The organism is Hymenobacter sp. UYCo722 (assembly GCF_040547115.1).
Taxonomy (GTDB): Bacteria; Bacteroidota; Bacteroidia; order Cytophagales; family Hymenobacteraceae; genus Hymenobacter.
In genome coordinates, this window is the sequence record NZ_JBEPPC010000007.1 from 56873 (window position 1) to 170127 (window position 113255).

At 62.0% G+C, this 113255-nt stretch carries 101 protein-coding genes, 1 other RNA gene and 1 pseudogene (2 of these 103 running past the window's edge); 57 read left to right on the plus strand and 46 right to left on the minus strand.

Annotation, left to right across the window (positions count from 1 at the left end; translation table 11 throughout):
- From ABIB44_RS15825 to ABIB44_RS15835, 3 genes are all read right to left on the minus strand, one after another.
- Positions 1-1035 carry the 5' portion of a heavy metal translocating P-type ATPase gene (locus ABIB44_RS15825; RefSeq protein WP_354585636.1) on the minus strand. Its footprint begins 1467 nt before the window's first position, so only the first 1035 of its 2502 coding nucleotides appear in the window; its start codon is at positions 1033-1035; its stop codon lies off the left edge, out of view.
- A gap of 153 nt (positions 1036-1188) precedes the next feature.
- Positions 1189-2241 carry a response regulator gene (locus ABIB44_RS15830; RefSeq protein WP_354585637.1) on the minus strand — a complete coding sequence of 351 codons (1053 nt, stop codon included), beginning with the start codon at positions 2239-2241 and terminating at the stop codon, positions 1189-1191.
- On the minus strand, positions 2219-3832 hold the full coding sequence (locus tag ABIB44_RS15835; protein ID WP_354585638.1) for a sensor histidine kinase: 1614 nt from the start codon (positions 3830-3832) through the stop codon (positions 2219-2221). Before ABIB44_RS15835 ends, ABIB44_RS15830 begins: the two co-directional genes overlap by 23 nt.
- A gap of 187 nt (positions 3833-4019) precedes the next feature.
- On the opposite strand from ABIB44_RS15835, the gene ABIB44_RS15840 reads away from it, so the two are divergent.
- Together ABIB44_RS15840 and ABIB44_RS15845 are read left to right on the plus strand one after the other, a co-directional pair.
- Positions 4020-4373 (plus strand): thioredoxin domain-containing protein, encoded by a 354-nt coding sequence (locus ABIB44_RS15840; protein ID WP_354585639.1) that lies wholly within the window; start codon positions 4020-4022, stop codon positions 4371-4373.
- A gap of 216 nt (positions 4374-4589) precedes the next feature.
- Entirely contained in the window at positions 4590-5045 is a 456-nt protein-coding gene (locus ABIB44_RS15845; protein ID WP_354585640.1) for a BLUF domain-containing protein, read from the plus strand.
- Positions 5046-5297: 252 nt separating this feature from the next.
- Here ABIB44_RS15845 and ABIB44_RS15850 read toward each other — a convergent pair whose 3' ends face one another.
- The 3 genes from ABIB44_RS15850 to ABIB44_RS15860 all read right to left on the minus strand — a co-directional run bounded on the left by ABIB44_RS15850 (position 5298) and on the right by ABIB44_RS15860 (position 8763).
- A complete protein-coding gene (locus ABIB44_RS15850; protein ID WP_354585641.1) occupies positions 5298-5933 on the minus strand; it encodes a helix-turn-helix domain-containing protein in 636 nt (211 codons plus the stop codon).
- Entirely contained in the window at positions 5933-6310 is a 378-nt protein-coding gene (locus ABIB44_RS15855) for a cupredoxin domain-containing protein (protein WP_354585642.1), read from the minus strand. Before ABIB44_RS15855 ends, ABIB44_RS15850 begins: the two co-directional genes overlap by 1 nt.
- A 185-nt stretch (positions 6311-6495) precedes the next feature.
- Complete coding sequence (locus ABIB44_RS15860; RefSeq protein WP_354585643.1) at positions 6496-8763, minus strand: heavy metal translocating P-type ATPase; 2268 nt, start codon at positions 8761-8763, stop codon at positions 6496-6498.
- A 425-nt stretch (positions 8764-9188) separates the two neighbouring features.
- Here ABIB44_RS15860 and ABIB44_RS15865 point away from each other — a divergent pair, with 425 nt between their 5' ends.
- The 22 genes from ABIB44_RS15865 to ABIB44_RS15970 all read left to right on the plus strand — a co-directional run bounded on the left by ABIB44_RS15865 (position 9189) and on the right by ABIB44_RS15970 (position 34590).
- Positions 9189-9665, plus strand: coding sequence for a hypothetical protein (locus tag ABIB44_RS15865; RefSeq protein ID WP_354585644.1), 477 nt, complete (start codon positions 9189-9191; stop codon positions 9663-9665).
- A 164-nt stretch (positions 9666-9829) separates the two neighbouring features.
- Positions 9830-10777, plus strand: coding sequence for a DUF8832 domain-containing protein (locus ABIB44_RS15870; protein WP_354585645.1), 948 nt, complete (start codon positions 9830-9832; stop codon positions 10775-10777).
- Between the two features lie 48 nt (positions 10778-10825).
- Complete coding sequence (locus ABIB44_RS15875) at positions 10826-11539, plus strand: DUF305 domain-containing protein (protein ID WP_354585646.1); 714 nt, start codon at positions 10826-10828, stop codon at positions 11537-11539.
- Between the two features lie 78 nt (positions 11540-11617).
- Entirely contained in the window at positions 11618-12172 is a 555-nt protein-coding gene (locus ABIB44_RS15880; protein ID WP_354585647.1) for a heavy metal-binding domain-containing protein, read from the plus strand.
- 99 nt (positions 12173-12271) lie between these two features.
- A complete protein-coding gene (locus ABIB44_RS15885) occupies positions 12272-13510 on the plus strand; it encodes a TolC family protein (protein WP_354585648.1) in 1239 nt (412 codons plus the stop codon).
- Positions 13510-14118, plus strand: a complete 609-nt coding sequence (locus ABIB44_RS15890; protein ID WP_354585649.1) for a hypothetical protein — start codon at positions 13510-13512, stop codon at positions 14116-14118. Before ABIB44_RS15885 ends, ABIB44_RS15890 begins: the two co-directional genes overlap by 1 nt.
- Positions 14102-15250: an efflux RND transporter periplasmic adaptor subunit gene (locus ABIB44_RS15895; protein WP_354585650.1), complete on the plus strand. Its 1149-nt coding sequence runs from the start codon at positions 14102-14104 to the stop codon at positions 15248-15250. Before ABIB44_RS15890 ends, ABIB44_RS15895 begins: the two co-directional genes overlap by 17 nt.
- 3 nt (positions 15251-15253) lie before the next feature.
- The gene (locus ABIB44_RS15900) at positions 15254-18592 is read left to right on the plus strand and encodes an efflux RND transporter permease subunit (RefSeq protein WP_354585651.1); all 3339 of its coding nucleotides are present in this window, start codon (positions 15254-15256) and stop codon (positions 18590-18592) included.
- A gap of 52 nt (positions 18593-18644) precedes the next feature.
- The gene (locus ABIB44_RS15905) at positions 18645-19247 is read left to right on the plus strand and encodes a helix-turn-helix transcriptional regulator (protein WP_354585652.1); all 603 of its coding nucleotides are present in this window, start codon (positions 18645-18647) and stop codon (positions 19245-19247) included.
- A gap of 63 nt (positions 19248-19310) precedes the next feature.
- Complete coding sequence (locus ABIB44_RS15910; RefSeq protein ID WP_354585653.1) at positions 19311-19646, plus strand: four-helix bundle copper-binding protein; 336 nt, start codon at positions 19311-19313, stop codon at positions 19644-19646.
- Positions 19647-19889: 243 nt separating this feature from the next.
- Positions 19890-22397, plus strand: coding sequence for a multicopper oxidase domain-containing protein (locus ABIB44_RS15915; RefSeq protein ID WP_354585654.1), 2508 nt, complete (start codon positions 19890-19892; stop codon positions 22395-22397).
- Between the two features lie 134 nt (positions 22398-22531).
- Positions 22532-22741, plus strand: a complete 210-nt coding sequence (locus ABIB44_RS15920) for a heavy-metal-associated domain-containing protein (protein WP_354585655.1) — start codon at positions 22532-22534, stop codon at positions 22739-22741.
- A gap of 201 nt (positions 22742-22942) precedes the next feature.
- On the plus strand, positions 22943-24280 hold the full coding sequence (locus ABIB44_RS15925; protein WP_354585656.1) for a hypothetical protein: 1338 nt from the start codon (positions 22943-22945) through the stop codon (positions 24278-24280).
- A gap of 42 nt (positions 24281-24322) precedes the next feature.
- A complete protein-coding gene (locus tag ABIB44_RS15930; protein ID WP_354585657.1) occupies positions 24323-25111 on the plus strand; it encodes a hypothetical protein in 789 nt (262 codons plus the stop codon).
- Positions 25112-25165: 54 nt separating this feature from the next.
- Positions 25166-25687, plus strand: a complete 522-nt coding sequence (locus ABIB44_RS15935; RefSeq protein ID WP_354585658.1) for a hypothetical protein — start codon at positions 25166-25168, stop codon at positions 25685-25687.
- Between the two features lie 254 nt (positions 25688-25941).
- A complete protein-coding gene (locus ABIB44_RS15940) occupies positions 25942-26328 on the plus strand; it encodes an HYC_CC_PP family protein (RefSeq protein WP_502916500.1) in 387 nt (128 codons plus the stop codon).
- A gap of 228 nt (positions 26329-26556) precedes the next feature.
- Positions 26557-27909, plus strand: a complete 1353-nt coding sequence (locus ABIB44_RS15945) for an efflux RND transporter permease subunit (RefSeq protein ID WP_354585660.1) — start codon at positions 26557-26559, stop codon at positions 27907-27909.
- Between the two features lie 95 nt (positions 27910-28004).
- Positions 28005-29897, plus strand: coding sequence for an efflux RND transporter permease subunit (locus ABIB44_RS15950; RefSeq protein WP_354585661.1), 1893 nt, complete (start codon positions 28005-28007; stop codon positions 29895-29897).
- A gap of 150 nt (positions 29898-30047) precedes the next feature.
- Entirely contained in the window at positions 30048-31307 is a 1260-nt protein-coding gene (locus ABIB44_RS15955; RefSeq protein ID WP_354585662.1) for a TolC family protein, read from the plus strand.
- On the plus strand, positions 31285-32700 hold the full coding sequence (locus tag ABIB44_RS15960) for a heavy metal-binding domain-containing protein (protein ID WP_354585663.1): 1416 nt from the start codon (positions 31285-31287) through the stop codon (positions 32698-32700). The genes ABIB44_RS15955 and ABIB44_RS15960 overlap by 23 nt, the downstream gene beginning before the upstream one ends.
- A 22-nt stretch (positions 32701-32722) precedes the next feature.
- On the plus strand, positions 32723-34267 hold the full coding sequence (locus tag ABIB44_RS15965) for a heavy metal-binding domain-containing protein (protein ID WP_354585841.1): 1545 nt from the start codon (positions 32723-32725) through the stop codon (positions 34265-34267).
- Positions 34268-34347: 80 nt separating this feature from the next.
- Positions 34348-34590, plus strand: coding sequence for a heavy metal-binding domain-containing protein (locus ABIB44_RS15970; protein ID WP_354585664.1), 243 nt, complete (start codon positions 34348-34350; stop codon positions 34588-34590).
- A 189-nt stretch (positions 34591-34779) separates the two neighbouring features.
- Here ABIB44_RS15970 and ABIB44_RS15975 read toward each other — a convergent pair whose 3' ends face one another.
- Positions 34780-35457 carry an IS1595 family transposase gene (locus tag ABIB44_RS15975; RefSeq protein WP_354585665.1) on the minus strand — a complete coding sequence of 226 codons (678 nt, stop codon included), beginning with the start codon at positions 35455-35457 and terminating at the stop codon, positions 34780-34782.
- An 84-nt stretch (positions 35458-35541) separates the two neighbouring features.
- Here ABIB44_RS15975 and ABIB44_RS15980 point away from each other — a divergent pair, with 84 nt between their 5' ends.
- The gene (locus ABIB44_RS15980; protein WP_354585666.1) at positions 35542-36669 is read left to right on the plus strand and encodes a multicopper oxidase domain-containing protein; all 1128 of its coding nucleotides are present in this window, start codon (positions 35542-35544) and stop codon (positions 36667-36669) included.
- A 213-nt stretch (positions 36670-36882) separates the two neighbouring features.
- Here ABIB44_RS15980 and ssrA read toward each other — a convergent pair.
- Positions 36883-37255: a transfer-messenger RNA gene (ssrA, locus tag ABIB44_RS15985) on the minus strand.
- Positions 37256-37579: 324 nt separating this feature from the next.
- On the opposite strand from ssrA, the gene ABIB44_RS15990 reads away from it, so the two are divergent.
- The 4 genes from ABIB44_RS15990 to ABIB44_RS16005 all read left to right on the plus strand — a co-directional run bounded on the left by ABIB44_RS15990 (position 37580) and on the right by ABIB44_RS16005 (position 45079).
- Positions 37580-39742, plus strand: coding sequence for a DNA polymerase III subunit gamma/tau (locus ABIB44_RS15990; RefSeq protein ID WP_354585667.1), 2163 nt, complete (start codon positions 37580-37582; stop codon positions 39740-39742).
- Between the two features lie 313 nt (positions 39743-40055).
- Positions 40056-43112: a M16 family metallopeptidase gene (locus ABIB44_RS15995; protein WP_354585668.1), complete on the plus strand. Its 3057-nt coding sequence runs from the start codon at positions 40056-40058 to the stop codon at positions 43110-43112.
- A gap of 135 nt (positions 43113-43247) precedes the next feature.
- Entirely contained in the window at positions 43248-44513 is a 1266-nt protein-coding gene (icd, locus tag ABIB44_RS16000) for an NADP-dependent isocitrate dehydrogenase (RefSeq protein ID WP_354585669.1), read from the plus strand.
- Between the two features lie 242 nt (positions 44514-44755).
- A complete protein-coding gene (locus ABIB44_RS16005) occupies positions 44756-45079 on the plus strand; it encodes a DUF2511 domain-containing protein (protein ID WP_354585670.1) in 324 nt (107 codons plus the stop codon).
- 371 nt (positions 45080-45450) lie between these two features.
- Here ABIB44_RS16005 and ABIB44_RS16010 read toward each other — a convergent pair whose 3' ends face one another.
- The gene (locus tag ABIB44_RS16010; RefSeq protein WP_354585671.1) at positions 45451-46248 is read right to left on the minus strand and encodes a DUF4468 domain-containing protein; all 798 of its coding nucleotides are present in this window, start codon (positions 46246-46248) and stop codon (positions 45451-45453) included.
- Positions 46249-46344: 96 nt separating this feature from the next.
- Positions 46345-47751 (minus strand): mercuric reductase, encoded by a 1407-nt coding sequence (locus tag ABIB44_RS16015; protein ID WP_354585672.1) that lies wholly within the window; start codon positions 47749-47751, stop codon positions 46345-46347.
- A gap of 152 nt (positions 47752-47903) precedes the next feature.
- Here ABIB44_RS16015 and ABIB44_RS16020 point away from each other — a divergent pair, with 152 nt between their 5' ends.
- The gene (locus ABIB44_RS16020; protein WP_354585673.1) at positions 47904-48638 is read left to right on the plus strand and encodes a hypothetical protein; all 735 of its coding nucleotides are present in this window, start codon (positions 47904-47906) and stop codon (positions 48636-48638) included.
- Between the two features lie 21 nt (positions 48639-48659).
- Here ABIB44_RS16020 and ABIB44_RS16025 read toward each other — a convergent pair whose 3' ends face one another.
- The 3 genes from ABIB44_RS16025 to sucD all read right to left on the minus strand — a co-directional run bounded on the left by ABIB44_RS16025 (position 48660) and on the right by sucD (position 51885).
- Positions 48660-49796, minus strand: coding sequence for a hypothetical protein (locus tag ABIB44_RS16025; protein WP_354585674.1), 1137 nt, complete (start codon positions 49794-49796; stop codon positions 48660-48662).
- Positions 49797-50117: 321 nt separating this feature from the next.
- Complete coding sequence (locus ABIB44_RS16030; protein WP_354585675.1) at positions 50118-50903, minus strand: hypothetical protein; 786 nt, start codon at positions 50901-50903, stop codon at positions 50118-50120.
- Positions 50904-51003: 100 nt separating this feature from the next.
- Positions 51004-51885 carry a succinate--CoA ligase subunit alpha gene (sucD, locus tag ABIB44_RS16035; RefSeq protein ID WP_354585676.1) on the minus strand — a complete coding sequence of 294 codons (882 nt, stop codon included), beginning with the start codon at positions 51883-51885 and terminating at the stop codon, positions 51004-51006.
- Positions 51886-52160: 275 nt separating this feature from the next.
- Here sucD and ABIB44_RS16040 point away from each other — a divergent pair.
- Together ABIB44_RS16040 and ABIB44_RS16045 are read left to right on the plus strand one after the other, a co-directional pair.
- Positions 52161-53135 (plus strand): annotated as a pseudogene (locus ABIB44_RS16040) (PLP-dependent cysteine synthase family protein); the annotation flags it as partial.
- Between the two features lie 72 nt (positions 53136-53207).
- Positions 53208-53609, plus strand: a complete 402-nt coding sequence (locus ABIB44_RS16045) for a response regulator (RefSeq protein WP_354585677.1) — start codon at positions 53208-53210, stop codon at positions 53607-53609.
- Between the two features lie 56 nt (positions 53610-53665).
- On the opposite strand, the gene ABIB44_RS16050 is transcribed toward ABIB44_RS16045, so the two are convergent.
- Positions 53666-54187 carry a hypothetical protein gene (locus ABIB44_RS16050; protein WP_354585678.1) on the minus strand — a complete coding sequence of 174 codons (522 nt, stop codon included), beginning with the start codon at positions 54185-54187 and terminating at the stop codon, positions 53666-53668.
- Between the two features lie 76 nt (positions 54188-54263).
- Complete coding sequence (ade, locus tag ABIB44_RS16055; RefSeq protein ID WP_354585679.1) at positions 54264-55919, minus strand: adenine deaminase; 1656 nt, start codon at positions 55917-55919, stop codon at positions 54264-54266.
- 174 nt (positions 55920-56093) lie between these two features.
- Between ade and ABIB44_RS16060 the strand changes: the two genes are divergently transcribed.
- From ABIB44_RS16060 to ABIB44_RS16085, 6 genes are all read left to right on the plus strand, one after another.
- A complete protein-coding gene (locus tag ABIB44_RS16060) occupies positions 56094-56243 on the plus strand; it encodes a hypothetical protein (protein WP_354585680.1) in 150 nt (49 codons plus the stop codon).
- Between the two features lie 66 nt (positions 56244-56309).
- Positions 56310-57149, plus strand: a complete 840-nt coding sequence (locus ABIB44_RS16065) for a hypothetical protein (protein WP_354585681.1) — start codon at positions 56310-56312, stop codon at positions 57147-57149.
- A gap of 32 nt (positions 57150-57181) precedes the next feature.
- The gene (locus tag ABIB44_RS16070) at positions 57182-57586 is read left to right on the plus strand and encodes a hypothetical protein (RefSeq protein WP_354585682.1); all 405 of its coding nucleotides are present in this window, start codon (positions 57182-57184) and stop codon (positions 57584-57586) included.
- Positions 57587-57617: 31 nt separating this feature from the next.
- Entirely contained in the window at positions 57618-58310 is a 693-nt protein-coding gene (gene cmk, locus ABIB44_RS16075) for a (d)CMP kinase (RefSeq protein ID WP_354585683.1), read from the plus strand.
- A gap of 219 nt (positions 58311-58529) precedes the next feature.
- Positions 58530-59411: a 4-hydroxy-3-methylbut-2-enyl diphosphate reductase gene (locus ABIB44_RS16080; protein WP_354585684.1), complete on the plus strand. Its 882-nt coding sequence runs from the start codon at positions 58530-58532 to the stop codon at positions 59409-59411.
- A gap of 319 nt (positions 59412-59730) precedes the next feature.
- A complete protein-coding gene (locus ABIB44_RS16085; RefSeq protein WP_354585685.1) occupies positions 59731-61278 on the plus strand; it encodes a SulP family inorganic anion transporter in 1548 nt (515 codons plus the stop codon).
- A gap of 145 nt (positions 61279-61423) precedes the next feature.
- Here ABIB44_RS16085 and ABIB44_RS16090 read toward each other — a convergent pair whose 3' ends face one another.
- On the minus strand, positions 61424-61978 hold the full coding sequence (locus ABIB44_RS16090) for an O-acetyl-ADP-ribose deacetylase (protein WP_354585686.1): 555 nt from the start codon (positions 61976-61978) through the stop codon (positions 61424-61426).
- Positions 61979-62193: 215 nt separating this feature from the next.
- Here ABIB44_RS16090 and ABIB44_RS16095 point away from each other — a divergent pair, with 215 nt between their 5' ends.
- The 9 genes from ABIB44_RS16095 (at position 62194) to ABIB44_RS16135 (ending at position 70205) form a co-directional block, all read left to right on the plus strand.
- Positions 62194-62508 (plus strand): 2TM domain-containing protein, encoded by a 315-nt coding sequence (locus ABIB44_RS16095; RefSeq protein ID WP_354585687.1) that lies wholly within the window; start codon positions 62194-62196, stop codon positions 62506-62508.
- Between the two features lie 175 nt (positions 62509-62683).
- Positions 62684-63160 carry an ATP-dependent zinc protease family protein gene (locus ABIB44_RS16100; protein ID WP_354585688.1) on the plus strand — a complete coding sequence of 159 codons (477 nt, stop codon included), beginning with the start codon at positions 62684-62686 and terminating at the stop codon, positions 63158-63160.
- A gap of 70 nt (positions 63161-63230) precedes the next feature.
- Positions 63231-64184 carry a 30S ribosomal protein S6--L-glutamate ligase gene (rimK, locus tag ABIB44_RS16105; RefSeq protein ID WP_354585689.1) on the plus strand — a complete coding sequence of 318 codons (954 nt, stop codon included), beginning with the start codon at positions 63231-63233 and terminating at the stop codon, positions 64182-64184.
- Positions 64185-64279: 95 nt separating this feature from the next.
- Positions 64280-65239 (plus strand): succinylglutamate desuccinylase/aspartoacylase family protein, encoded by a 960-nt coding sequence (locus ABIB44_RS16110; RefSeq protein WP_354585690.1) that lies wholly within the window; start codon positions 64280-64282, stop codon positions 65237-65239.
- A 137-nt stretch (positions 65240-65376) separates the two neighbouring features.
- A complete protein-coding gene (locus ABIB44_RS16115) occupies positions 65377-66072 on the plus strand; it encodes an OmpH/Skp family outer membrane protein (RefSeq protein WP_354585691.1) in 696 nt (231 codons plus the stop codon).
- Positions 66073-66293: 221 nt separating this feature from the next.
- A complete protein-coding gene (locus tag ABIB44_RS16120) occupies positions 66294-66839 on the plus strand; it encodes a hypothetical protein (protein ID WP_354585692.1) in 546 nt (181 codons plus the stop codon).
- A gap of 156 nt (positions 66840-66995) precedes the next feature.
- Positions 66996-68189 carry an MFS transporter gene (locus ABIB44_RS16125; protein ID WP_354585693.1) on the plus strand — a complete coding sequence of 398 codons (1194 nt, stop codon included), beginning with the start codon at positions 66996-66998 and terminating at the stop codon, positions 68187-68189.
- 64 nt (positions 68190-68253) lie between these two features.
- Positions 68254-68877: a hypothetical protein gene (locus ABIB44_RS16130; protein WP_354585694.1), complete on the plus strand. Its 624-nt coding sequence runs from the start codon at positions 68254-68256 to the stop codon at positions 68875-68877.
- Positions 68878-69089: 212 nt separating this feature from the next.
- Entirely contained in the window at positions 69090-70205 is a 1116-nt protein-coding gene (locus ABIB44_RS16135; protein ID WP_354585695.1) for a porin, read from the plus strand.
- A gap of 106 nt (positions 70206-70311) precedes the next feature.
- On the opposite strand, the gene ABIB44_RS16140 is transcribed toward ABIB44_RS16135, so the two are convergent.
- From ABIB44_RS16140 to ABIB44_RS16210, 15 genes are all read right to left on the minus strand, one after another.
- Positions 70312-70725, minus strand: coding sequence for an STAS/SEC14 domain-containing protein (locus tag ABIB44_RS16140; RefSeq protein ID WP_354585696.1), 414 nt, complete (start codon positions 70723-70725; stop codon positions 70312-70314).
- Between the two features lie 23 nt (positions 70726-70748).
- Positions 70749-71171, minus strand: a complete 423-nt coding sequence (locus tag ABIB44_RS16145; RefSeq protein ID WP_354585697.1) for a response regulator — start codon at positions 71169-71171, stop codon at positions 70749-70751.
- 33 nt (positions 71172-71204) lie between these two features.
- Entirely contained in the window at positions 71205-71522 is a 318-nt protein-coding gene (locus ABIB44_RS16150) for an ATP-binding protein (RefSeq protein WP_354585698.1), read from the minus strand.
- A gap of 231 nt (positions 71523-71753) precedes the next feature.
- Positions 71754-72401 carry a zinc ribbon domain-containing protein gene (locus tag ABIB44_RS16155; RefSeq protein WP_354585699.1) on the minus strand — a complete coding sequence of 216 codons (648 nt, stop codon included), beginning with the start codon at positions 72399-72401 and terminating at the stop codon, positions 71754-71756.
- A gap of 249 nt (positions 72402-72650) precedes the next feature.
- Positions 72651-73250 (minus strand): hypothetical protein, encoded by a 600-nt coding sequence (locus ABIB44_RS16160; protein WP_354585700.1) that lies wholly within the window; start codon positions 73248-73250, stop codon positions 72651-72653.
- Between the two features lie 210 nt (positions 73251-73460).
- Positions 73461-75503 carry a KUP/HAK/KT family potassium transporter gene (locus tag ABIB44_RS16165; protein ID WP_354585701.1) on the minus strand — a complete coding sequence of 681 codons (2043 nt, stop codon included), beginning with the start codon at positions 75501-75503 and terminating at the stop codon, positions 73461-73463.
- A gap of 29 nt (positions 75504-75532) precedes the next feature.
- Positions 75533-77302, minus strand: a complete 1770-nt coding sequence (locus ABIB44_RS16170; protein WP_354585702.1) for a sensor histidine kinase — start codon at positions 77300-77302, stop codon at positions 75533-75535.
- A gap of 305 nt (positions 77303-77607) precedes the next feature.
- Positions 77608-78957 (minus strand): sigma-54-dependent transcriptional regulator, encoded by a 1350-nt coding sequence (locus ABIB44_RS16175; protein WP_354585703.1) that lies wholly within the window; start codon positions 78955-78957, stop codon positions 77608-77610.
- 431 nt (positions 78958-79388) lie between these two features.
- Complete coding sequence (locus ABIB44_RS16180; RefSeq protein WP_354585704.1) at positions 79389-80039, minus strand: NAD-dependent epimerase/dehydratase family protein; 651 nt, start codon at positions 80037-80039, stop codon at positions 79389-79391.
- Positions 80040-80137: 98 nt separating this feature from the next.
- Positions 80138-80974 carry a CvfB family protein gene (locus tag ABIB44_RS16185; RefSeq protein WP_354585705.1) on the minus strand — a complete coding sequence of 279 codons (837 nt, stop codon included), beginning with the start codon at positions 80972-80974 and terminating at the stop codon, positions 80138-80140.
- 67 nt (positions 80975-81041) lie between these two features.
- Positions 81042-81716 carry an MIP/aquaporin family protein gene (locus ABIB44_RS16190; RefSeq protein WP_354585706.1) on the minus strand — a complete coding sequence of 225 codons (675 nt, stop codon included), beginning with the start codon at positions 81714-81716 and terminating at the stop codon, positions 81042-81044.
- Entirely contained in the window at positions 81716-82225 is a 510-nt protein-coding gene (locus tag ABIB44_RS16195; protein WP_354585707.1) for a GNAT family N-acetyltransferase, read from the minus strand. Before ABIB44_RS16195 ends, ABIB44_RS16190 begins: the two co-directional genes overlap by 1 nt.
- 216 nt (positions 82226-82441) lie before the next feature.
- Complete coding sequence (locus ABIB44_RS16200) at positions 82442-82864, minus strand: arsenate reductase ArsC (protein ID WP_354585708.1); 423 nt, start codon at positions 82862-82864, stop codon at positions 82442-82444.
- Between the two features lie 44 nt (positions 82865-82908).
- Positions 82909-83370: a DUF6428 family protein gene (locus ABIB44_RS16205; RefSeq protein WP_354585709.1), complete on the minus strand. Its 462-nt coding sequence runs from the start codon at positions 83368-83370 to the stop codon at positions 82909-82911.
- Between the two features lie 61 nt (positions 83371-83431).
- Complete coding sequence (locus ABIB44_RS16210) at positions 83432-83782, minus strand: ArsR/SmtB family transcription factor (RefSeq protein ID WP_354585710.1); 351 nt, start codon at positions 83780-83782, stop codon at positions 83432-83434.
- 398 nt (positions 83783-84180) lie between these two features.
- Between ABIB44_RS16210 and ABIB44_RS16215 the strand changes: the two genes are divergently transcribed.
- On the plus strand, positions 84181-84615 hold the full coding sequence (locus ABIB44_RS16215; protein ID WP_354585711.1) for an energy transducer TonB: 435 nt from the start codon (positions 84181-84183) through the stop codon (positions 84613-84615).
- A 137-nt stretch (positions 84616-84752) separates the two neighbouring features.
- On the opposite strand, the gene ABIB44_RS16220 is transcribed toward ABIB44_RS16215, so the two are convergent.
- Positions 84753-86723, minus strand: a complete 1971-nt coding sequence (locus ABIB44_RS16220) for a BamA/TamA family outer membrane protein (protein WP_354585712.1) — start codon at positions 86721-86723, stop codon at positions 84753-84755.
- A 221-nt stretch (positions 86724-86944) separates the two neighbouring features.
- Between ABIB44_RS16220 and ABIB44_RS16225 the strand changes: the two genes are divergently transcribed.
- The 4 genes from ABIB44_RS16225 to rfbD all read left to right on the plus strand — a co-directional run bounded on the left by ABIB44_RS16225 (position 86945) and on the right by rfbD (position 90440).
- Entirely contained in the window at positions 86945-88213 is a 1269-nt protein-coding gene (locus ABIB44_RS16225; RefSeq protein WP_354585713.1) for a putative DNA modification/repair radical SAM protein, read from the plus strand.
- 7 nt (positions 88214-88220) lie between these two features.
- Positions 88221-88496, plus strand: coding sequence for a hypothetical protein (locus tag ABIB44_RS16230; protein ID WP_354585714.1), 276 nt, complete (start codon positions 88221-88223; stop codon positions 88494-88496).
- A gap of 33 nt (positions 88497-88529) precedes the next feature.
- Positions 88530-89465 carry a TIGR03915 family putative DNA repair protein gene (locus tag ABIB44_RS16235; RefSeq protein ID WP_354585715.1) on the plus strand — a complete coding sequence of 312 codons (936 nt, stop codon included), beginning with the start codon at positions 88530-88532 and terminating at the stop codon, positions 89463-89465.
- A 111-nt stretch (positions 89466-89576) separates the two neighbouring features.
- Positions 89577-90440, plus strand: a complete 864-nt coding sequence (gene rfbD / locus ABIB44_RS16240; protein ID WP_354585716.1) for a dTDP-4-dehydrorhamnose reductase — start codon at positions 89577-89579, stop codon at positions 90438-90440.
- A gap of 33 nt (positions 90441-90473) precedes the next feature.
- Here rfbD and ABIB44_RS16245 read toward each other — a convergent pair whose 3' ends face one another.
- Positions 90474-91682, minus strand: coding sequence for an MFS transporter (locus ABIB44_RS16245; RefSeq protein ID WP_354585717.1), 1209 nt, complete (start codon positions 91680-91682; stop codon positions 90474-90476).
- A 115-nt stretch (positions 91683-91797) separates the two neighbouring features.
- Here ABIB44_RS16245 and ABIB44_RS16250 point away from each other — a divergent pair, with 115 nt between their 5' ends.
- Positions 91798-92322 (plus strand): GreA/GreB family elongation factor, encoded by a 525-nt coding sequence (locus ABIB44_RS16250; protein ID WP_354585718.1) that lies wholly within the window; start codon positions 91798-91800, stop codon positions 92320-92322.
- 17 nt (positions 92323-92339) lie between these two features.
- On the opposite strand, the gene ABIB44_RS16255 is transcribed toward ABIB44_RS16250, so the two are convergent.
- The gene (locus ABIB44_RS16255) at positions 92340-93044 is read right to left on the minus strand and encodes a hypothetical protein (RefSeq protein ID WP_354585719.1); all 705 of its coding nucleotides are present in this window, start codon (positions 93042-93044) and stop codon (positions 92340-92342) included.
- Positions 93045-93121: 77 nt separating this feature from the next.
- Positions 93122-94462, minus strand: a complete 1341-nt coding sequence (locus ABIB44_RS16260) for a T9SS type A sorting domain-containing protein (protein WP_354585720.1) — start codon at positions 94460-94462, stop codon at positions 93122-93124.
- Positions 94463-94707: 245 nt separating this feature from the next.
- Between ABIB44_RS16260 and ABIB44_RS16265 the strand changes: the two genes are divergently transcribed.
- On the plus strand, positions 94708-95634 hold the full coding sequence (locus tag ABIB44_RS16265) for a bestrophin family protein (protein ID WP_354585721.1): 927 nt from the start codon (positions 94708-94710) through the stop codon (positions 95632-95634).
- 23 nt (positions 95635-95657) lie between these two features.
- Here ABIB44_RS16265 and ABIB44_RS16270 read toward each other — a convergent pair whose 3' ends face one another.
- Complete coding sequence (locus ABIB44_RS16270) at positions 95658-96587, minus strand: AraC family transcriptional regulator (protein ID WP_354585722.1); 930 nt, start codon at positions 96585-96587, stop codon at positions 95658-95660.
- A gap of 165 nt (positions 96588-96752) precedes the next feature.
- Here ABIB44_RS16270 and ABIB44_RS16275 point away from each other — a divergent pair, with 165 nt between their 5' ends.
- The 3 genes from ABIB44_RS16275 to ABIB44_RS16285 all read left to right on the plus strand — a co-directional run bounded on the left by ABIB44_RS16275 (position 96753) and on the right by ABIB44_RS16285 (position 99323).
- Positions 96753-98282: an aldehyde dehydrogenase family protein gene (locus ABIB44_RS16275; RefSeq protein WP_354585723.1), complete on the plus strand. Its 1530-nt coding sequence runs from the start codon at positions 96753-96755 to the stop codon at positions 98280-98282.
- Positions 98283-98516: 234 nt separating this feature from the next.
- Positions 98517-98870 carry a hypothetical protein gene (locus ABIB44_RS16280; protein ID WP_354585724.1) on the plus strand — a complete coding sequence of 118 codons (354 nt, stop codon included), beginning with the start codon at positions 98517-98519 and terminating at the stop codon, positions 98868-98870.
- A 57-nt stretch (positions 98871-98927) separates the two neighbouring features.
- Positions 98928-99323 (plus strand): DUF779 domain-containing protein, encoded by a 396-nt coding sequence (locus ABIB44_RS16285; RefSeq protein WP_354585725.1) that lies wholly within the window; start codon positions 98928-98930, stop codon positions 99321-99323.
- Between the two features lie 111 nt (positions 99324-99434).
- On the opposite strand, the gene ABIB44_RS16290 is transcribed toward ABIB44_RS16285, so the two are convergent.
- From ABIB44_RS16290 to pbpC, 10 genes are all read right to left on the minus strand, one after another.
- Positions 99435-101477, minus strand: coding sequence for a S9 family peptidase (locus ABIB44_RS16290; RefSeq protein WP_354585726.1), 2043 nt, complete (start codon positions 101475-101477; stop codon positions 99435-99437).
- Between the two features lie 116 nt (positions 101478-101593).
- Positions 101594-102064, minus strand: a complete 471-nt coding sequence (locus ABIB44_RS16295) for a MaoC family dehydratase (protein ID WP_354585727.1) — start codon at positions 102062-102064, stop codon at positions 101594-101596.
- Between the two features lie 157 nt (positions 102065-102221).
- The gene (locus ABIB44_RS16300; protein WP_354585728.1) at positions 102222-103001 is read right to left on the minus strand and encodes a DUF4197 domain-containing protein; all 780 of its coding nucleotides are present in this window, start codon (positions 102999-103001) and stop codon (positions 102222-102224) included.
- Between the two features lie 61 nt (positions 103002-103062).
- Positions 103063-103800, minus strand: coding sequence for an SDR family NAD(P)-dependent oxidoreductase (locus ABIB44_RS16305; protein WP_354585729.1), 738 nt, complete (start codon positions 103798-103800; stop codon positions 103063-103065).
- A 91-nt stretch (positions 103801-103891) separates the two neighbouring features.
- Positions 103892-105211 carry a family 1 glycosylhydrolase gene (locus ABIB44_RS16310; RefSeq protein ID WP_354585730.1) on the minus strand — a complete coding sequence of 440 codons (1320 nt, stop codon included), beginning with the start codon at positions 105209-105211 and terminating at the stop codon, positions 103892-103894.
- A gap of 127 nt (positions 105212-105338) precedes the next feature.
- Positions 105339-105944: a 2,3-bisphosphoglycerate-dependent phosphoglycerate mutase gene (locus ABIB44_RS16315; protein WP_354585731.1), complete on the minus strand. Its 606-nt coding sequence runs from the start codon at positions 105942-105944 to the stop codon at positions 105339-105341.
- A gap of 176 nt (positions 105945-106120) precedes the next feature.
- Positions 106121-109342: an efflux RND transporter permease subunit gene (locus tag ABIB44_RS16320; protein WP_354585732.1), complete on the minus strand. Its 3222-nt coding sequence runs from the start codon at positions 109340-109342 to the stop codon at positions 106121-106123.
- Between the two features lie 145 nt (positions 109343-109487).
- A complete protein-coding gene (locus ABIB44_RS16325; RefSeq protein WP_354585733.1) occupies positions 109488-110618 on the minus strand; it encodes an efflux RND transporter periplasmic adaptor subunit in 1131 nt (376 codons plus the stop codon).
- Between the two features lie 172 nt (positions 110619-110790).
- Entirely contained in the window at positions 110791-112140 is a 1350-nt protein-coding gene (locus ABIB44_RS16330; RefSeq protein WP_354585734.1) for a TolC family protein, read from the minus strand.
- Positions 112141-112298: 158 nt separating this feature from the next.
- Positions 112299-113255 carry the end of a penicillin-binding protein 1C gene (gene pbpC / locus ABIB44_RS16335; RefSeq protein ID WP_354585735.1) on the minus strand. Its footprint extends 1386 nt past the window's final position, so 957 of the gene's 2343 nt are visible here — the last part of the coding sequence; its start codon lies off the right edge, out of view; the stop codon is at positions 112299-112301.

A 113255-nucleotide genomic window follows, 5' to 3' on the forward strand; every position in this document is an offset into this window, starting at 1 on the left:
TTCCTGATGCCGCACGCGGATGCGCTGGCCGGTTTTCAGCTCCTTCACGGACACCGACTGCTCGCCGGCTTTGGTGAGCAGCGTCACGGCCACGGGGAAGTAGGAGGTGAAGTCGCGGTCGAAGCGCAGGGCGTCGTAGCTGCGCTGCTGCACCCATTTGCCGATGAGCATGAAGAACACCAGCCCGGTAAACGAGTCGAAAAAGCCCGGCCCGCGCTGCGTTACCACTTCAAACACGCTGGTCACGAACAGCGCCGTGAGGCCCAGGCTGATGGGAAAATCGAGGTTGATGTAGCGCTGCCGCAAACCCTGCCAGGCCGAGCGGTAGAAGCTGCGCGCACTCACCAGCAGCACCGGCACCGAAATCAACAAGCTCAGCCAGCCAAAGAAGTGCCCGAACGTGCCCTGCAGCTGCCCGGCAAAGGAAAAATACTCCGGGAACGCCAGCAGCATCACATTGCCGAAGCCGAAGGCGGCCACGCCCAGCTGGTAGAGCAGCGTGCGGGTGCCGTGGTGCGGCTGCGCGCCCAGCTCGGCCAGCGTAATCTGCGGCTCGTAGTTGATGGCGGTCAGTAGCGTCACCACTTCCTTGAGCGAAGTAGCAGTCGGCTGGTAGCTCACCGTCAACTCCTTGCGCAGAAAGTTGACGCGGGAGGCCAAAATGCCGGGGTTCAGCTTGAACAGGTTCTCCAGCAGCCAGATGCAAGAGGCGCAGTGCATCTGGGGGATGCTGAGCGTGAGCCGCGCCAGCGTGGGCGAGCGAAAGGCCAGTAGCTGGCTCTGCACGGTTTCCAAATCGAGGTAGTCGAAGCGACCGGGCAGTTCCACGGCCCGCACTTTCTGGCCGGGGTGCTCGTCGAGACGGTAGTAGGTGCAGAGGTTGCTGGCGGCCAGCAGCTCGTAGACGGCCGCGCAGCCCGGGCAGCAGAAATTCAGCGCGGGCTGCGCGGTTAGCCTGATGGGTTCGTCGGGGCAGTCGTCGCCGCAATGGGTGCAGGCTACGTGAGTTAGTACTTCAGCGGAAGCAATGGGCACGGGCGGGTAGGGGCTGGTGGCAGCCCCAAAGCTCCGGCCTGAACCCAGCCGTTGGCCTGACGAAAGTCAGGGAGCGGGATGATTGATTTCAATTTCGCTCACGCTTCAGCCTGTGCCGCGCCAGCACTTCCGGTTGCGCGGTGAGCTGACCCGCTACCAACGCGCCCGGCGCAGCTTCTCGGGCTCCAGCACCCGAATGGTTTTGGGCAGGAGCTCGATGAGCCCATCGGCCCGAAACTCGCTCAAAGTGCGGATGAGCGACTCGGGCGCGGTGCCCACCATGGCGGCCATGTCTTCGCGGGTGAGCTGGATGCTGGGCTGGCCGGCGGCCTCGGCGGTGGCGTGCAGGTGCAGCAGCACATCGGCCACGCGCCGGCGAATGGAGCTGTAGGCCATGCCCAGCAGCAGGTCTTCACGCTCGCGCACGCGGCCCGCCAGCAGCCGGATAAACTGCTGGCTCACTTCGGCGTTGCGCAGCAGGAGCTGGGTGAAATCGTCTTTCGGAATGTACACCAGCTCGGCATCGTCTACTACCACGGCCGAGTCGCCGTGGGCCGTGTGCTCCAGCAGTGGCAGGTAGCCGAAAAACTCGCCGGGACCGTAGAGGCCGGTTATCAGCTCCTTGCCGCCGTCGGTGGTTTTCACGGTTTTCACGCGGCCGCTCTGCACGAAGTACACCCGCGTGGGCTCGTCGCCTTCGAGGTAAATATCCTGCTTGCGGCGCAGGGCGTGGGCCTTGCGGTCGAGCGAGAGGCTTTCGAGCCTGCCCACGGCGCGGGCATCGTCCAGAAACGCGCCCAGGCCCTCGGGCGTCGCGGCGTACTCGGGGCGCAGGTGCTCGAAGCGGTTCAGGCGGCCGGTGATGGCACTCAGCAGCTCGGCCCGGTCGAAGGGTTTGGTGAGGTAGTCGTCGGCCCCCAGGGCCATGCCGTGGCGCAGGTCGGTGCGCTCGGTTTTGGCGGTGAGGAAAATGAAGGGCACGCCCGCCAGCCGGGCATTCTGGTTAAAAATCTGGAGCACGCCGTAGCCATCCAGCACCGGCATCATGATGTCGCACACCACCAAATCGGGCTTCGTAGCCAGGGCCTGCTCCACGCCGCGCTGGCCGTTGTCGGCCGTGAGCACACTGAAGCCGGCCAACTCCAGCAGCTCGGCCGTGTTTTCGCGAATAGCCTGGTCGTCTTCAATCAGCAGAATCGTTTTCATAGGGAATGGTGATGGTGACGGTGGTGCCCACCCCCAGCTCGCTGCGCAGGGCCACGGTGCCGCGCATGAGCTCTAAATACTTGGCAATGATGTAGAGGCCCAGCCCCGTGCCCGGCACCGTGCTCACGTTGCGGGCCCGGAAAAACCGCTCGAACAGATGCTCCTGGTCTTCCTTGGCGATGCCCACGCCGTGGTCTTCCACGCTCAGCATGAGCTGCTGGCTGGTGCAGGTGGCGCGCACCCGTACCACCGAGTTTTCGCCCGAGTATTTGAGGGCGTTGGAGAGCAGGTTGACCAGGATTTTGCGCAGCAGCGAGGGGTCTACGCGGAAGGGCGCGGGGCATTGCACGTCGGGCTCGATGCGCTGGCCGGGCTTGAGCAGGGACTGCACGTCGGCCACGGTTTCCCGGAGCAGGGCCTCCAGGTCGAGCAGGGCCGGACGGGCCGCGATGCGGCCTTCCTCGATGCGGCCCACCGACAAAAATTCCTCCAGTATGTCGTTCAGGTGCTTCACCGAAGACTGAATGCGCTGCACGTGCCGCAGCTGCTTCTCGCGCAGCGGGCCCTCGGCGTACTGCTCAATCAGCTCGGCCGAGCTGAGCACGGCTGTGAGGGGCGTGCGAAACTCGTGCGAGGCCATGCTCACGAAGCGCGATTTCAGCTCGCCCAACTCCTGCTCGGCGGCCAGGGCCAGGGCCAGCTCGCGGCCGCGCTGCTCCAGCTGCTCCAGGGTGCTCATCAGGGCGTGGGTGCGGTCGGCTACTTTCTGCTCCAGCTCGGCATTGAGGCGGGCCACGCGCTGGTGCTGGGCCGTTAGCTCCCGCTCGGCGTTTTTCTTAAAGGTGATGTCGAGAATGTAGGACACCACGTAGAGCTCTTCATCGAGGTGAAAATAGCTGAGGCTGACTTCGACCGGAAACACGGTGCCGTCCTGGCGCTGGCCCACCAGGTCGCCCCGGTGCGCGCCCATGCGCCGGAACTGCGGCTCGGCGTTGAAGGATTCGCGCAGCTGCTCGTGCCGCCGGCCCACCGCGTTGGGCACCAGCATTTCGATGTGCTGGCCCAGCAGCTCGGCCGGCGCGTAGCCGAACTGCTCGCCCGCCAGCTGGTTCGCCGACACCATTTGCCCCGCCCGGTCGCACACGATAATGCCGATGGTGGCATTGGCAAACACGGCCTCGAAGCGCCGGTGGCTGTGGGCCAGCGCGCGCTCGGCCTGTTGCAGCGGGTTTTGCTCGGCGAGGTGCACCAGGAAATACGGCCGCCCTTCTACCTGGAAATAGGCCACCTCCAGGTACCCCGGAAAGGCCGCGCCACCGTGGCGCGGAATCAGGGCCTGCACTGTCTGGCGGCCTTCCTGCCGGGCGTGCTCGCCCAAGGCGGTCCAGTGCGCGGCGGTCCAGGGGGCGAGGCGCAGCGGGTGCGCGGCATCGGCCAGAAAAGCCGGTTCCGATTCGTAGCCCAGCAGCTGCACCCCGGCCGCGTTCACCTGCGTGAACCAGCCCAGGGCGGGGTCAAAAATCCCCATAAACTCCTTGGCCTGGGTATAAAGCAGGTCGGTGAGCACGCCGGGGTAAGAGCTGGTGAGCATAAAAAAGGAAGCGTGAATAGCGCCAACCGGCCGGGGTGTCTGGCCAGCCCCAAAAGTAGCGTTGCCGCAAGGTCGGCAGGAAATCCCGGGCACCTGACAATCATCAGGCGGTAACCTGATGCGCATCATGCCCATCGCAGGGGCGGGCTCGCTACTTTTACGGCCGGCTATCCGTACGCTATTCCGAATGACTACTCTCTCCCGACCCGTTCCGTCGCCGGCTGCCGAAGCGGCCGTGCTGCTGGTGCTGCTGCCCGCCGTGGGCACGGCTCCGCAGGTGCGGGCCGGCACGCGGGCCATGCTGGCCGCTTTGCAGCGGGAGCTGGGCCCGTCCATCCGGGTGCTCACCGTGGATGAAACCAGCCACCCCAGCGTGGTGCGCAGCTTCGATGCCACCGACCTGCCCGCTTTCGTGCTCATGCGCCATGGTGCGGAGCTATGGCGCCAGCAGGGCCTGCCCGAAGGCGAAATCACTGCCGCCGTGCTGCTCAGCAAGCTGGATGTGCTGCCCGCCGAAGCGCCGGCCCGGCGTAAAGGCTGAAGCAGAGGGCTCTGCCCCCACTTGCAGCGGGCAACGCAGCATCGCGCCCGAGCTGGTAGCTTAATCCTGTAAAAGTAATTGGTGTTGGCAGGCTAAATGTTGCGCTGCGCACTGCGCGGCGTACATTGGCAACAGGCTGAAAATAACAGCTCTGCGTGCTAGCTACTTGCTTGCCATAAACGTATAGAATTTCAATCCTACCTCTGCGCTGTTGCCATGGCTCTTTACCACCTGATTTATCAAAGCCAGGCGACCGTACCGTTCGACACGCCGGCCCTCGCGGCCCTGCTGCACCAGTCGCGCTTATTCAACCACCGTCACCACATGTCCGGGCTGCTTTTGCACACGCCCGACGACCGGTTTCTGCAGCTGCTTGAAGGCGAAGAAGCCGACGTGCGCAGCCTCTACTACCAGCACATTCTTCCCGACCCGCGGCATCAGCATTGCGAAGTGCTCGGCGAAGGTCCGTGCCTGCAGCGCAGCTTTGCCGACTGGAATATGGGCTTCCGCGTAGCGCTGGCCACCGACCTGCACATCCTGCTTCAGGAAGCGGCCCGTACCGAATACGCCGCCGATGGCTCGCGGCCGGCTGTTAGCCCCGCGCTGCTCCGGCAGCTGCTCAACTTTGTGGGCCGCAATACTGGAGCTGCCCGATACTACTCCGAGGAGTAATACCGGAGGTAGTTTAGCCCGAGAAGTGATTTTCCTGGCTCCGGACGCTTTCGCCGTGGTGCGGCAGCACAAGTTTACGCGTGAGCAGTGTTCTGAGCCCGTGAAAAAAAAGCAAACGGCATTGCCAACCCGGCTGGCGTAAGCACCCGGGTAAGGTGCGGTCTGCATTGGTACACTCCCGCCCGGTTTCCTGCCGTAAGTCGGAGGTGGCCCCCCTAAAGGCAGCCCGTTGGGGCTGGCATAATTTCCAACTCAAATCAGTGAATCCAGGCTGCGGCGGGCGGGGGAAGCCGGGCCCAGCTTCTGGAATTCGGTAGGAGTGAGGCCCGTGACTTGCCGGAACTGCCGCGAGAGGTGGGCCGGGCTGCTGTAGCCCAGCTGCTGGGCCACTTCGGCCATGGGTAGCTCGCCGTAGCCAATCAGCTCTTTGGCTCGCTCCACCTTCTGACGGATGGTGAACTTCTCAATCGTAAGGCCTTCAGAAGCGGAGAACAAGTGAGAAAGGTAATGGTAGTCCTTCTCCAGGTGCTCCACCAGGTAATCGGAATAGTTGAGCAGGCGCGGGCCCGGCGGCGGGTAATGAATCAGGGCCACCAGCAGGGTTTTGATGCGGTCCACGAGCTGGTCGCGCGGGTCTTCCAGTAGCTCAAATCCAGCCTTCTGCAAGCTGGCCCGAATGGCGGCCCAGTCAGGCACCGCGCCGTCGGGCGTTGATACGTCGGCTTCGCCCAGGGCCACGCGGTGCACCTGCAGACCCAGGGCGGCCAGGTCTTCGCCCACCACCCGGATGCACTGGGGACAGACCATGTTCTTAATCAGCAGGCGGTGCGCGCCCGGCGGCGGCAGCACGTGGGCAATGCTAACGTCGGCTTTCAGGGGATGCGGCATTATTTCACCACCAAGCTACCCCGCAGCATGCCCATGCCGCAGGTGAACGGGAACGTGCCGGCCTTTTCGGGCAGCAGCTCCACCAGCGTCGTTTTGAAGGCCGGCAGGTCGCGGCGAATGCTAAAATCGGGCATCAGCAACTCCTCCGAGCAGCTGTTTTCCTCGTCGCGGTAGAAGCTGAGCTGCACGGGTTTGCCGCGCTCCACCTCAATGATGTCGGGCGAGTAGCCACCCTTCACCGTGATGTCCACTTCCTGCACGCCGCTGGACGAGGAAACGGCGCTGGCCGTCTGGCGGGCCGAAAAGAAGAAGTACCACAGCACGAAGGCCGCTAAACCCAGGCCGGCGATGGTGACGATTATGGCGGTTGTATCCATGTTTTGAATTCAGAAATTAAAGGTGAAAGCTTGGTAGCTTACTTAATTCAGAACGTCATGCTGAGCGCAGCCGAAGCGTCTCTACCGCTTCGCTGAGTCAATTAAATTACTGTTGCGGTAGAGATGCTTCGGCTGCGCTCAGCATGACGTTGTTTTTGATTTTTATGACCTCCTAAATACCTTGCCTAGCTCTTAACTGAAAAGCTCCGCAGGCGCAGCGAGTTGGTGAGCACCGAAACCGAGCTCAGCGCCATGGCCGCCGCCGCCAGCATGGGCGAGAGCAGGATGCCGAAGAAGGGATACAGCAGCCCAGCCGCCACGGGAATGCCCAGCGTGTTGTAGATAAAAGCGAAGAACAGGTTCTGCTTGATGGTGCGGATGGTCTGGCGACTCAACTCGATGGCCGTGACCACGCCGTGCAGGTCGGAGCGCATGAGCGTGATGCCGGCCGCTTCCATCGCCACGTCGGTGCCCGAGCCGATAGCGAGGCCGATGTCGGCCTGGGCCAGCGCGGGCGCATCGTTGATGCCGTCGCCTACCATGGCCACGATGCGGCCCTCGGCCTGTAGCTCCTTCACCTTGCCGGCCTTGTCGGCGGGCAGCACTTCGGCGAAGTAGCGCGTGATGCCCACCTGGCCCGCCACCTGGGCGGCGGTCTGGGGGTTGTCGCCCGTCATCATTACCACCTCAATACCCAGGGCCTGCAACTCTTTAATGGCGGCGACGGAGGTGTCGCGCACGGTATCGGCCACGCCCAGCAGGGCCACGGCTTGCCCAGCCACGGCCACGTAGAGCACGGTTTTGGCTTGGCTCAGCAGCTGCTCGGCCTGGGCCGTCAGCTCGGGCGAAAGGGTAATGCCTTCGTCGGCCAGCAGGCGGCGGTTGCCGATGAACACGGCCTGGCCGTCCACGGTGGCCGTGGCGCCTTTGCCCTCCACGGCCCGGAAGCCGGTGGTGACCAAGCTGCTGCTGCCCTGGGCGTCGGCGTGGCGCACCACGGCTTCGGCCAGTGGATGCTCGCTTTGGCGCTCCACGGCGGCTACCAGCTGCAACAGGCGCGGGCCATCCTGACCGGGAGCCAGGAAGTCGGTCACGGCCGGCTCGCCCTTGGTGATGGTGCCGGTTTTGTCGAGCAGCACGGTATTTACCTGGTAGGCTTTTTCGAGGGCTTCGGCGTTGCGAATCAGCACGCCGTGCTCCGCGCCCTTGCCGGTGCTCACCATAATGGCCGTGGGCGTGGCCAGGCCCAGCGCGCAGGGGCAGGCAATGATGAGCACGGCCACGAAGTTGACCAGCGCGAGCGGCAGGCGGGTATCCACCGGGGCCAGGTCAAACCAAATCACGAACGTAAGAATGGATATAATGACTACCGTGGGCACGAAAATGGCGCTGACCTTGTCGGCCAGCCGCTGAATGGGGGCGCGGCTGCCCTGGGCGTCTTCCACCAGCTTCACAATCTGCGACAGCATGGTATCGGCCCCGACTTTGGTGACCTCAAAACGAAAGGAACCGGTTTTATTAAGCGTGGCCCCAAACACTGGGTCGCCGGTTTTCTTTTCCACGGGCAGGCTTTCGCCGGTGAGCATGGCTTCGTCGAGCGACGACTGGCCTTCGGTGATGCGGCCGTCGGTGGCCACCTTTTCGCCGGGGCGCACCACCACAATGTCGCCGAGCTGCACCTGCTCGATGGGCACATCGACTTCCGCGCCATCGGGGCGTACTACGCGGGCCGTCTTGGCCTGCAGGCCGATGAGGCTGCGCATGGCGGCCGAAGTCTGGGTTTTGGCGCGCAGCTCCATCACCTTGCCCAGCAGAATCAGGGCAATGATGGTGGCCGTGGTGTCGTAGTACACTTCGGGCATCAGGCCCCGGCTGGTGAAAAAGCCGGGCACCACGGTGGCCGCCAAGCTGTAGAGAAAGGCCGCGCCGGTGCCCACGGCAATGAGCGTATCCATGTTGGCCGACCGATGCTTAAAGCCGTTCCAGGCCGACACGTAGAACTCGCGCCCGCTGTAGGCCAGCACGGGCAGCGTGAGTAGCAGCAGCAGGTAGTTGAGCCACTGTACGTTGATGCGCTGCATCATGGCAGGCCAGAGCATCAGCATGCTCAGCGGCATGATGACGACCACTAGGCCCACGGCCACCCAGAAGCGGCGCTTGAGCTTCTGGTAAGCCAGGGCTTTCTGGCGGTCGATTTCGGCGCTGCGCTCGGCGGCGCTGGTATCGGGGGCGCGCTCTAGCACCCCGTAGCCGGCATTCACGACGGCTTCCTTCAGGGTAGCGGGGCTGGCTTGGCCGGGCAGGTAATGCACGGTGGCTTTCTCGGTGGCGAAATTGACCATCGCGCTCTGTACACCGGGGGCCCGGCTCAGCGACTTTTCCACGGCCGATGCGCACGAGGCGCAGGTCATGCCTTCGATGTCGAGGGTTTCGGTTTTGGTAGTTGGTTCCATAGAAATGCAGGTTATCAGGTGGTTGCCGGGCAAGGCTACTCAGCGGTATCAGCCCACAACCACATTGCAAAGGAACGGCGCTCCGGCAGGGAAGTTGGTACTGAATACCGCCGCAGTATTGCATAATTTGACGGTCGGGGAAGCAGTTCGAGAACAACGCGACTCCGGTTTATTTGCCCTTGCCCGCCCATCTGCGCCTATAAAATTCGGCTTTGCACTTACATAATCCTGATAACGAATTATAGCTAGTAATGACTGACTATGCTTCCGGAACGGCCCAAACACGCTGCGTTGGGCCAGATGCCCGTGCAATTGCCCGCTTCTGATAACGGGGAGCGAAACCCTTTGAGGACATTAGTTGTAAGCTAGCAGTCAATCGACTTATTCGAGAATAAGTTTACTTTTGCGGTTGCTTAGTGCCCGTTATGTTCCGTAGCCCATTTCCCTTCCGCCGTTTGCTGGCGACGAGCTTCCTGCTCGTCTTCGTCAACGTGTTCGTGGGGCAGTGCTGGTGCGCAACGTTGAACCCAATGCCGGCGTCGGTGCCGGTGGCGGCCATGGGCCACCACGAAGTTGAGAAGCCCGCGCATCCTGGCTGCCACGGGCACGGGGCGGTGGCAGAGCATCAGTCCAAGCAAAAGCATGGCCACCCGGCCAAGTCGACCCGCAACCACGACTGCTGTAAGGACAAGTCGGCCTCGCTGCTCTCGTCGCTGACGACACCGGCTCAGAAACACCTGTTTATTTCGGCTCCGGCCGTGCTGCCGGCGGCCATAGCGTTTCACTTCCGGCCCCTGGCTGGGCAGTGGGACCGCACCGCTACCGTTGCCCTGGTTCCGCCCCGGCAGCTCAAGCCCAAAATACCCGACATCCGTATTTTCATTCAGTCGCTGACTGTCTGATTGTTCCGACGCGCTAAGGCTCGCGCCGGCATAGCTATGCTATGTCCGGGGCGGGCCTTTTCGTTTGCTCGTCGCGCTGCCGTTTCGGGTAGCCTTTTACTTTCATTTCGTGGGTACTACTGGCAAAACCAGGGATTGCCGCCGTTTGGGCGGCGCTATTTCTTATGAACAAATACAGTGCTTTCCTGCTGGCCGCTGCCAGCTTAGTTACCGTGGCCAGCTGCTCTTCCGATTCGTCGGGTAGCAATGCCTCCAACACCGTGACCACGCCCACCGGCACCGCGCCCGACAGCACCGCCGGGCACGCCGGGAACCACACCTACGCCTGCCCCATGCACCCGGAGGTGACCAGCCCGCAGCCCGGCCAGAAGTGCCCCAAGTGCGGCATGGAGCTGGTGCACAACGACCAGGTGAGCAACGGCAAAAGCTACCAGATGAAGTTCGAGCCTCAGCCCATGCAGCTGGTGGCCGGCCAGCCCGCCACGCTCACCTACACCCCGCAGGAAGTCGGTAACGAAGCGGCCCCGGTGCCGCTGGCGGTGGTGCACGACAAGAAAATCCACCTCATCATCGTCCGTAAAGACCTGTCGGTGTTCTACCACGAGCACCCCGAATTCACGGCAGATGGCAATTACAAGGTGCCCTTTACCTTCCCCAAGGGCGGCGACTACGTGTTGTTTCAGGACTACTCGCCGGCTGGCAGCGGGCACCAGCTCGGCCGCCAGGTGGTGCGCGTACAGGGGCCGAAGTACACGCCCGTCAAGTTCAGCCACGACCAGATGCAGTGGCAGCAGGACGGCTACCAGGCCACGCTAGCCTTTGATAAGGGGCTGAAAGTAGGCAAGCTGCTGGGCATGAAAATCACGCTCAGCAAGAACGGCCAACCCGTAACCGACCTCGACAAGTACCTCGGGGCGCTGGGCCACGTCGTGGTTATCAGCGAGGACACGGAGCGCTACCTGCACGTGCACCCCAACGACCAGGCCGACAAGGGCCCGGTCATCGGCTTCAACACCAGCTTTGAAGCCCCCGGCCTGTACCGCGTATTCCTGCAGTTCAACCACGGCGGACAGATTCACACCGGCAACTTCACCATCAACGTCAAGGCCTAACGCTTTCAGGCACTCGTCATTTTTACTTCCCCTCCCAAACTAATTCCCATGAAAAAATCCGCGTTTTTCCTCGCCGCCCTGTGTTCGGGCACCCTGCTGCTCGGCAGCTGCAGCTCCGATAAGTCGGCTGATACCACGGTTACTGAAACAACGTCGGCCACGGCTGATACGACTGCTGCCGCGGGTGATATGGCCGGCATGGACCACTCGAAAATGGCGGATGGCGCGTCGCCGCTAACGGCCTCAATGAACGAGATGATGGCCAAAATGGACGCCATGAAGATGAAGGGCAACACCGACCACGACTTCGCCCACATGATGATGGAGCACCACAAGGGGGCCGTGGCCATGGCCGACATCGAGCTGCGCGACGGCAAAGACGCCACCATGCGCCAGATGGCCGAAAAAATAAAGGCCGACCAGCAAAAGGAGCTCGGCGAAATGGAGCCCATCGCGGAGCGCCTCGACAGCGCCCCGACCAACTACAAGCCCACGGACCCGAATGATGCCTTCACGGCCCAGCTGAAGACGAGCATGGACCACATGATGAGTAACATGCCCAAGGTAGTAGCCGACCCAGATATGAACTTCAACATGATGATGACCGTGCACCACCAAAGCGCCATGGACATGGCCGAAGCAGAGCTGGCCCACGGCAAAGACAGCAAGCTCAAGGACTTGGCGCAGCAGATGGTGAACGCGCAGAAAAAGGAAATCGAGCAGTTCAAAGCCTGGCACGCCCAGCACGCCGACAAGATGTAGTCCGGGCCGCCGGCCGCGCAGGCTCGCGCGGCGGCCGGTAGCCACTTTTCCCACCACCACCACTTTTTATTTTTCCCCATGAAGCTTTTTGGAATCTCCCTGGCTGCGGCCGCTTTATTCGCCCTGGCCCCGATGGCCTCCTACGCCCAGCACGCCCACGCCAACGGCAAGGCTGATGCCCACACCGCCGCCGGCGAAACCCACGCCCACGTAGCTCCTCACGGCGGCGTGGTGCGCTCGGCCAGCCCCTACCACCTGGAGCTGGTGGCGCAGCCTACCGAGCTGGCGTTCTATTTGTTGGGAGCCAAAATGAGCGCCGTGCCCAACAAGGGTATGAGCGGCTCGGTGCTGATGCAGCTGAGCACCAACGCTACTATGACCGTGGCCCTGACACCGGCCGGCGATGACCACCTCACGGCCAAGCTCCCTGCCGGGGCCAAAGTGCGCACGGCCATCGTGACGCTGAATACGGCCGACGGCAAAGCCCTGACCGTGCGTTTCGATAAACTGGATGAAGCACCCGTGCCCAGTGCCGTGGGCGCGGCCTTCGTCTGCCCCATGCACTCGAAGGTGACTGCCAGCGAGCCGGGCAAATGCCCGAAATGCGGCATGGCCCTGGTTAAAAAGCACTAGCTGCCAGCTGGCAGAGGGCCATTTTCGGGCCGCCATTCGTGTACCGCCCCCATCTGCTGGCTACTGCCGGCGCATGGGCTGGCGGCTTAACCAATGCTTATGAATAAATCTCCCATGCGTAACCGCCGCCCCGGGCTCCTGCTGCTGCTTTTGCTGCTGGCCGGGCCGGCGTGGGCCCAGCAGGTCGTGGTGCGCCTCGACAGTGCCGAGCAACTGGCGTTGCGCCGGCACCCGCGCCTGCGCCAGTCGGCCCAGGAAATAGCGGAGCAGCGCGCCCTGAAGCGCGGCAGCTTCTCGCCCGCCAACCCGGATTTTCTGTTTTCCTCGCCCACGGGCTACCAATGGGCCCCCGGCGTGGTGCAGACCATCGACTTCCCCACAGTGTACCGCCGGCAGGCCCAGGCTGCCCAGGCGGGCATCACCCTGGCCGAGCGGGGCTTGGACGTGAACCGCGCCACCGTGCGCCGCGACGTGCGCCAAGCCTACCTGAGCCTGCAGTTTGCCGAGGCCCAGGTGCGGCAGCTCGCCTACCAGGATAGCCTGTTTCGGACCTTGCAGCTGGCCACTGACCGCCTGTTCAAGGCCGGCGAGGTAACGGCCTTGCAGCGGGTGAGCACCGAGGCCGAAGCCCGGCAGGTGCGCAACCAGCTGGAGCAGGTCCTGGTCGACCAACGCTCGGCGCAACGGCGGCTGGGCCTGCTGCTCGGCCAGCCCGAAGCCAACCTGACCGCCGAAACCGACCTGCGCGAAACCGGCCCCGAGCTGGCCCGCGCCGGCGCGGAGCTGCTGAGCACCCTGCCCCTGCAGGACAGCGCCGCCGTGGCCCAGAGCCCCACGTTGGCCTACTACGGCCAGAACGTGGCCCTGAGCCAGTCGGGCATCAGCCTGGTGCGGGCCCGGCGCACGCCGGCCCTCACCGTGGGCTACCAGAATCAGGGGCTCAGCGATTCGCCCACGCGCTACCGTTTCCAGTTTGGTGCCTCGGTGCCCATCTGGTTCTGGACCTACCGCGCCCAGCTGCAGGCGGCCACGGCCCGCAGCAAGGCCGCGCAGGCCCAGCTGCAGGTGCAGCGCCTCGATTTGGGCACCCAGTACCAGCAGGCCCTGGCCGACACGCGCAAGTTTGCCGCCTCGCTCACCTACTACGAGCAGACGGGCCTGCCGCAGTCGCGGGCCATTATCAGCCAGTCGCAGCGCCTGTTCCGGGCCGGCGAAATCAGCTACCTGGTCCTGATTCAGAGCCTCAACCAGGCCTTTACCATTCAGAATACTTACCTGACCACCATCCGCGACTACCGTCAGGCCATCGTTGCACTTAACTACCTGCGGGGATACTAATGAAGAACCTACTCCTGCTTTTGCTGGCCCTGCTGCTGGCCACTGGGGCTCGCGCCCATGGCGGCGAAGACCACGGCGACGCGGCCAAGCCCTCGGCCGGGGCCGTGGCCACCACGTTTTCGGTGGCCGCGCTGTCCGAGAGCTTCGAGCTGCTGCTGCGCTTCGAGCCCCTTAAAAAGGGCGAGGACGCGGATATGCGCCTGTTCATCTCGGACTACGCCACCAACGCGCCCATTAAAGGGGCCAAGCTGACGGTGACCTGCCCGGAAGCGGCGGGGCTGAAATTCGCCGTCTCCGAAAAGTCACCGGGGGCCTACCTGGTCGAGGGCGTTTTTCCGGCCAATAAGAAGTACAGCCTGGCCGTGAACATCGTGGCCGGCGATAAGGCCGATTTGATGCTGCTCTCCGGCCTGGAGGTGGGCAAGCTGCTGCCGGTGGCGGCGGTGCCGGACGCGGTGGCGCCCGCCCTCATTGGCTCCTGGAAAACCGTGCTGCTGCTCTTCGGCGCTTTTGCGCTGGGCATTGCTGCCACCGCCCTGGTTATGCGCCGCCGGAAGGCGGCGGCTGTCCCCACTTCAACGCCCGCTGTTTATGAAAACCACGCATAAGTTTCTCGCGACCACGGCCGCCCTCGGCCTCGTTCTGACGGTATTGCTGCCCCCGCCCGCCGCCCTGTGGGCCCACGGCGGCGAAGACCACGGCGATGCCGCCCACGCCTCAACCGGCGTGGCCATGACCGATGCCGTGGCGCTGCCCAAGGAAAGCCAGTTTCTGTTTGGGGTGCGCACGGCCCTGGCCGGCTACTCCGACACCTACAACCGCCTCACGCTTTACGGCACCGTGGCCTCGGCCGCCGGGGGCGAAGGGCGGGTGGTGGTGCCCCAGACCGGGCGCATCGTGCGCCTCTCGGCCAAAGTGGGCCAGCCGGTGCGCGCCGGACAGGTACTGGCGGTGGTCGACCAAACCCTGGACGCCACCCAGCAAATCGGCCTCAGCACCGAGCGGGCCAACGCCCAGGCCGAGCTGCGGGCCGCTCAGCAGGACTACGCCCGCCTGCAAACCATCGCCGACATTGCCGCTCGCAAGGACGTGGTGGCCTCCGAGCTGCGCCTGCGCCAGGCCCGCCAGAATGCGGGCATCCTGAACGGCCAGGCCAGCAACCGCCGCGTCACCATCACCTCGCCCATCAGCGGCATGGTGGACGTGTTTACCCTGGCCGTGGGCCAGCAGGTGACCCAGGGCGATGAGCTGTTTCGGGTGTTCAACCCCGGCAGGCTGCGGGTGGAAGCCCAGGTGTTTGCCCAGGATTTGGATAAGATTCCGACGGACGCGCAGTTTCAGGTGGAAGGCTTGCAGGGGCAGACCGGCAGCGCCCCGGCCCGGCTGGTGGTGTTCAGCAACGTGGTGAACCCCGTGAACCAGGCCCGCCAGCTGGTGCTGGAACTCGACCCCACCAGTACCAACCTGTTTCGCGCCGGCCAAGCCGTGAACGTGCAGGTGCTGGGCCGCAGCGGCGGCGGCAAAAAGCAGCTGGTGGTGCCCACCTCGGCCCTCACCGACCTCAATGGCAAGCCGGTGGTGTTCGTGCATACCGACCCCGAAATCTTCAAAATCCACTACGTACAGCCCGGTTCCGCCAACGGCACCCAAACGGTGCTGTTGGGCGGCGACGTGAGCGAGAACGACCGGGTGGTGAGCGTGGGTACCTACCAGCTCAAATCTATCTACCTCAATCAGTAAGGGATGCTCGATAAAATCATCCGTTTTGCCTTGCAAAACCGCCTGCTCATGCTGGCCTTTGCCGTGGGCCTGCTTATTGCCGGCACCTACACGGCGCGCCAGCTGCCCGTGGACGTGCTGCCCGACCTGGACCGCCCCCGCGTGACTGTGTTCTTGGAAGCCGCCGGCATGGCCCCCGAGGAAGTGGAAGCCCTGGTGACGCTGCCCGTGGAAACGGCCCTGAACGGGGCCACCGGCGTGGCGGCCGTACGCTCCAACTCGGCCATCGGCCTGGGCATGGTGTTCGTGGAGTTCGACTACGGCACCGACATTTTCACGGCCCGCCAGATTGTGGCAGAGAAGCTGCAAACCGTGAGCGGGCAGCTGCCCTCCGGCATCACGCCGGTGCTGGGGCCGATTTCCTCGGTGATGGGCCAGATTATGCTGGTGGGACTTTCATCAGTTAACAGTGAGCAGTTAACAATTAACAGTGATTCTTTAAATGCAACGGGTACGCAGTCGTCCGGCTCCCCCTCTCTTTTGGAGAGGGGGCTGGGGGGTGAGGCGAACCGTCAGAACGAGTCCGCCACCAACGCCGCCGACCTGCGCACCCTCGCCAACTACACGGTGCGCCAGCGCCTGCTCAGCATCCCGGGCGTGGCGCAGGTCATCCCCATCGGCGGCGACAACCTGCAATACCAGGTACTGCTGGACATGCCCCGCCTGAACGCCACGGGCCTGACCGTGACGCAGGTAGAAGAGGCGTTGCGCCGCTCCAACCTGAACACCACCGGCAACTTCTTCGACCGCAACGGCTCGGAAGTCCTCATTCGCAACCTGGGCCGCCTGCGCTCGGTGGCTGACATCGAGAACATCATCGTGGGCTACCGGCAGGGCTCGCCCATCAGCGTGAAGCAGGTGGCCAACGTGGCCTTCGGGGCGCGCTTCAAGCGCGGCGATGGCAGCGTGAACGGCCTGCCCGCTGTCATTCTCAGCATCGAGAAGCAGCCCGGCACCGCCACGGTAGGGCTCACGGAGGCCGTGGAAAAGGCGCTGGTCGAGCTGAAGCCTTCGCTGCCCAAGGACGTGCAGGTAAATACCCGCCTGTTCAAGCAGGCCGATTTTATCGAGTCGTCGATTAGCAACGTGGAGGATGCCTTGCGCGACGGGGCCATTCTGGTGGTCATCGTGCTGTTTGCCTTTTTGCTGAACGTGCGGACCACGTTTATTTCGCTGGTGGCCATTCCGTTGTCGCTGCTGGTTACGGCACTGGTATTCCGCTTCGCGGGAATCAGCATCAACACCATGACGCTGGGCGGGCTGGCCATTGCCATCGGCGAGCTGGTCGATGATGCCATCGTGGACGTGGAAAACGTGTTCCGGCGGCTGCGCGAAAACCAGCACCTGCCCAACCCCAAGCCGGCCTTGCAGGTGATTTACGCGGCCTCCTCGGAGGTGCGCAACTCCATCGTGTACGCCACCATCATCGTGGTGCTGGTGTTTTTGCCGCTGTTCGCGCTGGAAGGTATGGAGGGGCGGATTTTCGCGCCGCTGGGCATTGCCTACATCACGAGCATCGTGGCTTCGCTGTTCGTGTCGCTCACCGTTACGCCGGTGCTCTGCTACTATTTGCTGCCCAAGATGAAGCAGATTCGGGCCGCCGAGCAGGAGGGAGGCCTGGTACGCTGGCTCAAGCGTAAGGATACCGGCCTGTTGAACTGGGGCCTGAGCCACCCGAAAGTAGTGCTGACCGTCGCTGGCCTGCTCTTCGCGCTAGCCGCCTCGCTGGTGCCCTTCTTCGGCACCGAGTTTCTGCCGCCTTTCAACGAGGGCTCGCTCACCGTCAACTTCTCGGCCCCGGCCGGCACCTCGCTCACCGAATCCAACAAGCTGGGTACGCTGGGCGAGGAGCAGATTTTGCAGCTGCCGGAAGTGGCCTACACCGCCCGTCGCACCGGCCGCGCCGAGTTGGACGAGCACGCCGAATCGGTGAACAACTCCGAAATCGAAGTCGCCTTCAAAACCCCCGAAGAGCTGAAGAAGTCGGGCAAAACCATGCGCAGCCGGGAGGCAATCCTGGCCGACCTGCGCCAGCGCCTGGGCCTGATTACCGGCGTGAACGTCAACATCGGCCAGCCCATCAGCCACCGCCTCGACCACCTGCTGAGCGGGGTGCGGGCGCAGGTGGCCATCAAAGTCTTCGGCAACGACCTGCTGGAATTGCGCCGCTACGCCAACGAAATCCGCACGGCCGCCGGCTCCGTGGCCGGTGTGGTGGACTTGCAGGTCGAGAAGCAGGTCCAGATTCCGCAGCTGCTGGTGCGCCCCCGCGATGCCGCCCTGCGCGCCTACGGCCTGGAGCGCGGCCAGGTGGTGGCCACGCTGGAAACCCTGTTTCAGGGCGATGTGGTGTCGCAGATGCTGGATGGGCAGAAGCGCTTCGACCTCATCGTGAAGCTGCCCGAAGCCCAGCGCAACGACATCGCCACCATCGCCCAAACCCGCATCGAAACGCCCAGCGGGGCCCTGATTCCGGTGAGCCAGGTGGCCGACGTGAGCTACGAGCCGGGGCCTAATACCGTCAACCACGAAAACACCCAGCGCCGCATCACCATCTCGATGAACGTGGCCGGGCGTGACCTGGGCAGCACCGTGCAGGAGGTGCAGGCCCGCATTAAGCAGCAGGTGAAGCTGCCGGCGGGCTACTACCTCACCTACGGCGGGCAGTTCGAGAGCCAGCAGTCGGCTTCCACTAAAATTCTGTGGCTGAGCTTATTCTCATTGGCCGGCATCTTCCTGGTGCTGTTCTCGCACTTCAGGTCGGGGCTGATGGTGGGCCAGATTATGCTCAATATTCCGCTGGCCCTCATTGGCTCGGTGGTGGCGGTGCTGCTCACGGGCGGCACGTTCAGCATTGCCTCCCTGGTGGGCTTCATCACGCTCACCGGCATTGCCTCGCGCAACGGCATCATGATGATTTCGCACTACATCCACCTCGTGGAGCACGAGGGCGAAAAGTTCGGCAAAGAGATGATTATTCGCGGCTCGCTCGAACGCTTGGTGCCGGTGCTGATGACGGCCCTGGTGGCGGCGCTGGCCCTTGTGCCGCTTACGCTGGCCAAGGACGCGCCGGGCAAGGAAATCCTCTACCCGGTGGCCACCGTCATCCTCGGGGGCCTACTATCCTCCACCTTCCTCGACATCATCGTGACGCCGGTGGTGTTCTGGCTCTTCGGCGAAAAAGCCTTGGCCCAATACCAGCGCGGCCATCACGAAGTCGGCCTCGATGCCCATCCGCAGGAGCTTGACGCAGCGCCCCTCACGCCTCCCGCCGACCAGAACCCGGTGCAGCCGGCTGTTTAACTAGCTACCGATGCCGCTCGACCACTCCCTTCCGCCCGATAATGCCGGTTATATGCTCTACATAAAGCATATGGTGTGCCCGCGCGGCATTCGCGTAGTGCGGCAGGAGCTGGAAATTTTGGGTCTGCGCGTGCTCGATGTGCGACTGGGGGCTGCCACCGTAGCCGACGCGGAGGAGTCACTGGACTGGGTCCGCATCCGGGAAGTGCTGGCCGCGGCCGGGTTTGCCCTGCTGGAAAACCCGCAGCACGTACTGGCCGCGCAGGTGAAGCAGCTGATTGACGAGCTATTGCGCCGCCCAGTTACGCTCCGGCACCGCGAATTCATTCCTGCCCTGGCGCAGGAAGTGGGCCTGAGTGTGCGTCAGTTGCCCGGCCTGTTTGCCCAACTGCCCGGCTCCCAAAGCCTGCTCAGCTACATCACGCGCTGCCGGCTGGCCTACGCCCAGGAACTGCTGCTGGCCTCCCGGCTCGACATCGGGCGCATTGCCAGGCAGCTGGGCTACGGCAGCCTGTCGCACTTCTCGGCCCAGTTCCGACGGTTTGCACAGTGCTCTCCCTCCGCCTACCGCCAGCAGGAAGCAACCCGGCCCCGGACCGAAGCGGCAACGCCAAATGATGCAAGCCCCGGGGGTATTGATGCAAAACCAAGCTGAGCAGGACGAGTATAAGAAATGGTAGCTCAGGCTCAACCTCATTCACTTATAGCCCCTTCCCCCATGCACGCTCAAAACCAATCCCTGCTCGACGCCCTCAATGCCTGTATTGCCGCCTGCGAACATTGCGCCTCGGCCTGCCTCCAGGAAGAAGACGTAAAAATGATGGCTCGCTGCATCAGCATCGACCGCGACTGCGCCGATATCTGCGCCATCACGGCCCGCTTCGTGGCCCGCGGTTCCAAACATGCTCAGCACCTGCTGAAGGAGTGCGCCGAAATCTGCAAAGCCTGCGGTGACGAATGCGAAAGCCACGGTGCCCACATGCAGCACTGCAAGGAGTGCGCCGAGGCCTGCCGCCGTTGTGAAGAAGCCTGCCGCGCCGGCCTGGCCGCCTAGCTGCTGCCGCGGCTTCGATAGTAGCAAAGCCCGGCCATTCAGTGACCGGGCTTTGCTTTTTTATGACGCAGAAATTCCTGGCAGCGGAGCCTCCGTCCGCTATCCGTGCCCAGCTCCCCCCCCCGTCCCAACTATCTCCGGACCAAAGATGTGGGGCATGCCGCTTCGGCCAGCTCGACAGAACCAATTAGAGTCTGCCCCCCGCACTGCCCGACGCGGTACGGGTACTTCAATAATCCCAACATGAGAATTTACCCTTTATTCCTTTTTTCGCTACTACTGCTGCTGCTGCTCACGGTCCGGCCGGCCCAGGCCCAGACGGATACCGCCGTGTATCACCTCACCATCCGGCAGGAACAGGTGAGCAAGGCCGGCAAAACCATGCAGGGCATGACCGTCAACGGTGGTATTCCCGGTCCTACTATTCGGTTCAAGGAGGGCGGCTACGCCGTTATCTACGTCAAGAATGAAATGAGCGTGGAGACGTCGGTGCACTGGCATGGGCTACTGGTACCCAACTTCTACGATGGAGTGCCCTACCTCAACACGCCGCCCATCAAGCCGGGGCAGGAGTTGAAATACGAGTTTCCGCTCAAGCAGGCCGGCACCTACTGGTACCACTCGCATACCCTACTACAAGAGCAGAGCGGCGTGTACGGCTCCATCGTTATCGAGCCCAAGCACGAGCGCCTTACCTACGACAAGGAGTTGGTGCTCGTGCTCTCGGACTGGACCAACCAGAAGCCGAAGAACGTGCTGCGTTACCTCAAGCGGGGCACCGAGTGGTATAACATTGCCAAGGGCACGGCCACGCCGCTCAACCGTGTAATTGCCCGCGGGGCCTTCGGGGCGCAGCTCAACTTCTGGAAGCAGCGCATGGAAGGCTTCGGCATTGCCGACGTGTACTACGATGCCTTCCTGGTAAACGGCCAGCCGGTGCAGCAGTACCCCGAATTTAAGCCGGGCGAACGGGTGCGCCTGCGCATCATCAACGGGGGAACCTCGACGCAGTTCTGGATGACGTTTGGAGGCGAGGACCCGCTGCTGGTGGCCGCCGATGGGCAGGACGTGGTGCCGGTGAAACACAACAAAACCTTCATTGCCATTGCCGAAACCTACGATTTCCTGGTCACGATTCCGGCCAGCGGCAAGCTGGAGTTTCGGGCCATGGCGCAAGACGGCTCCGGCACCGCGTCGGCCTTCCTGGGTACGGGGCCGGTGCTGGCCGCCCCGGTGCTGCCCCGACCCGACAAAATCGCGCTGATGCAACAGATGGCCAAAATGGACATGCGCATGGGCGCACCCGCCCTCAAATTCCGCCCTCACCACGTCGACCCCGAGCAGATAAAAGCCAACTGGGGCATGCGGATGGGCAAGAAAGGGAAGGATGGAAAAATGGGCGGTATGCCGATGGGCGCTGATAAGCCGATGGCCGGAAAGGAAATGGGCGGCATGAGCAAGGATGGCAACGACCAGAAGGCCGGCATGAAAATGAACGACCAGCCCGCACCAGCCAAGCCAGCCATGGCCGGCATGCCGATGGACGGCACGAAAAAGATGGATGGCCTGAAGATGGACGGCATGAAAATGCCCGCCGACACGGCCCGTGCGGGGATGAAGATGGGTGCCGACAAACCGATGGCCGGCATTAAGAAGTCCGCCGACAAACCGATGACCGGGATGGACATGGGCGGCATGGACATGTTTGCCGAGTACAACTACGACTACCTGCGGGCCCCGCAGAAAACGGCCTATGCCGACACCGCGCCGGTGCGTAACATCCTGCTTAACCTCACCGGCAACATGAAGCGCTACATCTGGAGCATGAACGGGGTGCCGCTGTCGTCGGCTGATGAAATACCGATTCGGGGCAACCAGATTACCCGCATCACCTACAACAACCTGACGATGATGCACCACCCCATGCACCTGCACGGGCACTTTTTCCGGGTCATCAACGAAAACGGTGAATACTCGCCCCTGAAGCACACCGTGAATGTGCCCCCCATGAAGCAGGTCACCATTGAGGTGCTGGGCAACGAGTCGGGCGACTGGTTTCTGCACTGCCACGTGCTCTACCACCTGATGAGCGGCATGGCCCGCGTGGTGAGCTACGACACGCCCCGCGACCCGCGAATGACAGGCTACCCGAAGAGCACGCTGGTGCACGAAACCAACCGCTACTACACCTGGGGCATGCTCGGCGTGGCCTCGCACATGGGCAACCTGAACCTGGTGTCGTCCAATGTCCGCAACCAGTTCAACCTGAGCGTGGAGAACGGCTGGAACCGCAACATGGAATCGGAGGCCACTTACGAGCGCTACCTCTACGACTACTTCCGCGTGTTTGGGGGCGTGAATGTGGAGAACTCCCGGCAGCAGCAGCCCGCCCCGCTCACCGAGCCGGGGGCCACGGGCCGGATGGTCACCAAAACCACCACCACGGCGGTGGTCGGGGTGCGCTTCCTGACGCCCTACCTGTTCAGCCTCGATGCCCGCATCGACAACCAGCTGCGGCCCCGCCTGAGCCTGGGCCGGCAAATTATGGTGCTGCCGCGGCTACTTGTGTCCGGCTACTACGAGTACCAGGCCGACTTCGGCTGGGTGAACAAGCTGGACAACAACCGCCGCTTTGCCAAAGAAGTCGTGTGGCGCAGCGGGGCCGAATACCTGCTCTCGCGCAACTTCTCACTGATGGGCAGTTACGACAGCCGCTTCGGCGGCGGCGGCGGCCTGAACTTGCGGTTTTAATCCCGAACCAGTCGCCTGAGCCGGATAATCATGCAAGCTGAGGGCGCAATTCTGTACCCCTTTGGTAGCACCTCGCGGCCGCTTTGTGCGTTTTAATCATACGGGCCACCGGTGGTCCCTTACCTCTAATCATTATGAAAACGCTCCAATTCAAAACCAACATCAACTGCGGCGGCTGCATCAAGGCCGTTACGCCCGCGCTGAACCAGGAAGCTGGTGCCGGCAATTGGCAGGTCGATACGGCCACCCCGGATAAGATTCTGACCATCAACTCTGACCAACTCACCGCGGAGCAGGTGGTGCGGGCCGTGGAGCAGGCCGGCTTTAAGATTCAGGCGGCATAGTTCCATTGTTTCAGCAGCAAAAAACGCTTGGCGATACCAGGCGTTTTTTGTTTTATAGCAGGCAATAGGTAAGCTAAAGCGCACTCAAAATTATGCAACTACCTGCAGAGAAAGCGAGTAATCTAACCTGCGCCGAAGCCGTAAAGTCAACTGGTTTCGACCAACTGCCTTTACGGGTACAAGACCAATAACTTTAATTCTATGTCATTCAAATCCATTACCGGGGCGGGCCTGGTGTTGATGCTGGCGTCGTGCGCTGCCAGCACCACCACTACTGAGCCCCGCAAGGAAGTCAGCTACATTCGCGGGCCCTACAACGCCGCGTTCTTTCGCCGCCACGGTGCATCCGAAGCCCTCTCGGCGGGCTTCCACTTCCACCACGGCCGCGAGCACGATGTGCTGCTGCAAACCAAGCTGGCCGACCGCGAAAAGGTAGACGCTGACTTCGACGCCCAGGTGTTCGACTTTGTGAAGAATCAGAAGTCAAAGGTCGGGCCTTCGATGGAGTTGTACGGGCCCTACACGGCGCGCGTGGCCTGGACGCTGTTTCGCACCATCGACTGGACCCATCAGCATCACGAGCAAACCTACGACATCATGGCCAGCCAGCGCGTGGCCTGGAACAAGAAAAAGGAGTGGACCGACCGCGCCGTGAAGCTGTACCTGGCCCGCAACAAGGACGTGGCACGCTCGGTGGCCCCGCTCGACATCACTATGCGCCGGGCGGCCTGCATGATGAAGCCCTACTTCACCTACTACCGCAACTTCTACCCCAAGTCTAACTCTCAGGCCTGGGTGGCGCATTGGTGGCACCCGGCCATCTACGAGGCCCAGATGCTGAGCGGCAATGCCGACGGCGGCCAGGAAGCGGCCATCAAATCGGTGAACGACCTTATGTTCAGCGACGTGTATAAGAACCGGCCCCAGCGCATGCTGCTCAGCCGTGAGCTGATGCCGCGCTACTCGCGCATGTCGCCCGAGTCGGCCAACATCTTCGACAACCTGCACATGCTGCACGGCCTGGCCTACGACATTCTCAGCTACGAGGGCTGGACCGAGCAGCAGCAGCGCGACGAGCTCTACCGCGTTATCGACGCGATGAGTTACCAGCCGGGCGACGAGCAGTACGTGCGCAAGTTCGAGCTGCCCTACCCCGACGTGGACCCGCGCCAGTACCCCGCCTGGATGGCCGGCCCGGAGGGCGCGATGTCGAAAATCATGATGGAAATGATGATGGAGATGATGCCGCTGATGATGCCTGATATGGCCCCGGACATGAAGGAGAAGATGATGGCCCAGTTCCAGATGAAGATGCGCCCCGGCATGGAGCCCGGCGAAACGGAAGGCTCCCTGCACGATGCGATGATGAAGATGATGCCCGGCATGAAGATGATGCCCGGCGCGCTGGAACCCGGCAAAACGCCCGAAATGATGCGCGAGGCCATGCTCAAAGGCTGGCAGGAAAAGCACGGCGCGATGCCCGACGTGCCCCCGCTCGATATGAGCCAGGAGCCCACGCTGGCCCCGATGGCCCGCTAGCGCCGACTGCGTTTTTCATTTCATCTCCCGAATCATCCTCTTATGAATAATTCCATTATCCTGCGCAGCCTGCTATTGGCCGCCGGTTGCTTATTGGGCCTGGCCCCGCGGGCTCACGCCCAATCCGACCAGATTAACCTTGATGCCGGCCTGCCCACCCGCCTCGAAGACGCCTACCCCACGGCCCGGGGCAACCGCGAGTTCCAGCTGCCCGTGCGCTACCAACGCGGCCGGCAGGGCGACAACCTGGTGCAGTACACGCCCACCCTCGAATTGGGCATTTTCCGCAACACCCAACTGGCCGTGTCCGTGCCCATCTACTCCGGCAACGGCGACCGGTCGGGCAGCGGCAACGTGCAGGTGGGGGGCCTCTACAACTTCAACACTGAAGGCAAATTCCTGCCCGCCGTGGCCCTGGCCGGCGCTCTTACGCTGCCCACCGGCCTGCGCAGCGAAGGCACCGACTACAACGGCCGTTTCATCCTCACCAAAAGCCTGTTCGGCACCCTCAACCGCCTGCACCTCAACGTGGCCTACTTCCACAACAGCCAGCCCGGCGTGCAGGCCGAAGGCGGCCAGCTGAAGCTGGAGCGGCTCGACCGCTACGCGTTGCTGGTGGGCTACTCCACGCGCATCGCGCCGCAGTCGTCGCTGGTCGTGGATTTTGTGCGGGAGCAGCGTCGCTTCCGGGGCGAAATGGGCTCATCGCTGGAAGCCGGCATTCGTCGCCAAATGAATCCGCGGCTGGTGCTCAGCCTCGGCGCAGCGGCCGGGCTGGGTACCGATGCCGACAAGTTCACGGCCACCCTGGGCTTCCAGCACGCGTTTTAATATTGGCCGGCCCCATAGCCCGGCCCGTCATTTCCTCTTTTCAACCTTCTCCGCATGAACCTCACCCGTCAATCCCTGCTGCTGTGGTGGGGCCTCACTGTCACGGGGGCCTACTTGCTCACCGAATATTTTGGTCATACCCTGGAACACGGCCACGATGCCGTGCTCTGGACCTGGGCCGGGGCCATGCTCATACCCGTGGTCATGTCGCTGCTGCTGGGCAGCCGGGCCAACGCCCTGGTCTGGGTGTGGGCCGGAACTACGGTGCTGGCCGTGGTCGAAAACGTTGGGGTCCACGCCGCCGAGGCCAAGGCGCTGATGCCCTTTAGCTTTCATACGCTGTGGTTCCTGTTTGGCGCGGCGGGCTTTGCCTACACGGCCGCCGTGGTGGAGGGCAGCGCCCGCAAGCGGCTGTACGCCGGGGCGGCGCTGCTCAACCTAATCGGAGCCGGGCTGCTGCTCGTCAATCACGATTTTCTAAAAGGGTACCAGTTCATCCTGCTGGCCCTTATTCAGGGAGTTCCCATGCTGCTGGACGTGCCCCTGCGGCGGCAGCACGAGGTGCAGGCGGGGTAGGAGCCTAGCATACTCGGAGTTGGGTTAAGGTGGAATGATGGGCAATTAGATGTCACCTTTCTTTCCCTTTCCTGTTTTCCTTGCTTTTGCTGGTCCGGCTGAAATGGAAACAGCCGGCGTTGCAGCTGGCCGGTTGTATCAGAATGATGGGCACAATTATGCAAGGGTGCTGCTGAATTGTGTAAACCCTATCTAGCCAGCCGTCGTATCTTTGTAAGCGGCTATTTATTCCGCTAACTCGTTGCTCTACTGCCTTGAAGCGCTTCCTCAGTCTATTCCTACTCGTAAGCTACTTGCTGTCCAGCCCTGGGTTGGTCTACAGCATGCACTTCTGTGGGTCAGCAATGACTGGGGTTTCCGTGGCCCACGAGGCGGCTTGCTGCTGCCCGCTGCCCAAAAAGCCCGCCGGCTGCTGCCACGACCAAAAGCTGAGCAGCACCCTCAAGGATGTGAAGCTCACTACCGCGCAGCTCAAGCTGTCGGTTCCTGTGGCGGTGCCACCTCCCGCCGCGCTGCGGCTGGCCTTTCGCCTGCCTGTCCTCACTTACCCGGCCGATGAGCCGGCCGCGCCGCTGCGGGCTACCGCTGCCCCGCCGCCCGCTTGCCCCGCCTACGTGCGGGGCCATGCCTTCCTGATTTAGCTTTTGGGTGTTGCCCGATGCCCCCGGCCGTTTGGCCGTGGGGCTTTCGCGCGTACGGCTGTTTTTGGGCTGTTTACGAGAACGTCATGCTGAGCGCAGTCGAAGCATCTCTACCGCAGTAGTAATCAAAGCAGAAAGCAACGAAGCAGTAGAGATGCTTCGACTGCGCTCAGTATGACGTACTAATAAAGCTCCGACTATCCTCCTCAACTACCAGCTAATAATCAAATGATTGAACGACTTATTTCCCTTTCCCTGCGCAACCGGGGCGTGGTGCTGCTGCTGGCGGCCGGGCTGCTGGTGTGGGGTGTTTTCTCCATCCGGGCCAGCAAGATTGACGCGATTCCCGACCTGTCGGAGAACCAGGTGATTGTGTTCACCGAGTGGGCCGGGCGCGGGCCGCAGATTATCGAGGACCAGGTAACCTACCCGCTGGTAACCAACCTGCAGGGGCTGGCCCAGGTGCGGGCCGTGCGCGCCGCTTCTATGTTTGGGATGAGCTTCGTGTACGTCATTTTCAACGATAACACCGATATCTACTGGGCCCGGGAGCGGGTGCTGGAGCGCCTCAACTACGCCCAGCGCCTGCTGCCGGCCGGCCTCACGCCCACCCTAGGCCCCGATGGTACGGGCGTGGGCCACGTGCTCTGGTACACCCTCAAAGCCCCCAAGCTGGACCTGGGCGAGCAGCGCGCCCTGCAGGACTGGTACGTGAAATTTGGCCTGCAAACCGTACCCGGCGTGAGCGAGGTGGCCAGCTTCGGCGGCTTCCAGCCCGAGTACCAGGTGACCGTGGACCCCACCAAGCTCACTTATTATAACGTGAGCCTGCCGCAGGTGCTAGCGGCGGTGCGCCAGAACAACAACGAGGCCGGCGGCCGCAAATTCGAGCAGGGCGGCACGGGTTACATCATCAAAACCAACGGCTACGTGCAGGACGTGGCCACCCTCGAAAACGTGCCGGTGCTCACCCGCCCGGGCGGCGTGCCGCTGCGCCTGCGTGACTTAGGCACTGTGCAAATGACCGGCGAAGCCCGCCTCGGCATCTTCGACCACAACGGCCAGGGCGAGGCCGTGGGCGGCATCGTGGTGATGCGCTACGGCGAGAACGCCGACGAGGTAATCACCCGCGTAAAAGCCAAGATGACCGAAGTGGCCAAGGGCCTGCCCGCCGGCGTCTCGTTCGATATCGTGTACGACCGCAGTGGCCTCATCGAGGAATCGGTGGCCAACATCGAGCACACGCTGCTGGAGGAAATGGCCGTGGTGTCGCTGGTGGTGCTGGTGTTTCTCTTCCACTGGCGCAGCGCCCTGAGCATCCTGCTCCAGATTCCAATTACCATCGCCGCCAGCTTCATCCTGCTCAATGCCTTTGGCATTTCCTCCAACATCATGTCGCTCACCGGCATCGCCCTGGCCATCGGCGTGATTGTCGATAACGGCATCGTGATGGCCGAGAATGCCTACCGCAACCTGGCGCTTCACCAGGCGGCGGAGGAAGCGGCGGCGGCGAGCGGGCCAATTCAGGTGGCAAAAGAACGTCATGCTGAGCCTGTCGAAGCATCTCTACCGCAACACTAACCCAATCGTTGCAACGAAGCGGTAGAGATGCTTCGGCTGCGGCTGCGCCTACGCTCAGCATGACGTGCTGAGTACCCTTAATTATCTCCTAAACCATGACCAACGACGAGCGCCTCGCCATTATCGAGAAATCCAGCCAGCAGGTGTCGCGGGGCATTTTCTTCTCCACGATTATCATCGTGGCGTCGTTTCTGCCGGTTTTTCTGCTCACCGGTCAGGAGGGCAAGCTATTTCACCCGCTGGCCTTCACCAAGTCCTTTATCCTGCTCATCGACGCCGTGCTGGCCGTGACGCTGGCCCCGGTGCTGCTGTCCTTTTTTATGAAGGGCAAGTTCAAAACCGAGGAGCAAAACCCCATCAACCGGGGGCTGGAACGGGTGTATGCCCCGCTCATCAACTGGTGCCTGACCTGGCGCAAAACCACCATCGCCATCAATCTGCTGTTGCTGGCCATCAGCATTCCGCTGCTGCTGAGTCTGGGCACCGAGTTTATGCCGCCGCTCGACGAGGGCTCGATTCTGTTCATGCCCATCACCCAGCCCGACGTGTCGAACACCGAGGTGAAGCGCATTCTGCAGGTGCAGGACCGCATCATCATGCAGGTGCCCGAGGTGAAGGGTGTGCTCGGCAAGGCCGGCCGGGCCAGCACCGCCACCGACAACGCTCCGCTGAGCATGATTGAAACCATCATCCAGCTCAAGCCCCGCGCCGAATGGCGGGCCGGCATGACCAAAGCCAAGCTGATTGAGGAGCTAAACGGCAAGCTGCAAATCCCCGGCGTGGTGAACGGCTGGACCCAGCCCATCATCAACCGCATCAACATGCTGAGCACCGGTATTCGGACCGACGTGGGCGTGAAAGTGTATGGCCAGCAGCTCGATACCATCTACCAGGTGTCGCAGCGGGTGCGGGCGGCGCTGAACGGCGTGCCCGGCGTGGAGGACCTGTACGTGGACCCCATCACCGGCGGCAAGTACCTGCAAATCGACCTCAAGCGCGACCAGCTGGCCCGCTACGGCCTCACCGTCGACCAGGTGAACGAGGTAGTGGAAATGGCCATTGGCGGCGCGCCGGTAGCCAGCACCGTGGAGGGCCGGCGGCGCTTCGCCATTGGGGTGCGCCTGGCCGAAGACTTCCGCAACAGCCTGCCCGCGCTGGGCCGCATCCCCATCCAGACCACCGCCTACGGGCCGGTGCCGCTCTCGGCCGTGGCCACGCTGCGCTTCGAAAACGGCCCGCCCATGATTAACTCCGAAAATGCCCAGCTGCGCGGCGCGGTGCTCTTCAACGTGCGGGGCCGTGACCTGGGCGGCACCGTGGGCGAGGCCATGAAAAAGGTGCAGAGTATGCAGGGCAAGCTACCCGCCGGCTACTACCTGGAGTGGAGCGGGCAGTACGAAAACCTCATCAGCTCGCAGCGCACGCTGCTGCTCATTCTGCCCATTGTGCTGGTCGTGATTTTCGGCTGCCTGTACTTCGCCTTTCACTCGGTTCGCGAGGCCCTGCTGAGTCTGGTCACCATCCCCTTCGCCCTCATCGGCGGGGCTTACATGGTGTATTTCTACGGCGTGCATTTGTCGGTGGCGGTAGCCGTGGGCTTCATCGCCCTGTTTGGGCTGGCCGTGGAAACGGGCGTCATCATGGTCATCTACCTCAACGATGCCATGCAGCAGCTGGTGGCCGCCAAGGGCAATTCGAGTGAAACCATCACCAAGCAGGACCTGCGCGATGCCGTATTCAACGGCGCAGCCAAGCGCCTGCGTCCCAAGCTGATGACCGTGTCGGTGGCGCTGTTCGGGCTGGTGCCGGTGCTCTGGGCCTCGGGCACGGGCTCGGATGTGATGCTGCCCATCGTACTGCCCATGATTGGCGGCGTGTTCACCTCCTCGACCCACATTCTGCTGGTCACGCCGCTCATTTTTCTGATGACCAAGGAATATGAGCTGCGCAAGTTCGGCAAGCTGGACGTGCTGGCGGTGACGCATTGATGTCAATTAACAAATTGAAAAGCACGTCATGCTGAGCGGAGCCGAAGCATCTCTACCGCAGTAGTAGATGATAACTTCAGCGGTAGAGATGCTTCGGCTGCGCTCAGCATGACAGACTATTTTTTGGATAAAATCCAGGCAATGAAACGCATGAAACACCTCCTGAAACTACTAGCCTTGGTGCCGCTGCTGGTTCTGCTGCGGCTGCCTGCGGCTGCCCAGCAGCCCCTGCTGCCGCTCGATTCCGTGCTGCGCAATGTGCGGCAGGCCAACCCCACCCTGCGCCAGTACGACGCCCGCGCCCGGGCCAAAGACGCCGCCGTGGCCGGGGCCGCCACCTGGGAGCCGCCCAAGGTCAGCGCCGGCTACTGGATGACGCCCTACAACCAGCGGCCCATTAAGGAGATGAACAACGGCCAGGGCATGGGCATGCAAATGGTGTCGGTGGAGCAGATGTTGCCCAACCGCGCCAAGCAGCGCGCCAAGCGCGACTACCTGGCCAGCCAGGCCGCCGTGGAGCAGGCCGACCAGGCCGCCAGCTTCAACGAGCTGCGCGCCCGGGCCCGCACGCTGTACTACGGCCGGGTGGTGCTGGAAAAGAAGCTGAAGGTGCTGGACGAAAGCTCCGAGTTGCTCGACTTCCTGCTGAAAATTGCCCAGGCCCGCTACCCCTACAACCAGACTACGCTGCCCAGCATCTATCAGGTGCAGGCGCGGGTGGCCCAGCATACCAACGACCACGCCCGCCTCTACGGCCAGCTGCGCCAGCACACCATCGGCCTGAACACCCTGATGGCCCGCAACCCCGAAGACGAATTTGCCGTGGATACGCTGCTCCCCATCGCGTTTGGCGGTCCGTACCCCGACACCGCCGCCCTAGCCGCCCGCCGCTCCGACGTGCGCCGCCTCGACCGCAGCCTGGCCGTAGTACGCCTCAGCCAGCAGGTGGAAGCTACCCGCCGCCGGCCCGATTACGGCCTGCGCTACGACCACATGAACGGCATTGGCAGCACCCCCAACCAATTTACCGTCATGGGCATGGTCACGCTGCCTTTCGCGCCGTGGGCGGCCCGCGAGTACAAGGCCAACACCGCCGCCCTGGGCTACGAGGCCCGGGCCGTGCAGCAGCAGCGCGCCAGCCTGCTCAACGACGCGGCCGGCCGCATCACCACCCTGCAATCGGACCTGCGGGTGCAACGCGAGCAGTTGCGCAGCTACGAGCAGGACCTGCTGCCCGCCCTGCGTAAAGCGTATCAGGTCACGCTGCTGGCCTACCAGCAGAACACCGCCCAGCTGCCCGCCGTGGTCGAAGCCCTCGATGCCTGGCTGATGGCCCGGCTGCAATACCTCGATACCCAATATGAAATGATGAACCTCCACGTGCGCTATGACCAGGAACTTGAGCAATAGCCCCCGCCGCCGCTATTGGCCCGCCCGGCTGCTAGCCCCGCTGCTGGCGCTGGCGCTGCTGGCCGGCTGCCACGGCCAGGCCCACGGCCCCGAGTCGCAGGCCCCCGCCCAGCCGGTGGCCAGCTCGGCGGCCATGCAGTACACCTGCCCCATGCACCCCCAGATTGTGCGCGAGGCCCCCGGCCAGTGCCCCATCTGCGGCATGGACCTGGTGCCCAAAGTGCTCAATAACGCCGCTGCCGCCGCCGCTCCCGCTGGCTTCGACCAGGTAAGCCAGGCCCCCAACGCCGCCGTGCTGGCGGCCGTGGCCACGGTGCACCCCGGTGCCGAGGGCTCGTCCGCCGACACGCTCACCTTACCCGGCGTGGTAGACTACGACCCGCGCCGCAGCCGGGCGGTGGCGGCCCGCTTTGGTGGCCGCATCGAGCAGTTGGCGGTACGCTTCAATTACCAGCCCGTGCGGCGGGGCCAGAAGCTACTCGAACTCTACAGCCCCGAGCTGGTGACGGCTGAACAGGAATATATTTTCCTGCTGACCAACGATGCCGGTAACCAGCCGCTGGTGAGCGGAGCCCGCCGCAAACTACTGCTGCTCGGCCTCACCGAAAGCCAGCTGCGGGACCTGGCCCGCACCCGTCGGGCGAGCTATCGGGTGGGTGTTTTCAGTCCCTACGATGGCTACGTGGTAGAAACACTGGCGACTAACGCACCAATTTCGGCTGCCACTGCCGCCGGAGGCATGAGTGCCAGTCCCGAAGCGGGTATGAGCGCCGGCGCACCCAGCGGGCCAGTAGGCAGTTCGGCCACCGACCCGGCGCAGCCCCAGGCGCTCACCCTCACGGAAGGGGCCTACGTGAGTACTGGCCAAACCCTGTTTCAGGTGGTAAACACCGACCAGGTGTGGGGCATTTTTCAGCCCACGCCGGCCGAGCTGGGCCGGCTGCGGCCCGGCCAGCAGCTGCGCGTAGTGGCCGAAGGCACCAGCCTGCCGCCCCGCACCGCCCGCCTCGATTTGGTAGAGCCCGAGTTCCGCGCCGGGGCCAGCGTGGCGGCCGTGCGGGTGTACCTGCCCAACCCGCAAGGCCGGCTGCGGCGCGGCCAGCGCCTAACCGGCCAGCTGGTGTCCACCACTGCTCCGGCCGCAGCCGGGAGCTTCTGGCTGCCCCGCGCCGCCGTGGTGGACCTGGGAACCCGGCAGGTGGCCTTCGTGCGGCGCGGGGCCACGTTCGTGCCAGTGGCCGTGCAGGTGGGCCAGCGCACCGCCAGCCAGGTGCAGGTGCAGCGCGGTCTTACCGGCTCCGACGAAGTGGCCGCCAATGGCCAGTACCTCATCGACAGCGAAGGGTTTATTCAAACCTCCGCCAACGCTGCTAACTCGACAACCCATGAGTAACGCATTTAGCAGTAGCATTCTAATGTTAAACGGCCGGCACTATACAGCGTCAGGCTCCCCGCTCTGCGGGAAAGGGGCCGGGGGTGAGGTGACCCAGCCGCGCCGCCGCACCTTACAACTGCTAGTCATATTACTGATAACGCTGATAACCGTCGGCTGCCAAAAAACCAAACCGGATACAGCCACCACGACTACCACTGCCGCCTACTACACTTGCCCAATGCACCCGCAAATCCACGCCGAGGCGCCGGGCGACTGCCCCATCTGCCACATGCACCTGGTGGCAGTGCAGCCGCCCGCCGCTCAGGAGAAGCCGGCGGCCGTGGCCTCCGCCGTCTACACCTGCCCCATGCATTCGCAGGTGCGCGAAAAGCAGCCCGGTAGCTGCCCCATCTGCGGCATGGACTTGGTGAAGACCTCGGGTCGCCCCGCGGCTCAAAAGATGACCGCCGCCGAAATGGCCGCCATGCCCGGTGGCCCGGCCGCTGGTGCCGACCTCGTGCTCACGGCCCAGCAGGTAACGTTGGGCAATATTCAAACCCAGCTGATTGGAAACAGCGCCGGGAGTGGCAGCGCCCAGGGTGGCGCAGCCGCTCCGGCTACCCCCGCGCCAACGGCTGTGCTCACGGGCACCATCACGGCCAACGCCCGGCGCACCGAGAGCATCAGCAGCCGGGTGATGGGCCGGGTCGAGAAGCTCTACGTGCGCCAGACCGGGCAGCTGCTGCGCCAGGGTGCGCCGCTGTTCGCCATATACAGCGAGGAGCTGCAAACCCTGCAGCGCGAGTACCTGCTGGCCCTGGCCCAGGACCTGTTGGTGGCCGACCCCACCTACCGCCACTTCGCCGAAGCCACTGCCCAGAAGCTGCGCCTGCTGGGCGTGTCGGGCGCGCAACTGCGGCAGCTGGCCCGCAGTGGCAAGCCCAACCCGCTGGTGACCTACTACAGCCCGCGCTCCGGTACGGTGCAAACCCTGGCTGTGGTGCAGGGCCAGTACGTGGCCGAAGGTTCCCCCATCCTCACCCTCACCGACCTGAGCAGCGTGTGGGTGGAAGCCCAGCTCTACCCCGCCCAAGCCAACCGGCTGCCCCTGGGCCAGTCGGTGGCCGTGCAGGTACCGGGCCAAGCCAACCCGGTGCGGGGCAAAGTCGTATTCCTGAGCCCGGAGCTGAGTGGCAGCAGCCAGCTGACGCTGGCCCGCATCGAGGTGCCCAATCCCGCCGGCCGCCTCCAGCCCGGGGCCCAGGCCAACGTGTTGCTCAATGCCCTGCGGGCGGCCCCTACCACCCGCACCGCAGCTTCTGCTGCCGCGGAAGCGGTGCTTCACGTGCCCCCGGCCGCGGTTATTCACAACGGGGCCGTAAGCTACGTGTGGAAGCAAACCGGTGAGCGGCAGTTTCGGCGGGTGCGGGTGCGCCTCGGCGAGGGCACCAGCACCGCGGTGCCGGTGCTGGCGGGCCTGCAGGCCGGCGACGCGGTGGTGACCACCGGGGCCTACCTGCTGGAAAGCGAATTCACCCTGCGCCAGGGCGCCGGCGACGACCACATGAGCGGCATGGCCATGTAGTTCCTTCAATAATTTTGACTCCGTTTTGGGCTGCGGTTCAGCCCTTTTATTTTTCTCATTTTCCTTTTTTAACAACCCTCATGAAAAAGCTTCTCACCTACAGCCTGGCCCTGGCCAGCCTCACCTTCGCCACCAGCTGCTCCGATAACAAGAGCACCACCGAAACTACCACGACTACCCCCGCCACCACGGCCGCCGCCGACAGCACGGCCGCTCCCGCTGGCACGGCTACCCAATACACCTGCCCCATGCACCCCGAAGTAGTGGCCGACCAGCCCGGCAAATGCCCCAAGTGCGGCATGGACCTGATAGTGAAAAAATAACCAACCCTGGGCCGACTATATCTCGTACCCTTATATCGTAAATAAATTAATAGCCAGCATTGGACAATAAATATAAGGTATTTAATAATCTAAAATTCAATTGTTTAGATAAATTATTTATACCTGTTGCTTACTGCCTTTGCTTGATGATTCACCATAATAATTAAGGGGCTTAGGAAGCAAACCGGTTTACAGGGGCAGTTGACGAAGTAATTTAAGGAGCAATTTATAGAGGTCCTCGTAGCGATGATTGAAGCGAAATTCGGACTCTTTCAGATGCAGCAAAAAGGTGTGTTTGGGCACGCCCTTGAACTGCTGGAGACGGGCTTTGGCGAAGCTCCAGAAGGACTCGATGCCGTTGATATGCGAGGCCCCTTGCACAAACTCGTCCTGGCCGTGGCGAACGCGGAAGTGGCGGTCGAAGCCCACGTCCACCAGCCCGTCGTAGCCGCGCCAGCCATCGGTGTTGACCATGGCCGAGACGTCAATTTTACCGCGAATAATGGCTTGCAGCGTCTTTTTCGAGCAGTCGGGGACGATTTCCGTGTAGACTTGGCCGCCGCGTTTGAACAGGCCAAAGACGATGGTTTTGCCGCTGGCTCCGTGACCCCGCTTGCCACGTACGCGCCGCGGGCCGAAGTAGCTTTCGTCGAGCTCGACGGCCCCGGCTAGCTCGGCCGGCACGGGGTTCCACGCCAGAAATCGGTGGCGCAACCGCAGGTAGAGCGCATTGACGGCGCGGATGCTCAGCCCTGTGAGCCGAGCCGCGTCCGAGGCGGTCAAATCCAGGGCAAAGAGCCGCAGCAAGTAGCGAAATTTGACCTCCGAAAGTTTGCTGCACTTATAGTAGCGGTTAGTGGGTTGCATAACAAGAAGTTACGCCCCTATTCCTGATTTTTGCTTCCTAAGCCCCTAATTAATTCCATTTTCAACCTTCTTTTCGCTTATTTTATGACACTACCTTTCTCCCGTCTGGCCCTGTGTGCCGGTTTGCTGCTGGCGTTGGCCGGCTGTAAAAAAGACAACAATGATACCCCCGCGCCGGGGCCGCCGGCGCAAACCCGCACCTACTACATTGCCTCCGAAGAGGGCGTGTGGGACTACGTATCGGAAGCCCGCAATGTGTTTCTGGGTCGGCCCTTCAACAAGATGGATTCGGTGTTCGCCGTCAATATCCCCAGTGGGCCTACCCCGCGCATCGGCCGGCGTTACCTCAAGGCCCGTTTCGTGGAGTACACCGATGCCAGCTTTTCTACGCCCAAAGCCGTTCAGCCGGAATGGACCCACTTGGGCATTCTCGGGCCGGTAATCCGGGCCGTGGTGGGCGATTCGGTGCACGTCGTCCTGAAAAACCGCACCTCTATCACCACCAGCATCCACGTGCACGGCCTCCTGTATGGCAAGGCCTCGGAAGGCTCCATGAATTCCTCGACCGACTCCAACGGCATCGTGCAGCCCGGCGGCACCCACCTCTACCGCTTCTTCGCCCGCGAGCGCTCGGGGCCGGGGCCCAACGAAGGCAGTTCGGCCGTGTGGGTATATCACTCGGGAGTTAATAACACCCAAACCGACCTCAATGCGGGCATGGTGGGAGCTATTGTGGTGACGCGGCGCGATAAGGCCAACGCCGATGCTACGCCCAACGACGTGGACCGGGAAATTGTGACGCTCTACAACATCTTCGACGAGAACCTGAGTCCCTACCTGCCCCGCAACCTCGCCACGTACCTGCCGGGTGTTCCCAAGCCGATGACCGATGATTTCATGATGAGCAACAAGATGCACAGCATCAACGGCTATATTATGGGCAGCCACAACGCCGGTCTCACCATGAAGAAGGGCCAGCGGGTGCGCTGGTACGTGATGGGCTTCGGCGATGTGCAGGGCGTGCACACCGCGCACTGGCACGGCAACGTGAGCATCATGAGCCAGCGCACCACCGACGTGATTGAGATATTGCCCGCCGTGGCCGTGGTGGCCGACATGGTACCCGACGATGTGGGCCAGTGGGCCTACCACTGCCACGTGAGCAACCACGCGGCGGCCGGCATGGACACTTTCTATACGGTAACGCCTTAGCGGCAATTGACTTGCGAAACGAATTAGCGAAAGCGGGGGCCGTATAGGTCTCCGCTTTTTTCGTTTCCGGCTTCGTGGCTTACTATCTGCGGAGCCTGCCACACTGGTTTGCTGCCAGTACCATTAGCTAGGCTGACCGGAAAAACGGCGCATCCCCTAACGCGGCCTCCCAGAAACCGAAAAACCCCGTCTGCACCAGGCAGACGGGGTTTAAAGTGGAGATGCAGGGATTCGAACCCTGGTCCAGACAAGGAAATCAACGTGCTTTCTACGTGCGTATCCAGACTTGAATTTTCGAAGAATCTCAGGCGTCAGTCAGGCCCTTGAGATTCCCTTATCTGCAGTTGAGTTTCACCTCCGAATCACAGTTCTTCGAAGGCTATTTTCTACTTACGACGCGCCGAACTCCCAGGTGTAGAAACTTACCCGGGCGGCACGATGGCAATTACCTAATTCTGAACTAGGCAGCCATGGCGTACGAATAGTCGCCAGTTGATTGTTGATAGATTTTTTGACAGGAGAGCTTCCATCAACTCCTGGCACGCTTACCCGCAATTTGCGCAAGCTGTCAATTCCGGTCATCCCCAAATGGTAAAGAACGAGTCCCGCATGACTGGTTAAGGCCAGACGGGCCGCGAAGGTACGCGGTGAAGTTGAAACGATGGGGGAGGAGGGAAGGTTTCCAGCGGTTTGGGTGTTTGTGTATGGGTGCAGACAAGATAAAAAGAACGTCATGCTGAGCTTGTCGAAGCATCTCTACCGCTTCGTTGCAAGCAGTGAATTAGTTACGCGGTAGAGATGCTTCGACTATGCTCAGCATGACGTTTTGGTAATGTTCTGGCTGACCCAAAGCTCACCTCATTCCGCTTCCAAAGCCGCCCATTTCTGGGTAACTTTGTAGATAGAACTTATGGATAATTTCGTCGTTTCGGCCCGCAAGTACCGCCCAGTCACGTTTCGCAGCGTGGTGGGGCAGCAGCACGTCACCACCACGCTGCAAAATGCCATTCAGAGCCAGCACCTGGCCCAGGCGTTTCTGTTTTGCGGCCCGCGCGGGGTTGGCAAGACCACCTGCGCCCGCATCCTGGCCAAAACCATCAACTGCACCAACCTCAGTCCCGAAACGGAGGCCTGCGGGCAGTGCGCCTCCTGCGTGGCCTTCCAGGAAAACGCCTCTTTCAACGTGCACGAGCTGGATGCGGCCTCCAACAACTCGGTCGAAGACATCCGCTCGCTGGTGGAGCAGGTGCGCTACGCCCCGCAGGCCGGCAAATACAAAATCTACATCATCGACGAGGTGCACATGCTCTCGAACGCGGCCTTCAACGCCTTCCTGAAGACGCTGGAGGAGCCGCCGAGCTACGCCATTTTCATTCTGGCCACCACAGAGCGCCATAAGATTATCCCCACCATCCTGTCGCGCTGCCAGATTTTCGATTTCAGCCGCATCAAGGTGGACGACATGCGCCAGCACCTGCGCTACGTGGCCACCCAGGAAGGCATCACGGCCGAAGACGACGCCCTGCACTTGCTGGCCCAAAAGGCCGACGGCGGCCTGCGCGACGCCCTGTCGATGTTCGACCAGATGGTCACGTTCGGCGGCAACAACCTCACCTACAAAGAGGTGGTGCAAAACCTGCACATTCTCGACTACGACTACTACTTCCGCCTCGTTGACGGCCTGCTGACTGAAAATCTCTCGGCCGCGCTTCTCCTGCTCGATGAAGTGATGCAGAACGGCTTCGACCTGCACAATTTCGTGGTGGGCACCGCCGAGCACCTGCGCGGCCTACTCGTGTGTAAAGATGCCGTGACGGTGCAGCTGCTGGAAGTATCCGACGGCATCAGGCAACAGTACGTGGCGCAGGCCCAGGCCGCGCCGCTGGCCTTCCTGCTTTCGGCCCTTAACCTCATCAGCCAGTGCGACCGCGAGTTCAAGCAGGCCAAAAACCAGCGCCTGCACGTCGAGCTAGCCCTGATGAAACTGGCCTATCTGAACGGGGCCGTACAGTTCGTCCGCGAATTGAGTCCCGCCAACCAAGGGTCATCGTCAGATAATGGCGAGGCTAAAAAAAAAACTAGTAGCCTAAGCGACGGCGAAGCTTCGGCGGCAGCTGTACCAAACAACCATGGTAGCAGCATTGGTAACGGCGGTAGTACCGGCAACGGCAACTATGGTGGAAGCACCAACGGCCACGCCCAACCCGCGCCGGTAGCCCCATCAGCAGCGGTAACTTCAGCTACTCCAGCCCCGGCCGCTTCTTACGCGGCCCCGGCAGCCTATGCCACCGAGTCGCCGGCAGCGCCTTACACCGCTGCGCCGCGTCCGGCCGCCGCGCCCGCGCCGCTGCCCATGCCTCCTGGTGCGCCCGTAGCCACCGGCCCCGCCCCGGCCGATGGGCCCGAGCCGCTGCCCGTCGAAAATGGCGTGGAGGAGCTGCACGACACGCCCAGCATCGAGGATGACCCGGCTGCCGCCATCACCGAGCGCCACCAGATGCGCGATACGCTGCCGCACGTTGAAATCGGCGTGCCCAGCTTCGAGGGCATCGAGCCGACGCCGCGCGCCACGCCGCAGGCCGCGTTCGCCAAAATCCCCAGCCTGGCCAGCAAGCTGCCCAGCCTCAAGAATATGAGCGCCCGCGCGGCCGCCGGCACAGCCGCTGCTGCCTCGGCCGAGCCTGCCGCCACCAGCGGCCCGGTAGCACCCACCGACCCTGCCGTGCTCCAGCGCGTGTGGCAGGAGCTGGCCGAAGAGCGCCGCGCTCAGGACCGCATGAGTGAATTCTGGGTGCTAAACCGGCCGGTGACGGCCAATGCCGAGCACCACATCGAGCTGGCAGTGGACAATCCCATTCAGGTCGACCAATTCAACGACCTGCGGGTGGAATTCCTGGCCGACCTGCGTCGCCGCACCGGCAACCCGCGCCTCAACGTGCAGCCGGTGGTAAATACCGCCGCGCCCACCGCCCGCAAGCTCTACACCTCGACCGACAAGTTCGAGTACCTGGCCGAGCGGTTCCCCGCCCTGCGTGAGGCCAAGCAGCGCCTGGGCCTGGAGGCGGAGTTCTAAGCGGCTGGTACCCAAAGAGCCAGGGTGTTGCCAAAACGCGATATTTCGCGTCTCATCGTCTGCGCCCTCCGAGCCAGCCTTTCGGCAGGGCGACTGGGCTTCTACCGCAAGGTTTAGAAAACCTTGCGTGGCCCGGAGCCGCTAAAGCAACCCGGTTGTTGAGGTAAAAGCAGTTCGCCTCATTACACGATTCCGCAAACGTTTGGGGAAAAGCAACTCGCTGAATGCGGAAGCCGGTTGTGGAGGTTACGACCTTGCAAGATAAGGTGAAATTTTGTTTTTTATTCCCCTATCAGCCAGCTACCTTTGTTTTTTGAAACCCCTATTGCACCCGCCCGCGCCCTTCGTGAAAAAGAATTTTCTGCTGTTGATTCCGGCCCTGGCGGTGTTGGGTGTTGCTACGCAATGTCAATCGAGTAAGCCGGTTGCAACTGCGATGGTTGCGCCCATCGCCGCGCCTGCTGCTGCCGCGGCGGCTCCCAAAGAATACCGCTACGAATCGGTGCCCGGCGACCCGTTGGGTGTCCGCATTTATAAGCTTGACAACGGCCTGACCGTTTACCTGTCCGACTACAAGGACGCGCCCCGTATTCAGACGTATCTGGCCGTGCGCGCCGGCTCGAAGAATGACCCCGCTGCCGCCACTGGCCTCGCGCACTACCTCGAGCACATGGTGTTCAAAGGTACTTCGCAGCTGGGCACGCAGGACTGGGCCAAGGAAAAGGTTGAATTGGATAAGATTGAGGCGCTGTACGAAACGTACCGCGGCCAGCGCAACGACCCCGCCGCCCGCAAGCGCACTTACCACCAGATTGACTCGATTTCGGGCGTGGCCGCCAAATATGCTGTGCCCAACGAGTACGACAAGGTGATGGGAGCCATCGGGGCGAAAGGCTCGAACGCGCACACTTCGAACGAGGAGACGGTTTACCAGGAAGACATCCCCAGCAACCAGCTGGAGAAGTGGGCGGCCATCCAGGCCGAGCGCCTGCGCGAGATGGTGCCGCGCCTGTTCCACACCGAGCTGGAGGCTGTGTACGAGGAGAAAAACCGGGGCCTCGATTCCGACTTCAACAAGGAATTCGAGGCGCTGAACGGCGCACTTTACCCCACGCACCCCTACGGCACGCAGACGACTATCGGTACGATTGAGCACCTGCAGAACCCGTCCATTACCGAGATTAAGAAATATTTCGGCCAGTACTACGTGCCCAACAACGTGGCCCTGTGCCTGAGCGGTGATTTGGATTTTGACCAGACCATTCGCACCATCGACAAGTATTTCGGCGCGATGCCGAGCAAGCCGGTGCCCGTTTTCAACGCGCCGGTAGAGGCCGCGCTGATGGCTCCAATTACCAAGGAGGTGGTGGGGCCGCAGTCGGAAAACGTGATGCTGGGCTTCCGCCTGCCGGGCAAGGCCTCGAAAGATGCCGTGCGGCTGCGCATGATGGATAAAATCCTGACCAACGGCCAGGCCGGCCTCATCGACCTCGACCTGAACCAGCGCCAGCAGGTGCTGGAAGCCGCTTCGTTCACCGACTTGAATGACGACTATTCCACCCACGTCATCTACGGTACGCCGCGCGCGGGGCAGAAGCTGGAAGACGTGAAGGGCCTGATGCTGGGCGAGCTGGCCAAGGTGAAAGCCGGCAACTTCCCCGACTGGCTGATTCCAGCCATCATCAACAACGAGAAGCTGACCCGCACCAAGAGCTACGAAAGCAACGAGGCCCGCGCCAGTGCCATGTACGAGGCCTTTATCGAGCGCATCGACTGGAAAGACTACCTGCAGCAGCAGAACGATTTCGGCACCATCACGAAGGCCGAAATCGTGAAATTTGCCAACGACAACTACGGCCCGAACTTCGTCACGGTCTTCAAGCGCACCGGCACCGACCCCAACAAGGTGAAGGTGGTGAAACCTGCTATCACGCCCGTGCCCGCCAACCGCGATGTGTCGTCGGCCTACTACAAACAGCTCACGGCGATGCCGAGCACGGAGTTGCAGCCGGTGTTTGTCGATTACAAAAAGGACATCCAGGAAACTGCCATCAAGCCCGGCCTGCCGCTGTACTACACGCACAACGCCGAAAACGGCCTGTTCAACTTGTACTACGTGTTCGACCTGGGCAATAACCAGGACCCGCGCTGGGGCCTGGCCGCCGACTACCTGCAATACCTCGGCGCGGGCCAGTACACCGCCGCGCAGCTGCAGCAGGAATTCTACAAGCTGGGCTGCTCGTTCAGCGTGAATAGCGGAGCCGACCGCACGTTCGTCACCCTCAACGGCCTCGATACCAACCTAGAGCCCGCCCTGAAGCTGTTCGAACAGCTGTTGAAAGCACCCAAGCCCGATGCCGCCGCCCTGAAAAACATGGTGGCCGGCGTCCTCAAGCAGCGCCAGGATGCCAAGCTCGAAAAGCGCGTCATTCTGAACTCGGCGATGGTGAACTACGTGAAGTACGGCTCGAAAAACCCCTTCACGAATATCCTGAGCGAGAAAGAGCTTAAGGCGCTGAAGCCGGAGCAGCTCACGAGCCTCATTCAGAAGCTGACCTCTTACCAGCATCGGGTGCTGTACTATGGGCCGCGGCGGTTAGAAGGCTTGCATGCTTACACAGTAACAGGGACTCATATTAACGACCCTGGGATTGTCAATCCAATAATTCGCCTTCATAAAACCCCCGCCAAGCTCCTGCCCGCACCCGCTGCCAAAGACTTCGCCGAACAGCCGATGAAGGACAAGAAGGTGTATTGGGTGGACTACAACATGGTGCAGGCCGAAATCCTGTTTCTGACCAAAGGCGACCTGTACAGCAAGGAGCTAGTGCCCACCGTGGCGCTCTACAACGAGTATTTCGGCGGTGGCATGGGCAGCATTGTATTTCAGGATTTGCGCGAGAGTAAGGCTTTGGCTTATTCCGCGTATTCTGGGTATAGCAACGCCGACAAGCTGGGCCGCTCCAACTACAACCTGAGCTACATCGGCACCCAAAGCGACAAGCTGCCGGAAGCCATGGCCGGCATGGAAGCCCTCCTCACCGACATGCCCGTGGCCGAGGCCAATCTTGAAATCGCCAAAAACGCCATCCGCAACAGCATCAGCACTGAGCGCATCACCAAGGGCAATATTTTGATGAGCTACGAGCGCGCCAAGCGCCTCGGCCTCGACTACGACCTGCGCCGCGATGTGTACGCCAGCACCCAGAAAATGAATTTCGACGAGCTGAAGAAGTTTCAGCTAGCCAAGATTCGCGGACAAAATCAGGTTATTCTGGTTATTGGCTCGAAGGACCGGCTCAATTTCAAGGAGCTGGCCAAGTACGGCCAGGTGCAGCAGCTCACGCTGAAGGAGATTTTCGGGTACTAGTTACCGATTGACCTGCTGAGTGCAGCGAAGCACCTTATCCCGCTTGCAATCAGCTGAATTATTCCCCACGACCCTGGCGCGATAAGGTCTTTCGCTGCGCTCAGGATGACAGACTTACATAAACGAACACCCCACATGGCAGAGCAAAAAATCACCATTAAAAACGGCAAGCTGACCGTCCCGGACAAACCCACCATTCCCTTTATTGAGGGCGACGGCACGGGGCCGGACATCTGGCGGGCTTCCAAGCTGGTGTTCGACGCGGCGGTGGAGAAAGCTTACGGCGGCAAAAAGCAGCTGATGTGGAAGGAAGTGCTGGCTGGTGAGAAAGCCTATAAAGCCACCACCAACTGGCTGCCCACCGAAACCCTCGACGCCTTTCGCGAATACCTCGTGGGCATCAAAGGACCCCTCACGACGCCCGTGGGCGGCGGCATTCGCTCCCTCAACGTGGCCCTGCGCCAGGAGCTGGACCTGTATGCATGCCTGCGCCCCGTGCGCTACTACGAGGGCGTGCCCTCGCCCGTAAAGCACCCGGAGCTGACCGACATGGTCATTTTTCGCGAGAACACGGAGGACATCTACGCCGGCATCGAGTATATGAATGGGACGCCCCAGGCCCAGAAAATGCTCGAATTCCTGCAGGACGAGATGGGCGTGAAGAAAATCCGCTTCCCCGAGTCGTCCTCGTTCGGCATCAAGCCGGTGAGCAAGGAAGGCACCGAGCGCCTCGTGCGCGCCGCCATCAAGTACGCGCTGGAACACAAGAAGCCTTCGGTGACTATTGTGCACAAGGGCAACATCATGAAGTTCACCGAAGGGGCCTTCAAAACCTGGGGCTACGAGTTAGCCGAAAAGGAGTTTAGCAGCAAGGTATTCACCTGGGCCCAGTACGATAAAATCGTGGCCAAGCAGGGGGTGCAGGTAGCCGACGCGCTGCAAAAGCAGGCCGTGGACCAAGGCAAGCTCATCATCAAGGACAGCATCGCCGATGCCTTCCTGCAGCAGATTCTGCTGCGTCCCGCCGAATACTCGGTAGTGGCTACGCTGAACCTGAACGGCGACTACATCTCCGACGCGCTGGCCGCCATCGTGGGCGGCATTGGCATCGCGCCGGGGGCCAACATCAACTACGTTACCGGGCACGCCATCTTCGAAGCCACCCACGGCACGGCCCCCAAATACGCCAACCAGGACAAGGTAAACCCTGGCTCGGTTATCCTTTCCGGCGTAATGATGCTCGAATACATGGGCTGGAAAGAGGCCGCCGCTCTCATCAACAAAGGCCTTGAAGCCGCCATCGCCAGCAAGCGCGTGACCTACGACTTCGAACGCCAGATGGAAGGGGCCACCCTGCTCAAAACGAGCGAATTCGGTCAGGAAATTATCAAAAATATGTAGTAGCTTGGCTACTCCCTAAGTACCCACAGAAACCCCCGCGTCGGCTTTGGCTGGCGCGGGGGTTTTGGCTTTTGGAGATGAAACTGATTAGAAAGTCGTCATGCTGAGCTTGTCGAAGCATCTCTGCCGCGTAACTAATTCAACCTAAGCAACGAAGCGGTAGAGATGCTTCGATAAGCTCAGCATGACGTGCTTCTGACTTCCTAAATAGCCTTCGATATTAAATCTGGCGTTTGCGAATTATGAGGAAGATTAATTTTGGATGCCTCGTAATTTTTACCATTCTGCTCCTCGCTTGTAAAAGCAGATTGCAAACAAGTAGTGAAGATGGAGAGCTAATCACGAAAGCAAAATATGGAAGAGCTTGGCCTTTTAGAACTGATAGTTTACGGTTATTCTGCGGAGTTGAAAAGGAGGCAGATATTTATGTTGAGCGGAAGGGAAATATCTATGCTCTCAATAGTAAAGCAAGTGATATGGCAGATTCAGAAGAAGTTGACGCATTTAGACCGTGGGTTATTTTAATGAAATCCCGGATAGTATTCAGTGGCAAACATTCCAATTAATACAAAAAATTGCATTGGAACAACGATTGACTAAATCTCTGAAGCGTAATTGATAATTGGGTAACCTCAACTGGCGTGCCTGCAACGCGCTGCCCACTGACAACGAGCCTGCGGCTCGGGTCCTGCGCTGGTAGCAAACAACCTTCGGCACTTTCGCAGCCCTCAGCGTAATTTGGTAAACGACCACCCGTTCGCGTCGTTGGTATCAGCTAGGCCGCCATCGTGCCAGTGGGCGACTTGAAAAATCGTGGGATGATGTGTCGCGAGTTTCAGCGGGCTGAACTCGCGCCATTTCGCTACAATTACGACAGTAGAAAAAAGGGCACCCGCGCCAAGCGGGTGCCCTTTTTTGGCTTCATACGCAGGCCCGCCTACGAGCCCACCGGCTTGTCGAGGGCTGTGCGCAGCTGCTGCTGCACCTGCTGCGCCACCCGAAACAGCTCCGCCTTGTACTGCCGGATAACCGCCCGCTGCTTGCCATTGAACCTGGTATCGAACACGACCTTTTCGGCCGCAAACCCCGTGTTGCCGCTGTAGCTGCCCAGGTAGGCACCGAAGCCGAAGGTGCTAATGGCGTAGCGGTAGCTGCCATCGCGGCAGGTGATTTGAATGGTGTAGTCGAGGCGGTGCAGGCTGGGCTCGGGGGCGTGAATGAACACCTCCGAAAAAGCCTTGCCTACGAGTGCGCCAGTGGCCGCATCCTGCACCTGCAGCACCTCCTCGGTGCGGAAATTGGTAGCGAACCACACCTTGGCACGGCCCATCAGCTCGGCCTGCGAGCTACCGGGCACGGCCGCCTCGCCCACGTAGCGAATGAGGCCGGTAGTGGCATCGCGCGGCACGGCCACCGAGTCCGGAATTTCCTGCAGGTCGTCGGGAAGTGTAACGAACTGCCGGCGCATGGAATAATCCTTGTATTTGTGCACCACCTGCACCCAGCGCCGGCCCACCCCGGTTACCCGCACCCGCTCGCCCTGCACCAGGTGCAGCACGGCATTGGTGGTGTCGCCGGCCAGGTAGAGGGGCACATATTGGCCCGTAATTGCGTAGAGTCCGCTAAAAGGGGCCAGGCGGTCGTGGCCCACGTAAGCGGGGACCAGGTTGGTTGCCTGGGCCGCAACGCGGCTGTGGCAGGCAATAAGCAGCAGGAGTAGCCAAAGATATTTCATCAGAAAAAAGGAGTAGAAGGTGGAAAGAACCCGCCTACGGCAGGACCAGTCGCTAAGCTATTCGCTGTTATCTGTTCGTTGCGTGAATCCCCCGATTCACTCCCCGGGCTTCAATCGTTGGAAGGCATTGTTCAGCACCTCGGCCCAGGTAGGGTGGGCCAGAATCATGTTTTGCAGCTCTTGGTAGCGCAGCTTGCCCGCCATTGCCAGCTGAAACATGGTCATGATTTCGCCACCCTGCTCGCAGAACACGGCCGCGCCCAGCAGCCGGTCGTCGTCACCCACCAGCACTTCCACGAAACCCTCGGTTTCGCCCGTTTGCACGGCCCGGCCGATGGTGCGGGCCGGCAGCCGGCTCACGCGGTAAGGAATACCTTTTTCTTTGGCCTGGTTCTTCGAAAGCCCGATGCGGCCCAACTGCGGTTCGGTGAATACTACGTAGGGCATGGGCCGGTCGTCGGTGGTGCGCTGGCCGTGGTGCAACAGCGCATCGCGCACAATGCGGTAGTCGTCGTAGGCAATGTGGGTAAACTGTGGGCCGCCCTTCACATCGCCCAGCGCATACACGCCACGCGTGCCGGTTTGCAGGTGCTCGTTCGCTTCGATATAGCCCTTTTTATTGAGCGTAATGCTGGTGTTTTCGAGGCCGAGGTCGGCGGTGTTGGGCTCGCGGCCCACGGCTACCAGCAGGTGGCTGCCGCGCAGGCGGCGCTCGCCGTCCGGGGTATCCACGGTGAGGGTGAGGTGGCCGTCGGCGGCGCGGGACACGCGGCGGGCCGTGGCCCCGAGCACCAGCTCTACACCGGCCGCCGTGAGGCACTCTTCGAGCGGGTGGCTCACGTCGGGGTCTTCGCGGGCCATCAGGCGCGGCTTGGTGTCGACGATAGTCACACGGGTGCCCAGCCGCCGAAACATCTGCCCGAACTCGACCCCGATGTAGCTGCCCCCCAGAATGAGCAGATGCTCGGGCTGCTCGGTCATATCAAGCAGCAGCGAGTCGCTGGTGAGGTAGCCGCTTTCCTGCAGGCCCGGCAGGTCGGGCACGGCGGCCTTGGTACCGGTATTAATGAAGATAAGCGGGGCCGTGAGCAGCTGCTCGCCGCCGCCTTCGGCCAGCACCACCCGCAAGGTGTGGGGGGCCGTGAACCGCGCCCGCCCCCGAATAACGGTTATACCGTTGTGGGCCTCCGTAAGCTTGTGGTGCAGGCTGTCGCGCGAGTTTTGTCGCAGCGTTTGCATCCGCGTAATCACGGCCGCGAAGTCTACCACCGGCTCGGCGGCGATGATGCCCAGCGCACCAGCCGTTCGCACAAGGTGGGCCCGCTGGGCCGAAGCCAGCAGCGCTTTGGTAGGCGCGCACCCATAATTGATGCAGGAGCCGCCCAGGTGGTCGCTCTCGATGAAGCCTACGCGCCGGCCGGCATCGGCCAGGGCATAGGCCAGGGGCGTACCAGCTTGGCCGGCACCAACAATAAGGGCATCAAAGGAATCGGCAGCGGGCATAAAGCAGGGTAAGAAAACGTGGAGTAATCCTTACGGCTCGACTACGCTGGCGACTGATTTTGGCCAGCAAAAAGGGGCTAATTATTGCCCCGATACACGAAATTCGACTCTCTTCCGACCGCACAGCGGCCGCCAGTGCCGATACTTGCACCATGAAGTCATTCTTGCGTTTACTTTGGGGCCTGGGTCCTTTGGGGTTGTCGGGCTGTGCCTCGCTGTATTTTCCGCCGCCGCCGCACGCGCCCTTGCTCACCCATCAGGGCGAGTTTTACGGGGCCGTGAGCACCAATCAGCACACCAATTATGCCCTGCAAGGGGCCTACGGCCTTACCAACCACCTGGCGGTGGCCGGTACGTTTTCCTCGCTGCACCGCCGCAAATCCACCCGCACCGAAAACATCGACTTTGCCGAAGCCAGCCTCGGCTATTTCACCCGCCTGCCCGACAAGCGCGTGCTCGAAGTGTACGTGGGCGGCGGCGGCGGGGCCACCGAGCGTATTGAGCGCAACGACGCCCAGCAAACCACCCGCACCCTCGACGGCAGCCTCTCCAAAGTCTTCGCGCAAGTGAACTACGCCCGTAAAAAGCACGACAACCTTCACCTTTTCAACCGCGATTTCCCGCTCACCTACGGCGCGGCCCTGCGCATGAGCTATATGAAGCTCAATAACTTCACCATCAACGGCATGGCTGCCCCGGGCGAAAGTAATGTGTTCTTTGAGCCCATCACCTTCACCCGCACCCAGATTGCCGGCCCGGTGCAGCTGCAGCTCATTAGCGGCCAGATTTTTGGCTTCCGCAACAACGAGTTTCTTAAAGCTGCGAATTCAGTGTTTCAGGTGGGTATTGTCATCAACCTGGATAAGAATACGACCTTGGACGAATAAACGAAGCGGAATGACCTGATATCACCGGGCCTTGCTCTCAAAGAAAGCTTTCGCCGGCCGTTTAAATAGCCCGCTGGTGGTGCCCACGTACACCGTATCGCCCAACTGCTTAATATCGTTGATGGCGGCTTCGCCCATGCCGTCATTTTTGAGTTCGCGTATGCGGCCGGTGCCACCATTCCAGCGCAGCGAATAAAGTTGATTGAACGAATCAGTGTATCCTATCAGGCTATCGCCCAACACTTGAAATCTGCTACTGGACAAGAAGGATGGGGTGTTGGTGTAAGTAGTCCAGGTTTCGCCCGCGTCAGCCGAGACCAACAGCTTATCGCTAAAGGATTGCGCATACAATTTGCCTTGCCATGCATAAGCAGTCTTGACTGAACGTTCGGAGTCAACCAGCCGAACAGTGCCATTTTCCGTGACCTTGAAAAGGCCGCCGTCGGACTTGCTAACCAGAAAATAATCGTCAATAGCGGTGATTTGCGAGATGTAGGGATAGCTGGAGCCGGACAACGCGGACGTTGGGAAATCTATTATTTGCGACTGCAACTGCACGCGTTGGAACGCACCGGGCGTAAGCGTAATGCGGGCCAGTACCAAGCGCAGTACAGTGGTCCCAACCGCTGCTCCCGGGCGGCGGTAACTGAGCAATAGGTAGTTGTTTCTGTTGATGGCCGCAAACTGGGATTCCCTTCCGGACAAAGACTTCACTGTAACCCTATAGGTAATTGCCTGCGGGTCAAGCTTGTGTAGTCGAACATTGGCGCTATATTCTGGGTTAACTGCATCGGCATAAGGTGCCACGGTAACCACTGTGTCCGCAATTGGAAAGGCAACCACGGTAGCAGCCAAGGGGACTCTTATCGCGACATCTGAAGGCATTCGCCCGTTCAGGTTTTCGAAATAGGGCTGGGAGCGCACCCCTGGTGAAAGCTGGCTCAATATGCCGGGGGTATGCAGAAACAGGGAAGAGGCATCCTGTCCGATACCCAGGATGACTTTGCCAAAGCCAAGAAAGTGCCGGTCTTCCTTCCAGCTATACATTTTATCAACCTCTTTCAGCTGAATTTCAGTCTCTTTTTTGCAAGCGCTAAGACTCAGGATAATTGCTGCCAGCAACAACAAGCCAACGCGCCAGGATGGATGAAATGCCATAAGTCAATTAAGTAGATTGAGGGATGTGGAGGGCCTCAAAGATATCAACGTTACCATAAAAATGTGAGCTGTTACGTCAGGTCTTCGGGTGGGTGCCAAGAGCGCGCAGCGTGAGCTGGCGGGCTCTTGGCACCCACCCGTGTCGAGGCGAACGGTTGGGATAGGCGGAGCTAACGGCGTGGCAGCTGCTGGTCGGTTCGACTGGCCGTGGGAGGGCGCGGAAACGATGCAGCAAACAGCTGCCGCTATGACAGTGGCACTCGTGATAAATATTAGGAAAGGGTAGAAAGAGCGAACGCCCGCAACGCTAAAGCATTTGGATTATAATTCTCGCACCACCAGCTCCAGCCCCGTATTGCTGATGACGCACTGCGGGCATTGGGGGTAAGCAGCCAACCGCTGCACCCAGGCGGCTTTTTTGGGTCTGTAATCCCACGTTTGAGGCGGCAGTGCAGTACGGATATCGCGCACGCAGATGAAGTCCATTGCATTCACAATGCGCTGCCTACGCGGCGTGGCTGGGTTGCCCAATCGCACGTGCACGTACGCACGATGCTCACCGAAACCCTTACTGGCGAATACGGTATCGCCCAGGTAGCGATAGGGTGGTTTGGGCGCGCCTTCCGCTACTACAAATACCCCAGTGGCCGGCAGTGTCAGATGGTAGGCGCGCACGTCCAACGTCAGCACTCCGTTCTTGGCGCGGCGCACTTCGCGGTCGGTTACGGCAATGGGGGCGGGCAGCAGCGCCCGGGTAGAAGGGGCATGCGTACTGCCATCGGGCAGCAGCACGCTCACCAGCAGCATGCCCGTGTTGCTCTGGTTGTACTGCTTCGATACCAGTATCCGGATGCCGGTGAGGTCGTATTCGTGCGGCCCAGCCGGCGGCAGGTGCAGCACCGCCATTTTCACGCCCGGCGTAAGCGCCCGGATTGCAAGCTCGGGCCCCGGCGCGCTTGCCAGCGTGAGTACGCGAGTAGTGCCCATCACGGCCACTGTATCGAGGGTGGCGCGCAGGGGCGGTGGGGGCGGGGTGGTTTGGGCGTGGGTGGTAGCGGCCGCGCCGGCCAGCAGGGCACTGGCAAGAAGTTGTCGGTAAAATTTCATGCAGAAAAAAGGAGGAATCGGTGGCAAAGCTAGCCGGCCAGCCCACAAAAAAAGCCCCGGCATCGGCCGGGGCTTTCTATTATTAATGTAGCGGCGGAGGTTATTTGCCGCCCAGTACGCGCAGCATGGTGTCGCCAATCTCGGCGGGTGAATCCACCACGTGGATGCCGCACTCGCGCATAATGGCCATTTTGGCGGCAGCTGTGTCGTCGGCACCGCCCACGATGGCACCGGCGTGGCCCATGCGGCGGCCGGGAGGAGCCGTCTGGCCGGCGATGAAGCCCACGACGGGCTTCTTGTTGCCGGTTTCCTTAATCCAGCGCGCGGCTTCGGCTTCCATGCCGCCGCCGATTTCGCCAATCATCACGATACCTTCGGTTTCGGGGTCGTTCATCAGCAATTCCACCGCCTGCTTGGTGGTGGTGCCGATGATGGGGTCGCCGCCGATGCCGATGGCCGTGGTCTGGCCCAGGCCGGCTTTGGTGAGCTGGTCGACGGCTTCGTAGGTCAGAGTGCCCGACTTGCTTACGATGCCGATTTTGCCTTTGGTGAAAATAAAGCCGGGCATGATGCCCACCTTGCACTCGCCGGCGGTCATCACGCCGGGGCAGTTCGGCCCAATCATGGTTACCGAGGGACGCTCCGAGAGGTACTGCTTCACGGCAATCATGTCCTTGGTCGGGATGCCTTCGGTGATGGTGATAATCACCTTGATGCCGGCATCGGCAGCTTCCATAATCGCGTCGGCGGCGAAAGCCGGGGGCACGAAAATGATGGTGGTATCGGCGCTGGCCTTTTCAACGGCTTCGGCTACGGTGTTGAACACGGGACGGCCGAGGTGCTCGGTGCCGCCTTTGCCGGGCGTAACGCCGCCCACCACGTTGGTGCCGTAGTCCATCATCTGCTGGGCGTGGAAGGAGCCCTCGGAGCCGGTGAAGCCCTGCACGATGACCTTGGAGTTTTTATTGACCAGAACGCTCATTCGGAGGTTTTTTTGGGTGTTGATGAAGTGGGGAGGCGGCCCGGACGGGCTGCGGTGCTGCAAAAGTAGGGCATTTTGGGGCTAGGGCAAGGCAAGCGTTTGTCATCCTGAGCAGCGCGAAGGACCTTCTCACGATTTCACCGATTGAATTGCTGCAAATCATTCTGTCGTGAGAAGGTCCTTCGCGCTGCTCAGGATGACAGATGGACTCACCCCGCCGCCGGAATCCGTACCTTTGTGGCCTTATCCCCCATCTTCCCATCCATCATTTTTCGATGTATTTCAACCACGTTATTGAGGCTGTTGGCCACACGCCCCTCGTTAAGCTCAACAAAGTAACCGACGGTATTAAAGGCACGGTGCTGGCCAAAGTCGAGTATTTCAACCCCGGCAACTCGGTGAAGGACCGCATGGCCATTCGCATGCTGGAAGATGCCGAAAAGGCCGGCCTTATTCAGCCCGGTGGCACCATCATCGAGGGAACCAGCGGCAACACCGGTATGGGCCTGGCCCTGGCCGCCATTGCCAAGGGCTACAACACCATCTTCGTGATGAGCGACAAGCAGAGCAAGGAAAAGCAGGACATTCTGCGCGCCGTGGGGGCCCAGGTAGTGGTGTGCCCCGTCGATGTGGCGCCCGAAGACCCGCGCTCCTACTACTCGGTAGCCAAGCGCCTGAGCCAGGAAACGCCCAATTCCTATTATCCTAACCAGTACGATAACCTCTCGAACGCGGCTGCTCATTACGACTCCACCGGCCCCGAAATCTGGCAGCAGACCGAAGGCAAGATTACCCACTGGGCCGCGGGTGTCGGCACGGGCGGCACCATTTCCGGCGTAAGCAAATACCTGAAGGAGCAGAACCCCGCCATTGTTTCTATCGGTCTCGACACGTACGGCTCGGTGTTCAAGAAATACAAGGAAACGGGTATTTTTGATGAAAACGAAATCTACCCGTACAAAACCGAGGGCATTGGCGAAGATATTCTGCCCAAGAATGTCGACTTCGATGTTATTGATTTATTTATCAAAGTCACCGACCAGGACGCGGCCCTGATGACGCGCCGCCTGGCCAGGGAAGAAGGCCTGTTTGTGGGCTGGAGCTGCGGCTCGGCCGTGCACGGGGCCCTCGAATACGCCCGCGAGCACCTCCAGGAAGGTGATACCATGGTGGTTATCCTGCCCGACCACGGCACGCGCTACCTCGGTAAAATCTACAACGACGACTGGATGCGGGCGCAGGGTTGGCTGTAGCAGGCTGGCCTGTTGTGGGCGCACAGTTAGGTTTGTATCTTCGTATCAGCAGCAATATCATCCTAATCTATGTCCGCCAATCTGAACCACATTGTACTCGTTGACGACAACGAAACCACGAGCTTTCTCAACAACCGCTTGTTGGGCCGCCTGGCCGTGGCTAACCAGGTCAGCACGTTTGCCCGCGCCGATGAGGCGTTTGAGCAGCTCTGGGGCGAGCAGGCTGCCGATGGCACCGTGCCCGACCTCGTATTCGTGGATTTAAAAATGCCCGGAGTTTCGGGCTTCGAGTTTCTGGAGCTCTACAACGCCCTGCCCCAGCCCGTGCAGGAGCAGACGGTGATGGCCGTGCTCACTACCTCGATGCACGGGGCCGACACTGCCCGCGTGGCCCAGTACCCCAACGTGGAGTACCTGACCAAGCCGCTGACCGAAGAAAAGATGCGCAAGCTGCTGGAAAAACGGTTCTAGTATCCGATTTTAATTGCTAAAAAAAGCCCCGCTCTCGACTAGACAGCGGGGCTTTTTTAGTCTCGTTTGAATTTGTCGAAAACGCCCTGAAAGAGGCCGGAATTCTTCTGCTTCACAATAATGTAGCGCAGCGAAAGCGCCGTGGGGAAGCGGTTCCAGTCGTCGGAGCCGTGTTCGATGGTAGGCTTGAAATCGAAGGAAACGACGAGGCGGGTGAAGGCAATCTTGTATTCGGCCCCCACCAGACCGTCGAAGCCCCAGAAGTCGCCGGTGTCGCGGTTGTTGCCGTAGTGCGCGCCGGCCCCGAAGTAGTAGTTCAGGCTGGGGCCGAGAATACCGAAGTGCCGCTCGGCCAGCACCGTGTAGCTGCGCTCCTGGGGCGCGAACATGACCAGCCCTTCCAGCGTGGCCTTGGGCAGAAATACCTGCTGAATGGTGAGGCCGTAATTATTGCCGTCGCTGCGAATGCCGGCGGCAGTGCGGTATTTCTGGGCGGCGGCGGGTTGGGCCAATAGTGCCGCCAGCAGCAATAAGGAGCCGGCGAAACGTAGGCGGTGAGGGAAGGGCAGCAGTTTCATAACCAGTAAAACGAAGTAGGGAGCGGGGGTGGGCCCCGCTCCCTACGCAGAAACCGCGCTAAAAATTGCGCTGGCGTTATTCCACCGCATCCACAAACGCGAACTGCTGGCCATCGAACAAGCCTTTGTCGCTGAGCTTGAGGCTGGGAATAACCAACAGCGCCATGAACGAAAGCGTCATAAACGGCGCGCCCAGCGGTGAGCCCAGCTCCTTCGAGAGCGCATCGACGGCGGCGTAGGCAGCGGCAACATCGGCCCCGGGCTGGTCCGACATCAGGCCGGCTACGGGCAGTGGCACCAGCATTTCGCGGCCGTCGGCCCCCACGGCGGCCAGGCCCCCTTTGGCTTCAATCACGAGGTTAACGGCCCGAGCCAGGCTCGCGTCGTCGCAGCCCACGGCGGTGATGTTGTGCGAGTCGTGGCCCACGCTGCTGGCCAGCGCGCCGTGCTTCAGCCCGAAGCCGCGGATGAAGGCCAGCGCCGGCGGCACCTGCGGCTGGTAGCGGTTGATGACGGCCAGCTTGAGCACGTCCTGCTCCTGGTCGGGTACGGCGAGGCCGTTTTCAATACGCGCCGGCAAATCGACGCGGCCCGTGATGAGCTGGCCATCGAAGCATTGGATGACGCGCAGCGTAGCCTGCTCGGTGAGTACGGGCAGCCGGAAATCGGCGTCCTGCACGGGCTGGGCGTGGAAGTTGTTGACCACGGCAATGGGCGCGGCGGGTAGCAGCGACTGGCCGTTTTCGGCCACCAGCTCCCCGTCGAGATAAGTCTGCTGCACCTCGAAATTCACCAAATCCTTCACTACGATGAAGTCGGCCGGGTCGCCTTCGGCCAGCAGGCCCACGGGCAGGTGGTAGTGCTGCACGGGGTTGATGCAGGCCACGCGCAGCACCTGAAATACGTCGTGGCCCAGGGCCACGGCCCGCTGCACCAGCTGGTTGATGTGGCCGAGAAGGAGCGTATCGGGGTGCTTATCGTCGGAACAGAACATCAGGTTCGGGTAGTGCTCGGGCATGAGCTCGATGAGGGCATCGAAGTTGCGGGCCGCCGAGCCCTCGCGAATCAGGATTTTCATGCCCACGGCCAGCTTGTCGCGGGCCTCGGCGGCCGTGAAGCACTCGTGGTCGGTACTGATGCCGGCGCTGGCGTAGTGGGCCGCGTCGTCGCCGCGCAGGCCGGGCGCGTGGCCATCCACGGGGCGGCCGGCGGCGTGGGCCAGGGCAATTTTGGCCATCACGTCGCTGTCGCGGTGCAGCACGCCGGGCCAGTTCATCATCTCGGCCAGGTAGCCGATTTTGGGGTTTTCGAATAGCTTGGCAATGTCGGCGGCCGTGATTTCAGCCCCGGCCGTTTCGAACGGCGTGGCCGGCACGCAGCTCGGTGCCCCAAAGCAGAACTTAAACGGAGAGTGCGCGGCGTTCTCCAGCATGAACTCGACGCCCGCCACGCCCAAGACGTTGCCGATTTCGTGCGGGTCGCTCACGGTGGCTACCGTGCCGTGGGCCACGGCCATCCGGGCAAACTCGGTGGGCACCAGCAGCGAGCTTTCGACGTGCACATGGGCATCCACGAAGCCCGGCAGCACGTAGGGCAGCGCCGGGTCGGCTTTGGCTTCGGCAATGGGCGCGATGCGGACAATGCGGCCACCCGCGACCGAAATAATCGCGGGCTGAATGGAACGGGCAAAAACGTCGACGACGTTGGCGGTGAGCGAGAAATCAGCAGACATGGCTAGTTGTTGGTTATTCGTTGTCAGTTGGTGGTGGATGCGCGAATGGCCTTTCCCAGGTATCGCTGGCTGGATTAGCCACGCTTTGCCTCGTGCCCGACAACTGGCAACGAGCCGCTGACAACCGGCCACCCGCCGACAAAGAACCTTATATTTGACAAAAAACCGTTTCCGGTGAAAAAGAACCTGGCCCTTTTGCTACTTGTGCTGCCGCTGCTGCTGGCCGAAGGCGGCTGCGCGCGCCGCACCACCCAGCAGAAAAAAACGTCGTGGTACAAGCACCACAGCGGCGGCAAGGCGGAGCCCTGTCCCTGCGGGCACTGATACATCTGCCGCCTAAGTTGGACAGGCGTTAAGCAACGTCCGACACGTCGTCGGCCTCTAACTATCATGCAAATATCCTTTCTTTCTGGTGGGCTGCCGGCCCTGCTGCTGTTGCTGTTGCTGAGCCTCGACAGCCACGCGCAAGTGCCGCTACGCAATCCGCGTCCGGCGGGCACCGGTACTGTTACCCCCTCGGCCAGCCGTCCGGCCGATTATCCCCTCATGCCCGCACCGCGCTACGCCACCAGCGGCCATTCCGGCACGTACTGTCTGCCCGATGGCAGTTGGCACCCGGCCGAAATATTTGGCCCCGACCTACCCGACCGCGTGCGCCTGCGCCCCGAAAACCTAACCGATTACGCCGTGTTCTGGCCGGGCGAGGTGCGCGCCTACGTGGTGCGCGGCGATACGTTCGTGACCGTGCCAGCATTTGTGCAGCGCAAGCATCACCGGCTGGTGCCAGCCAGCTTCGCTCAGCGCCAGTACCGCGATGGCCGCTACGAGGTGCTCCGATACCAGGCTTTCACCCCGCAAGACCAGCGTGAGTACCGGCAGTCCGTCGTTCCTAACGGCCCGGCCGTACCTATGCCGGGGGCTACGCCGCCCATCGACTACTTGGCTAAGCAGGATGAAGCAGTAAAAAACTCGGCCTTCGGAATTCTTATGGACCTGTTTGTGCATCCGCGCACCAGCCAAACCATGTTACTGCGCCAAGCTGGCCAGACGCTGGAGCTACCCGCCAAAGCCGGTCCCTACCGTCGTTTGATGCTAAGCCTGCTGGCCGATGACCCTATCATTTGCGCCCGCCTGCGCGCCGGCGAACTCGATTCGCGCTTCGAGGCCCCGCAGCTGCTGGCCGCCTACGCGACGCACCGCCGCGAGGCCCTGCTTCAGGTTCGGAAGTAACCCGGCGCTTCGTTTCTGGCGTACTTTGCCCCATGTCCGACCCCAATCCTACGCCCCTCGATTCCATCAATGCCGCCGCTGAGCAAGTGCGGCAGCAGCTTCAGCTCAAAGCGTACGATGCCGAAGCGGCAGCGCATCTGGCTAACTTTATTCAGGCGCAGCGCGGGCAGCTGGGCGCGGCCGAGCGGCCGGGCCTGGTACTGGCGCTGGGCTGCTTCCTGGGGCAGTGCCTAGTGCAGGCCTACGGGGCCGAATGGGCCACCGGCAAGGACGGTACTACCGGCGTGGGCCTGGCCGGTCGATTATTTTTCAACCCCTTTTATTTAGTCGATGCGCAACTGAATGAGGGAGAAAGCGCCTCCGTGGCCGCCTTTTTTGCTTCTATTCCCCAGCGCCTAAAAGCGCCGGTTGCCGCTCGTAAGGGTTGGATTTCGTAATCTTGCGGGGCCAATGGCCGCCCGCGTCGTTATGAAACAACTCGTTATCGCCATTGACGGCTACTCTTCCTGTGGTAAAAGCACGACGGCCAAAGCCGTGGCCGCCGAGCTGCACTACGCCTACGTCGACACCGGGGCCATGTACCGGGGCATCACGCTCTGCCTGCTGGAGCGCCAGGTGGCCTTCGACGATATGGCCGGCATCGAGCAGGCCCTGCGCGACATCAGCATCAGCTTCCGCCGCCACCGGCGCACCGGCCGCAACGAGCTGTTTCTGAACGGCGTGAACCGGGAGGACGATATTCGTCAGATGCGCATTTCCAACTCCGTGAGCGAGGTTTCGGTGATTCCGATGGTGCGCCACGCCATGGTGGCCCAGCAGCAGCGCATGGGCCGCAAGCGCGGCGTGGTGATGGATGGCCGCGACATCGGTACCACCGTTTTCCCCGATGCGGAAGTGAAAATTTTTATGACCGCCGACGTGGAGCTGCGGGCCCAGCGCCGCCAGGACGAGCTGGCCACGACCGGCGAAATCGTGCCGCTGGAAGATATTATCGAAAACCTACGCAAGCGCGACCACCTCGATTCGACCCGCGCCGAAAGCCCCCTGCGCCGCGCTCCCGACTCCGTACTGCTTGATACCACGCACATCACGATTTCGGAGCAGGTCGATTTCGTGCTGGATAGAGTATCGTCGGCGCTGTTTATGGCGGGCTGGGAATAGGGGACAGGGAGCGTTGAAGGGCGGAGATGGATGTCATTCCGAGCGCAGCCAGGTCTTCTCGCCCGCCCCATGCTCATAATTGCATTACGACGGGAAGCGAGCTGCCTGGGCTGCGCTCGATGAGATGTTGCGAGTCATTTATGCTTCCTGCCGTTCCGCGAAGCCGTACCTTTGCCCCCGGCGAACTCCTCGCTACCGCAGTGGTGTTAAAGGCACAGCATGAAGGTCACGATTGATAAAAATTCCGGTTACTGCTTTGGCGTTGAATTCGCCATTCAGATGGCTGAAGATGAGTTAGCGAACGGAAAAACGCTTTATTGCCTCGGCGATATCGTGCACAACCGCATGGAAGTGGAGCGCCTGCACCAGCAGGGCCTGCGCATCATCGACCGCGAGCAGCTGGCCGAGTTGCACGACTGTAAAGTCCTCATCCGGGCCCACGGCGAGCCGCCCGAAACCTACCAGCTGGCCCTGCAAAACAACCTGGAGCTGATTGACGCCAGCTGCCCCGTGGTGCTGAAGCTGCAAAACCGCGTGAAGCACGCCTTCGACTTGAGCCAGCGCCAAAGCGGCCAGATTGTGATTTATGGCCAGCCCGGCCACGCCGAAGTAGCCGGCCTCACGGGCCAGACCGGCAACCGTGCCATCATCGTGATGAACGAGGCCGACCTCGACCAGGTAGACTTTGCGCGCCCCGTCACGCTCTTCAGCCAGACTACCAAGAGCACGGCCGGCTTCTACAAGATGAAGGCTCTGATGGAAGCCCGTATTCAGGCCGCCGGCGGCACGCTCGAAAGTTTCGATGCCAACGACAGCATCTGCCGGCAGGTGAGCAACCGCGAGCCCGCCCTGGCCAGATTCGCCACCGAATACGACGTTATCCTCTTCGTGAGCGGCCGCAAAAGCTCGAACGGCAAAGCCCTGTTCTCGGTCGTAAACGGCGTGAATCCGCGCAGCTACTTCATCGAAAACGCCGACGAGGTGCAGGATGAATGGCTGGCCGATGCGCAAAATGTAGGCATCTGCGGAGCTACCAGCACCCCGCTGTGGCTGATGCAGCAAGTCGCCGAACGAGTAGAAGGCGTGGGCGAGCCGGCGTAAGCAGGGCTTAAATGCCCGTTGCTAATTGGTTTGATACTGAAGAACGTCATGCTGAGCTGGTCGAAGCATCTTTACCACGATTGTAATCTTAACGTTTAGAGTCAGTTGCGTGGTAGTGATGCTTCGACCAGCTCAGCATGACCGGCTGTCTTATCATAAATTATGTGCTGATGGGTGCATATAATGTATTAATAATGAGTGTTTTGTGTTTATATTCTTTTAAACTTACCCCGCCCTGACGATTGGCTCGGAATACCTTGGCCGCCGCTTCCGACAGGAAGCGTGCGGCTTTTCTTTTGCCCGATTTTCAGTGTGTCGTATGTCGTTTCAAGTAATTCCCTATTTCGCTCAGTATAAAACCAACGCTAAAAACGAAGTGTTGGCGGGCCTCACTACGGCCCTGGCGCTGGTGCCCGAAGTGGTGGCGTTTGCGCTGCTGGCGCACATTAGCCCGTTAGTAGGCATTGGGTCGGCTTTCATCATCTGCCTTATTACCAGTTTGCTGGGTGGGCGGCCGGGGATGATATCGGGCGCGGCTGGCTCGGTGGCCGTGGTGATTGTGAGTTTGGTGGTGCAGCAAGGCGTGGAGTATCTGTTTGCCGCCGTGGTACTGATGGGGCTTATTCAGATAGTCATTGGGTTGCTGCGGCTGGGCAAGTTTATCCGGCTGGTGCCGCAGCCGGTAGTGTATGGCTTCGTCAACGGTCTGGCGCTCATTATTTTCATGGCGCAGCTGGAGCAGTTCAAGGTGCACGATGCTGCCGGGGCCGCGCACTGGCTGGCCGGCGCACCGCTGCTGCTGATGGCGGGTCTGGTGGCCCTCACCATGGCCATTGTGGTGCTGCTGCCGCGCCTCACGAAGGCCGTGCCGGCGTCGTTGGTGGCCATTGTGGTCGTGTCGGCGCTGGTGATAGTTGGCGGACTCAAGACCAAGTCGGTGGGCGATATTGCCTCCATTGCGGGCGGGCTGCCCACGTTTCATATTCCGCAGGTGCCGTTGGCCTGGCACACGCTGGCCGTGGTGTTGCCATATGCCATCATCATGGCGCTGGTGGGCCTCACCGAAAGCCTGCTCACCCTCACGGTGGTCGATGAAATGACCGATACCCGGGGCCGGGGCAATAAGGACTGCGTGGCGCAGGGCCTGGCCAACGTCACCTCCGGCTTGTTTGGCGGCATGGGCGGCTGCGCCATGATTGGGCAAACGATGGTGAACCTCGAATCGCGCGGGCGCGGCCGGCTCTCGGGCGTAGTAGCAGCGCTGGCGCTGGCCTTGTTCGTGGTGGCGGGCTCGGGGCTGATTGAGCGGCTGCCGCTGGCGGCCCTGGTGGGCGTGATGTTCATGGTCGTCATCGGCACGTTTGAGTGGGCCAGCCTGCGCATTCTGCGCCGCATGCCCCTCACCGATGTGCTCGTGATGCTGCTTGTGACGCTGGTTACGGCCGTTTCGCAGAACCTGGCGCTGGCCGTGCTGCTGGGCGTAGTGGTGTCGGCGCTGGCCTTTGCCTGGGAGAATGCCAAGCGTATCCGCGCCCGCAAGCATGTGGACGAAGCCGGCGTGCGGCACTACGAAATTTTCGGTCCACTGTTTTTTGGGTCGGTGCAGGCTTTCGGCGAGAAGTTCGATGTGCAAAACGACCCCGCCGAAGTCATCATCGACTTTCGTGAAAGCCGGGTGGCCGATATGTCGGCCATTGAGGCGCTGAATAAGCTCACCGAACGCTACCAGCGCATGGGCAAAACCGTGCACCTGCGCCACCTCAGCCCCGACTGCCGCCGCCTGCTGAGTAAAGCTGACTCCATTATCGACGTGAACATCATGGAAGACCCCCTGTACCTGGTGTCGGGGGCCAATGTGAGGTATTGAGGCGTGCGCCTCAGCCTTATTCTGGCTTATCAGAACGTCCTGCCGAGCGCAGCGGGGCATCTTTACCGTTTTGTTGGACGGTTATAATTACTTGTGCGGCAGAGATGCTTTGTTACGCTCGGCAGGACGTTCTTCCTCGCGTAATTCAATAGCGAGGAAGAACTCCTTCGTCCAAAATTTGCTCGTAAAGCCGCCGACTTTCCTCCTCAAATACCACGAATACTACCGTCGTCGGCCACTCGTGCGCCGCCAGCCACTGCCGTACCTCGCGCACGGCCACGGCGGCGGCTTCCGGCTTGGGGTAGCCATAGATGCCGGTGCTGATGCCGGGGAAGGCTACGCTGGCCAACTGGTTTTCTTCGGCCAGGCGCAGGCTGTTGCGGTAGCAGCTGGCCAGTAGTTCGGGTTCGCCCTTGTGGCCGCCGTTCCAGACCGGCCCAACGGTGTGGATGACGTGCGCGGCCGGCAGCCGCCCGCCGGTGGTGATGACGGCCTCGCCGGTTTTGCAGCCGCCCTGCCGCGCTCGAATGGCGCGGCACGCTTCCAGAACGGCCGGGCCGCCGGCGCGATGAATGGCCCCATCGACCCCGCCCCCACCGAGCAGGCTGGAGTTGGCGGCATTCACAATGGCCGTAACCGGCTGGCGGGTAATGTCGCCCTGCACGAGTTGGATGCGGGCGGAAAGTGGAGTAGCGGGCATGAGAAAAGGGGGTGTAATGCAAAGCGAAAGTCGGCGATTGATACCTTACGCGGCAGCGGCGGCAGTTGGTTCGGGCACGACGGCGCTCCGGTTCACCCCCCGGTTTCGACGCTTGAGAAGCCATTTCCGACCGTTCGGTAACTGCCGCTTGCGAACGGGAAAGCTAAACCGCTATATTTAATCATCCATTCCAATCAACCTCAATTCCCAAGCTCATGGAAACCCTGCAACGCGACCCCTACCTGTGGCAAAAAGCCAAAGCCCGCGCCAAATTCCAAGCGCATCTGCTGTCGTTTTTGTTCATCAACGCGACGCTCTGGGTTATCTGGGCTTTCACGGAGCCGCACCATTTCGGGCGGCCCTTCCATACCGAGATTCCCTGGCCGCTGTGGGTCACTTTCTTCTGGGGCCTGGGGCTGATAAAGCGCGGCATCGCGGCCTACGGTGGCTTCACCTACGAGCAGCGTACCCAGCGCGAGTACGACCGCCTCGCCCGCGAGCAGGCCGACCCGCTCGACAAGTACCGTTAACCAAGCGCCGCCAACTGGCTGTTCAACATTCCTATTCCTTCCTTTTTTCTGCTTCGGCCGAATCTGAAGAGCCTACGGGATTTCCCGTCGGCCCAACGGGTTCGGCCGGTTTGCTTGCGGCCGGGGCGTAACGGGATTTGGGGGCCGCATCGGTAGCGCGGCCTATATTCACCGCATGAACCGCCCCCCCAAGCGCCTGCTCGGCCGCCGCGAGCTCGTTGATTTCCCAACCTTTGCGCTGGGTGGCGTAGAGGCCAAAGTCGACACCGGAGCCTACACCAGCGCCATTCACTGCACCAACATTCACCTCGAAACCAACGGCCCGGGCCGGCCCGTGCTGGTGGTAAACCTGCTCGACCCCGGCCACGAAGGAGCCGACGGCCGGCCGCTGGCATTCCCCGATTTCGTGCTGCGCGACATCCGGTCCAGCAACGGCGAGGTGCAGGAGCGGTATGTAATTCAGGCCGTGGTGCAGCTCTATGGCGAGCATTTCGAGGCCGAGTTTTCGCTCTCCGACCGGTCCGACATGAAATACCCGGTGTTGCTGGGACGCAGCCTGTTGCGGCAGGGGCGCTTCGTCGTCGACGTGGCCCGGCGCAACGTTTCCTACAAAACCCAGGCCCGGGCCGCGGGCCGCCGCGCCCGCTCCTGAGTTGATTTGTGCCGTATTTGCGCCCTGAAACCCCCGTGCTCTCCTTCTTTCATTAAACCGCCGCCTTCCCGTGAAACTGGCCATTCTCTCGCGCGAGCCGAACTCCTACTCGACCAAACGGCTGGTGGCGGCCGCCGTCGCCCTGGGCCATGAGGCCGTGGTTATCGACCACCTGCAGTGCAACCTGGTGCTCGAAAAGGGCAAGCCCGGCATCATCTATAAAGGGGAGCGGCTCGAAGGCTTCGACGCCATTATTCCGCGCATTGGGGCTTCGGTCACGTTTTATGGGACGGCCGTGGTGCGCCAGTTTGAGATGATGAAGGTGCGCACGGCCATCGACAGCCAGGCCATTGTGCGCTCGCGCGACAAGCTGCGCTCGATGCAGATTCTGAGCCGCGCCGGTGTGGGCATGCCCAAAACGGCCTTCACCAACTTCTCGGCCGATGTGCCGGCCATGATTGAGCAGGTGGGCGGCGCACCGGTCATCATCAAGCTTCTGGAAGGCACCCAGGGCCTGGGCGTGGTGCTGGCCGAGTCGGCCAAAGCCGCGCAGTCCGTTATTGAGGCCTTTCACAACCTCAAGGCCCGCATCATCGTGCAGGAGTTCATTGCCGAAAGCAAAGGGGCCGACCTGCGCGCTTTCGTGGTGGATGGCGAAGTAGTGGGGGCCATGAAGCGCCAGGGCAAGGAGGGCGAGTTCCGCTCGAACCTGCACCGGGGCGGCTCGGGCACGCTCGTGAAGCTCACGCGGGCCGAAAAGGCCGCCGCGCTGCTCGCGACCAAGGCCCTGGGGCTGGGCGTTGCGGGCGTGGATATGCTGCAAAGCAAGCGCGGCCCGCTGGTGCTGGAAGTAAACTCCTCGCCCGGCCTGGAAGGAATCGAAAAAGCAACCGGCCAGGATATTGCCGGGCGCATCATCGAATACACGGCCGCGCTGGCCAGTAAGAAAAAAGCCAAGGCCAAACCCCAAAAAGGCGCTACCCAGGCCGTGGATGCGCAATCGGACGTGCCGGCTGGGAAGTAAGGGTGAAGGCAAAGTCCAGTGGAGCGTCATGCCTCGGCTACGCTCGGCATGACGCACATATGTTTTCCGGAGTCCTTCAATTACCCACTTTTGCCATGCCCAACACCGCCGCCTCGTTTCACCTCAATGGCCTCACCATTCAGCCCGGCGAGCAGGTGCTCACGCGGTTGGTGATTTCGAAGCTGCCCTCGGGCACGGTGATTGACGTGCCGGTGCACGTGCTGCGCTCGGCCGAACCCGGCCCCACGCTGCTGCTGATGGGGGGCATGCACGGCGACGAGGTGAACGGCATTGAAACCATCCGGCGGCTGGTGCGCCGCGAGCTGCTGATGCCGCTGCGGGGCTCGGTTATCGCCATTCCCATCCTCAACATCTACGGGTTCCTGAACTTCAGCCGCGACGTGCCCGACGGCAAGGACGTGAACCGCTCATTCCCGGGCTCGCCGCGCGGCTCGCTGGCCAGCCGCGTGGCCCACCGCTTCATGCGCGAAATTATGCCTCTGATTGACTACGGCATCGATTTCCACACCGGCGGCGCGGCGCGGGCCAACTACCCGCAGGTGCGCGCCCTGCTGGATACTGAACCCGAAGTAGACGGGATGGTGGCGGCCTTCGCGGCCCCGTTTACGCTGCACGCGGCCCTGCGTGCGGGCTCGTTGCGCGAGGCCGCCCACAGCCTGGGCAAGCACATTATCGTGTATGAAACCGGCGAGAGCCTGCGCCTCGACGAGCCCGGCATTGAGGAGGCGCTGGCGGGTACGTTGCGGGTGTTGCACCACCTGGGCATGGGGCCCGAAGCCCCGGCTCCGGCCCGGGCGGGCCTGGTGTGCCGGCGGCATACCTGGCTGCGGGCGCGGTTCGCGGGCCTGTTCCGGGCCCACGTCGAGAACGGGCAGTTCATTGAGAAGGGCCAGATTTACGGCTCGGTTTCCGACCCCTACGGCCAGCAGGCCGTGCGGCTGGAGTCGCCGGTGAGCGGCTACGTGATTGGGCTGAACTACATGCCCGTGGTGAACCAGGGCGATGCCCTGCTGCACATTGCCGTGCCGGAGTAGGGCGAAGGGGAGGGAGGGAGAGCCAAGAGAGCGTTATGCGGCGCGCAGCGAAGCAGGAGGAGTGACTGTTTCACGCGCCCACACTTCCCATCGCGCCCGCATCCCTACTTTTGTCCTTTCCTCATCTCTCGTTTTCAATGAAAAACTCCCTTCAGCTTACGATTAACATTGTGCTGGCGCTGGCCGTGGCTGGCCTGTACATCCTGCATTTCAACCACAAGCCGGCGGCTCCGGCCCTGGCCACCGACAGCAGCACGGCCGTGATGGCCACGCCCGAGCCCGCCGCCGATACCACCGCCACGACCGAAACGACGACCGAAACCGCTACTGCTGCCGTGGCCACCGCCCCGGTGCAGGACAACACCGGCGACTTCTCGGGCAAGCTGGCCTACGTGGAATCGGGCAAGATGCTCGACGGCTACCAGGGGATGAAGGATGCCCGCAAAGCTTTCGAAGGCAAGGCTCGCGGCTGGGAAAAGCAGAACCAGGCCATGCTGGCCGGCTTCAAGGCCAACGTAGAAGGCTACCAGAAGCAGGCCCCCACCCTGAGCCCCGAGCAGCGCGCCGCCACCGAGCAGAAGCTGCAGGAGCAGCAGCAGCAGGTGGCCCAGCAGCAGCAGATGCTGCAGCAGCAGGCCCAGCAGGAGGAAGGCAAACTCACCCAGAGCGTGCTCGAAAGCGTGAACAAGAAGGTGGAAGCCTACGGCAAAGCCCACGGCTACAAGCTCATCCTCATTGCCGCACCCAGCGGCACCATCGCCTACGGCGAGAAAAACCTCGATATCACGGCTCCCGTGCTGGCCTACCTGAACGCCAACTACCGGAAGAAGTAGACGGTTGGTCGGTGTCCGGCCAGGCGTTGAACGGAACGTCATGCTGAGCGCAGCTCAGCATGACGTTCTTTTTTTTGCTCGTTTCCAACAAGCTTCGGTAACCCTGGCCGTCGAAAGCTACTCTTGCCCCTGCCGCTCTTGTACCAATGGAAAGGCCCGCCTACCATTGAGGGCCTGACGCTGGCGGGTTGCTGCTGGTTCCTCTGCTCCTTTCCTTCCGCATGAAAACACTTTTCCGCAGCGGCTACTTCACCCCGGGGCCGTGCCCGCTGGCCGGCTACGTGCGCAACGGCTACGGCCAGTTTGGCGGTGCATCCGACGCGACTTACCGCATTCGGCTGTCGCCCGGCGGCCCCGGGTTTTCGCGCCTTGGTGGAAGCCCCCGACTACTGTGCGGCCGGCCATTAAACCCTGGTAGCCAAACGTGGTCTGAGATACGTAACTTGTCTTATCGTCCGTTTCTTCAAACGCTTTATCTCATGAAAACCCGCTCATTCTATCTGCTGGTCGTGCTGTTGCTGGCCGGTGCGTTAGGCCGCCCGGCGTCCGCTCAGGTTCGTGCCAATATCTCGTTCGGCTACCCGCCCCGGGCCTATTACGGCCCACGCTACTACGCCCCCCGGCCCCCGGTGGTGTACGCGGTGCCGCCGCCCCCGCCGGTGTACTACGCCCCGCGCCCCGTGTACTATGCGCCCCGTCCCGTGTACTACGCTCCGCGCCCCTACTATGGCCGGGGCTACGGCCGCGGGCATGGCCGCCGCTGGTAGTATCCGGCTGCGTTGAACCTTGAAATAAGCCCTGCCGGCCCTCGGCAGGGCTTTTTATTGCCCGCTATCGAGGCAGCGCCGGGTAGCCTCCGGCAGATTTGGCGTAGGTTTGAGCCGGCGTTTCGGCGCTGCCCCGCTACTCTCTGTCCGCTGTCCTTGAATCCCACCCCAAGCCCGGCGCGCCCTTTGCGGGTGCTGCCGATAATCGTGTTCGCGCAGTTTGCGTGCACCTCCCTGTGGTTTGCCGGCAATGCCGTGCTGCCCGAAATGCTGCGCGAAGGGCAGTTGCGCGGTCTCACGGCGGGGGCGGCCGTGTCGGCCGTGCAGCTGGGCTTCATTGTGGGTACGCTGCTGGCCAGCCTGCTGCGGGTGGCCGACCTGCTGGCCCCGGCCCGGCTGTTTGTGCTGTGTGCGGTGGTGGGCAGCGTGCTCAATGCCGGTTTGCTGCTGCCGGGGGCCACGCCGCAGCTGGTGCTGGTGCTGCGCTTCGGGACCGGGCTGTTTCTGGCCGGCATCTATCCGGTGGGCATGAAAATAGCGGCCGACTATTTCGAAACCGGGCTGGGCCGGGCCCTGGGGTATCTGGTGGGGGCGCTGGTGCTGGGCACGGCGCTGCCGCACCTGCTGCGGCTGCTGGCCGGGGGCTGGGCCTGGCGGGCGGTGGTGCTGGCTACCTCGGGCCTGGCGCTGGCGGGTGGCCTGCTGCTGTGGGCGCGGGTGCCCGACGGCCCGTTTCGGCGGCCCGCCGTCCGGCTCGATGCGGCGGCACTGCGCACGGTATTGCGCTACCCCTCGTTCCGGCAGGCGGCGTTGGGCTATTTCGGGCACATGTGGGAGCTGTATACGTTTTGGGCTTTCGTGCCCCTGCTGCTGACTACCCACGCGCGCCTGCACCCGGGCCTGCCGGCCTATGGCCCGGGCTGGGCCTTTGGGCTAATTGCCGCCGGGGCCCCGGCCTGCGTGCTGGGCGGCTACTTGGCCCGGCGCTGGGGTAGCATGCCCACGGCCCGGCTGGCGCTGGCCATTTCCGGAACCTGTTGCGTACTCAGTCCCTGGCTGCTGGCGTTGCCGCGGCCGGTATTCGTGGGGGCGGTGCTGGTGTGGGGCATGGCCGTGGTGGCCGACTCGCCGCAGTTTTCGACCCTTGTGGCGCAGCGGGCCCCGGCCGGCACCACGGGCACGGCCCTCACGCTGGTTACCTGCGGCGGCTTCGCGCTCACCATTGTCAGCTTGCAGCTGTTTGGAGTGGTGCAGGCCTGGGTGGCAGCACCCTACGTATTCTGGGTGCTGGTGCCGGGGCCGCTGCTGGGGTTGCTGGCCACCCGTGCGCGGCCTGGCGCAGTGGCCTGATGGCGCAATTTTGCTTAATCTTGCGCTGGTGAAACCATCGTTTTTGCGACTTTAATCCATCTGTATGAAATCTTTGTACTTAGCCCTGAGCGCGGCCTTACTGCTGGCCGGCTGCGGCCAGAACCCGCCCGCTACCTCCACGCCCGCAGCCACCGCGCCTACCGCGGCACCCGTTACCCCCGTTGCCATCGACTCGGCTAACGCGGCCACCAGCACCGCTCCCGATGCCACGGCCACGGCCCCCGCGCCCGTCGCCGCGCCGGTGCTCAGGGAGGCCGAAACCATGAAGGTGGCCTTCAGCTTCAAGCCCACCGACAACCCCGACAATCCCAAGCACCCGCGCGTGCTGGCCCACCTGCTGGTGCAGGGCAGCCAGCCGCTCGACATCGATTTGGGCAAATTTCCAAATCAGCCCGACATGGTAACCGGTGATAAAGCCAAGGCCGCCAACTTTCCCGCTGGCATGATGATGGGCTTCCGCAGCTACGATGCTGCTACCGGTGTCAGCCAGGACCTGGCCGTGCTGCACCCCGACGCCCGCCACCTGCGCGTAGTGCAGCGCCGCGTAGACGAAACCAACCCCGAGGCCGCCAAATTCGAAACCTCCCGCGAGATACCGCTGCCCGCCAACACGGTGGTGGTAGCGGCCCCCATGCCTGCCGCTAAAAAGATGACCGGCAAAAAATAACGGACTTCGCGGCGGCCTACGCTCGCTGGAGGTGCGCCGGGAGAGATGGTGCAAAGCAGCGGTAAGCGTGCGCCCTGGTCCGACCCGAATACGGTTATTCTACCCCAGTACTTAATGGGCAATTCCGACGCCCGGCTAAGGATTACGCGGCGTTTGCTGGCGTAGTCCGTTTTTCCATCCTTTTGGCTGAGCTTCGCGCCGGCCTACTTTCCATGAAATATCTTTTATTGCCCGCCATTATTGCCTTGAGTGCAAATGTGGTGCTGGCCCAGACTGCTCCCGCCCCTGACCCGGTGCTGGCCGCGTCGGCCCCGGCCGCGCCCGGCCCCATCACTACCTACGGCTTTGTGGATGCCTACTACGGTTACGATTTCGACCACGCCAATGGCAACGACCGCCTGTCGTTCCTCTACTCGCACGGCCGCCAGAACGAATTCACCGTTAACCAAGCCCTCATTGGGGTGCGCTACGACGATGGTAAAGTGCGCGGGGCCGTGGGCCTGCACGCCGGCACCTACGTGTCGGCCAATTATGCCAACGAAGACCAGGTGCTGAAGCACGTGTACGAAGCTTACGCCGGCTTCCGGCCCTTCGCCAAAGCCTGGCTCGATATGGGCATTTTCAGCTCGCACATTGGGTTCGAGTCGGCTATTTCGAAAGATAACTGGACGCTGACGCGCTCGGTTATGGCCGAGAATTCGCCCTACTACGAGTCGGGCGCGCGGCTTACCTACGAAGCCAGCCCGCAACTAACCCTGACCGGACTGGTCCTGAACGGCTGGCAGAACATCCGCGAAACCAACCAGTCCAAAGCCCTCGGCACCCAAATTCAGTGGAAGCCCACGGCTAAAATCCTCATCAACAGCAGTACTTTTTATGGCAACGAGCAGCCGACGGATTTGCCGGTGCGGCGGCGCTTTTTCCACGATTTCTACATTACCTACGCGGCCTCCGAACGCACCAGCCTGGCCCTGGTATTCGACGTGGGCAAGCAGCGCGGCGAGAGCAGCGAAAAGTATGATACCTGGCACACGGCTTCCGTCTTTATCAAGCAAAAGCTGGCCGACAAGTTCTCGGCCACCCTGCGCGGCGAGTACTACTATGCCGAGCATGGCGTGCTCATCCGCAGCATCATGCCCCAGGCGCTAGCCCAGGATTTCCGGGTGGCCGGCGGCTCGCTCAATCTCGACTACCTGCCCACCAACAACGTGGCTTTTCGGGTCGAGGGCCGCTACCTGAACGGGATGCGGGGCGTGTTTGCGCGCAACGACAACGCCGATAACCGCAGCTACGGCAACGTGACGACGAGCATCGCGCTGTCGTTTTAAGTAGTCGTGAATGAGTACCCGTGCCCGGCTTCACACCGAGAGGACAGCCGGAAGGGCCGGCAAATGCCCGGCCTTTTTTAGCTGCAAAATTCCGCTCACAAGGGTTTTAGGGCTGCACCTGCATCTTCAGCAGCCACGCACGGGCGGTGCTCAGGTTATCAAACACTTCGGCGTGGAAAGACTTGAGCTGGGCGTAGAAATTCGCCGCCGAGCCATCGGCCAGCGACTCGGGCGTCGACACCATGGCGAAGTACTGGAGGCCGGCCGCCGCCGCGTTGGGTGCCCACACGTTGATAACCCAGTCCATGGAATGGTCCCAGGGGCCGCGTACTGAGCGCGTGTCGTTGAGCACGCAGTTGAATTTCGATTTGGCCAGCGCGGCGGTGTAGGCCGCCGCGCCCGTCTTGATGCTGTCGGCGGTGAGGTAGCCCATCCAGTCCACGAACACCAGCCGGTTGGTCGTATCCGTTTCGATGGTGAGGTAGACGCGACCGGTGGGGCTCTTCAGTTCTTCAGTCATGCCGTAAAGTACGGCTGCAAAAACTAGTCGCCCTGCTGGCGCTCAAAATGGAGTTGGAGCACGGTGGCGAGCTTTTCCGGCGTTAGGGGCTTGTTGAGGCGGCCGGCGGCGGGCAGGTCGTCGAGGCGGCTCAGGTCGCGGGCATCCACCGAAGTCGAGAGCACCACCACCGTGGTGAGGCGCCGCTGGGCGGCAGGCAGCAGCTGGTAGGCCTGCAAAAATTCGATGCCGTTCATGATGGGCATCTGGATGTCGAGTAAAATCAGGGCCGGAAAGCTAAGTGCCGGGTCGTCGTGGCCCGCCGGTTGCAGCAAAGCCAGGGCCTCCTGGCCGTTTTCGACCACCATCACCTCGTCGGCCACGTCGAGGCGCTTAAGCAAGCGCTGGTTCAGAAAGTTATTGGTCGGGTCGTCGTCGACCAACAGCACACTGCGTAGCTTTTGCATAGGCTGCGCCTACGTTGAATACGTACGTAAGGTTTAGCCGACCTCGGGCAGGCACACCGTAAACGTGGTGCCAATGCCCGGCTGGCTCGCTACCTGAATGCTGCCGCCCGCGTTTTCGACGATGCGCCGCACCATGTACAGGCCCACCCCCGTACCCTCGACGTGGGTATGCAGCCGCCGGGCGGCGGGGTTGAGGTAGGCCCAGGCCAGGTCGATGATGGTGGTGCCCGCCGCGTCGTACACCGGCCGCAGCAGCATAATACCGTTTTGGGAGGTGCCTAGTATGGTTTGCAGCAAGTCCGCCGCCGGGGGAAGGTCGGCCGGGAGTGCGGGGCGGGAAGAATCAGGCATGGGAAAGCGTACGTAGCAATGCCCTGGAAAGGTACTGCCACTGCTGCCGAAGTGCCTACCGGGCTGGCCCCGCGCCTGCCGCGGGGAGCAGGGAGCGGAGAGAAGGAGCGTCATGCCGAACGCCGCCGAAGTGTACCTCCCGCTGCGTTGAGCCGATTGAATTACTTGCGCGGTAGAGATGCTTCGACTCCGCTCAGCATGACGTTCCTATTTCCTGTTTCTCATCTCAACTCACCCGGCCTTGGTGCCGCAGCCGGGGCAGAACTTCTGCTCGGGCTTCAGGGCTTCGCCGCAGCTGGTGCAGTGGCGGGGCTGGGTTTGGGCGGTGGCGGGGGTGCCGCAGCTGGGGCAAAACTTCTGGCCGGGGGCCAGCTTTGTCTGGCAGCTCTGGCATTGCAGCAATGCATCGCGATTCAGAAAATCGAGGTTTTTGGTGTAGTCCTGCTCGCGGGTTCTGGTGCGAATTTGCTCGCTGGTGGCCTGGGCCTGCTGGGCGCGCAATTCTTCCTGCTCGTCGGGAGCGCAGTCTTCGCAGAGGCCGGCGCTGTGGTTCCAGCAGGCATCGGGACACACCCAGTGGCCGCAGCGGGTGCACTGCTTAAACTGCTGCTTGCCCTCGGCCACGGCGGTTTGCAGGGCCGAGTCGTGAGCCTTGCCGCCCACGGCCCGCTGAATGTGGTAGGCCGCGTTTTCGGCCCCGCCCAAGCCGCCAAACAGGCTGCTGGCTGCCTGCAGCAGGCTGCCCGCGATACCAATGGCGTTGGGTTGAAACCGCGACATGTAGCCATTGCGGCATTTGTCGCAATGAAACTTGAACTGGAAGCCTTTATCGGTGGAGAGGTCGTCGTAGTTGGCAACGAACTGAATCAAGTCACTCATGGCTCGGGGGAAGGGAGGCGAAGATGAGGTGTAAAAGTAGGGATAGCAAATTATTCGAGAACCTGAATGTTGGAATGGTAGCCTGCACGGTGGCGGCCGCGCCGGAGTTGGTGGCTGGGGGATATATCGCCGCCGCCCGGGCTGCCATTACAGCGGACTTCATTCGGCGGCGGGGACCGGCGAGGCGTTGGGCACAAAAAAGGCCCCACCAGTAACTGGCGGGGCCCTGCGTTGGGAAACCGGGGTACTTTAGAACGTGAAGCGCAGGCTGATAGCGGCATCGTTGTAGAAGCCGGTGTAGCCGTGAAACACCTCAAAGAAGGGTTTGTAGTCGACGCCCACCACGAAGGGCAGGTCGGGCAGCTTGTACTCGAGGCCGGCGATGAGGTCGGCTCCGATGGCGAGATAGGTATTCTCGTCGTAGTAGTAGCCGTTTTTGTTGCCTTTCAAGAAGTACACGTCGCCGTTGCGGCCGTTGTAGTAGTAGCGCGCATCATCGAAGTAGTAGCGGCCCTGGTAGGCCCCGGCGTGGAAGCCCGCGCCGTAGTAAAACTGCAGGCCTTTGATGTCGGCCACGCCCAGGTGCTTCTCGCCCAGAATGGTGAGGCGGCCACCACGCGCTTTGTATTCCGTCGTGAGCAGGCCCTCAATGGCCACGCCTTTGCCGCTCCCCAAAAAGTGCTTGATGGTGAGGCCCGACGACCAGCCCCCGCCGCGCAGGCCAATGCCGGTTGTGTAGCCCGAGTTGCTGCTGCTGCCCCCGCCGCCGCCTTTTTTATTCGATTGGGCGTTGGCCGCCAGGCCGGGCAGGAGCAGAAGCAGGAGCGCGGTAAAACGTAAATAATTCATGGAAAAACAGTTGGAGCGAATGTTAAAAGTTGGACAAAAGTAATCGATGGGCCGGGAAGTGGCTGCTAATTCAATCCAACCTGACTGCAAACTGCCCAAGGCCGCAGCGTTCAGCAATTGCCCGGCTGCTCGCCCGCAACTAATGGCCCTCCGGTTGTGCCAGTTCCCGCCGGGTGTCGGTCCGGGGGCGGGCCATGGTCGGGCGCGTCCTCAAATCTTATGAACCAAATCTTCCCTGGCCAGTGCTGCGGCTAGCACTGGGTCTGAGGCGCCTTCCGGGGCTACGCGCTGCAGCTCCAGGGCGCGGTGGGGCTGAATGGTGAGGGGCACCAGCTCCACGGCCACGTCGCTGGTGTCCAGCCCAAAAGCCTGTTGGTCGCTGATGGCCAGTTTGTTGAACAGGAAGTAGCCTTGCAGGATGATGCGCTCCTTCAGCGACAGCTGGTTGTCGAAGCTGAGCACCTTGTCGAGCACCACGAAGCGGAAATCGCCGGGCATGCGGTGCTTCTGTAGCGTGGCGTAGCGCGAGGTAATGTCGATTTCACCCTTGCCGGCCATGTCCTCCAGCACGCGCCGGAACAGCAGGTTGATGCGCGGCTGGATGCGAAATCCGAGCTGAAAATTGATTTTGTAGGCTACGTCGGGCACCAGCGTTTCCAGGGTGTAGCGCATGCCGAAGGGCTCGTTGAGCAGGCTGATGTTGAGGAACCAGTAGCGGTCGGCACGCTTGGGCTTTTTGCGCAGGATGGAGTAGAGGATGCGCGCCTCAATCTGCATAGCCGTTTTGCTGCGCGTGAGGTACACCAGGTTCGAGGCGTACTTGCTCACGGTCTGGTCCTGGCTCAGCTCCTGCAAAATGGGCAGGCTGTTGGCCCAGTCGGTCATGTCGAGGTAGCGGTTCTTAATCTGGCGGCCCTTGTAGCCCATCCACATGCCCAGAATCAGGGCCCATTCGAAGACGAGGATGCCCAGCCGGTTCAGCAGCTTGGTGATGTTGGCGATGAGAAACGAGAGCTCCACCGTCAAAAACACCAGCATAATCAGCCCCACCACCGGGATGGCCCAGTGCTTCACGCCGCGCAGGTACTGCGAGAGCAAAATGCTGGTCATCAGCATCGCCACCGTAATCGAGAAGCCGTAGGCCGCCTCCATGTTGCTGCTGGTCTGGAACCAGAGCTGCACGCACACGCAGCCAAACCACAGCAGCCAGTTGATGCTCGGCACATAAATCTGCCCGCGCTGGTCGGTGGGAAACAGGATGCGCACCTTGGGCCAGAAATTCAAACTCACGGCTTCGGAAATCAGCGTGTACGAGCCCGAAATAAGGGCCTGCGAGGCGATGATGGTGGCCAGGGTGGCGATGATAATCAGCGGAATCAGTCCCCAGGTGGGCGCAATCAGGAAGAAGGGGTTCTGGTCGCCGCTCAGCACGTGGCCCACATGGCCCATGGCCCAGGCGGCCTGGCCCAGGTAATTGAGCACCAGCGCGGTTTTCACGAAAAGCCAGGCGGTGCGAATGTTCTTGCGCCCGCAGTGGCCCAGGTCCGAATACAGGGCCTCAGCCCCCGTGGTGCACAGAAACACCGCGCCCAGCAGCCAGAAGCCCTTGGGATACTCCGTCAGCAGCTCGATGGCGTACATCGGGTTCAGCGCTTTGAGAATAGCCGGGTGGTGGAAAATCTGAATCAGCCCCAGTGAGCCGATGGTGCTGAACCACACCAGCATAATGGGCCCGAACGACGCGCCCACCACCTTGGTGCCGAACTGCTGAAAGGCGAACAGCAGGGTAATAATGACCAGCACGATGGTGATGATAGTCGTTTCGGTCAGGGCCGGGTCCAGAATTCTCAGGCCTTCAATGGCCGACGATACCGAAATGGGCGGCGTGATGATGCCATCGGCCAGCAGCGTGCCCGCCCCGATAATGGCCGGCCACAGCAGCCACTTGCCCCGGTGCTTTACCAGCGAGAAGAGCGAAAAAATGCCGCCCTCGCCATGGTTGTCGGCTTCGAGCGTGAGCAGGATGTACTTGATGCTGGTTTGGAGCGTGAGCGTCCAGAACACGGCCGACACGCCGCCGTACACGAGCAGCTCGCTCACGGGCCGGTCGCCGAGGATGGACTTGAACACGTACAGCGGCGAGGTGCCGATGTCGCCGAAAATGATGCCGAGCGTGACCAGCAAGCCGGCCACCGTGATGTTGCGCTTGTGAATGCTGGTTCCGGTGGGCAGCGCGGCGGTGAGGGTGGACATAATGAAGAGCGTGAAGACAGTGAAAGTGGCTAGGCCACGGGTAGCGTGAAGTAGAAGGTGCTGCCGGCTCCGGGCGTACTTTCCACGCCCAGCGTGCCGCCCTGGTTGGTGATGAACTCGCGGGAAATGCTCAGCCCGAGGCCGGTGCCGGCGGCCGCGGTATTGGGGGGCGGTGCGCCGGGCACCTGCACAAACCGTTCGAAAATGCGCTCCTGCTGCTCGGGCGCAATGCCGTTGCCCTGGTCCTGCACCCGCACCTGCACGGCCTGGCCATCGGGAGTGGCCACGGCGGTGAGGCCGATGCGGCCGCCCTCGGGCGAGTAGCGCACGGCGTTGGTCAGCAGGTTGAGCAGCACCCAAGCCGATTTTTCCAGGTCGACGTTCACCGCCGGCAGGTTCGGGGGCAGCTGCACATCCAGTACCAGGTGCCGGGGCCGCAATTGCAGCTGCAGCGACTCGGTGGCGGCGGCTACCAGCGTGGCTAGGTCGGTGGGCTGCTGGTTAAGCACGATGGCGGCCCCCGCTTCGAGCCGGGCCACGGTCAGCAGCTCGGCCACGAGGTGCAGCAGGCGCTGGTTTTCGCGCTTGAGGTGGTCCACGATGTCGCGCTGCTCGGCATTGAGCGGGCCCACGCGCTGGTCGAGCAGCAGTCGGAGGTTGATGTTGCTGGTGGAAAGCGGCGTTTTCAGCTCGTGCGACACGGTGGCCAGGAAGTCGGACTTGGTCTGGTCGAGCTTGCGGAACGCCGACACGTTGTGCAGCGCCAGAATGGAGCCCACGAACTCCATCTTATCGGTCACGGCGTTGAAAGACGTGGCCTCGTGCACGGTGAGCTGGAAGTGCGTCGCCGTGGGCCCCACCCCAAGGGTCAGCAGCTTGGGCTGGGCCGTGCGCTGGGCTGCCGGCAGCTGGGCAAAGGCCAGCAGCTCCCGAAAAACCGGGTTTTCCTGCGCCACTTCCCCGGCGGGCCGGTCCAGCATCAGCTTCTCGGGCAGGCCCAGCAGGTGGCAAGCCACGGGGTTGGCCACGATGATGTGGCGGTTCTCGTCTAGCAGCAGCAGCCCCTCGTCGAGGGTGTGCACGATGCTAGTGACGCGGTTGCGCTCGGTGATGATGTCGGCCAGGTTGGCGCTGCGGAAGTCGCTCAGGTGTACCAGCAGCCGGTTGAAGGCTTGGGCTACCATCCCAAACTCGTCGTTGCTCTCTTTCGGAATCGAAGCCGCGAAGTTGCCCTGCGCGGCGTGCTCGATGCTGGCCAATAGCTTGCGCAGGCCGCCCACGGCCGCTTCCGGCACGCTCAGCACCAGCCCCAGGGCCAGCAGCGAGCCCACGGTGAGCAGCACGAGCAGCAGGCGGCCGGCGTTGGTGGCCGTGCGGTTGGCCAGCGTGTTTTTACGGGTCAGCGCCCGCATGTTGAGCGTCACCATGCGGTGGGTCTGGCGGCGCAGCTGGGCCAGTTCCGGCTCGCTCCGGGCCGCGCCCGCCTGCAACCGACCCAGCCCCGCCACCATGCTGTCGACGAGCTGCTGCTCGCCCGGCTCGGTGATGTTGCCCGCCTCTCGGGTGAGGGTGGCCTGGAACTGCGCCAGCCCCGCGCCGCCGGGCTGGTCGCCGGCCCGGTCCAGGTCCAGGTCCTGGAGCATGGCCTGGCCCAGCTGCACCGAGTAAAAGTTGTCCTGCAGAATGGTGCGCGAGCCGTGGTCCAGGTGCTGCACGGTGCGGAAGGCGTAGGCCCCCAGCCCCATCAGCAGGGCCAGCATGGCCACGAATCCCCAGGTAATTTTTGCTTTGAGTGACATAATCCGTCCGGCTAGGCGAGGGGAGCATTCCCAGGGCTAAGCTAACGGTAGCGAATGCCAGACCAGAAGGGCTGCTGATTGCTGCGATTTACGCAACGGGCTGGCAATCAAAAGCTGTGATTTTTGTGAAGCATGCCAAACCCTGCCCAAACGCAGCGCACCGGGCCATTCTGACCCGGTGCCATTGTCATAATGATAGGGTGGCAGGGGGGGCAGGACGCCAGGTAACGGATGAGCAAGAGTGGTCAAGAGAACGGCGTTCAGCCTGACTACCTTCTTTGTCGTAGTTAACCACGTTTCACTACTCAAATCCCGTACTCGGTAATCTTGCGGTAAAGCGTTTTGAGGCCGATGCCCAGCTGCCGGGCGGACTCCGTTTTGTTGCCCCCGGTTTCGTGAAGTACCAGCTGAATCTGTCGCTTCTCCATGCCGCGCAGCGAGCGGCCGGTGCCGGGCGCGTCGGGCTCGGGGCCCAGCAGCTGCAGGTCGTCGGGCAGGGCGTCGGCGGTCAGCACCAGCTCGTCGGTGAGGATGGCGGCCCGCTCCAGCACGTTTTTCAGCTCGCGCACATTGCCCGGCCAGCTGTACTGCTGCAGCTGCCGCAGGCAGGCCGCATCGAGGCCGGTGATGCGCTTGCGCAGCTTCACGGCGAAGTTCTGGAGGAAATAATCGGCCAGCGGGGCAATGTCCTCGCGCCGGTTTTTGAGGGCCGGCACGTCGATGGTGAACACCGAGAGGCGGTAGTAGAGGTCGGCCCGGAAGTGGCCGTCGGTAGCCTCCTGCTTGAGGTTGCGGTTGGTGGCCGCCACAAACCGCACGTTCACCTGCACGGCCTGGGTGTCGCCGAGCTTGGTGAACTGCTGGGTTTCGAGCACGCGCAGCAGCTTGGCCTGCACGTCGGGGGCCAGCTCGCCAATTTCGTCCAGAAACAGCGTGCCCGTGTGGGCCGCTTCCAGCAGGCCCTTTTTATCGGCCACCGCCCCGGTAAAGGCCCCCTTGCGGTAGCCAAACAGCTCCGACTCCAATAAATCCCGGGGAAATGCGCTGCAATTCACCGCCACAAACGGCTTGCTCCGGCGCGGGCTGGCCAAGTGGATGGCCTGCGCGAACAGCTCCTTGCCGGCCCCGGTGGGCCCTTCCAGCAGCACGGTGCTGTCGGTGGGGGCTACCCGCTCGGCCAGGTCTTTGGCGTGGCCCAGCGCGGCCGAGGTGCCAATCATCGACGCGAAGCTGTGCAGTGCGCCCACCTGCCGCTCCAGCGCGGCCACCCGGTGCTGCAGCCGGGCCTTGGCCACCGCCTTGTCGACGACGACCAGGAGCTGGTCGTCGGAATCGCCCTTGGTCAGGTAGTCGAACGCGCCCTCTCTCATGGCCCGCACGCTGTCGGGAATGCGTCCATAGGCCGTGAGGAGGATTATTTCGGCCAGGGGAGCGGCTTGCCGCAGGCGCGGCAGCAGGTCGATGCCGGAGCCGTCGGGCAGCTTCACGTCGCAGAGGATAACCAGTACCTCGGCCGCGTGCTGGGTTAGTACCTCGAAGCCCCGGCGGGCATCCGGAGCCTGCAGTACCGTGTACCCTTCCAGCTCCAACAGCCGGCCGATGGCCTGGCGCAGGCTGTGTTCATCGTCAATAAGTAGGAGGGTACCGCTGAACATAAGGCGAGGGCTGAATCACCGCTGGCAGGATACCCGCGCAATTGCCGGCAAAAGACCGAAGCTTTCGATGGCTCTCCGGTGAATAAAGCAGGCGGCAATGCTTTTTGCGGCCGGGGTTTAGGATAATCGTTTGAAAAAATCAGCACACCGGTCGACAGGTTTGCTGAACAGGCCTCACAACAAAGAATCACGCGATGCGGCAGCGCTTCCAGGGCTACACCCAGCTCATCGTGCTGGGCGGGGGCGGGGTTGGGGCGGCCGGCGTGGCCGGCAAGCCCGCTGCGTAAGCCGCAATGAGAAACGGCAAGCCCCACCAGTGGTTCTGGCGAGGCTTTTTGCTGCTGGACGCTACGGGCCTGGCTAGTCCTTCACCAGGAGTTTGACCACAGTGCCTGCCTGGGCGGGGATGCGCACGGTATTGCTGCTGCGCCCTAGGTCACCAGCTGCCCGGCTGCTTCGTGCACTTGCACCCCACTGCCATCCGTTTCGGCGGCGCGCAGCATGGCGGCGGCCACGGCTGCGCCGGTCACCGGCTGGTATTTCTGGAGCGGGCCGCGCAGCAGCGGGCGTAGCAGCCGCAGCCCCACGGCTCCCAGGCGCTCGCCCAGGCGGGGTGCGGCTCGTTCGCCTAGCAGCAGCGAGGGCCGGAAAATATGAATGGCCCGAAAGAGCGTCTGCCGCACGGCCACTTCCATCTCGCCCTTCACCCGGCTGTAGTAGATGCTGCTCCCGGCATCGGCTCCCATACTGGATACCACCATGAATTGCGCGGCGAAGTTGCCCGCCGCCAGTGCCGCCAGCTGCACCACGTACAGAAAATCAACCGTAAAAAACGCCTCCTTCGAGCCCGCTTGCGCCATGGTGGTACCCAGGCAGCAAAACACGTCGTCGGCAATCAGCTTCAGGCGCACGTCCTCCAGCCGGTCCAGCTCCGTGACGACCTGCACCAGCTTGGGGTGAATGGTGGGCACGGCCCGGCGCCCCACCACAATCACCTTGGCGTAGCGCTCGGAAGCTAAGAGCAGCGGCAGCAGCTGGGAACCAATGAGGCCCGTGGCCCCGGCGAGTAAAGCGGTTTTCATAAGTAGGGTGCGGGGCTGGCTCCCGCCCGTCGTTGAACGGAATGATGTACGCCATTCAAACGATTCCGTTCAACGACGGGCGGGGGCCAGCCCGCACCTTACTTCAATACCGTTGCCTCTGGCTCCAGCAGCACCAGGCCCTGCCGGAACAAGGCCCCCAGCGCCTTTTTGAATACCTTTTTGCTCATGCCCACGCGGCGGTACACATCGTCGGCCAGGCTTTTGTCGCCCAAAGGCAGGCGACCGCCCGGCGCGGCCTGAATGGCCTTCAGCAGCGTGTCGGTGGCCGATTCTACTTTGCCGTAGCCGTCCTGTTGCAGGCGAACGTCGAGCTTGCCATCGGCCCGCACCTGGCGCAGGAAGCCGGGCAGCTGCTCGCCCAGGCGCAGGGGCCGGAATACCTCGTTGTGAAACAGCAGCCCCTGGTGCGTCCCGTTCACGATAACGGGGTAGCCCAGCTCGGTTTCGTCGGCCACGAGCAGGCGCACCGCGTCGCCGGGTTCGCCCCGAAAGGGCTCCTGGCTCAGAAACTGCTTCCACTTGGTGGAGGCCACGAGGCGGTCGCTTTCCTCATCCAGGTACACGTACACGAATACCCGCTCGCCGGCGCGCAGGTCGCGCCGCTGGTTGCGGAAGGGCAGGAGCAGGTCTTTTTCCAGGCCCCACTCCAGGAAGGCACCAGCCGGGCCGTGGTCCTTCACCGTGAGGCCGGCGTAGGAATTCACGAGGGCCAGGGGCCGCAGGTTGGTGGCAATGAGGCGGTCTTCCGAGTCGCGGTACACGAACACGCGCACGATGTCGCCCACGCGGGTGCCGGCCTCCACGTACTTTTCGGGCAGCAGCAGGTCGCCGTCGTCGGAGGTGAGGTAGAGGCCGATGCTGGTTTCGCGGGCTACTTCGAGGTCGTTGTAATCGCCGAGGAGGAGGCTGGCCATAAGGTGCAAACTTGAGAAGTTAAGGGGCAAAGGTCGGGAAGAAATGTAGCACATGCTGCAGCTTGTGCTATACGTCCGCCGCCGCCCCGTGCCGCTGCACCAGCCCCTTGTTCACGGCCACGGCCAGCAGCGCGCCGGCTACTGGCCCCACCAGGTACACCCACCAATCCGCCAGGTGGCCGCTGAGCAGGGCGGGAGCCAGCGAGCGGGCCGGGTTCATGCTCGCACCCGTGAGCGGGCCGGCCACCAGGGCCTCCAGCGCCACCGTCATGCTGATGGCCAGCCCCGCCAGCAGGCCGGCTTCCTTCGGGCCCGAGGTAACCCGAAAAATCACCAGCACCAGCCAGAAGGTGAGGAAGGTTTCGATGCCCAACGCCTGCCAGGGGCCGTGGGCCGGCAGCGTAGCGCCCAGGTCCGAGCTCGGGGTGGCAATCAGCTTCACCAGCCCGCTACCCAGGGCCGCGCCCACCAGCTGCGCGCCCACGTAGGGCAGCACCCGCCGCCCCGGGAAGCGCCCCATCGCCCAGAAGGCTACCGTCACGGCTGGGTTCACATGCGCGCCGCTGATTTCGCCCAGGCTCTGGATGAGGATGAACACCACCAACCCAAAGGCTGCTGCCACCCCGCCGTGCCCCAGCGCGTGGGTTTGGGCATCGACCACGGCCGCCCCGGTTCCAAAAATCAAGAGGATGGCCGTGCCCAGCACCTCGGCCAGCAGGCAGGTTCGGAGCGTCGTCTGCATCAGGCCCCGATGGTATCCGTAGTGCCCACCACGGGGCTGCGGCGCTCCAGCAGCAGGGTGTCGCGCCACACGCCGCGCAGCTGGCCGATGCGCTCGCGCCGCCCCACCAGCCGGAAGCCCACGGCCTCGTGCAGCCGCAGGCTGGCCGGGTTCTCGGGAAAGATGCCGGCCTGCAAGGTCCACAGGTCGTTTTCTTCTGATTCCGTTACCAGGGCCTTCATCAGGGCGTGGCCCACGCCTCGCCCCCGCGCCGCGGCGGCCACATACACGCTCACCTCGGCCACGCCGGCGTACACACAACGGCCCGAAACCGGCGACAGTGCTGCCCAGCCCAGCACCAGCCCGTTTTCGGTGGTTGCCACCAGGCGGCAGGTCGGCAGGTGGCCGGTATGCCAAACCTCCCAAGTAGGCGGCTCGGTGTTGAAGGTGGCAGTGCCGGTAGCCATGCCCTCGACATAGATGGCGAGTACGGCCGGCCAGTGGTCAGCCGTAAGGAGTTGCAGCTTCATAAGGAATGAGAACCTGTCCGAAATAGGCAAAAAAGAACGGTCATGCTTCGTCTGGCGTCCGCTGGCCGAAACGGTTATACCGCGTAACTAACTCAGCCAAAGAGATTACTTGCGCAGTAGAGCTGCTGCGGCCAACGGACGCCAGACGAAGCACGACAGCCTATTCGGAAAGTTCTAAGGACGGGAAGGGGGGGTGACGTGCTGGCGCGTGCCCGCCTAAAATTCAGCCTGCACGAAATCGTGAGCATACGCCTTCACTTGGTCGCGCACGCTCCGGAACTGCGCCCTTATTTCCTCCTCGCTACCGGTCGCTTTGGCGGGGTCAGGGAAATTATGATGCAGCTTTTTGGCCGTTGAGGGAAATACCGGGCACACCTCGTTGGCATGGTCGCACACGGTGATGACGTAGTCGAAGGGAACGGCCGCGTATTCGTCAACGTGGTTGCTAGTGTGGGCCGAAATGTCCACGCCGTCCTCTGCCATCACGCGCACGGCGCGAGGGTTGAGACCGTGCACTTCGACCCCCGCGCTAAACACGGCGGCGCGCTGGCCGAGCGCCTGCGCCAGGTAGCCGTGCAGCAGCTGGCTGCGGCAGGAGTTGCCGGTGCACAGCACCAGAATGTTCTTAGCGTCAGGCATAAAGGTTCGTCAGGTGGCAGTGATGATGGTGATTAAGTGCGGCGCTAGCAGCACCCGCCGCCCGGGGTGCAGCCCGCCATTTGCAGCTGGGGCAGGGCAAACGACGGGGCCGCCGGAATGCCGCAGGCATCCTGCGCCAAGCAAGCCGTCTGTTTGGCCGTGAGCTGGAATTCCGTCCCGTCAAATGCCAGCCCGAACTTGCCGATGGTGGCCTGCTGGTACTCTACCTCAATATCCAGGTCCTCGCGGCCCAGAATTTTCTCCGACAGCTTCAGGATGCTCAGGAATTTCTGCGGGGCTAGCCGGTGGTCGTAGTCGCCCGCCTCCCAAAGCTGGAAGTTAGCCGCTGTTTCGCGCCGCTCCACGCCGCCGCAGTCGACAAAATGCTTGCTCACCAGGCCCACCTCCGTCACGTGGAAATGGGCTGGCAGCGCCGTGCCATCGGGCAGCCGAAAACGCACGGCCGATAGACCCGCCAGGGCTGCTTTCATTTCAGAAATATTCATGGTGCTATATGTTGGGTGAAGAATGGGTTTTGTAAGTCGGGTAAGTCCGTCAGCTCACCGCTCAGCAGCAGTCCGGGGCGGCAGCTGCGGCGCGCGTAGCAATCGGTATTTCCGCCAGCAAATCGCCAAACAGCTCCCGGGCCACGGCCCAGCCGGCCGCATCGAGGCAGTAGCACACGCGCGGCCCGTCGACCTCGCCCTGTACCAGGCCGGCCGCCTTCAGCTCCTTCAGGTGCTGCGACACGGTGCTCTGCGACAGCGGCAGCTCCAGCACCAGCTCGCCGCACACGCAGGCCCGGCGCTGAGCCAGCATCCGCACAATGGCAATCCGCGCCGGGTGTCCCAAGGCCTTGGCAATGGCCGCGAGTCGTTGTTCGGCGGGCGTAAAATGCGCGTGCTTATGGAATGCCATCGGGTTTCTTAATGCTTATCGTCGATTTACGATAACAAATTTAATAGGATGTTTTTGATTCTGGGCTGGGAAATTTCAACTTGTCGGAATAATGCTGTTTCAGGTAATAAAAAAATAACAACGTCCCGCTTGTGTCGCCCGACCAGGTGCTGTCTGTATATAATTCCATAAAATGGTAATTCGCCTCATTTTAAACGATTACTCCAAAATAGGGCCTTTAAATAGTGCCACGTTTTTAGACACTGTTCTATTTGCCTGTCAGGAAAATAATCTGCTGATAAGTCAATTTACTGAAATCCGCTTTGTAGCTTTCGGTCGTATTTAGCGCGGGTTGCCACCCTCGCTTCTCACGTTACCTGCACCACTAATCCGCTCTTACTGTGAAAAATACTTTACGCTTGTCTCTTTTTGCTGCGTTGCTGGGCTTGATGGCTACCGGCCATAGCCAGGCCCAGACGGGTCCCAATCAGGCCGCGCCAGCCAGCCCGGCGGCTCCGGCGGCTATCAGTCCCGATTCGGTATTCGTGAACCCCGAGGTGAACCCCCACTTTGTGGGCGGCGACAAGGCGTTTGCCGCTTATGTGGGCAAGTCAATCCGCTACCCGCAGCAGGCGCTCAACCGCCGCGTTTCGGGTAAAGTCTACGTCAGTTTCACGCTCAGTGCCCAAGGCCAGGTGCAGGATGCCCACGTGATGAGCGGCCCCGGCAACGGCCTCAACGAAGAAGCCCTGCGCCTTATCTGGACCATGCCCCCCTGGGAGCCTGGCCGCGTGAATGGCCAGCCGGTGCGCGTGGCCTGTACGCTGCCCATCGCCTTTAATTCGGGGCGCTAAGCGCCAAATTATTAGCCTATTAGTTATCGCTTCGTTAGTTATTGTCAGGGATTTATTATCAGGTATTAGAGAATAGCACAGCGCCCGGCCCCCACTTAGGGAGCCGGGCGCTGCTACGTTGGCGCTAGCCGCTGCGCTTACTGGTATTGCGGCACCCCGGGCGAGCCCAGCCCAAAATCGCTGAAGGTGATGGTTTCACGGGTGCTTTCGTACATGCGAATGCCGTTGGCCGCGTTCAGGCCGCGGGGGTAGTAGCCCAGCAGCAACTGGAAGGTGCGCAACACCGTGAACTCGTTGCGGAAGCGCAGGCCCAACCCAAAGCCGGTGTAGGGCGAGTCGGCGAAGGGCGAGCCCCCGCCGGGCCGGTTGCTTACCCAGGCCGCATCGGCGAAGGCAATGCCGGCCAGCCGAAAGCCCAGCAGCGAAAGTGGCGTGAACAACGTGGTTTCGTAGTTGAGCACGAAGCGGCTGGTGGCCAGAATGGGGGTGGCCGGCGAAAAGCCCCGCAGGCCCCGGTCGTTGGTAATGCCCTGCAAAAACTCCCCCGGCCGGCGGTTCAGGCCAATGGTAGCCCGGCTGCTGAGGAAGTGCCGGTACTGCCAGTTGCCGGCGTGATAGAGCCTGGTGAACGAAGTTAATTCGCCCGTGAGCAGACCTTGTTCCCACTTTTTGGCGGCGTCGAGGCGCTGGTAGCCGCCCACGTCCACGGCCCCGTAGAGATAGCCGGTGCGGGTGCTGAAGGCGGCCGCGGCCAGCCGCACGTTGAGGTAACGGCGGGGCACTACGCTGTTCATGTCGTAGCCCGCCGTGAAGCTCACCAGCGTGCCGGTTGGCACGTCTTCGGTGCGGCCAAAACCGAACAGGTACCGGTCCTTATAGTAACGGCGCACCGAGTACCCCACGGTGCCCAGCAGCAGGGTACTGTTGTGGTAGGTATTCTGGTAGTTGGGCACATCGGCCGGGGTAGGCGTGGGCACGGTCTGGAACTGGCTGCGCACCACCCGGGTGGCCACAATGATACGCCCCGGGTTTTCGTAGCCCAGGTCGTAGGAGCGCAGGCGCAGGGCGCGGCCTACCCACACATCCTGCACGTTGTAGTTGAGCGGGTAGTAGCGGTAGGGCTGGCCGGCCGGCGGTGGGCTTAGCGCAATATCCAGCGCGTAGCGGTCGATGTTGAGCGCTCCGGCGTAGCGCGTGGTGGGCGAGTAGAAATCTCGCTTGAGCGAAACACCCCCCGAGCGGTAGTTAAATTCATTGCGGTAGCGCGCCTGGGCGTAGAGAAAATGGCGGAACGGGGCCGTGTAGCTGCCTTCGTAGGCCCAGGTTTGCGCGCCGGGCGAGTTGTCGTACTCCCGGCCATAATTATAGGAGTTTTCGATTTGGTGGCCCAGCCCCAGGAAGTTCTGGTCGCCGAGGGTGATGACGCCCGCCGTCGCCGTGCCCACCTGCGCGCCGGCCGTGATGCTGAACACGTCGGTGGTGAGCACTTCGATATCGACGCTGTCGCGCGTGGTGGTGCGCTCGTTCACCAGCACTCGGGCATCAAGAATTTCGGGCGTTTGGCGCAGCAGGCGCTCCGATTCGGCCAGCGCTTGGGGCTCCAGGGCCTGCCCGGCCCGGAACAGCAGCACCTGCCGGATGCGGGCCCGCGAGGTTTTAATGTGCAGGCCGTTGCCGGCCTTGTCGAGCAGGCTGCGCGGGTGCCGGGTCGAATCGCTCAGGCTGTAGCCGAAGGCATCGAGCGGCCGGATGGTAATGCGCCGCACAATTTTGAAGCTGTGCCGGTCGAACTGCCGGTCGAGCAGCACGGCATCGAGGCCGGCTTGCTCGCCCTGGCGGTTCGTAAAGTTGAGCAGGCCAGACATGGCCCGGCCGGCAATGGTTTTGCGGCGCGAGTAGGCTTGCAGGCGATTGATGAGCCGCTCCTGGTCGAAGCGCTGGCGCAGGGAGTCGGGACGGGCGGGCAGTACTTCCAGGGTCGCGTGCAGCGAGTCGGGCGGCACCGCCGAGCGCGGGTCGAACGTCTGCGCGCGCGCCGGCCGGGCCAGCCCCATCAGCAGGAGCAGGCCCAGTAGCCAGACCGATAAATAACAACCGCGAAAGCTCATGAACAGGGGCAACGCCGCAAAGTACGAAAAGGAGCCGGAGGCGTTTGCGGCCCGGCATTCTGTCGGGAATATTAGAGGAGCGGCTTTGCTAAGCCAGTACGAAATAATAGCCGGTCGATTTTCTCTTAAAAAGAAACTATTCCCAAAAAAATTAGCTTAAAGCATAGTGCCCAATTGGGGGCTGATTTGTAATTTTAAGGCCGAAAGCAACGTCCCACCGCATGAACGAGCGCATTCAGGAGAAACTAAGCATATTAGCCGATGCCGCCAAGTACGACGCGTCGTGCAGCAGCAGCGGCGGCAAGCGTAAAAACGAAGGCAAAGGCCTCGGCAACGCCGAAGGCATGGGCATTTGCCACAGCTACACCGAGGACGGCCGTTGCGTGAGCCTGCTGAAAATCCTGCTCACCAACCACTGCATTTTCGACTGTGCCTACTGCGTGTCGCGCCGCAGCAACGACGTGAAGCGCGCCGCCTTCACGGTGGATGAAGTGGTGGACCTCACCATCAACTTCTACCGCCGCAACTACATTGAGGGCCTATTTCTGAGCTCCGGCATCTTTTCCAGCCCCGACTACACGATGGAGCGCCTGGTGCGCATCGTGAAAAAGCTGCGCACCGAGCATCATTTCAACGGCTACATCCACGTTAAAACCATTCCCGGCGCTAGCGAGGAGCTGATTGCCGAGGCGGGCCTCTACGCCGACCGCCTCAGCGTGAATATCGAGCTGCCCTCCGAGCTGGCCCTCACCACGCTGGCCCCGGAAAAAAACTACCAGGAAATCCTGACTCCGATGGCCCAGATTCGGGACGGCATCATTCAGAATAAGGAAGAAAAAGCGCTGTTTAAAAAGGTGCCGGGCTTCGCCACTGCCGGCCAGAGCACGCAGCTCATCGTGGGGGCCAGCGCCGAAACGGACCTGCAAATCATTAAGCTCACCGACAGCCTCTACCAGGGCTACGGCTTGAAGCGGGTGTACTACTCCGGCTACATCCCGGTCACCGACGACGCCCGCCTGCCGCAAGTCACGCAGCCACCCGTCATCCGCGAGCACCGCCTGTACCAGACCGACTGGCTGATGCGCTTCTACGGCTTCCAGGCCGACGAAATCCTCGACCCTGCCCATCCGCACCTCGACCTTGAGATTGACCCTAAACTGGCCTGGGCCCTGCGCAACCGCCACATATTTCCCATCGATGTGAACGTGGCCGACTATGAAATGATTTTGCGCATTCCCGGCGTGGGGGCGCGCTCGGCCAAGCGCATTATCGCGGCCCGGCGCTTCGCCACGCTCGATATGGAAACCCTGCGCCAGTTGGGCGTGGTGCTTAAGCGCGCCAAGTATTTCCTCACCTGCCGCGGCGAGCACCAGCCCGTTATCGGCGAGCTGAGCGAGCAGCAGGTGCGCCGCCAGATTCTGTTTGGGGCCGGCTCGGTGCGCTCGGCGCTCGTTACGCAGCAGCTCGATTTGTTTGCCCAAGCCTCCTGATTCTACCATGCAAGCCAATTCCAACCCCGACTCTTTCACCACCTTGCTGCATCCCGGCCATTTGGGCGGCGTGCAGCAGGATATCCTTTTTTCTGTTATGAAAGTCATTCATCGTCAGTCTCAGCCGCAGCCCGTTATATCGGGGCAGTCCGATAAAGTGAACCGTCTCTCGTGCTGCTGCCGCCTCAGCGAGCTGTTGCCGCTGGTGCGCCAGCTGCACGACGAAGCCCGCGCCCGCCACGAAGCCCGCCGCGAGGGCGAGCAGCGCCAGCAGGCGGCATAATATTGCACCGCTCCGGCGTTCGCCCACTTCCTATTGAAACCCGTCCGCCGCCCATTCGCCACGCCAGCACCTGCCACCCCGCGCCGGGTTGGTGCGCCCGCGCTCACGGCCCGGCCGCTGGACTATACCTACGACGGCACGTTTGAGGGCTTGCTCACGGTGTTGTTCCGCATCTACGAAAGCAAGTCGCCACCCAACAGCATTCAGCCCGAGGCCACGGCCCAGAGTGGCCTTTTCGTGCAGCCGGCCCATCGCGAAACGGAGGAAGCCCTGGCCACCCGCGTATGGGACGGCCTCCTGAAAACAATGGATTCAGAAGCCCGCGCCCGCCTTTACCACGTTTTTCTTAGCGAAGACGCGGACCGGGAACTGCTGATTTTTCGCTACGTGGATTTGGCGCTGCGCTCGCCCGTGGATGTAGCGGAGAACTACGCCAATGCCGACGTGCGCCGCGTGCAGCGCCTGGCCCAGATGATGTTCCGCGAAAAGCACCGGATGGAGGCCTTTGTGCGCTTCGAGAAAACCAGCGATGAGCTGTTTCACGCCACTATCGAGCCGGACATGGACGTGCTGCCGCTCATTGCCGCGCATTTCACCAAGCGCTACGCCGACCAGCGCTGGCTGATTTACGACCGCCGCCGCCACTACGGGCTGTACTACGACCTCACGCGCACCGACATTGTGCAGTTTGAAAACCCGGCGGGCCGGAAAGCCACCGATATTTCTGCTACCGTGCTCGATGAGCGGGAACCGCTGTTCAAGCACCTTTGGCAGGCTTATTTCGACCACGTCAACATTCCCGAGCGCAAAAACCTGAAGCTGCACCGCCGCCACATGCCCCTGCGCTACTGGAAATACCTGAGCGAAAAGCAGCCCCGCGAGGTGCGCTTCGAACCCATCAAAAACAAACAAGCTATTGTGGGCAAGGAGATTTCGGCGGGCCAGAAACTGCTGCCGCCACCGGCGTAATTCCTGGTAGTCCATGTTGGAACTCGTGCCGCGCCCGGCAAAGCATAAGCTCCAGCATGGGCTACAGCGCCTGGACGGGCCTAACTTGCGGGCTAACTCGAAGTTTTAGCGATGAGCACGACACTGGTTTTTGGGGCCTCCGGGCAATTGGGGCAATGCCTGGCGCACGTGGCCCGCGAGCGCGGCACAGCAGGCTTGCTATTTCTGGCCGAGGAGCAGGCCAATATCCTCAATCCCGAGGGTTTGGCGGCCCTGTTTGCCGAGCACCACCCGGCCTACGTCATCAACTGCGCCGCCTACACGGCCGTGGACAAGGCCGAGGACGACGTGGACCTGGCGCGCCGCATCAACCGCGACGGCGTGGAAAACCTGGCCCGCCTCTGCGGCGAACATGGCAGCACGCTCATCCAGATTTCGACCGATTTCGTGTTTGCCGGCGCGGGCAATCAGCCCCTGGTCGAAACCGACGAAACCGCGCCGCTGGGCATCTACGGCCTCACCAAGCTCGAAGGCGAGCAGGTGATTCCGGGCCTGACGGAGCGGTATTTCACCCTGCGCACCAGCTGGCTGTACTCGGAGTTTGCCGGCAACTTCGTGAAAACCATGCGCAAGCTGGGCCGCGAGCGTGACGAGCTGCGCGTGATTTGGGACCAGGTGGGCACGCCCACCTACGCCATCGACCTGGCCGGCGTCATCCTCGGAATTATCGAAAGTGGCAGCACGGCCTATGGCCTCTACCACTACAGCAACGAGGGCCTGACTTCGTGGTACGACTTCGCCACCGCCATTTTCGAGCTGAGCGGAATTGCGGTGAAAACCACACCCATTCGTACCAGCGAATATCCCACAAAAGCCGTCCGGCCGCCGTTTTCGGTGATGGATAAAACGAAAATCAAAGACGCGCTGGGGGTAGCCATTCCGCACTGGCGCGCGAGCCTGCAAACCTGCGTGGAGCGGCTGGCGGCCGTCGAGTAGCGCCTGCTGTGCCGCCTGGCTTCGGCACAAGCACTACTCGCGCCCGTAGAACCGGCTCACCAAATAGGCCGCCCCCGACAGGCCGGCTCCCAGCACGCACACGCCGGTCCAGCCAAAGTGCGTCCAGGCCACGCCGCCGGCTACCGAACCCAGCGAGCCACCCGTAAAATAACCGGTCATGTACACGGTATTGAGGCGGCTGCGGGCCTCGGGCACCAGCGAAAAAACGGTGGTCTGGTTGGAGATGTGCGCCGCCTGCACGCCCACATCAAGCAAAATTACCCCCGCCACCAGCCCGGCCAGGTGGAAGCCGCCCAGGCCCAGCACCGCATAAGCGCCCACCGCCAGTAGCGTGCCGATGCCAAGGGCGAAGTCCGGGCCGCGCGTGTCGGCGGCTTTGCCGGCCAGGGGGGCGGCCAGTGCGCCCATGGCCCCCACCAACCCGAAAAAGCCGGCTACGTCGCTGCCGTAGCGGTAGGTCGGGCTTTCGAGGAAAAACGTGAGCGTGGTCCAGAACACGCTGAAGGCTGCGAACAGCAGCCCCCCCACGAGCGCCGAGCGGCGCAGGGCCGGCAGCGTGCTGGTCAGCGTCAGCAGCGATTTCATGAGCGAGCCGTAGGTGCCGGTGAAATTGGGCCGGTCTTCGGGCAGGCGCCAGGCCAGCAGGCCCAGTAGCGCCAGCATGGTAACGGCCGCGATTTCAAACATGGCCCGCCAGCCCAGGTGCGCCCCCACGTAGCCGCTAATGGTGCGCGAGGCCAGAATCCCAATCAGCAAGCCGCTCATGATGCGGCCCACGATGCGGCCCCGGTCGGCCTCGGGGGCCAGGTGCGCGGCCATGGGCAGCAGCAGCTGCGGCACCGCCGAGCAAATGCCAATAAAAATACTGGCTATTGCCAGCAGCGCGAAACTGGGCGCAAACGCCGCCAGCCCCAGGCAGGCCGCCGCGCCCAGCAGCATAAGCAGCAGCAGGCGCTTGCGCTCCAGCATATCGCCCAGGGGCACTACCAGCAGCATGCCCAGCGTGTAGCCTACCTGCGTGGCAGTGGCCACCAGGCTGGCATTGCTGTCGGAGAGGTGAAACGTGCGGCCGATGTCGGCCAGCAGCGGTTGGTTGTAGTAGATATTGGCCACCACCAGTCCGCAGGTGAGGGCCATTAGCCAGACGAGCGAATTGGGCAGGCGGTGGGCGGGAAGCGTAACGGAAACCGCCCCAGCGGGCTTGGCAAGCAATTCTGACATCAAATAGCGCGAGCGAATCGAATAGGTAGCGAAATAGTGGATGGTAACCGCTGTTTGGCCCCAATGGTTGCACCCGGCCGCGCAACCTGCCCGGCATGTCTGCGTTTGCCGGAACATGAGCCGAGGATTTACCAGGGAAGACGACGCGCAGACGCCGCCCATTATTCCGCCCCGGGCCGCCCTGCCTCCGGGCATGCCCAACTACGTCACGCCCCACGGCTTAGCGCTGCTGCGCGCCGAGCTAACTACCCTTGAAGCCGAGCGCGCCCAGGCCGAAGCCAACCACGACAATGACACCGACCGCACCCACCGCCTTTCCCTCTACAACGGCCGCATCGCGCTGCTGCTCGAGCGCCTGGGCAGCGCCAAAGTGGTAGACCCCGCCGGCCAGCCCCCGCAGGAAGCACGCTTCGGAGCTACCCTGACGCTGCGCACCGTGAGTGGCGGAAAGGTCGGTTTCGAGCGCCAGTTTACCATCGTGGGGGTTGATGAAGCCGATGTGGCGCTGGGCAAGGTGGCTTTCGTGGCACCCATTGCCCGTGCCGTGCAGGGCGCGAAGCTAAAGCAGCTGGTGCCGCTGCCGCTGGGCGGGCAGCAGGAGGTGATGGAAGTGGTTGGAATTTCGTACGCCAACGGGTAGGCGCACGCGGCTATTCTTCAGGGCTTAGCGACGTACGGAAACCCGCGCCACATGTGCCGGACCAGGGCATTCGCCAACGCGACAGGGCTGGTGCTGGGCCGCCCGGCCAGCTCGTGGTCGAAGCGCCACACGAGCTGGCCGGTTTGGGTATCGTACAGGTCGAGCGCGGTACGCACGCCGTTGGCAGCCATCAGGTTTGAGTCAGTGAGCACGAACAGGGCGATGCTGGCGCTGCCGGGCAGCAGCTGGCGCATGTCGGTTTGCCCCAGCAGCACCACGTCCACCCCCAGGGCGGCGCGCAGTTCGGCCATCGAATGGGAGGGCAGGCTTTCGTAGGTGATGCCCGCCCGGGCCAGCCGTTGGTTGGTGTCGGCCGGGTTCTGGAACGCCACCGTGATGGGATGCGTCACCTGCTGACGCATCAGGGCGGCCTGCAGCTCGGCCTGTAGCTGATAGCCGAGCTGCCGGCGCTCGCCCCACCGCTGGCGATTGGGGCCGTGGGTCAGGGCCAGGGGGCGGCGGACGCTGTCGGTCCAGGGCTCGGGGCCGCGGATTACCACGTCCTGCAGGCGCTCCAGCCCGACAGTGAAGGGCAAAATGGCCACCGTGCGATGCGTGGCCAGCGCGGCCGGAACCAAGGTCTGGCTCTGAAAGCTGCGGCGGGCACAGCCCGGCAGAAAGAGGCTGATTGCCAACGCCGCACTCAAAAGGAAAATACGCATAGCCCGGGAGTTTATCAAAGGTATAAAGCCATCGTGGCGGGAGGCCCACCATTGTGCGCTTTTGCTGCGGTAGCGGCTCAGCGGACGCTAAGCTTCTGCACCAGCCGACCGGCCGGCGTTTGCACGCTTAGGGTGTAGAGGCCCGGCTGCTGGCCGCTCAGGTCGAGACGCAGGTGGGGGCGGGCACTGCCCTGCCAGGCATCGCGGAAGACTTCGCGGCCCAAGGCGTCGGTCACGCTTACCTCGGCGGCGGCCAGGGCCGTGGGCAGCTCCACGGTGAAGCGGCCGTCGGCGCTGGGGTTGGGGTAGGCAGGCAGCGGCCGCGCGAGTCGGCTCCCGGCGCGGGTGGCCAGCGCAATGGCCTGGTAGCTGCCGTAGTTGCGGCGCTCGTCCGGCTGAAAGCCCGTGCCGCCGAAGTCGGTGCTCGTGATTTGAAAGCGGATGCTGCCGTCGGGATTATAAGTGTACTGGTCCTGCAGGGCAATAATAACGTCCCAGCCAGTCCCGTTCCAATCATCGAATTCTATTTGCGTAGGGTTGCCCGCAAAATCAAAGTTGGCGAACTGGCGCTGGTCGTTTTCCCAGCTGACGCCCGCCTGGTGCTGGGTCAAAAGCTCCTGGCGGATAGGGGTATAGGTGCCCAGCTGGCGGGCTACGGTCAGCCACTGGCCGGAGGCAGTGGGTACCTGCAGCTCCACGTTGGCCACCAGCATTTCGGCGAAGCTGTACCACACCACGTTCTGCCAGCGCTCGTCGTCCTGCCAGCCGCCCTGGCCGTCGGGCACCTGGCTCAGGCGGGCGGTCCATTCGCCGTTGGCAGCTACGGAGTACTGGTAGCGCACTGAGTCGGCGTAGGCCAGGGTGGCGGTGCGGTACACCTGCACGGTTTGGGCGGTGAGGTGGTTGGCGGCATCGTAACTATTGAGGTAGCGCGTACCGATATCAGTCAGCCAATTGCCGGCCAGGTCGGGGCTCTGGTGCTCTTGCAGGGTAAGCTGCTGTTGCCCATCGTACGCAAACTGGTCGCGGCTGTCGTCGTTCCATTTGCCGCCAGCGTAGTGTTGCGTGCTGATAAGGAGTGGTTTTTGGGCGGCGTTGTAGGTGGTCAGCGTTCGGTTGTAAGGCGTGCCGCTGGCCGAGTCGGCCACGACTTCCTGCGTCACCAGGGCCTGGGCGTTGTAGGTATAGGTAAGGCGCTTGGGGCCGACCCATTGGTTGGTAATCGGGCTGTAGCCGTAATCCATCACCTGGCCGGGACGCAGCACGCTGGCGGTTGCCGCCCGGGCGGCCCGGCCCGGCCCATGCTTGGGCAGGCTGGCCCGCAGCGCCTGCAAAGTGGCCGGGCGCTGCGGCAGCTGCGCCGAAGCACCGGTATGCCAGAGGCCGAGGGCCAGAAGGGAATAAAGAGCCGTTTTCATCGGTGAGGGGGTTAGTGGAGTTGGAGGACAAGGCAAAGGTCTTCCGGCGCAAAAGCTTCCACAATCCCGGAAATCGATGAATTACACCTACCGAAAAACCAGTAGCTGCATCGCGCTGGCCGTCCTGACGGGGCCCGCCCGCCCAGCTCGCGCTACTGGCGAAAGTGCCAAAACCGGCGGTTATTGGCTCCGCTACGTAGTTTTGCCCACCCCGTCCGGTTGTTCCGGCGGGCTTTCGCGACCTTATGATTGTCTACAAATCGACTGACTGGTGGGAGGCCCTGCGCCACCTGAGCTCCTCTGGCGTAATCCGGCTGCTACTAAGGCGGGTGCTGTTTGTCGGCCTCTATGCCACTGGTATTGCGGCCGCCGCCACCCGGTTCGAGCGCCTGCACACGCCCATCGACCGGGAGTTTTTTACGTTTCTGGGCATCATGCTCAGCTTGCTGATGGCTTTTCGGACCAACACGGCCTACGACCGGTTCTACGAGGGCCGCCGCGTGTGGGGCCAGCTTGTGAACAACTGCCGCAACCTGGCCATTGTGGTCGGGGCCCGCCTGCCGGCCGACGATAAGGCCACCCGTACCTATTTTGCCCGGCTGCTTTCCAACTTTCCCATTGCCCTCGATGGCCACCTGCGCACCGGCGTGCGGTTCGAAAAGCTGGAAGACGCGACCCCTGATTTCGTCAAGGACCTGGAGCTGGTCGACCATGTGCCCGCCCGCATCGCCGCCCAAATACAGGAGTTCTTCGAGCACCTGTTGCGGCAGGGTCTTATTCTGCCCGAGCACCTCATCACCTTCCAGCGCCACCACGAGGCCATGCTCGATGTGGCGGGCGTCTGCGAGCGCATCAAGGGCACGCCCATTCCGTTTTCCTACAGCTACTTTATCAAGGGCTTTATCTCGGTCTTTATTCTGATAATGCCCTTTAATTTACTCGATACCTACCAGTGGCTCACCGTGCCGATTACCATGTTCGGAGCCTACGCCCTGCTCGGAGTAGAGATGATTGGCGACGAAATCGAAGACCCCTTCGGCAAAGACAGCAACGATTTGCCGCTCACCCAGATTGCCAACCGCATTCGGGCCAACGTGCACGAAATCATGCGTGTCAAGCTGGACAAGGACGTGCGGGAGCTGGCCAACCTGCCCTACAGCGTCGTTTTCTAAAGTGCCAGGGACGCTGCTTTGCGCTACGCCACCACCTGCTTTTTATACGCCCCCGGCGTCACACCCTCGTGTTTTTTGAACAGCGCCTGGAAATAGGACAGGTTATTGAACCCCGCCCGCAGGCACACCTCCGCCACGCTGGCCAGCGGGTGGCGCAGCAGCCGCTTGGCCTCGCCCAGCCGCTCCCGAATAATGTACTCGACCGGCGTAATCCCGAACTCGCGCTTGAAGACGCGGAAGAACGTGGCCTTGCTCATGCAGGCCAGCGCGCTCAGCTTATCAATGGTCAGGTTTTCGGCCAGATGCCCTTTAATGTAGCCCACCACGGCGGCGAAGCGGTGGGTGGTGAGGTGCCGGGCGTAGTCGTGGAAAATGAGCTGCCGGGCCTGGGTCTGCATCAGGCGTACCAATAGCTCCTGCAGGGTAAAGCCGGCCAGCACGTCCTTGTTGATATCGGAAGTACGCGACACGGCCACCAGACGGCCCAGCGTATCGGTCAGCTCGGGTGTGTTGGTGAGGTGAGCATAGTCGGAACCCGCGATGGCCCAGGGCTGATGGGTTTCGGCGCGTGGGTAGCGCTCGTTCAGCAAATCCACGGTGTGGCGGATGGTATCGGGTGCGATGGTCACGGCCAGGCACTGCGTGGGCTGGCACAGGCAGGCGTCGGGAAAGTCGATTTCCATCAGCTCGTTTTTGTCGACAACCACCGATTCGCCGGGCAGGTAGTCGAAGGCTTCGCGGCCGGGCAGGTGCATCACCTTTTTGCCGCGCAGCATCGTGGTCAGGGCCAGGCCTTCGAGGCGCAGGGGCACGCGGTGGGCGGCGTGGTGCGTTTCGAACACGTTGAGCTCGAATCCCTCCAGGCTGTATACCGTCCGGTTTTCGACCAGAGAATGCAGCCGCTCCAGCGCGAGTGGTGCAACGGCGGCAGGCAAATGAACGCGGCTGGGCATGGCGGAAGTGATTGTGGTGAGGGAGTACACACTCCCAACATGGCGAGGGGGTAGCAAGTTGCGATAATTTCAGCACTCTTTGCGATAATACCACAACCTTTCAGCTAAGTAAAAAGGGACCTTTACAATATCTTCAGTTCACCTAATTCCCATTCCAACAAAGCCATGGCTGAAACCTTAGAAGAAACCACTACCGTAGTGGCCCGCCCCAAGTTCAAATCGCATTACGACAACTTTATCGGTGGCAAATGGGTGGCCCCGGTCAAGGGCCAGTATTTTGAAAACCCGTCGCCCATCGACGGCAAGGCTTTCACCAAAGTAGCCCGTAGCACCAAGGAAGACATTGACCTGGCCCTCGATGCCGCCCACGAAGCCTTCAAAACCTGGGGCAAAACCTCGCCCACCGAGCGGAGCAATATCCTCAACAAAATTGCCAACCGCATCGAGGAAAACCTCGCCCACCTCGCCGCCGTGGAATGCGTCGAGAACGGCAAGCCCATCCGCGAAACCACCTACGCCGACATGCCGCTGGTGGTGGACCATTTCCGCTACTTCGCCAGCGTAATTCGGGCCGAGGAGGGCAGCGCTACCGAGCTGAACAGCACCACGCTTTCGCTCAATATCCAGGAGCCGCTGGGCGTTATCGGCCAAATTATTCCCTGGAACTTCCCGATACTGATGGCCACCTGGAAGCTGGCCCCCGCCATCGCGGCCGGCTGCACCGTGGTGCTGAAGCCCGCCGAGCAAACCCCCGCCAGCATTATGGTGCTCATGGAGCTGATTCAGGATTTGGTGCCGCCCGGCGTGATTAACGTCGTGAACGGTTTCGGCCTCGAAGCCGGCAAGCCGCTGGCCTCGTCGCCCCGCATCAACAAGGCCAGCTTCACGGGCGAGACGACCACCGGCCGCCTCATCATGCAGTATGCGTCGGAGAACTTGATTCCGGTGACGATGGAGCTGGGCGGCAAGTCGCCCAACGTCTTCTTCAAGAGCGTGATGGATGCCGACGATGACTTCCTCGACAAAGCCATCGAAGGCGCGGTGATGTTTGCCCTGAACCAGGGTGAAATCTGCACCTGCCCCTCGCGGATGCTCGTTCAGGAAGACATTTACGACGAGTTTATTGCCCGCGTCATTGAGCGCGTGAAGGCCATCAAGCTGGGCAACCCGCTCGACATGACTACGATGATGGGTGCGCAGGCCTCGAACGACCAGTTCGAGAAAATCCTGAGCTACCTCGAAATCGGCAAGGCCGAAGGCGCGGAGGTGCTGACCGGCGGCGAAGCCTATTCGCAGGAAGACGGCGCGCTGGCCGAGGGCTACTACATCCACCCCACCATTTTCCGGGGCCACAACAAGATGCGGATTTTCCAAGAGGAAATCTTCGGCCCGGTGCTGTCCGTCACCACCTTTAAAACCGTGGAGGAAGCCATCGAAATCGCCAACGACACCCTCTACGGCCTCGGGGCCGGCGTGTGGACCCGCGACGCCCACGAGCTGTACGAAGTGCCCCGCGCCATTCAGGCCGGCCGCGTGTGGGTAAACTGCTACCACGACTACCCCGCCGGTGCGCCGTTCGGTGGCTACAAGGCCTCCGGTTTCGGCCGCGAAAACCACAAGATGATGCTGGGCCACTACCGCCAGAACAAGAACATGCTCATCAGCTACAGCCAGCAGAAGCTGGGCTTCTTCTAGACCCAGGTTAGCTGACTGACGTAGAAGAACACCGGTTAAGAACGTCATGCTGAGCGAAGCCGAAGCATCTCTACCGCGTAACTAAATCCTTACGATTGGATTAGTAGTGCAGTAGAGATGCTTCGACTTCGCTCAGCATGACGTTCTTGTTTGGTGGCACTGCTTTTTGCCTACTTGCTAAGCAACAGCCAGGCAGCTGCCCATGTCTCTATCAACGCCACTTGCTTCGTACTGATGAAAAGTATCCTTCTCCTGTTCATCTTGCTTTCTAGCGCCTCCGTAGCTGATGCGCAGAACCTTCCGGTGCCCGGTGCCAAGCATCCCGATTGGGTGTTGCGAGAATTACCAGCCGAGCGTGGTATGCCCACCTTGCACGTGTATGCTGCCCCGCAGCCCGGCCGCCTGGCTACTGTGGACGTGCGCAACGCCGAAACTGGCGCTGTAGAGCGTGTTTCAGACCCTGCACATGCCTTGGTTTACGACTTCATCAAAAGTGTTATTGAGGATAGACGTACCGGCAAGCGGTACACTTTCTATCGCAAAGGCACTGCGCCAAAGCTGTCACGACCTGAAACTGCTTTTTTGTAAATCAGCCATGTTGGCTCGCGCCGCCAAGCTGCTTCTCATACCCATCACTTCCGCCCAATGCCCACTCCCCGCGTTCTCGTCACCACCGCCGCTGAAGCCACCATCGACTTGCTCCGCGACGAGCACGGCCCGCTCATGTTTCACCAAAGCGGCGGGTGCTGCGACGGCTCCTCGCCCATGTGCTTTGCCAAAGGCGAGTTCCGCGTGGGTGGCAACGATACGTGGCTGGGCCGCATCTACGGCTGCGACTTCTTTATGAGCGCCAGCCAGTTTGAATACTGGAAGCACACCCAGCTAACAGTGGATGTGGTGAAGGGCCGGGGCGCAAGCTTTTCGCTGGAAATCCCGCTCGGCGTGCGGTTTTTGATTCGCTCGCGACTGTTCACGGAGGACGAGGAAAAGGACATGGAGCCAGTTTATGCCGGGGATGAATACCCGGAAATGGCGGTGTAATCGTCAGCGGCAGTCATGCTGAACGCAGTGAAGCACCTTATCGCGTTGGAACGACTTACTCCAACGTGATAAGGTGCTTCAGTGTGTTCAGCATGACTGCCGCTAATCGTTTTACTTCACGTTGGTCTTCGTTACCAGCTGCACCGTTTTGGGGTCCACTGTAATTTCCTGTAGGCGCTGGGCCACGGCGGGCGTCATGCTGGCCTGGTAGCGGCCGTGCAAGTGGCCGGCCAGGAACTTCTCGGAGGCCGCGAACATCGCCATGTTGTTCACGGGGCGGGCGAAGCCGTGGCCTTCATCGGGGGCCAGCAGGTATTGCACGGGGTAGTTGCGGTCGCGCAGGGCTACCACAATCTGGTCGGCTTCGGCCTTGTTCACGCGCGGGTCGTTGGCCCCCTGTACTATCATGAGCGGGGTTTTGATTTTATCGGCCGAGCCCAGCGGCGACATGCGGGCCAGGGCCGCGCGGCCTTCTTCGGTGCCGGGGTCGGCCATGCGGGCGTACATCTGCTTGCGGCCGGCCTCCCAGTAGGGCGGAATGGCGTTGAGCAAGGTCGTAAGGTTCGACGGGGCCACGATGGCCACGGCGGCGTTATACAAATCGGGAGTGAAGGCCACACCGGCCAGCGTGGCGTAGCCGCCGTACGAGCCGCCCATGATGCCCACACGCTTGGGGTCGGCAATGCCCTGGGCCACCAGGTACTTCACGCCCCAGGTCAGGTCGTCCTGCATTTTGCGGCCCCACTCGCCGTTGCCGGCTTCCAGAAACTGCTTGCCGTAGCCGGTGCTGGCCCGGAAATTGGGTGAAAGCACGGCGTAGCCCCGGTTGGCCAGAAACTGGGCCATGGCGTTGAAGCCGTAGGTGTCGCGTGCCCACGGTCCGCCGTGGGGCAGAATAATGACGGGCAGATTCTTCGCCGCCACGCCTTTGGGCAGGGTTAGGTAGGCCGGAATCTCCAGGCCATCCGACGACTTGTAACGCACCACTTTCATGTCGGCCAGGTCGGCGGCTTTCAGCTTGGGGCGGGTTTCGTACTGCTTGCTGAGTTGCTTGGTCTGGCGGTCGAACAGGTAAGCCACGCTGGGCTGCGTGGCCGAGCTGGCCGCGAGAAGCCACAGCCGCTCGTCGGTGGTGTGCGACATGGGCTGCACGTCCAGCCCCGGCAGCTGCCGGCTCACGGTGGCAAAATCCTGCTCAAACCCCTTGTCCTTCCATACGCGGCGCATGCGGTCGTCCTCGAAGCTCACGAATACGGGCTCGTGCGTTTTCTCCGAAATGGTGAGGCCGCCCACGTCCACGCGCTTCAACGGGTCGGCCTGGTAGGGCTGCTCCTGGCCGGTGGCGGGGTCGAGGAGCACGATTTCGGCCAGGTTGCGCTGTCCCTTGTTCGTGGTCAGGTACACGTGCTGGTTGTCTTTGGCGAAACCCTCCACGGCGCTCTGCTCGTCGATGCTCGTTTTGTAGAAGGGCGTCATGTTCTCGCCATCCACGCGCAGCCACTCGGTGCTGCCGTCGGGGTTCGAGCGGGCGGCCAGGCGCAGCTGGTCGTTCCAGTCGAAGGTCCAGTCGCCGATGCGGTCATTGTTCTGGCGCACCAGGGTTTTCTCGCCGGTGGTCAGGTTCAGCTTATACAGGTCGTGCCAGGCCTTGTCGCGGTCATTCAGACCGATGTAGAGCGTGTTGGGGTCGGTGAGGGGCACGTTGAAAATCTGCACGCGCACGCCCTTCAGGTTGGTGAGGTCGCGGGCGGTGGGCACGGGCTGGCCGGCGGGCAGGGCCTCGGCCGGGTTCACGGCGTAGATGTTGAAGTTCTCATCGCCGGCCTTGTCCTGGCTGTAGAGCAAGTACTTGCCGTCGCGGCTCCAGAAGTAGCCGCGCACCGGGCGGCTCTGGTCGTTGGTCATGGGCCGGGCCTTGTCGAAAGGCTCGGCCAAGCCCTTCACCCAGATGTTACGGGTGCCGTTGTAGGGCCGGATGAAGGACAGGAACTTGCCATCGGGCGAGAGCTGCGCGCCCGAAATCTCGGGGTCGCCGAACAGCAGCTCGCGGTCGATAAGCGGGGGCTGACTGCTCGCTTTGGCGGACTGGCCCATGCCGGCCTGCGGATTAGCCAAGGCCAGCAGCAGACCCAATCCCAGAAGGAGATGTTTCATAAGTATTTACAGAAAAAGATGAATATTCCGCCTAATTTAATAAAAAATGACCGAACAGCTCACGCTATCCGGTCATTCCTGCCTGCCGCCTAAATCAGCGCAGCTATTATATATCCCTATTGCTCCTGAAAGTGGTACAGGAACGTGACTACGCCAGTGTAAGCCGGCTTTTTCACGCCTTCAATTTCCAGTGATACTTCAATGCGAGTTTTGGCAATACCGCGCAGGTTGGCCACCGACAGCAGCTTGGCGTGCAGGCGTACGGCGCTGTTCACGGTCACGGCCTGGTTGAAGCGCAGGCTTTCGATTTCGTAGTTCACCTGCATTTTCAGGTTCTCGATGGTCACAATTTGCTGCCACAAGTAGGGCAGCAGCGCCACCGTGAGGTAGCCGTGGGCAATGGTGGCCTTGAAGGGCGACTCCGCGGCAGCGCGCTCGGCATCGGTATGAATCCACTGAAAATCGAGCGTAGCGGCGGCAAACTGATTGATTTGCTCCTGCGTAATGGTGTGGAATGCGGACGTGCCTAACTCCTGGCCGGCGTGTTGTTCAAGTTCGGCGAGGCTGCGGATAGTGAGGACGGACATAAAAAAGGGACGTACGGTTGCGGGTAAAGGGCCGCAAACATACGCCACTTGCCGGTCCGACCGCCCTAGGCGGTCCGACCGGTTGTCGTTAGAGTGAAATCGGGGGTGTTTCAACCGGTCGGACCGCTTAGGGCGGTCGGACCAGTAGCCGACGTGCTTAGCTGCGCCCGCCAAACACGCGGCGCAGCAGCTCGGTGGTGCGGGCCACGGGATTTTCGCGGATGTTGGCCTCCTCTTGGGCGATGAGCGTGAACAGGCCATCCACGGCTTTGCCGGTGGCGTACTGGTTCAAATCGGGCTGCACTTTCTGCACCAGGGGCAGCTGGTTGTAGCTGCCGGCCAGCTGCGTGTAGTAGCGCGTGGCCCCCACCTGGTCGAGGCTTTTCTGCATGATGGGCGAGAAGGCCGTCACCAGTTGCGTGGCGGTGGTACGCTTCAGAAACTGTGTGGCGGCATCCTTCTGGCCGGTGAGGATATTCCAGACATCCGAAAACGTGAGGCTTTTGATGGCCGAGATGAAGATGGGCTTGGCGCTGCGAGCGGCGTCTTCCGCGCCCCGGTTCAGGCTCAGCTCGAACTTATCGACCTGGCTGCCCAGGCCAATGCTGCGCAGCGTGGTGGCTACGCGCTGGGCATCGGGCGGGAAGGGGATGCGAATGAGGCGGTTGAGGTAGAAGCCATCGGGCTGCGAAGCCTGGTCGGCCCCCTTACCGATGCCTTGTAGCAGGGCTTCCTTGAGGCCGCTGGCGGCTTCGGAGTTGCTTAGGCCGCCAATGCTGCCGCTGTTGGTGGTGCTGGTAGTACCCGTGGTGCTGCCGGGAAGCCTGATGCCGCCAGGCAGCTTAATGCCGCCCAGATTGGGCAGGCGAAACTGCGCCGAAGCACTGAAAGAACTAACCGAAAGCAGCAGCAGCGCCGCGAGAGTGAAGGTTTTCATAGGAGAGTAGCCACGGCAAAAGAGCCCGGCACAGGGCCCATTGCAAGGGCCGTGCCGGATGCTAGAGCCTGTTCAGTCGGCCGCCGTCTACGCGCACTTCCGCGCCTTGCACAAACGCGGCATCATCCGAAGCCAGGTAAGCGACGATAGCGGCTACGTCCTCCGGCTTGCCCACATCGTTTTTGTCGATGACTTCGACGCCGGACTTCACGTTGGGGTTGTCCCAGAGCATGGGCGTGTCGATGGCACCGGGCAGCACGGCGTTGGTGCGGATGCCTTTCGGCTTGCCTTCCAGCGATGACGAGCGGGTGAGCGACAGCATGGCCGCCTTCGCCGCCGCGTAGGGCGCTACCAGCGGGCTGGTTTCGATGGCGTGGATGCTGGCCACGTTCACGATGGCACCGCCCGGCTTCATGTGCAGAAAGGCCTGCTTGGTGAAGTAGAAAGCCCCCAGCAAATCCACGTTCAGGATGCGCAGCCAGTCGTCACCGGTCAGCTCTTCGAGGGGTTTGAACTGCATGAGGCCGGCGTTATTCACGACCACGTCGAGGCGGCCGAATTTGTCCAGTGCGCTCGCTACGGTAGCTTCCACCTGGGCTTCAATGGCCACGTTGCAGAGGCTGGCCAGCACGTCGGGGGCACCGGCGGCTTTCACCTGGGATGTGGCGTCGTCGAGGTTTTGCTGGTTGTAATCGGCCAGCACGATGCGGGCACCCTCATGGGCCAGGCGCTTGGCCACGGCCAAACCAATGCCGCTGGCCCCGCCGGTAACGATGGCTACTTTGTCGGTGAATCTCATGATGGAAGGGGAATGGTCGCGCGAACTTTTAATTCGCGCGCAATAAGGGGATGAGCTGCGTTCGGGCGCGGACTAAAAGGCCTCGCAACATTCAGGAGGCATCGGCCGAAGGGCTGTTGGCGGCGGCGGTCGACTTGTCGGCGCTGGCGGCTTTCACGTTGGCTTTTTGTTCCAGTGCCCAGTCCTCGTTGCTGTCCTGCGGCATCACGATGGGTACTTGCAGGCAGGCGCTCATGGCCGGCAGCACTTGGTTCCAGTCGGTGATGAGCTGCTTGTAGGCCGCGCCCACGGGGCGGATGTTGCGGTCTAAGTCGAATAATCCCAGGGGATTAACCGTGCCGTTGTTTTCGCGCAGGGCGGTGTCCCAGTCCACCTGGTCGGTGAGGGAATACCAGGTGAAACCCACGACGGGCACGCCGTCGTTGCGCACGCGCAGCACGTTGGCCCACTCTTTCCAAAGCCAGTGCACGGCCTCGTCGCCGTTGGGGCCCTGCCAGAGGTTGGTTTCGGTGTGCATCACGGGCAGGCGGTAGCGGTCGTGGTATTGGGTGGTGATGACGTGGTAGCCAAACACTTCGCCCGCGGCCACGCTGCTGCCATCGGCCCGCACGCGGTGCTCGTTGGTCTTGTAATAGTCGTTGCCCATGATGCAATGCTGCTTGAGCTGGTTGCCGAGGAAGAAGTGATATTCCTCGCGGGTCATGCCGTTGTCCATCAGGAACTCATACATCGTCGAGTCAACGCGCCGGCCGTAATTCAAATCCAGCGACAAAAACCGCTCAGCGTTCATAACCTCGGCCGGCTTGATGGCGGCGGGGTTTTCGGCGTGGAAATACTCGCTCGACTCACTCTGGATAAAGATGGCATCGGGCCGCACTTCCAGAATGGCCTTCATGGCCAGTACGTTGGCTTTCACGATGTACTTGAGGGCCGTTACGAAGGATTTGTCACCGGTCAACTGCTCATTCCACCAGCCGTAGCGGGCCGAAAATTGCGCGCAGATGTACATCTCGTTTACCGGCGTGTAGAGCTGTACCCACGGAAACCGCTGCGCAAAGGCCCGCGCATACTGCGCAAACAGCAGCGGGAAATCGGGGTTCTGGAAATTGCCCAGCCAGTCGGGCACGCCGAAGTGGCACAGGTCGACGATGGGCGCGATGTTGCGCCGCCGCAGGTCCTGAAACGTCGTATCGGCAAACGACCAATCGTACTTGCCAGGCCCCAAAAACGTGGTGTGAATGGGCGGCCCGTAGCGCAAAAAGCAGATGCCCAGCTCCTGCACCAACTCAAAATCCCGCTGCCAATACTGGTAATGGCCGCATTTTTCCATCTCATCCACGCGCAGCTTGCCGTTTTGGATGGTGGGGTTGCTGTTTTCGATGCCGGTGGCGAAAAGGAATTGTGGGCCCATGCGGGAGGGATATAGCGCCGGCTTCAACTGGCGCAGATGAACGGGGAATTGGTTGAGCAGCTTACTCAGTTTGGTGCTTTTGCGTTGTAGTTGCCGGGCCTCACACGTCACCAGCTGGAGCATGTTGCTACAAATTCCGCATCGCCACGATGTTCAGCTGCGCATCAAACTGGTATTCGTGCACCGCACCGGTCACAATTTCCAGCGCCACCACCTGCTCCGGCGTGAGCTTTTCGAGGTACATACGCAGTCCGCGCAAGGTGTTGCCGTGCGACACGATGAGCACATCCTGGCCCGCTCGCAGCTGGGGGGCTATTTCGGCCTCGAAGTAAAGCACGGCCCGGGCCTGGGTCTGCTGGAGGCTTTCGCCGTTGGGCGGGGCCACGTCGTAGCTGCGCCGCCACTCGTCCACCTGTGCCTGGCCGTATTTGAGGGCGACTTCGGTCTTGTTGAGGCCTTGCAGGTCGCCGTACATCCGCTCCTTCAGGGCGTCGGCGTGGTGCACCGGGAGGGTGGCCCAGGCCGGCCGCGCCACAATGATGTCCAGCGTGCGCTCGGCCCGGATAAGAGTGGAGCTGTAGGCCACGTCGAAGTGGAAGCCGCGCAGCTTTTCGGCCACTTGCTGGGCTTCGGTCTCCCCTTTGGGGCTGAGGGCCACGTCGAGCCAGCCGGTAAATATATTGGCCAGGTTGGCGGTCGATTCACCGTGCCGGACGAGCACTAGGATGGCCATAAATCGGGGTTTTTATGGCCGCGTGCGCCCATTGATGTTGAGTGGCTATCCTATCCGAATAGCCCGTCATGCTGAGCGGAGCCGAAGCATCTCTACCGCAATAGTAACTAATTACTTCAGCGGTAGAGATGCTTCGGCAAGCTCAGCATGACGGGCTTTTTTCGTTCCATTGCCTTCTACGCTGGGCTTGGAGTGGGCTCCGGGCCTTTTTCCTCTTTATGGCCGCTGTGCTCCTCGTCGGGCTTGTAATTCTTCTCCAGCTCGGCCAACTTTTCCTTGCCGTAGGCGAAGCGGGTGATGATGACGTAGAGCACCGGCACGATGAAAATGGCCAGCGCCGTGGCCGCCAGCATGCCGCCGAGCACCGTCCAGCCCAGGGTTTGGCGGCTGAAAGCCCCGGCCCCGGACGCAAACGTGAGCGGCGCAATGCCCAGGATAAAGGCCAGCGACGTCATGATGATGGGGCGCAGGCGCAGGCGCACGGCTTCGAGCGTCGCCTCGACCAGCGGCATGCCTTTATCAACCCGCTCTTTGGCAAATTCGATAATCAAAATGGCGTTTTTGGCCGACAAGCCAATCAGCGTAATCATGCCGATTTGGGCGTAGACGTTGTTGGTGAGCTTGGGCAGGAAAAACAGCGCCAGGATGGCACCGAAGATGCCCACCGGCACGGCCAGCAGCACCGAGAACGGCACCGACCAGCTTTCATACAGGGCGGCTAGGAACAGAAACACGAAGGCGATGGACAGCGCGAAGATGTAGATGGTCTGGCCGCTGGCCTGCACTTCTTCACGGCTCAGGCCCGAGAATTCGTAGCCGTAGCCCTGGGGCAGGGATTTCGCGGCTTCCTCCTGCAGCGCTTTGATGGCGTCGCCGGAGCTGTAGCCGGGGGCAGGGTTGCCGTTGATTTCGGCCGAGCGGAACAGGTTGTAGTGCGAGATGAGCGGGGCGCTTTCGGTGCGCTTGACGGTGGTGAGGCTGCTCAGGGGCACCATGGTGCCGGCCGAGTTACGCACGTAGTACTGGCCCACGTTGGCGATGTCGTCGCGGTAGCTGCTGTCGGCCTGGGCCAGCACGCGGAAGTTGCGGCCGTAGAGCGTGAAGTCGTTCACGTAGGCCGAGCCGAGGTAGGTGCGCAGGGCGGTGGCCACATCGGCAATGGACACGCCGAGCTTCTTGGTGTTTTCGCGGTTGATGGTGAGCTGGTAGCCCGGCGTGTTGGCCGTGAAAAACGAAAAGCCGCTGGCAATTTCGGGCCGCTTCCGAATGGCCCCGAGGAAGGCTTGCAGGTTAGCGTCGAAGGTGCGAACGTCGCCGCCCTGGGCTTCGCGCTCTTGCAGCACGAAGCTAAAGCCGCCGGTGTTGCCCAGGCCGGGGATGGCGGGTGGCGAAATCACCACCGTGGTGGCCTCCTTAAACTTGGCCATGCGCTGCTGCAAGGTGGCCATCAGGCCTTGCAGGCGCAGGGATTCGTCCTTGCGGTCTTCCCAGGGCTCCAGCTGGCAGAAGATGGTGCCGGAGTTCGATTTCGAGGAGAAGTTCACGGCGTTGAGGCCGCCGAGAGCGGCGTAGTGCGCAATGCCTTTCACCTGCGACAGCTCCTTCATCATGCCCTGGAGCGTGGCCACGGTGCGGGCCGTGCTGGACGCCTCGGGCAGGTTGAAGGTGATGAAAATCCGGCCTTCGTCCTCGGTGGGCAGAAAGCCGCTGGGCTTGCCCCGGAACAGCAGCACCGTGCCCGCCACGATGCACACCAGGATGATGACCACAAACTTGGAATTCTTGATGCCCTTGGCCACGCCGTTGCCATAGGTATCCGTGACGCGGCCAAACCAGCTGTTGAACTTGAAAAAGAACTTGTCGAGGCCCGTCGAATGCTCGTCGCGCTTGGTTGGCTTCAGGAGCAGCACGCACAAAGCCGGCGTGAGCGAAAGGGCCACGAAGGCCGATATCAACACCGAAATGGCGATGGTGATGGCAAACTGCTGGTACAAGCGCCCCGTGATGCCCGGAATGAAGCCCACCGGCACGAACACCGCCGCCAGAATAAGCGCAATGGCGATAACCGGGGCCGAAATCTCGCGCATGGCTTCGAGCGTAGCGTCGAGCACGTTCATGTTGCGCGCGTCCATGTTGTGCTCCACGGCCTCCACCACCACAATGGCGTCATCGACCACAATGCCGATGGCCAGCACGAAACCGAACAGCGTGAGCGTATTAATCGTGAAGCCCAGCGGAATGAAAAACACGAACGTGCCGATAATGGACACCGGAATGGCCAGCACCGGAATGAGCGTGGAGCGCCAGCTTTGCAGGAACAAAAACACCACCACCACCACCAGCAGCAGGGCGATGCCCAGCGTTTCGACCACTTCCTTGATGGACACTTTTACCACGCTGGCGGCCTCGAAGGGCACGATGTAGGTGAGGTCGGTGGGGAACTTCTTCGAAAGCTGTTCCATGGTTTTGTTCACGTTGTCAAACGTTTCCAAGGCGTTGGCCCCAGGGGCTTGGTACACCAATAGATAGGCGGCGCGCTTGCCGTCCACGTAGGAATTGTTGCCGTAGTTGAACTTGCCCAGCTCCAGGCGGGCCACGTCTTTGAGGTACACAATGCCGCCGTTCTGCTCGGGCCGGGTCTTCACGATGATATCACCGAATTCCTCGGTGGTGGCCAAGCGGCCCTGCACCGTCACGATGTACTCAAACGTCTGGCCCGTCTGCTGGGGCGGGGCCCCGATGGAGCCGGCCGCAATCTGGGCATTCTGCTCCTGCACGGCCGCCAGCACGTCGTTGGCCGTGAGGCCGAGCTGCGAAAGCTTGTCGGGCTTCAGCCAAAGGCGCATCGAGAAGTCATCGGCGCGGCTCACGATGTCGCCCACGCCCTTGGTGCGCAGCAGGGCGTCCTTGATGTAGACGTTGGCGTAGTTGTCGAGGAAGGTGGCGCTGTGGGTGGCTTTGGGGGCGTAGAGGGCCACCAGCATCAGGATGCTGGGGTTGCGCTTGCGCACCGTGAGGCCGAGGCGCTGCACTTCCTGCGGCAGGGAGGGCAGGGCAATGCCCACGCGGTTCTGCACGTCGAGGGCGGCGATGTTGATGTCGGTGCCGACCTCAAAGTTCACCGTCATGCTCATCTGGCCGTTGCTGGTGCTGTTGCTTTGCAGGTAGGTCATGCCGGGGGTGCCGTTCACCTGCACTTCCACGGGCGTGGCCACGGTCTGCTCCACGGTTTGGGCATCGGCCCCGGTGTAAGTGCCGGACACCGACACCGTGGGCGGCGTGATTTCGGGGTACTGCCCGATGGGCAGGTTTAACATGGCCAGCAAGCCCACCAGCACAATCACCAGCGAGCTGACGATGGCCGTGACGGGGCGGCGGATAAAGGTTTCTGCTATCATGAGTTAGCTATAGTCTGTTAGAATAAGGCCGTCATGCTGAGCGCAGCCGAAGCATCTCGCGTGCAGCAGTAATTAATGCTAGCTGCAACGAAGCGGTAGAGATGCTTCGACTGCGCTCAGCATGACGGCCAGATAAACCGGGTGCCTACTTCCCTGATGCCGGCGGCGGCCCCTTCGGTACTTCGGTGGTAATCTTCGCGCCGTCGCGCAGCTTCTGCACGCCTTCGGTCACGATTTTCTCGCCGTTCTTCACGCCGTTCATCAGCACAATCTGGTCTTTCAGGCGGGGACCAAGCTGCACTTTGCGCTGCTGGGCGGTGCTGCTGTCGCTGGCCACATACACGAAGTTCTCGCCCATCTGCTCCACGATGGCCTTGTAGGGCACCACCAGGCGCTCGCCCGACTGCGTGTTGAGGACTTTGATAACGGCGCTCATGCCGTCTTTGAGCTCCCGCTTGGGGTTGGCAAACTCTATCCGCACCGTGATGGAGCCGGTGCCGCTGTTCACGTTCCGGTCGATGGTGCGGATGCGGCCGGGCAGCGGGTAGGTGACGCGGCCGGGCAGCACCAGGCGCAGCGAGGAGTCGGCGCGGGCGGCCTTGTTGTTCTGCAGCGTGCTGAAGCGGGCAATGTCCGTCTGCGTCACCACGATATCGACACCCACCGGGTCTTCGCTCGAAATGGTGTTCAGCAGGGTCGTGCCCGCGCCCACCTGGGAGCCCAGGCGGACCTCCGAAATACCGATGCGGCCCCTAAATGGCGCGGTGACCTTGGAAAAGCCGAGGTTGTTGCGGGCAATGTTCACGGTGGCCTGCGCGGCGGCCACCTGGGCGCGGGCCGTGGCGGCGGCCGTGGTGGCGTTGTCTACCAGTTGCCGGGCCACGGCGTCCTGCTGGGCGAGGCGCTGGTAACGGCCGGCGTTTACCTGGGCGTTGGTGGCATTGGCCTGGGTGCTGCGCAAGTCGGCCTGGGCCTGCTGAAAGGCCGCCTGGTACTGGCGCTGGTCAAGCTCGTAGAGCAGCTTGCCCTTGGGCACCACCTCGCCTTCCTTGAAATAAATGCCCGTCACGAAGCCCGTGACCTGCGTGCGCAGCTCTACAGTCTTGAGGGCCGTCACGGTGGCCGGGTATTCGTCGTAGTAAATAGCTTCGGTGGTGCGGGCCGCAGCCAGGGTCACGGGGGTAGCGGGCGGCGCGGCGTTTTTCTTCTGCTCGTCTTCCTTCTTGCCGCACGAGGCCAAGACTAACAGGCCCAGGGCCAAGTGTTTTTTGTTCATGTCTGTTTTCAACTTAAGTAGGTAGAGCGTCATGCTTCATCTGGCGTCCGCTTGCCGAAGCATCTCTACCGCCTTGTTGCTGCGATTGATTTACTTATGCGGTAGAGATGCTTCGACAGGCTCGGCATGACGGTCCGGCGAATGACGTTCTGACGACTTCACCAGTCAAATTTTAATACTCCGCTGGCAGCACGCCCAGCGAGCGTTGCAGCTCCACCTTGCTGCTCAGCACCTGAAACAAGGCCGTGTAGTAGTTGAGCTGCGAGGTGCGAAGCGTGGTTTGGGCTATCAGCAGGTCGATGTAGGCCTTGATGCCCTCGCGGTACTGCAAGTCGACCACCGTGTACACCTGCCTTGATAAATCGAGGTTGCGCTTGCCAATGAGGTAGTCGTTGTAGGTGCTTTTGTAGGAGGCCAGGGCCGAGGCATACTCGGTGTTAATCTGATTCTTGGTGCTGGTCAGGTCCTCGTCCAGGCGGTTGTTCTGGAGGCGGGCGCGGCGCAGGTTTTGGGTGCGCCGGAAGCCGGTGAAGATGGGCAGCGTGGCCTGCAAACCGGCGTAAGAGTTAGGGAAGCGCTGGCTGTACAGGTCGCCAAAGCGGTTGTTCTGGTACACCGTGTTGTAGTTGCCAAACGCCGAGAGCGACGGCAGAAAGCCCAGCCGGTAATAATCCACCGTCACGCCTTGCAGCGACTTCTGCGTCAGCAGCTGTTGGTATTCGATGCGCGTGCTCGGGTTCAGCGAGAGTGTGGTGTCAATCACTGCTTCGGTCTCCAGCGCCAGCGTGTCGTATTGCAACGCCAGCGGGCGCTCGGCGGGCAGGCCCATTAGCTGCTGGAGGAAGGCTTTTTTGGCCTTGATGCTTTCCTGGGCCTGCTTGCGGCCGGCCAGCGAGTTGTTGAGCGAAATTTCGGCCTGCAGGTAGTCGGTTTTGTCCACGATGCCCACGTCGTAGCGCGCCTTGGCATCCTTGTAGTTGCGCTGGAGGCGGGTAATGTCCTGGTTGAAAACATCGAGCTGCCGCTGCGACAAGAGCACGTCGTAAAACGCCTTGCTCACGTCTGAAACCGTGCTGATGCGGTTGTTGGTCGTGTTTTGCTGCGCACCCTGGCGATTGAAGCGGGCGGCGCGCCGCGCCAGGGCTACGTCGTTGCTGTAAATGGTTTGGGTGCCCGAAATGCCGATGGTCGAGGTATTGCGCACCCCAATCTGGCGCGGCTCGTTGATGCCCGTCACCAGGTTGGGGAAAATGGTAGTGGGCAGCTGGAAGTAATGCTGGCCCGAAGCCGTGAGGCCGATTTGGGGCAGCCCGGCGGCCAGCGCAATCCGGTTTTCGGCTTTGGTAATCTCTTCGTCAATCCGTGCCTGCCGCACCAAGGGCTGGTTTTGCAAGGCAAACACTACGCATTCCTGCCGGGAAAGAGGCTTATCGGGCGGAAGAACCGGTTGGGAAAAGGCGTAAAACGGGGCAAACAGGAATAGGTGGAACAGCGCTTTTAGCGCCAATGGAGTTCGTTTCATAGATGAATAAACAGAGGCAACTTATCTGGCCGGTAAGGGGAACCGCGCATAGCACAGCGGTAAAAGCCACTTAAGCCAAGGTTCGTTAACATGTTTTGCCCGGAAAGGTTGCGAACAACGGGAAGGCTCCCTTATTTGCCGGCCCCAAGCGCCACTGTTTATAACGCGTTCACCTGTAAATTGATGTCCACATTGCGGCCGTGGTCGTCGGCGCAGGAAATCTTCACCGCCCCGGCGGGTGGCCGGAAAAACACCCGCTCAGTGGCCGAGGCAGCCCGCAGAAACCGGTTGTTCACGTACCAGTACACCTGGCGCACCTCGCTGCCCGCCGCGCAGCTCAGCAGCATCTGCTGCTGCTCGTGGCGGTCGAGCACGTACTCGGCGTGGTCGAGCGGGGAGGTGATGGCCAGGGCCGCGCCCGCGCCGCCGTCGGCGGCGCGCACCAGGCGGCAGTCGGGATTATGCGGGGGCAGGCGGGTGCTGGGCAGGCCCTGCGTTTCGCGGAAAGCCAACACCTCGGGCAGTGGGTTCGGGAATAATTGGCGCTTAAAACCAGCCGCCGGCACGCAGGCCCGGCAGTAGGCCATGGCCCCATCGGCCGAAACCAGGGCTTCTTTTTGGTGCTCGCAGCGCCGGGCCGACGAGGTGCCGGGTAGGTAGTAATCAATTAGTTGATTGGGGCAATGCTCGCCGGGCACGAGGCCGGTTTCGGCGCACACGAGGCGGAAATCGAGCGTGGCGGGGGGCACGGCCCAGCGGTTGGGCGAGTTGTAGGCGAGCGTGTTGAACAAGTCGAAGAGCAGGGGCGAGGCCACGTCGGCCCCGGTCAGAGCCGGGCTGCCCTGCCCGCTGAAATTGCCCACCCACACGCCGATGGTGTAGTCCTGGTTGTAACCAATGCTCCAGGCATCACGGCGGCCGTAGCTGGTGCCGGTTTTCCAGGCGATTTTGGGGAGGTGGCGGCTGTTTTGGTAGCCCATCGGTAGGTCGGGGCGCGTGCGTTGGGCGAGGATGTCGGTGATGAGGAAGGCGGCGGCGGGAGAAAAAAGGGAATTAAAAATTAAAAATTGAGAATTAGAAGTTGCAGCTGGGCCAGCACTGTTTCGCTTCGGATT

What these genes read in the sequence shown, in the direction of transcription:
- ABIB44_RS16225 (WP_354585713.1), top strand. Translation starts at nt 86,945, where the DNA reads ATGAACGAGCGCATTCAGGAGAAACTAAGCATATTAGCCGATGCCGCC.
- ABIB44_RS15975 (WP_354585665.1), bottom strand. Translation starts at nt 35,457, where the DNA reads ATGCAACCCACTAACCGCTACTATAAGTGCAGCAAACTTTCGGAGGTC.
- ABIB44_RS15900 (WP_354585651.1), top strand. Translation starts at nt 15,254, where the DNA reads ATGCTCGATAAAATCATCCGTTTTGCCTTGCAAAACCGCCTGCTCATG.
- ABIB44_RS15955 (WP_354585662.1), top strand. Translation starts at nt 30,048, where the DNA reads ATGAAACACCTCCTGAAACTACTAGCCTTGGTGCCGCTGCTGGTTCTG.
- ABIB44_RS15830 (WP_354585637.1), bottom strand. Translation starts at nt 2,241, where the DNA reads ATGAAAACGATTCTGCTGATTGAAGACGACCAGGCTATTCGCGAAAAC.
- ABIB44_RS16175 (WP_354585703.1), bottom strand. Translation starts at nt 78,957, where the DNA reads ATGTTCAGCGGTACCCTCCTACTTATTGACGATGAACACAGCCTGCGC.
- ABIB44_RS15950 (WP_354585661.1), top strand. Translation starts at nt 28,005, where the DNA reads ATGACCAACGACGAGCGCCTCGCCATTATCGAGAAATCCAGCCAGCAG.
- ABIB44_RS15870 (WP_354585645.1), top strand. Translation starts at nt 9,830, where the DNA reads ATGAACAAATACAGTGCTTTCCTGCTGGCCGCTGCCAGCTTAGTTACC.
- rfbD (WP_354585716.1), top strand. Translation starts at nt 89,577, where the DNA reads ATGAGCACGACACTGGTTTTTGGGGCCTCCGGGCAATTGGGGCAATGC.
- ABIB44_RS16205 (WP_354585709.1), bottom strand. Translation starts at nt 83,370, where the DNA reads ATGAATATTTCTGAAATGAAAGCAGCCCTGGCGGGTCTATCGGCCGTG.
- ABIB44_RS16285 (WP_354585725.1), top strand. Translation starts at nt 98,928, where the DNA reads ATGCCCACTCCCCGCGTTCTCGTCACCACCGCCGCTGAAGCCACCATC.
- ABIB44_RS16270 (WP_354585722.1), bottom strand. Translation starts at nt 96,587, where the DNA reads ATGCCCAGCCGCGTTCATTTGCCTGCCGCCGTTGCACCACTCGCGCTG.
- ABIB44_RS15850 (WP_354585641.1), bottom strand. Translation starts at nt 5,933, where the DNA reads ATGCCGCATCCCCTGAAAGCCGACGTTAGCATTGCCCACGTGCTGCCG.
- ABIB44_RS15980 (WP_354585666.1), top strand. Translation starts at nt 35,542, where the DNA reads ATGACACTACCTTTCTCCCGTCTGGCCCTGTGTGCCGGTTTGCTGCTG.
- sucD (WP_354585676.1), bottom strand. Translation starts at nt 51,885, where the DNA reads ATGAGCGTTCTGGTCAATAAAAACTCCAAGGTCATCGTGCAGGGCTTC.
- ABIB44_RS15885 (WP_354585648.1), top strand. Translation starts at nt 12,272, where the DNA reads ATGAATAAATCTCCCATGCGTAACCGCCGCCCCGGGCTCCTGCTGCTG.
- ABIB44_RS16170 (WP_354585702.1), bottom strand. Translation starts at nt 77,302, where the DNA reads ATGTCACTCAAAGCAAAAATTACCTGGGGATTCGTGGCCATGCTGGCC.
- ABIB44_RS16115 (WP_354585691.1), top strand. Translation starts at nt 65,377, where the DNA reads ATGAAAAACTCCCTTCAGCTTACGATTAACATTGTGCTGGCGCTGGCC.
- ABIB44_RS16305 (WP_354585729.1), bottom strand. Translation starts at nt 103,800, where the DNA reads ATGAGATTCACCGACAAAGTAGCCATCGTTACCGGCGGGGCCAGCGGC.
- ABIB44_RS16015 (WP_354585672.1), bottom strand. Translation starts at nt 47,751, where the DNA reads ATGCCCGCTGCCGATTCCTTTGATGCCCTTATTGTTGGTGCCGGCCAA.
- ABIB44_RS16050 (WP_354585678.1), bottom strand. Translation starts at nt 54,187, where the DNA reads ATGAAACTGCTGCCCTTCCCTCACCGCCTACGTTTCGCCGGCTCCTTA.
- ABIB44_RS16200 (WP_354585708.1), bottom strand. Translation starts at nt 82,864, where the DNA reads ATGCCTGACGCTAAGAACATTCTGGTGCTGTGCACCGGCAACTCCTGC.
- ABIB44_RS16080 (WP_354585684.1), top strand. Translation starts at nt 58,530, where the DNA reads ATGAAGGTCACGATTGATAAAAATTCCGGTTACTGCTTTGGCGTTGAA.
- ABIB44_RS15855 (WP_354585642.1), bottom strand. Translation starts at nt 6,310, where the DNA reads ATGGATACAACCGCCATAATCGTCACCATCGCCGGCCTGGGTTTAGCG.
- ABIB44_RS16250 (WP_354585718.1), top strand. Translation starts at nt 91,798, where the DNA reads ATGAGCCGAGGATTTACCAGGGAAGACGACGCGCAGACGCCGCCCATT.
- ABIB44_RS15960 (WP_354585663.1), top strand. Translation starts at nt 31,285, where the DNA reads ATGACCAGGAACTTGAGCAATAGCCCCCGCCGCCGCTATTGGCCCGCC.
- ABIB44_RS15965 (WP_354585841.1), top strand. Translation starts at nt 32,723, where the DNA reads ATGTTAAACGGCCGGCACTATACAGCGTCAGGCTCCCCGCTCTGCGGG.
- ABIB44_RS16180 (WP_354585704.1), bottom strand. Translation starts at nt 80,039, where the DNA reads ATGAAAACCGCTTTACTCGCCGGGGCCACGGGCCTCATTGGTTCCCAG.
- ABIB44_RS16220 (WP_354585712.1), bottom strand. Translation starts at nt 86,723, where the DNA reads ATGAGCTTTCGCGGTTGTTATTTATCGGTCTGGCTACTGGGCCTGCTC.
- ABIB44_RS16110 (WP_354585690.1), top strand. Translation starts at nt 64,280, where the DNA reads ATGCCCAACACCGCCGCCTCGTTTCACCTCAATGGCCTCACCATTCAG.
- ABIB44_RS16320 (WP_354585732.1), bottom strand. Translation starts at nt 109,342, where the DNA reads ATGATAGCAGAAACCTTTATCCGCCGCCCCGTCACGGCCATCGTCAGC.
- ABIB44_RS16245 (WP_354585717.1), bottom strand. Translation starts at nt 91,682, where the DNA reads ATGTCAGAATTGCTTGCCAAGCCCGCTGGGGCGGTTTCCGTTACGCTT.
- ABIB44_RS16265 (WP_354585721.1), top strand. Translation starts at nt 94,708, where the DNA reads ATGATTGTCTACAAATCGACTGACTGGTGGGAGGCCCTGCGCCACCTG.
- ABIB44_RS16065 (WP_354585681.1), top strand. Translation starts at nt 56,310, where the DNA reads ATGCAAATATCCTTTCTTTCTGGTGGGCTGCCGGCCCTGCTGCTGTTG.
- ABIB44_RS15970 (WP_354585664.1), top strand. Translation starts at nt 34,348, where the DNA reads ATGAAAAAGCTTCTCACCTACAGCCTGGCCCTGGCCAGCCTCACCTTC.
- icd (WP_354585669.1), top strand. Translation starts at nt 43,248, where the DNA reads ATGGCAGAGCAAAAAATCACCATTAAAAACGGCAAGCTGACCGTCCCG.
- ABIB44_RS16230 (WP_354585714.1), top strand. Translation starts at nt 88,221, where the DNA reads ATGCAAGCCAATTCCAACCCCGACTCTTTCACCACCTTGCTGCATCCC.
- ABIB44_RS15890 (WP_354585649.1), top strand. Translation starts at nt 13,510, where the DNA reads ATGAAGAACCTACTCCTGCTTTTGCTGGCCCTGCTGCTGGCCACTGGG.
- ABIB44_RS16275 (WP_354585723.1), top strand. Translation starts at nt 96,753, where the DNA reads ATGGCTGAAACCTTAGAAGAAACCACTACCGTAGTGGCCCGCCCCAAG.
- ABIB44_RS16130 (WP_354585694.1), top strand. Translation starts at nt 68,254, where the DNA reads ATGAAATCTTTGTACTTAGCCCTGAGCGCGGCCTTACTGCTGGCCGGC.
- ABIB44_RS16190 (WP_354585706.1), bottom strand. Translation starts at nt 81,716, where the DNA reads ATGCAGACGACGCTCCGAACCTGCCTGCTGGCCGAGGTGCTGGGCACG.
- ABIB44_RS15860 (WP_354585643.1), bottom strand. Translation starts at nt 8,763, where the DNA reads ATGGAACCAACTACCAAAACCGAAACCCTCGACATCGAAGGCATGACC.
- ABIB44_RS16120 (WP_354585692.1), top strand. Translation starts at nt 66,294, where the DNA reads ATGAAAACACTTTTCCGCAGCGGCTACTTCACCCCGGGGCCGTGCCCG.
- ABIB44_RS16090 (WP_354585686.1), bottom strand. Translation starts at nt 61,978, where the DNA reads ATGCCCGCTACTCCACTTTCCGCCCGCATCCAACTCGTGCAGGGCGAC.
- ABIB44_RS16165 (WP_354585701.1), bottom strand. Translation starts at nt 75,503, where the DNA reads ATGTCCACCCTCACCGCCGCGCTGCCCACCGGAACCAGCATTCACAAG.
- ABIB44_RS16185 (WP_354585705.1), bottom strand. Translation starts at nt 80,974, where the DNA reads ATGGCCAGCCTCCTCCTCGGCGATTACAACGACCTCGAAGTAGCCCGC.
- ABIB44_RS15925 (WP_354585656.1), top strand. Translation starts at nt 22,943, where the DNA reads ATGTCATTCAAATCCATTACCGGGGCGGGCCTGGTGTTGATGCTGGCG.
- ABIB44_RS16095 (WP_354585687.1), top strand. Translation starts at nt 62,194, where the DNA reads ATGGAAACCCTGCAACGCGACCCCTACCTGTGGCAAAAAGCCAAAGCC.
- ABIB44_RS15905 (WP_354585652.1), top strand. Translation starts at nt 18,645, where the DNA reads ATGCTCTACATAAAGCATATGGTGTGCCCGCGCGGCATTCGCGTAGTG.
- ABIB44_RS16195 (WP_354585707.1), bottom strand. Translation starts at nt 82,225, where the DNA reads ATGAAGCTGCAACTCCTTACGGCTGACCACTGGCCGGCCGTACTCGCC.
- ade (WP_354585679.1), bottom strand. Translation starts at nt 55,919, where the DNA reads ATGTCTGCTGATTTCTCGCTCACCGCCAACGTCGTCGACGTTTTTGCC.
- ABIB44_RS15865 (WP_354585644.1), top strand. Translation starts at nt 9,189, where the DNA reads ATGTTCCGTAGCCCATTTCCCTTCCGCCGTTTGCTGGCGACGAGCTTC.
- ABIB44_RS16085 (WP_354585685.1), top strand. Translation starts at nt 59,731, where the DNA reads ATGTCGTTTCAAGTAATTCCCTATTTCGCTCAGTATAAAACCAACGCT.
- ABIB44_RS16135 (WP_354585695.1), top strand. Translation starts at nt 69,090, where the DNA reads ATGAAATATCTTTTATTGCCCGCCATTATTGCCTTGAGTGCAAATGTG.
- ABIB44_RS16045 (WP_354585677.1), top strand. Translation starts at nt 53,208, where the DNA reads ATGTCCGCCAATCTGAACCACATTGTACTCGTTGACGACAACGAAACC.
- ABIB44_RS16290 (WP_354585726.1), bottom strand. Translation starts at nt 101,477, where the DNA reads ATGAAACATCTCCTTCTGGGATTGGGTCTGCTGCTGGCCTTGGCTAAT.
- ABIB44_RS15920 (WP_354585655.1), top strand. Translation starts at nt 22,532, where the DNA reads ATGAAAACGCTCCAATTCAAAACCAACATCAACTGCGGCGGCTGCATC.
- ABIB44_RS16325 (WP_354585733.1), bottom strand. Translation starts at nt 110,618, where the DNA reads ATGAACAAAAAACACTTGGCCCTGGGCCTGTTAGTCTTGGCCTCGTGC.
- ABIB44_RS15990 (WP_354585667.1), top strand. Translation starts at nt 37,580, where the DNA reads ATGGATAATTTCGTCGTTTCGGCCCGCAAGTACCGCCCAGTCACGTTT.
- ABIB44_RS16005 (WP_354585670.1), top strand. Translation starts at nt 44,756, where the DNA reads ATGAGGAAGATTAATTTTGGATGCCTCGTAATTTTTACCATTCTGCTC.
- ABIB44_RS16030 (WP_354585675.1), bottom strand. Translation starts at nt 50,903, where the DNA reads ATGAAATTTTACCGACAACTTCTTGCCAGTGCCCTGCTGGCCGGCGCG.
- ABIB44_RS15930 (WP_354585657.1), top strand. Translation starts at nt 24,323, where the DNA reads ATGAATAATTCCATTATCCTGCGCAGCCTGCTATTGGCCGCCGGTTGC.
- ABIB44_RS16070 (WP_354585682.1), top strand. Translation starts at nt 57,182, where the DNA reads ATGTCCGACCCCAATCCTACGCCCCTCGATTCCATCAATGCCGCCGCT.
- ABIB44_RS16025 (WP_354585674.1), bottom strand. Translation starts at nt 49,796, where the DNA reads ATGGCATTTCATCCATCCTGGCGCGTTGGCTTGTTGTTGCTGGCAGCA.
- ABIB44_RS15945 (WP_354585660.1), top strand. Translation starts at nt 26,557, where the DNA reads ATGATTGAACGACTTATTTCCCTTTCCCTGCGCAACCGGGGCGTGGTG.
- ABIB44_RS15835 (WP_354585638.1), bottom strand. Translation starts at nt 3,832, where the DNA reads ATGCTCACCAGCTCTTACCCCGGCGTGCTCACCGACCTGCTTTATACC.
- ABIB44_RS15845 (WP_354585640.1), top strand. Translation starts at nt 4,590, where the DNA reads ATGGCTCTTTACCACCTGATTTATCAAAGCCAGGCGACCGTACCGTTC.
- ABIB44_RS16315 (WP_354585731.1), bottom strand. Translation starts at nt 105,944, where the DNA reads ATGGCCATCCTAGTGCTCGTCCGGCACGGTGAATCGACCGCCAACCTG.
- ABIB44_RS15915 (WP_354585654.1), top strand. Translation starts at nt 19,890, where the DNA reads ATGAGAATTTACCCTTTATTCCTTTTTTCGCTACTACTGCTGCTGCTG.
- cmk (WP_354585683.1), top strand. Translation starts at nt 57,618, where the DNA reads ATGAAACAACTCGTTATCGCCATTGACGGCTACTCTTCCTGTGGTAAA.
- ABIB44_RS16330 (WP_354585734.1), bottom strand. Translation starts at nt 112,140, where the DNA reads ATGAAACGAACTCCATTGGCGCTAAAAGCGCTGTTCCACCTATTCCTG.
- ABIB44_RS16300 (WP_354585728.1), bottom strand. Translation starts at nt 103,001, where the DNA reads ATGAAAACCTTCACTCTCGCGGCGCTGCTGCTGCTTTCGGTTAGTTCT.
- ABIB44_RS15880 (WP_354585647.1), top strand. Translation starts at nt 11,618, where the DNA reads ATGAAGCTTTTTGGAATCTCCCTGGCTGCGGCCGCTTTATTCGCCCTG.
- ABIB44_RS16145 (WP_354585697.1), bottom strand. Translation starts at nt 71,171, where the DNA reads ATGCAAAAGCTACGCAGTGTGCTGTTGGTCGACGACGACCCGACCAAT.
- ABIB44_RS16155 (WP_354585699.1), bottom strand. Translation starts at nt 72,401, where the DNA reads ATGAGTGACTTGATTCAGTTCGTTGCCAACTACGACGACCTCTCCACC.
- ABIB44_RS16140 (WP_354585696.1), bottom strand. Translation starts at nt 70,725, where the DNA reads ATGACTGAAGAACTGAAGAGCCCCACCGGTCGCGTCTACCTCACCATC.
- ABIB44_RS15910 (WP_354585653.1), top strand. Translation starts at nt 19,311, where the DNA reads ATGCACGCTCAAAACCAATCCCTGCTCGACGCCCTCAATGCCTGTATT.
- ABIB44_RS16020 (WP_354585673.1), top strand. Translation starts at nt 47,904, where the DNA reads ATGAAGTCATTCTTGCGTTTACTTTGGGGCCTGGGTCCTTTGGGGTTG.
- ABIB44_RS16310 (WP_354585730.1), bottom strand. Translation starts at nt 105,211, where the DNA reads ATGGGCCCACAATTCCTTTTCGCCACCGGCATCGAAAACAGCAACCCC.
- ABIB44_RS16150 (WP_354585698.1), bottom strand. Translation starts at nt 71,522, where the DNA reads ATGCCTGATTCTTCCCGCCCCGCACTCCCGGCCGACCTTCCCCCGGCG.
- ABIB44_RS16160 (WP_354585700.1), bottom strand. Translation starts at nt 73,250, where the DNA reads ATGAATTATTTACGTTTTACCGCGCTCCTGCTTCTGCTCCTGCCCGGC.
- ABIB44_RS16010 (WP_354585671.1), bottom strand. Translation starts at nt 46,248, where the DNA reads ATGAAATATCTTTGGCTACTCCTGCTGCTTATTGCCTGCCACAGCCGC.
- ABIB44_RS15840 (WP_354585639.1), top strand. Translation starts at nt 4,020, where the DNA reads ATGACTACTCTCTCCCGACCCGTTCCGTCGCCGGCTGCCGAAGCGGCC.
- ABIB44_RS16210 (WP_354585710.1), bottom strand. Translation starts at nt 83,782, where the DNA reads ATGGCATTCCATAAGCACGCGCATTTTACGCCCGCCGAACAACGACTC.
- ABIB44_RS16260 (WP_354585720.1), bottom strand. Translation starts at nt 94,462, where the DNA reads ATGAAAACGGCTCTTTATTCCCTTCTGGCCCTCGGCCTCTGGCATACC.
- ABIB44_RS15875 (WP_354585646.1), top strand. Translation starts at nt 10,826, where the DNA reads ATGAAAAAATCCGCGTTTTTCCTCGCCGCCCTGTGTTCGGGCACCCTG.
- ABIB44_RS16280 (WP_354585724.1), top strand. Translation starts at nt 98,517, where the DNA reads ATGAAAAGTATCCTTCTCCTGTTCATCTTGCTTTCTAGCGCCTCCGTA.
- ABIB44_RS15895 (WP_354585650.1), top strand. Translation starts at nt 14,102, where the DNA reads ATGAAAACCACGCATAAGTTTCTCGCGACCACGGCCGCCCTCGGCCTC.
- ABIB44_RS16255 (WP_354585719.1), bottom strand. Translation starts at nt 93,044, where the DNA reads ATGCGTATTTTCCTTTTGAGTGCGGCGTTGGCAATCAGCCTCTTTCTG.
- ABIB44_RS15935 (WP_354585658.1), top strand. Translation starts at nt 25,166, where the DNA reads ATGAACCTCACCCGTCAATCCCTGCTGCTGTGGTGGGGCCTCACTGTC.
- ABIB44_RS16100 (WP_354585688.1), top strand. Translation starts at nt 62,684, where the DNA reads ATGAACCGCCCCCCCAAGCGCCTGCTCGGCCGCCGCGAGCTCGTTGAT.
- ABIB44_RS16295 (WP_354585727.1), bottom strand. Translation starts at nt 102,064, where the DNA reads ATGTCCGTCCTCACTATCCGCAGCCTCGCCGAACTTGAACAACACGCC.